General features: G+C 41.6%; 113 protein-coding genes and 1 other annotated feature (1 of these 114 only partly in view). Of the genes, 107 read left to right on the plus strand and 6 right to left on the minus strand.

Annotation, left to right across the window (positions count from 1 at the left end; all coding sequences use genetic code 11):
• From PQ511_RS02165 to coaD, 3 genes are all read left to right on the plus strand, one after another.
• A protein-coding gene (locus PQ511_RS02165) for a hypothetical protein (protein WP_273850303.1) crosses the window boundary here: on the plus strand, positions 1 to 125 show its final stretch. It extends 193 nt beyond the left edge of the window; the window shows 125 of its 318 coding nt (coding positions 194-318); its start codon lies off the left edge, out of view; it ends in the stop codon at positions 123 to 125.
• A 266-nt stretch (positions 126 to 391) separates the two neighbouring features.
• The gene (gene rsmD / locus PQ511_RS02170) at positions 392 to 970 is read left to right on the plus strand and encodes a 16S rRNA (guanine(966)-N(2))-methyltransferase RsmD (RefSeq protein ID WP_420541647.1); all 579 of its coding nucleotides are present in this window, start codon (positions 392 to 394) and stop codon (positions 968 to 970) included.
• A 2-nt stretch (positions 971 to 972) separates the two neighbouring features.
• Positions 973 to 1,467, plus strand: coding sequence for a pantetheine-phosphate adenylyltransferase (gene coaD / locus PQ511_RS02175; RefSeq protein WP_273850305.1), 495 nt, complete (start codon positions 973 to 975; stop codon positions 1,465 to 1,467).
• Here the strand turns inward: coaD and ylbJ are convergent.
• On the minus strand, positions 1,464 to 2,690 hold the full coding sequence (gene ylbJ / locus PQ511_RS02180) for a sporulation integral membrane protein YlbJ (protein WP_273850306.1): 1,227 nt from the start codon (positions 2,688 to 2,690) through the stop codon (positions 1,464 to 1,466). The two genes, coaD and ylbJ, sit on opposite strands and share 4 nt — an antisense overlap.
• Before the next feature lie 134 nt (positions 2,691 to 2,824).
• Here ylbJ and PQ511_RS02185 point away from each other — a divergent pair, with 134 nt between their 5' ends.
• Positions 2,825 to 3,613, plus strand: a complete 789-nt coding sequence (locus tag PQ511_RS02185; protein WP_226658383.1) for a patatin-like phospholipase family protein — start codon at positions 2,825 to 2,827, stop codon at positions 3,611 to 3,613.
• Positions 3,610 to 4,638, plus strand: a complete 1,029-nt coding sequence (locus PQ511_RS02190) for a SepM family pheromone-processing serine protease (RefSeq protein WP_273850307.1) — start codon at positions 3,610 to 3,612, stop codon at positions 4,636 to 4,638. The genes PQ511_RS02185 and PQ511_RS02190 overlap by 4 nt, the downstream gene beginning before the upstream one ends.
• A 35-nt stretch (positions 4,639 to 4,673) precedes the next feature.
• On the opposite strand, the gene PQ511_RS02195 is transcribed toward PQ511_RS02190, so the two are convergent.
• Positions 4,674 to 5,885, minus strand: coding sequence for a nucleotidyltransferase (locus tag PQ511_RS02195; RefSeq protein WP_273850308.1), 1,212 nt, complete (start codon positions 5,883 to 5,885; stop codon positions 4,674 to 4,676).
• A gap of 185 nt (positions 5,886 to 6,070) precedes the next feature.
• Between PQ511_RS02195 and PQ511_RS02200 the strand changes: the two genes are divergently transcribed.
• The 4 genes from PQ511_RS02200 to PQ511_RS02215 all read left to right on the plus strand — a co-directional run bounded on the left by PQ511_RS02200 (position 6,071) and on the right by PQ511_RS02215 (position 8,404).
• A complete protein-coding gene (locus tag PQ511_RS02200; protein ID WP_273850309.1) occupies positions 6,071 to 6,607 on the plus strand; it encodes a YceD family protein in 537 nt (178 codons plus the stop codon).
• Between the two features lie 46 nt (positions 6,608 to 6,653).
• A complete protein-coding gene (gene rpmF / locus PQ511_RS02205; RefSeq protein WP_098443283.1) occupies positions 6,654 to 6,827 on the plus strand; it encodes a 50S ribosomal protein L32 in 174 nt (57 codons plus the stop codon).
• An 82-nt stretch (positions 6,828 to 6,909) separates the two neighbouring features.
• Positions 6,910 to 7,668 carry an enoyl-CoA hydratase/isomerase family protein gene (locus tag PQ511_RS02210; protein WP_273850310.1) on the plus strand — a complete coding sequence of 253 codons (759 nt, stop codon included), beginning with the start codon at positions 6,910 to 6,912 and terminating at the stop codon, positions 7,666 to 7,668.
• A gap of 175 nt (positions 7,669 to 7,843) precedes the next feature.
• On the plus strand, positions 7,844 to 8,404 hold the full coding sequence (locus PQ511_RS02215) for an RsfA family transcriptional regulator (protein ID WP_273850311.1): 561 nt from the start codon (positions 7,844 to 7,846) through the stop codon (positions 8,402 to 8,404).
• 25 nt (positions 8,405 to 8,429) lie between these two features.
• On the opposite strand, the gene PQ511_RS02220 is transcribed toward PQ511_RS02215, so the two are convergent.
• The gene (locus tag PQ511_RS02220; RefSeq protein WP_159782287.1) at positions 8,430 to 8,903 is read right to left on the minus strand and encodes an N-acetyltransferase; all 474 of its coding nucleotides are present in this window, start codon (positions 8,901 to 8,903) and stop codon (positions 8,430 to 8,432) included.
• Positions 8,904 to 9,128: 225 nt separating this feature from the next.
• Between PQ511_RS02220 and PQ511_RS02225 the strand changes: the two genes are divergently transcribed.
• From PQ511_RS02225 to PQ511_RS02455, 47 genes are all read left to right on the plus strand, one after another.
• The gene (locus PQ511_RS02225) at positions 9,129 to 10,466 is read left to right on the plus strand and encodes an acetyl-CoA carboxylase biotin carboxylase subunit (protein ID WP_273850312.1); all 1,338 of its coding nucleotides are present in this window, start codon (positions 9,129 to 9,131) and stop codon (positions 10,464 to 10,466) included.
• 24 nt (positions 10,467 to 10,490) lie between these two features.
• A complete protein-coding gene (locus PQ511_RS02230; protein WP_273850313.1) occupies positions 10,491 to 10,703 on the plus strand; it encodes a biotin/lipoyl-binding carrier protein in 213 nt (70 codons plus the stop codon).
• 55 nt (positions 10,704 to 10,758) lie between these two features.
• Entirely contained in the window at positions 10,759 to 12,291 is a 1,533-nt protein-coding gene (locus PQ511_RS02235) for an acyl-CoA carboxylase subunit beta (protein ID WP_273850314.1), read from the plus strand.
• A gap of 111 nt (positions 12,292 to 12,402) precedes the next feature.
• Entirely contained in the window at positions 12,403 to 13,284 is an 882-nt protein-coding gene (locus PQ511_RS02240; RefSeq protein ID WP_273850315.1) for a 2-dehydropantoate 2-reductase, read from the plus strand.
• 18 nt (positions 13,285 to 13,302) lie between these two features.
• Positions 13,303 to 13,686, plus strand: coding sequence for a DUF3397 domain-containing protein (locus tag PQ511_RS02245; RefSeq protein WP_273850316.1), 384 nt, complete (start codon positions 13,303 to 13,305; stop codon positions 13,684 to 13,686).
• Between the two features lie 101 nt (positions 13,687 to 13,787).
• Positions 13,788 to 15,410: a bacillithiol biosynthesis cysteine-adding enzyme BshC gene (bshC, locus tag PQ511_RS02250; RefSeq protein ID WP_273850317.1), complete on the plus strand. Its 1,623-nt coding sequence runs from the start codon at positions 13,788 to 13,790 to the stop codon at positions 15,408 to 15,410.
• Positions 15,411 to 15,761: 351 nt separating this feature from the next.
• Entirely contained in the window at positions 15,762 to 16,193 is a 432-nt protein-coding gene (gene mraZ, locus PQ511_RS02255; protein WP_273850318.1) for a division/cell wall cluster transcriptional repressor MraZ, read from the plus strand.
• Positions 16,194 to 16,227: 34 nt separating this feature from the next.
• Positions 16,228 to 17,157: a 16S rRNA (cytosine(1402)-N(4))-methyltransferase RsmH gene (gene rsmH, locus PQ511_RS02260; protein WP_226658371.1), complete on the plus strand. Its 930-nt coding sequence runs from the start codon at positions 16,228 to 16,230 to the stop codon at positions 17,155 to 17,157.
• 35 nt (positions 17,158 to 17,192) lie between these two features.
• Positions 17,193 to 17,561: a cell division protein FtsL gene (gene ftsL / locus PQ511_RS02265; protein WP_273850319.1), complete on the plus strand. Its 369-nt coding sequence runs from the start codon at positions 17,193 to 17,195 to the stop codon at positions 17,559 to 17,561.
• 21 nt (positions 17,562 to 17,582) lie between these two features.
• Positions 17,583 to 19,784: a penicillin-binding protein gene (locus tag PQ511_RS02270; RefSeq protein ID WP_273850320.1), complete on the plus strand. Its 2,202-nt coding sequence runs from the start codon at positions 17,583 to 17,585 to the stop codon at positions 19,782 to 19,784.
• Positions 19,785 to 19,846: 62 nt separating this feature from the next.
• On the plus strand, positions 19,847 to 21,766 hold the full coding sequence (locus PQ511_RS02275; protein ID WP_273850321.1) for a stage V sporulation protein D: 1,920 nt from the start codon (positions 19,847 to 19,849) through the stop codon (positions 21,764 to 21,766).
• 97 nt (positions 21,767 to 21,863) lie between these two features.
• Positions 21,864 to 23,327: a UDP-N-acetylmuramoyl-L-alanyl-D-glutamate--2,6-diaminopimelate ligase gene (locus tag PQ511_RS02280; protein WP_273850322.1), complete on the plus strand. Its 1,464-nt coding sequence runs from the start codon at positions 21,864 to 21,866 to the stop codon at positions 23,325 to 23,327.
• On the plus strand, positions 23,324 to 24,679 hold the full coding sequence (locus tag PQ511_RS02285) for a UDP-N-acetylmuramoyl-tripeptide--D-alanyl-D-alanine ligase (protein WP_273850323.1): 1,356 nt from the start codon (positions 23,324 to 23,326) through the stop codon (positions 24,677 to 24,679). The genes PQ511_RS02280 and PQ511_RS02285 overlap by 4 nt, the downstream gene beginning before the upstream one ends.
• Positions 24,680 to 24,691: 12 nt before the next feature.
• Positions 24,692 to 25,666: a phospho-N-acetylmuramoyl-pentapeptide-transferase gene (mraY, locus tag PQ511_RS02290; protein WP_224600196.1), complete on the plus strand. Its 975-nt coding sequence runs from the start codon at positions 24,692 to 24,694 to the stop codon at positions 25,664 to 25,666.
• Positions 25,666 to 27,006, plus strand: a complete 1,341-nt coding sequence (gene murD, locus PQ511_RS02295; RefSeq protein ID WP_273850324.1) for a UDP-N-acetylmuramoyl-L-alanine--D-glutamate ligase — start codon at positions 25,666 to 25,668, stop codon at positions 27,004 to 27,006. Before mraY ends, murD begins: the two co-directional genes overlap by 1 nt.
• A gap of 67 nt (positions 27,007 to 27,073) precedes the next feature.
• Entirely contained in the window at positions 27,074 to 28,174 is a 1,101-nt protein-coding gene (spoVE, locus tag PQ511_RS02300; RefSeq protein WP_273850325.1) for a stage V sporulation protein E, read from the plus strand.
• A gap of 288 nt (positions 28,175 to 28,462) precedes the next feature.
• Positions 28,463 to 29,248 carry a cell division protein FtsQ/DivIB gene (locus PQ511_RS02305; RefSeq protein ID WP_273850326.1) on the plus strand — a complete coding sequence of 262 codons (786 nt, stop codon included), beginning with the start codon at positions 28,463 to 28,465 and terminating at the stop codon, positions 29,246 to 29,248.
• A 475-nt stretch (positions 29,249 to 29,723) separates the two neighbouring features.
• Positions 29,724 to 31,004 carry a cell division protein FtsA gene (ftsA, locus tag PQ511_RS02310; RefSeq protein ID WP_098443304.1) on the plus strand — a complete coding sequence of 427 codons (1,281 nt, stop codon included), beginning with the start codon at positions 29,724 to 29,726 and terminating at the stop codon, positions 31,002 to 31,004.
• 30 nt (positions 31,005 to 31,034) lie between these two features.
• A complete protein-coding gene (ftsZ, locus tag PQ511_RS02315; protein WP_273850327.1) occupies positions 31,035 to 32,177 on the plus strand; it encodes a cell division protein FtsZ in 1,143 nt (380 codons plus the stop codon).
• Positions 32,178 to 32,429: 252 nt separating this feature from the next.
• Positions 32,430 to 33,722: a homoserine dehydrogenase gene (locus PQ511_RS02320; protein ID WP_273850328.1), complete on the plus strand. Its 1,293-nt coding sequence runs from the start codon at positions 32,430 to 32,432 to the stop codon at positions 33,720 to 33,722.
• Positions 33,722 to 34,777, plus strand: coding sequence for a threonine synthase (thrC, locus tag PQ511_RS02325; protein WP_273850329.1), 1,056 nt, complete (start codon positions 33,722 to 33,724; stop codon positions 34,775 to 34,777). The genes PQ511_RS02320 and thrC overlap by 1 nt, the downstream gene beginning before the upstream one ends.
• Positions 34,774 to 35,697: a homoserine kinase gene (gene thrB / locus PQ511_RS02330; protein ID WP_273850330.1), complete on the plus strand. Its 924-nt coding sequence runs from the start codon at positions 34,774 to 34,776 to the stop codon at positions 35,695 to 35,697. Before thrC ends, thrB begins: the two co-directional genes overlap by 4 nt.
• Positions 35,698 to 35,869: 172 nt before the next feature.
• Positions 35,870 to 36,787, plus strand: a complete 918-nt coding sequence (spoIIGA, locus tag PQ511_RS02335) for a sigma-E processing peptidase SpoIIGA (RefSeq protein ID WP_273850331.1) — start codon at positions 35,870 to 35,872, stop codon at positions 36,785 to 36,787.
• A gap of 34 nt (positions 36,788 to 36,821) precedes the next feature.
• Positions 36,822 to 37,541, plus strand: coding sequence for an RNA polymerase sporulation sigma factor SigE (sigE, locus tag PQ511_RS02340; protein ID WP_273850332.1), 720 nt, complete (start codon positions 36,822 to 36,824; stop codon positions 37,539 to 37,541).
• Positions 37,542 to 37,624: 83 nt separating this feature from the next.
• The gene (gene sigG, locus PQ511_RS02345; protein WP_194221351.1) at positions 37,625 to 38,404 is read left to right on the plus strand and encodes an RNA polymerase sporulation sigma factor SigG; all 780 of its coding nucleotides are present in this window, start codon (positions 37,625 to 37,627) and stop codon (positions 38,402 to 38,404) included.
• 70 nt (positions 38,405 to 38,474) lie between these two features.
• Complete coding sequence (locus PQ511_RS02350; protein WP_098443312.1) at positions 38,475 to 38,744, plus strand: YlmC/YmxH family sporulation protein; 270 nt, start codon at positions 38,475 to 38,477, stop codon at positions 38,742 to 38,744.
• 92 nt (positions 38,745 to 38,836) lie between these two features.
• Positions 38,837 to 39,664: a peptidoglycan editing factor PgeF gene (pgeF, locus tag PQ511_RS02355; RefSeq protein ID WP_273850333.1), complete on the plus strand. Its 828-nt coding sequence runs from the start codon at positions 38,837 to 38,839 to the stop codon at positions 39,662 to 39,664.
• A 7-nt stretch (positions 39,665 to 39,671) separates the two neighbouring features.
• A complete protein-coding gene (locus PQ511_RS02360) occupies positions 39,672 to 40,349 on the plus strand; it encodes a YggS family pyridoxal phosphate-dependent enzyme (protein WP_273850334.1) in 678 nt (225 codons plus the stop codon).
• Positions 40,350 to 40,376: 27 nt separating this feature from the next.
• Entirely contained in the window at positions 40,377 to 40,808 is a 432-nt protein-coding gene (locus PQ511_RS02365; protein WP_224600184.1) for a cell division protein SepF, read from the plus strand.
• A 19-nt stretch (positions 40,809 to 40,827) separates the two neighbouring features.
• Positions 40,828 to 41,091 carry a YggT family protein gene (locus tag PQ511_RS02370; RefSeq protein ID WP_273850335.1) on the plus strand — a complete coding sequence of 88 codons (264 nt, stop codon included), beginning with the start codon at positions 40,828 to 40,830 and terminating at the stop codon, positions 41,089 to 41,091.
• Entirely contained in the window at positions 41,091 to 41,864 is a 774-nt protein-coding gene (locus tag PQ511_RS02375; protein WP_273850336.1) for a YlmH family RNA-binding protein, read from the plus strand. Before PQ511_RS02370 ends, PQ511_RS02375 begins: the two co-directional genes overlap by 1 nt.
• Positions 41,865 to 41,953: 89 nt before the next feature.
• Positions 41,954 to 42,466, plus strand: a complete 513-nt coding sequence (locus PQ511_RS02380) for a DivIVA domain-containing protein (protein WP_098443316.1) — start codon at positions 41,954 to 41,956, stop codon at positions 42,464 to 42,466.
• A 75-nt stretch (positions 42,467 to 42,541) separates the two neighbouring features.
• Positions 42,542 to 42,752, plus strand: a binding site (T-box leader).
• Between the two features lie 94 nt (positions 42,753 to 42,846).
• The gene (gene ileS / locus PQ511_RS02385; RefSeq protein ID WP_273850337.1) at positions 42,847 to 45,603 is read left to right on the plus strand and encodes an isoleucine--tRNA ligase; all 2,757 of its coding nucleotides are present in this window, start codon (positions 42,847 to 42,849) and stop codon (positions 45,601 to 45,603) included.
• A 131-nt stretch (positions 45,604 to 45,734) separates the two neighbouring features.
• A complete protein-coding gene (gene lspA / locus PQ511_RS02390; protein ID WP_273850338.1) occupies positions 45,735 to 46,196 on the plus strand; it encodes a signal peptidase II in 462 nt (153 codons plus the stop codon).
• A complete protein-coding gene (locus tag PQ511_RS02395) occupies positions 46,196 to 47,110 on the plus strand; it encodes an RluA family pseudouridine synthase (protein ID WP_273850339.1) in 915 nt (304 codons plus the stop codon). Before lspA ends, PQ511_RS02395 begins: the two co-directional genes overlap by 1 nt.
• A 191-nt stretch (positions 47,111 to 47,301) precedes the next feature.
• Positions 47,302 to 47,844, plus strand: a complete 543-nt coding sequence (gene pyrR, locus PQ511_RS02400) for a bifunctional pyr operon transcriptional regulator/uracil phosphoribosyltransferase PyrR (protein ID WP_273850340.1) — start codon at positions 47,302 to 47,304, stop codon at positions 47,842 to 47,844.
• Positions 47,845 to 47,952: 108 nt separating this feature from the next.
• Positions 47,953 to 49,305, plus strand: coding sequence for a solute carrier family 23 protein (locus PQ511_RS02405; protein ID WP_420541648.1), 1,353 nt, complete (start codon positions 47,953 to 47,955; stop codon positions 49,303 to 49,305).
• Between the two features lie 141 nt (positions 49,306 to 49,446).
• Positions 49,447 to 50,343 carry an aspartate carbamoyltransferase catalytic subunit gene (locus tag PQ511_RS02410; RefSeq protein ID WP_273850342.1) on the plus strand — a complete coding sequence of 299 codons (897 nt, stop codon included), beginning with the start codon at positions 49,447 to 49,449 and terminating at the stop codon, positions 50,341 to 50,343.
• Entirely contained in the window at positions 50,343 to 51,623 is a 1,281-nt protein-coding gene (gene pyrC, locus PQ511_RS02415; RefSeq protein WP_273850343.1) for a dihydroorotase, read from the plus strand. Before PQ511_RS02410 ends, pyrC begins: the two co-directional genes overlap by 1 nt.
• A complete protein-coding gene (locus PQ511_RS02420) occupies positions 51,623 to 52,711 on the plus strand; it encodes a carbamoyl phosphate synthase small subunit (RefSeq protein WP_273850617.1) in 1,089 nt (362 codons plus the stop codon). Before pyrC ends, PQ511_RS02420 begins: the two co-directional genes overlap by 1 nt.
• Positions 52,704 to 55,913: a carbamoyl-phosphate synthase large subunit gene (carB, locus tag PQ511_RS02425; RefSeq protein WP_273850344.1), complete on the plus strand. Its 3,210-nt coding sequence runs from the start codon at positions 52,704 to 52,706 to the stop codon at positions 55,911 to 55,913. Before PQ511_RS02420 ends, carB begins: the two co-directional genes overlap by 8 nt.
• Positions 55,910 to 56,677, plus strand: coding sequence for a dihydroorotate dehydrogenase electron transfer subunit (locus PQ511_RS02430; RefSeq protein ID WP_273850345.1), 768 nt, complete (start codon positions 55,910 to 55,912; stop codon positions 56,675 to 56,677). The genes carB and PQ511_RS02430 overlap by 4 nt, the downstream gene beginning before the upstream one ends.
• Entirely contained in the window at positions 56,674 to 57,615 is a 942-nt protein-coding gene (locus PQ511_RS02435; protein WP_273850346.1) for a dihydroorotate dehydrogenase, read from the plus strand. Before PQ511_RS02430 ends, PQ511_RS02435 begins: the two co-directional genes overlap by 4 nt.
• Entirely contained in the window at positions 57,588 to 58,313 is a 726-nt protein-coding gene (pyrF, locus tag PQ511_RS02440; RefSeq protein WP_273850347.1) for an orotidine-5'-phosphate decarboxylase, read from the plus strand. Before PQ511_RS02435 ends, pyrF begins: the two co-directional genes overlap by 28 nt.
• Positions 58,297 to 58,944 (plus strand): orotate phosphoribosyltransferase, encoded by a 648-nt coding sequence (gene pyrE, locus PQ511_RS02445; RefSeq protein ID WP_273850348.1) that lies wholly within the window; start codon positions 58,297 to 58,299, stop codon positions 58,942 to 58,944. Before pyrF ends, pyrE begins: the two co-directional genes overlap by 17 nt.
• Before the next feature lie 10 nt (positions 58,945 to 58,954).
• Positions 58,955 to 59,611 (plus strand): class I SAM-dependent methyltransferase, encoded by a 657-nt coding sequence (locus PQ511_RS02450; protein ID WP_273850349.1) that lies wholly within the window; start codon positions 58,955 to 58,957, stop codon positions 59,609 to 59,611.
• A 525-nt stretch (positions 59,612 to 60,136) separates the two neighbouring features.
• Complete coding sequence (locus tag PQ511_RS02455; protein ID WP_273850350.1) at positions 60,137 to 62,248, plus strand: bifunctional glycosyltransferase/CDP-glycerol:glycerophosphate glycerophosphotransferase; 2,112 nt, start codon at positions 60,137 to 60,139, stop codon at positions 62,246 to 62,248.
• Between the two features lie 145 nt (positions 62,249 to 62,393).
• Here the strand turns inward: PQ511_RS02455 and PQ511_RS02460 are convergent, their stop codons facing one another.
• Positions 62,394 to 64,091: an Rqc2 family fibronectin-binding protein gene (locus PQ511_RS02460; protein ID WP_273850351.1), complete on the minus strand. Its 1,698-nt coding sequence runs from the start codon at positions 64,089 to 64,091 to the stop codon at positions 62,394 to 62,396.
• Positions 64,092 to 64,206: 115 nt separating this feature from the next.
• Here PQ511_RS02460 and PQ511_RS02465 point away from each other — a divergent pair, with 115 nt between their 5' ends.
• The 17 genes from PQ511_RS02465 (at position 64,207) to spoVM (ending at position 81,412) form a co-directional block, all read left to right on the plus strand.
• Complete coding sequence (locus PQ511_RS02465; RefSeq protein ID WP_273850352.1) at positions 64,207 to 66,885, plus strand: calcium-translocating P-type ATPase, SERCA-type; 2,679 nt, start codon at positions 64,207 to 64,209, stop codon at positions 66,883 to 66,885.
• Between the two features lie 108 nt (positions 66,886 to 66,993).
• Positions 66,994 to 67,869: a YicC/YloC family endoribonuclease gene (locus PQ511_RS02470; protein ID WP_273850353.1), complete on the plus strand. Its 876-nt coding sequence runs from the start codon at positions 66,994 to 66,996 to the stop codon at positions 67,867 to 67,869.
• A gap of 69 nt (positions 67,870 to 67,938) precedes the next feature.
• Entirely contained in the window at positions 67,939 to 68,199 is a 261-nt protein-coding gene (remA, locus tag PQ511_RS02475; RefSeq protein ID WP_159782328.1) for an extracellular matrix/biofilm regulator RemA, read from the plus strand.
• 22 nt (positions 68,200 to 68,221) lie between these two features.
• The gene (gene gmk, locus PQ511_RS02480) at positions 68,222 to 68,833 is read left to right on the plus strand and encodes a guanylate kinase (protein ID WP_273850354.1); all 612 of its coding nucleotides are present in this window, start codon (positions 68,222 to 68,224) and stop codon (positions 68,831 to 68,833) included.
• Between the two features lie 2 nt (positions 68,834 to 68,835).
• Positions 68,836 to 69,042, plus strand: a complete 207-nt coding sequence (gene rpoZ, locus PQ511_RS02485; protein ID WP_255648087.1) for a DNA-directed RNA polymerase subunit omega — start codon at positions 68,836 to 68,838, stop codon at positions 69,040 to 69,042.
• Between the two features lie 105 nt (positions 69,043 to 69,147).
• Positions 69,148 to 70,356 carry a bifunctional phosphopantothenoylcysteine decarboxylase/phosphopantothenate--cysteine ligase CoaBC gene (coaBC, locus tag PQ511_RS02490; RefSeq protein WP_273850355.1) on the plus strand — a complete coding sequence of 403 codons (1,209 nt, stop codon included), beginning with the start codon at positions 69,148 to 69,150 and terminating at the stop codon, positions 70,354 to 70,356.
• Positions 70,353 to 72,752, plus strand: a complete 2,400-nt coding sequence (gene priA, locus PQ511_RS02495) for a primosomal protein N' (RefSeq protein ID WP_273850356.1) — start codon at positions 70,353 to 70,355, stop codon at positions 72,750 to 72,752. Before coaBC ends, priA begins: the two co-directional genes overlap by 4 nt.
• Before the next feature lie 23 nt (positions 72,753 to 72,775).
• On the plus strand, positions 72,776 to 73,255 hold the full coding sequence (gene def, locus PQ511_RS02500; protein WP_273850357.1) for a peptide deformylase: 480 nt from the start codon (positions 72,776 to 72,778) through the stop codon (positions 73,253 to 73,255).
• Position 73,256: 1 nt separating this feature from the next.
• Entirely contained in the window at positions 73,257 to 74,195 is a 939-nt protein-coding gene (gene fmt / locus PQ511_RS02505) for a methionyl-tRNA formyltransferase (RefSeq protein WP_273850358.1), read from the plus strand.
• Between the two features lies 1 nt (position 74,196).
• Entirely contained in the window at positions 74,197 to 75,531 is a 1,335-nt protein-coding gene (gene rsmB / locus PQ511_RS02510) for a 16S rRNA (cytosine(967)-C(5))-methyltransferase RsmB (RefSeq protein WP_273850359.1), read from the plus strand.
• A gap of 77 nt (positions 75,532 to 75,608) precedes the next feature.
• Positions 75,609 to 76,367 (plus strand): Stp1/IreP family PP2C-type Ser/Thr phosphatase, encoded by a 759-nt coding sequence (locus PQ511_RS02515; RefSeq protein WP_273850360.1) that lies wholly within the window; start codon positions 75,609 to 75,611, stop codon positions 76,365 to 76,367.
• Positions 76,361 to 78,409, plus strand: coding sequence for a Stk1 family PASTA domain-containing Ser/Thr kinase (gene pknB, locus PQ511_RS02520; protein ID WP_273850361.1), 2,049 nt, complete (start codon positions 76,361 to 76,363; stop codon positions 78,407 to 78,409). Before PQ511_RS02515 ends, pknB begins: the two co-directional genes overlap by 7 nt.
• A 10-nt stretch (positions 78,410 to 78,419) precedes the next feature.
• Positions 78,420 to 79,307: a ribosome small subunit-dependent GTPase A gene (gene rsgA, locus PQ511_RS02525; protein ID WP_273850362.1), complete on the plus strand. Its 888-nt coding sequence runs from the start codon at positions 78,420 to 78,422 to the stop codon at positions 79,305 to 79,307.
• Position 79,308: 1 nt separating this feature from the next.
• Complete coding sequence (gene rpe / locus PQ511_RS02530) at positions 79,309 to 79,956, plus strand: ribulose-phosphate 3-epimerase (RefSeq protein ID WP_273850363.1); 648 nt, start codon at positions 79,309 to 79,311, stop codon at positions 79,954 to 79,956.
• Between the two features lie 66 nt (positions 79,957 to 80,022).
• On the plus strand, positions 80,023 to 80,574 hold the full coding sequence (thiT, locus tag PQ511_RS02535; protein ID WP_273850364.1) for an energy-coupled thiamine transporter ThiT: 552 nt from the start codon (positions 80,023 to 80,025) through the stop codon (positions 80,572 to 80,574).
• Positions 80,571 to 81,230: a thiamine diphosphokinase gene (locus PQ511_RS02540; protein WP_273850365.1), complete on the plus strand. Its 660-nt coding sequence runs from the start codon at positions 80,571 to 80,573 to the stop codon at positions 81,228 to 81,230. The genes thiT and PQ511_RS02540 overlap by 4 nt, the downstream gene beginning before the upstream one ends.
• A 98-nt stretch (positions 81,231 to 81,328) precedes the next feature.
• Entirely contained in the window at positions 81,329 to 81,412 is an 84-nt protein-coding gene (gene spoVM / locus PQ511_RS02545) for a stage V sporulation protein SpoVM (RefSeq protein ID WP_048309835.1), read from the plus strand.
• A gap of 44 nt (positions 81,413 to 81,456) precedes the next feature.
• Here the strand turns inward: spoVM and rpmB are convergent, their stop codons facing one another.
• On the minus strand, positions 81,457 to 81,642 hold the full coding sequence (gene rpmB, locus PQ511_RS02550; protein ID WP_098443343.1) for a 50S ribosomal protein L28: 186 nt from the start codon (positions 81,640 to 81,642) through the stop codon (positions 81,457 to 81,459).
• A gap of 295 nt (positions 81,643 to 81,937) precedes the next feature.
• Here rpmB and PQ511_RS02555 point away from each other — a divergent pair, with 295 nt between their 5' ends.
• From PQ511_RS02555 to rnc, 11 genes are all read left to right on the plus strand, one after another.
• A complete protein-coding gene (locus PQ511_RS02555; RefSeq protein ID WP_224600152.1) occupies positions 81,938 to 82,300 on the plus strand; it encodes an Asp23/Gls24 family envelope stress response protein in 363 nt (120 codons plus the stop codon).
• Between the two features lie 22 nt (positions 82,301 to 82,322).
• Positions 82,323 to 83,999, plus strand: a complete 1,677-nt coding sequence (locus PQ511_RS02560) for a DAK2 domain-containing protein (protein ID WP_273850366.1) — start codon at positions 82,323 to 82,325, stop codon at positions 83,997 to 83,999.
• 106 nt (positions 84,000 to 84,105) lie between these two features.
• Complete coding sequence (gene sdaAB / locus PQ511_RS02565) at positions 84,106 to 84,768, plus strand: L-serine ammonia-lyase, iron-sulfur-dependent subunit beta (protein WP_273850367.1); 663 nt, start codon at positions 84,106 to 84,108, stop codon at positions 84,766 to 84,768.
• A 20-nt stretch (positions 84,769 to 84,788) separates the two neighbouring features.
• Positions 84,789 to 85,676, plus strand: a complete 888-nt coding sequence (gene sdaAA, locus PQ511_RS02570) for an L-serine ammonia-lyase, iron-sulfur-dependent, subunit alpha (protein ID WP_273850368.1) — start codon at positions 84,789 to 84,791, stop codon at positions 85,674 to 85,676.
• A 10-nt stretch (positions 85,677 to 85,686) separates the two neighbouring features.
• Positions 85,687 to 87,717, plus strand: coding sequence for an ATP-dependent DNA helicase RecG (gene recG / locus PQ511_RS02575; protein WP_273850369.1), 2,031 nt, complete (start codon positions 85,687 to 85,689; stop codon positions 87,715 to 87,717).
• 121 nt (positions 87,718 to 87,838) lie between these two features.
• Entirely contained in the window at positions 87,839 to 88,396 is a 558-nt protein-coding gene (gene fapR, locus PQ511_RS02580; protein ID WP_273850370.1) for a transcription factor FapR, read from the plus strand.
• A gap of 17 nt (positions 88,397 to 88,413) precedes the next feature.
• Positions 88,414 to 89,412, plus strand: a complete 999-nt coding sequence (plsX, locus tag PQ511_RS02585; protein ID WP_273850371.1) for a phosphate acyltransferase PlsX — start codon at positions 88,414 to 88,416, stop codon at positions 89,410 to 89,412.
• Positions 89,412 to 90,353: an ACP S-malonyltransferase gene (gene fabD, locus PQ511_RS02590; RefSeq protein WP_273850372.1), complete on the plus strand. Its 942-nt coding sequence runs from the start codon at positions 89,412 to 89,414 to the stop codon at positions 90,351 to 90,353. Before plsX ends, fabD begins: the two co-directional genes overlap by 1 nt.
• 3 nt (positions 90,354 to 90,356) lie before the next feature.
• A complete protein-coding gene (gene fabG, locus PQ511_RS02595) occupies positions 90,357 to 91,097 on the plus strand; it encodes a 3-oxoacyl-[acyl-carrier-protein] reductase (RefSeq protein ID WP_273850373.1) in 741 nt (246 codons plus the stop codon).
• Positions 91,098 to 91,164: 67 nt separating this feature from the next.
• The gene (acpP, locus tag PQ511_RS02600) at positions 91,165 to 91,398 is read left to right on the plus strand and encodes an acyl carrier protein (protein ID WP_048309824.1); all 234 of its coding nucleotides are present in this window, start codon (positions 91,165 to 91,167) and stop codon (positions 91,396 to 91,398) included.
• Between the two features lie 109 nt (positions 91,399 to 91,507).
• Positions 91,508 to 92,299 carry a ribonuclease III gene (gene rnc, locus PQ511_RS02605; protein WP_273850374.1) on the plus strand — a complete coding sequence of 264 codons (792 nt, stop codon included), beginning with the start codon at positions 91,508 to 91,510 and terminating at the stop codon, positions 92,297 to 92,299.
• Positions 92,300 to 92,333: 34 nt separating this feature from the next.
• Here the strand turns inward: rnc and PQ511_RS02610 are convergent, their stop codons facing one another.
• Complete coding sequence (locus PQ511_RS02610; RefSeq protein WP_224600142.1) at positions 92,334 to 92,558, minus strand: DUF1128 domain-containing protein; 225 nt, start codon at positions 92,556 to 92,558, stop codon at positions 92,334 to 92,336.
• Between the two features lie 210 nt (positions 92,559 to 92,768).
• On the opposite strand from PQ511_RS02610, the gene smc reads away from it, so the two are divergent.
• The 23 genes from smc to codY all read left to right on the plus strand — a co-directional run bounded on the left by smc (position 92,769) and on the right by codY (position 115,183).
• Positions 92,769 to 96,332 carry a chromosome segregation protein SMC gene (gene smc / locus PQ511_RS02615; RefSeq protein WP_273850375.1) on the plus strand — a complete coding sequence of 1,188 codons (3,564 nt, stop codon included), beginning with the start codon at positions 92,769 to 92,771 and terminating at the stop codon, positions 96,330 to 96,332.
• Between the two features lie 18 nt (positions 96,333 to 96,350).
• Complete coding sequence (ftsY, locus tag PQ511_RS02620; protein ID WP_273850376.1) at positions 96,351 to 97,346, plus strand: signal recognition particle-docking protein FtsY; 996 nt, start codon at positions 96,351 to 96,353, stop codon at positions 97,344 to 97,346.
• A 102-nt stretch (positions 97,347 to 97,448) separates the two neighbouring features.
• On the plus strand, positions 97,449 to 97,778 hold the full coding sequence (locus tag PQ511_RS02625; protein WP_273850377.1) for a putative DNA-binding protein: 330 nt from the start codon (positions 97,449 to 97,451) through the stop codon (positions 97,776 to 97,778).
• 12 nt (positions 97,779 to 97,790) lie between these two features.
• The gene (gene ffh / locus PQ511_RS02630; RefSeq protein WP_273850378.1) at positions 97,791 to 99,140 is read left to right on the plus strand and encodes a signal recognition particle protein; all 1,350 of its coding nucleotides are present in this window, start codon (positions 97,791 to 97,793) and stop codon (positions 99,138 to 99,140) included.
• 85 nt (positions 99,141 to 99,225) lie between these two features.
• Complete coding sequence (gene rpsP / locus PQ511_RS02635) at positions 99,226 to 99,498, plus strand: 30S ribosomal protein S16 (RefSeq protein WP_098443358.1); 273 nt, start codon at positions 99,226 to 99,228, stop codon at positions 99,496 to 99,498.
• Positions 99,499 to 99,580: 82 nt separating this feature from the next.
• Entirely contained in the window at positions 99,581 to 99,808 is a 228-nt protein-coding gene (locus PQ511_RS02640) for a KH domain-containing protein (protein ID WP_273850379.1), read from the plus strand.
• A gap of 78 nt (positions 99,809 to 99,886) precedes the next feature.
• Positions 99,887 to 100,303 (plus strand): YlqD family protein, encoded by a 417-nt coding sequence (locus PQ511_RS02645; protein WP_273850380.1) that lies wholly within the window; start codon positions 99,887 to 99,889, stop codon positions 100,301 to 100,303.
• Positions 100,300 to 100,815 carry a ribosome maturation factor RimM gene (gene rimM, locus PQ511_RS02650; RefSeq protein WP_273850381.1) on the plus strand — a complete coding sequence of 172 codons (516 nt, stop codon included), beginning with the start codon at positions 100,300 to 100,302 and terminating at the stop codon, positions 100,813 to 100,815. Before PQ511_RS02645 ends, rimM begins: the two co-directional genes overlap by 4 nt.
• A 1-nt stretch (position 100,816) precedes the next feature.
• Positions 100,817 to 101,548: a tRNA (guanosine(37)-N1)-methyltransferase TrmD gene (gene trmD, locus PQ511_RS02655; protein ID WP_273850618.1), complete on the plus strand. Its 732-nt coding sequence runs from the start codon at positions 100,817 to 100,819 to the stop codon at positions 101,546 to 101,548.
• A 126-nt stretch (positions 101,549 to 101,674) separates the two neighbouring features.
• Complete coding sequence (gene rplS, locus PQ511_RS02660; RefSeq protein WP_098443362.1) at positions 101,675 to 102,019, plus strand: 50S ribosomal protein L19; 345 nt, start codon at positions 101,675 to 101,677, stop codon at positions 102,017 to 102,019.
• Between the two features lie 171 nt (positions 102,020 to 102,190).
• The gene (gene lepB, locus PQ511_RS02665) at positions 102,191 to 102,754 is read left to right on the plus strand and encodes a signal peptidase I (protein WP_273850382.1); all 564 of its coding nucleotides are present in this window, start codon (positions 102,191 to 102,193) and stop codon (positions 102,752 to 102,754) included.
• 42 nt (positions 102,755 to 102,796) lie between these two features.
• The gene (ylqF, locus tag PQ511_RS02670) at positions 102,797 to 103,645 is read left to right on the plus strand and encodes a ribosome biogenesis GTPase YlqF (RefSeq protein ID WP_273850383.1); all 849 of its coding nucleotides are present in this window, start codon (positions 102,797 to 102,799) and stop codon (positions 103,643 to 103,645) included.
• Positions 103,646 to 103,693: 48 nt separating this feature from the next.
• A complete protein-coding gene (gene rnhB / locus PQ511_RS02675; RefSeq protein ID WP_273850384.1) occupies positions 103,694 to 104,470 on the plus strand; it encodes a ribonuclease HII in 777 nt (258 codons plus the stop codon).
• Positions 104,471 to 104,524: 54 nt separating this feature from the next.
• Positions 104,525 to 104,704: a hypothetical protein gene (locus PQ511_RS02680; RefSeq protein WP_273850385.1), complete on the plus strand. Its 180-nt coding sequence runs from the start codon at positions 104,525 to 104,527 to the stop codon at positions 104,702 to 104,704.
• Between the two features lie 197 nt (positions 104,705 to 104,901).
• The gene (sucC, locus tag PQ511_RS02685; protein ID WP_273850386.1) at positions 104,902 to 106,062 is read left to right on the plus strand and encodes an ADP-forming succinate--CoA ligase subunit beta; all 1,161 of its coding nucleotides are present in this window, start codon (positions 104,902 to 104,904) and stop codon (positions 106,060 to 106,062) included.
• A 16-nt stretch (positions 106,063 to 106,078) separates the two neighbouring features.
• A complete protein-coding gene (gene sucD, locus PQ511_RS02690; RefSeq protein WP_098443367.1) occupies positions 106,079 to 106,987 on the plus strand; it encodes a succinate--CoA ligase subunit alpha in 909 nt (302 codons plus the stop codon).
• A gap of 86 nt (positions 106,988 to 107,073) precedes the next feature.
• Positions 107,074 to 107,970 (plus strand): DNA-processing protein DprA, encoded by an 897-nt coding sequence (dprA, locus tag PQ511_RS02695; protein WP_273850387.1) that lies wholly within the window; start codon positions 107,074 to 107,076, stop codon positions 107,968 to 107,970.
• A gap of 71 nt (positions 107,971 to 108,041) precedes the next feature.
• Positions 108,042 to 110,114, plus strand: a complete 2,073-nt coding sequence (gene topA / locus PQ511_RS02700; protein WP_273850388.1) for a type I DNA topoisomerase — start codon at positions 108,042 to 108,044, stop codon at positions 110,112 to 110,114.
• Between the two features lie 15 nt (positions 110,115 to 110,129).
• The gene (trmFO, locus tag PQ511_RS02705; RefSeq protein WP_273850389.1) at positions 110,130 to 111,434 is read left to right on the plus strand and encodes an FADH(2)-oxidizing methylenetetrahydrofolate--tRNA-(uracil(54)-C(5))-methyltransferase TrmFO; all 1,305 of its coding nucleotides are present in this window, start codon (positions 110,130 to 110,132) and stop codon (positions 111,432 to 111,434) included.
• Between the two features lie 61 nt (positions 111,435 to 111,495).
• Positions 111,496 to 112,401, plus strand: a complete 906-nt coding sequence (gene xerC, locus PQ511_RS02710; protein ID WP_273850390.1) for a tyrosine recombinase XerC — start codon at positions 111,496 to 111,498, stop codon at positions 112,399 to 112,401.
• Positions 112,402 to 112,421: 20 nt separating this feature from the next.
• The gene (hslV, locus tag PQ511_RS02715) at positions 112,422 to 112,961 is read left to right on the plus strand and encodes an ATP-dependent protease subunit HslV (RefSeq protein WP_098443372.1); all 540 of its coding nucleotides are present in this window, start codon (positions 112,422 to 112,424) and stop codon (positions 112,959 to 112,961) included.
• A 30-nt stretch (positions 112,962 to 112,991) separates the two neighbouring features.
• On the plus strand, positions 112,992 to 114,386 hold the full coding sequence (gene hslU, locus PQ511_RS02720) for an ATP-dependent protease ATPase subunit HslU (RefSeq protein ID WP_273850391.1): 1,395 nt from the start codon (positions 112,992 to 112,994) through the stop codon (positions 114,384 to 114,386).
• A gap of 20 nt (positions 114,387 to 114,406) precedes the next feature.
• Positions 114,407 to 115,183 carry a GTP-sensing pleiotropic transcriptional regulator CodY gene (codY, locus tag PQ511_RS02725; protein WP_273850392.1) on the plus strand — a complete coding sequence of 259 codons (777 nt, stop codon included), beginning with the start codon at positions 114,407 to 114,409 and terminating at the stop codon, positions 115,181 to 115,183.
• Positions 115,184 to 115,343 lie beyond the last annotated feature (160 nt).

The raw sequence follows: 115,343 nt of genomic DNA on the forward strand, positions 1-115,343 counted from the left end.
TTTCAGAGGTAGAGGATTATTTGTTTAGTACTACAGATATTACCGAAGGAGCATTTGGAGATTGGATCCATCATGACTGGGGCGGCGTTCCGGTAATTGACGGGCATGACCTTGATTTAGGATAAAAAAACAGAAACCTTCCGAATAAAAAAACCCGCAGGAAATCCTGCGGGTGCCTTAAGCTTTGAAGCTAAGGCAAATGGGAGAGGAGAAACCGGAGGAAGAACTTATGGGGAAACGTAAGTCTTCTTCCGCGGTTGGCAACATCGTTCTAAACGATGCTACTACGTTTAGTATCGCCATCCCAAAATGGTTTATACATGGATTTTAGCTTTCCACTTTTTTGTGGTAGGATAAGTAGGAATATGGAAACGATAAGGTTGTGAGAGAGATGCGCATTATTGCAGGAGAATGTAAAGGAAGGCAAATAAAGCCCGTTCCAGGGACTTCCACAAGACCAACAACAGATAAAGTAAGAGAATCGATTTATAACATCATTGGGCCCTTTTTTGAAGGGGGTTTAGCTCTTGATCTTTACGGAGGGAGTGGCGCATTAGGGATTGAAGCGTTAAGTCGTGGGATTGAAAAGTGTGTGTTTGTTGATCGAGAAAGCAAGGCAATTGAAACGATCAAATGGAATCTTGAACAAACAAAATACACCGAATCCGCTGAGGTCTTTCGTAATGATTCCAAACGTGCCCTAAAAGCGCTTCAAAAGCGAGAGATTCATTTTTCGCTAGTGTTGCTAGATCCTCCTTATCATAAAGAGCAAATTCTACATGATCTTGAGAAACTAACGGCTTATCAGTTATTAGAGGACAAAGCAACCATCGTAGTTGAACACAAAAAAGAAGTACAGCTCCCAGAATCATATGCCGGATTACGAATGATTCGTGAAGAAACGTATAGCGGGAAAACAACGATATCCATTTATACATATGAACAGATGCAGGTTGAGAAGGAGGAATAGTCATGGCAAAAATTGCAGTATGTCCAGGCAGCTTTGATCCAGTGACGTTTGGTCACCTGGATATTATTAAACGAGGTGCCAGAGTTTTTGATGATATTAAAGTAGTCGTACTCAATAACCAGAGTAAGTCCACGTTATTTTCAGTTGAAGAACGCGTATCGTTGTTAAAAGAAGCCACAAAAGATATTCCAAACGTTACCGTAGATTCACATCATGGATTATTAATCGAATATGCTAAAAAAGTGGAAGCTTCCACGATTTTACGCGGATTGCGTGCGGTGTCCGACTTTGAATATGAGATGAAAATTGCTTCCATTAACCGAAAGCTAGAAGATGAAATTGAAACCTTCTTTATGATGACGAATAATCAGTACTCCTTTTTAAGCTCAAGTATTGTAAAAGAAATAGCGAAATACCACGCACCTGTCTCAGATCTGGTTCCTGAGATCGTTGAAAGTGCGCTTAAACAAAAATATGCAGAATCCCCGTTAAGTTAACGGGGGTCTTTTTCTACTTTGCCTGTGCGGTAAGCAACAAGAATAATAAAGGTAAGTAAGGAAAAGAGGGTGATCCAGGATCCCGTTTGTGTAAAAAAGGAATAAACGTGTTCGATAAAGGATGGAGCATCTTCTCGATTTAATACAGGAAGTGATCCATTATCCGTGGATAAATAATTCAAATAGACCGGCTTCCATAGTGCAAGTGTTAGAAATGCGGCGAAAAACCCATGAAGCAATCTAGCCATAAAAAATGGTTTAAACCGAATATCGGTGTCCGCGAGTATGCTTGCTACTTGTGCTTGGACGGAAAAACCGTTGAAAGCAAGAATGAAGCTTGTCACGATAGCTTGAGCAAGTAAAGTAGTAGAGCTTTCACTTGCTAGGCGACTTCCTAACGTAATTTCAAACATACCTGATAGTAGTGGGATGTCTAACTCTGGTGAGAGTTGAAACAATAATAGAATGGATCTTAGGGCTGTTGCAAGTATAGCTGCAAGCCCAATGACGCCCAGTAGCTCATTTAAAACAGAAAATAGAATGATGAATCCACCTACCATTAATAACGTTTTAATCGAAGAATGAACGGCATCACCCATCATTTTTCCGAAAGGACGACGCTCCATAAGCCTTGTTTCATGTAGCGCTGAAAAGGCACGTCCGAGTCTTGACTGATTGAAGTCTCTCTCATCTATTGCATGGTCGGATTCAGGGTGGTGGAAGCGCATCACTAAACCAACCATTATATTACCAGCATAATGAGCGATTGCGAGAATAACACCTAGTGCGGGATTATGGAAGAATCCGACTGCGACTGCTCCAAAAATAAAGAGGGGGTTAGAGCAGTTCGTAAACGAGACGAGACGTTCTCCCTCTATGGCAGAGATGTCGTGATTTTGTCGAAGATGAGCAGTATACTTCGCACCGGCTGGAAAGCCTGATGCAATGCCCATGGCAAACACAAAAGCCCCTGCACCTGGTACTCGGAATAGAGGTCTCATCAATGGCTCTAGTAAAATCCCAATGAATCGAACCACGCCTATACCAATTAAGATTTCAGAAATGATAAAAAAGGGTAATAAAGATGGGAAGACAATGTTCCACCACATGGATAAACCGCTTTTTGATGCCTCTAGTGTATGAGCTGGGAATAAGATGACGGCGAGAGCAACGAATGTGACGGACGTTGCAAGCATTATTGTTTTTGCTACTTGAACGTTCATAGTTGCTGCCCTCCTACTTTTTGAGTCAAACGTTAATGAAAAGATTCTCTAACCTGTCCGATAATTAAAATATACGTATGTGAGGCACAATTAGACCATATGATTAAGCAGGTATAGACAGGGAGGCGTTCTTTATGAACCGTCCGAAGATTGGATTAGCTCTAGGATCAGGAGGAGCTAGAGGATTCGCACATTTAGGCGTTCTGAAGGTCCTGCTCCAAGAAAAAATCCCCATTGATTTCATCGCCGGAAGTAGCATGGGATCGTTAGTCGGTGCGATATATGGATCAGGACATGATGTAGCGACTATGGAAAAAATGGCATCGCTTTTTCGGAGAAAGTATTATTTAGACTTTACTGTGCCAAAGATGGGGTTTATTGCAGGGAACAAAGTGAGAAGTTTGATTGAAACATTAACTCATGGAAAAAAGATTGAGGATATGGATCCCCCGCTTGCGATCGTAGCAACAGATATCATTAAAGGAGAAAAGGTCGTTTTTCGAACCGGATCGGTTGCGCAAGCGGTTAGAGCAAGTATAGCCATACCGGGAATATTGGTTCCTGAAAAGATTGGAGACCGCCTTTTAGTCGATGGGGGTGTAATTGATCGCGTGCCCGTTTCAGTTGCAAGGGAGATGGGGGCCGATCTTGTAATTGCAGTTGACGTTTCGAATGTAAAAAAAGAACCAGATGTGACCTCCATTATCGACGTCATAATGCAAAGTATTGATATTATGCAAAACGAAATGGTACGTCTCCACGAGATTAATGCGGATGTTATGATCAAACCAGGTTTGGAATCCTTTCAATCACGAGCTTTTACAAACGTACTGGATATTATTAAAATCGGAGAGGAAGAAGCCTATCGCCACCTTGAGCAAATTCATCAAGTGGTGAAGGTGTGGAAGGAGAAAAACAAATGAATCGAAGCACCAAGAAATTCACCTATGTGTGGGCAATTATCCTCGTTTTGGTGGCTGCCTTTACCTTTATTGACTTGCCTTATTATGTCACTACACCTGGGGAAGCGAGAGTATTAGATGAAGTCATTAATGTAGATGGTGGTTCACAAGATGGTGGTGACTTTATGCTAACCACCGTTCGAGTAGGTGAAGCGAATGTGATCCAATACATTTGGGCACAATTCAACGAATACCATGAGTTAATCAATGAAGATTTAATCAAGCGTGAAGGCGAGTCAGACGAAGAATATCATCAAAGACAGTTGGATGTAATGGCTAACTCACAAACGAGTGCTACGATTGTAGCCTATCAGGCAGCTAATAAAGAGATAACCATTACGAAAAACGGTGTGCTGGTTACTGGCATCATTGAAGGAATGCCAGCTGATGGGAAATTACAAGTAGGTGATTTGATTGTGAAGGTTGATGGAGAAAAGATTGAAGAAACAGAGCAACTTCTTGATCTACTTGGCGCTTTTGAAAAGGAAGATAAAGTTCAATTGACGATCAAGAGAGATGATAAAGAAAAAGAAATTGAGCTTGGTTTTTCGGAGTTTCCAGAGGCTTACAATACAGAGGATGGAAAAGTAGGCGTTGGCATTACCGGTCCTGTCACAGCAACTACCATCAAGACGGACCCTTCGATTAAAATTAACACGGACGAAATTGGAGGGCCATCAGCAGGATTAATGTTTACTCTAGAAATCTATAATCAACTAACGGAAGAAGATTGGACAAAAGGGTATGAAATCGCTGGAACGGGTACCATTAATGAAAAAGGTGAAGTGGGACCAATTGGTGGCATAAAGCAAAAGATTGTAGCCGCAGATGGATCTGGAGCAGAAATTTTCTTTGCACCAGTAGCGCATTCCAACTATGATGATGCGTTAGAAGCGGCAAAAGATATTGAAACTGACATGAAGGTTGTTCCAGTTGAGACGTTTGATGATGCACGTGAATATTTAAACCAGTTGAAACAAAAGTAAAAGAAAGCAGCCTGGCGATAACCGCCAGGCTGCTTTCACTTCATTATTGGTACAGATTTGTACTCTTTTTGTAGAAAACTTTCTTGATGTTGCCCGTGGTAGCCAAGTGCATACACGAGACTTGCCCGTCTTTCAATCGTTAGAAAGGGATGCTCATACTGATTAATATTGGAGACGAGGGGAACAGAGAGAGAACCTTTTTTTTGGTTAAGAAACGCGCGACCTGCTTTCGTCATGCCAAGAATGCGAATGTATGGTGCTTCCCCTTGAAGTGAGGGTTTCATTTCCTCCTTTGTTGTCTGTGTAAGGATATGAAGAGCAAAGCGTTGAATTCTTGTCCATGTATAGCGCTTCGTTTTGACAAGTTCCATAAATGATTGAAAGGTTGGCGCTTTTTTCGCCATTGCGCTAAGTCGATTTTCAAGCCCTTCTTCCGCTTCATAGATTGAAGCAAGATCTCGACTATTTGTCGTAAGAAGTTTATACCTGAGCAGGTGATAAAGCTTATGCCAGCCGTGAAACATGTTATATGTATGGTGATAGTGATGTAACGCTTCATAAGTTGGGGCGGGAATATAATTGTTTACTTGATCAAGAGAATGGCCTTTTAACAGTTCCGCTCGAATACTTGTTGCACTCGCAATTTTCGTATCAACAAATTCTTTATCATGATAGCCCGCCTTGGTTCGTAAAATGGTAAATGGTTCTATGTGAGAATGAAGATCTTGAATTGCTTTAACATAGTGATACCCAAGTATGTTATTAGGTTGAGAAAGATCAAGAACGTTTTCATGCCCCTCTAGCGTTTCAAAAGCAAGCGATGACGCTTTCGGATAGCTATACCCTTTGCCCATATAGTACTTAATTCGTTCGTCATACCCCTTTTGATGATGATGTATAAATGAGGTTGTTTTTTTGAATTCTTCGATCTCACCAGATTCACTTCCAAAACAAACGGTATCCACGCCAAGTGAGGTTAAGAGAGAGAGGGCCCCTTTTGCAAAAATTTCCGCTTTTTGGGTAGCATATACGTAAGGAAGTTCAATCACAAGATCCACGCCATTGTTAAGCGCCATTTTTGTACGCGTCCATTTATCAACGAGAGCCGGTTCTCCGCGTTGAAGGAAAGAGCCGCTCATAACGGCTACAACGACTTCTGCATTAGTGGCTTTCTTTGATTCTTGGAGATGGTAGAGATGACCATTGTGAAAAGGATTGTATTCCACAACTAAGCCAGCAGATTTCATACAGTTACTCCTTCCGATTCAAACGGATTGGACATCCATTTTTATTAGTTGAATTCAAGGTTTTTTCTCTGGTATGATTAACATTATACCAAGATTACCAATGAAACAACTGGTGTAAAGAAAAAATATTGACATTTGCTTGATTTGTAGCTATAATACTTTTGTTGCCTTGAGGTGATACACAGATGAAATGGTCAATTGAACAATTGAAGTCCTATAAATTAAAAGGCCTTACAATTGACGAAGAAGTGAATGTAGAGGAACTGAAGCAACGTAATGCTGACATTCGTGAGATTACGCCAGTTCATGTTACCGGTGAAACATCGTTTCATGGTAATAAGGTTACCTTTCATCTTACAGTGAAAGGCAAAATGGTTCTACCATGTGCCAATACACTTGAAGATGTTGATTTTCCGTTCGTACTTCGCCCAATGGAGACATTTGTGCTTGAAGCAAACACAAGTGGCGTTGATTTTGAGGTGGAAGATGAAGAAATTCATCAAGTTTCGGGAAATACGGTTGACTTAGTTCCGTATATTAAGGAAAATATACTTTTGGAGATTCCGATTCGCGTAGTGAAATATAGCTCTGAATCGGAAGAAATGCCAAAAAAATCGGGTAATGGTTGGGAAGTGATTACGAAGGAACAGCCGAAAGAAAAGGTTGATCCTCGTATGGCCGGTTTAGCTGATTTTTTCAATAAGGAAAATGAAGATAACTAGATCAAAATTTCCGTAAGACTGTTAACTTTTTAAGGAGGTGGAAACAATGGCAGTACCAGCTAGAAGAACTTCTAAAACGCGTAAAAACAAGCGTCGTACTCATTATAAATTAGAAGTACCAGGAATGGTAAAATGCCCTAATTGCGGCGAATACAAACTTTCTCACCGTGTTTGTAAAGAGTGTGGAAATTACAAAGGTGAAAACGTAGTAAGCAAGTAATCTTGCGAAACAGAGAGAGTAATCTCTCTGTTTTTTTTACGTGTTAAATTGTTTGACTTTTCGGAATAAGGGGTGAAGTAAAATGACGAGTGTAATCGTTACGCGACGGAATCAAGCTGCCATCATCACCATTTATCGGCCAAAACAAAGGAATGCGATTAATTATGAGGTAATGGATCAGTTGTCACAAGCAATTGAAACGGCTGAAGCAGACGAAGGGATCAACTATATTGTCCTCACTGGTAGCGGGGATAAAGTATTTTGTAGTGGCGGAGATGTAAAAGCATTTCAAGAACTTCAGACAGAAGATCAGGCTTATCCAATGCTACGTAAAATGGGCGATGTCCTTGATCGATTGTTTTTCTGCAAAAAACCGACTGTAGCGCTTTTGAATGGTCACGCAGTGGGTGGTGGGCTCGAGCTTGCGATGGCATGCGACTTTCGTGTGGCTCGAGCTAATATACAAGTGGGGTTTATCCAAGGCTCAATCGGACTAACAACAGGGTGGGGAGGCTCAACGTATGCTTTAACAAGAATGAATCAATCGGAAGCGTTAACGATGCTAATGAGTGCTGATCGTTATTCAAGCGAAGAAGCACTCAAGAACGGTTGCCTGACTTATGTCACTCATGACGACCAATGGGAAGAAAGTGCTTATCTTTACATAGAAAATCTTTTAAAGCGGGCTCCTCTCATTCTCTCAGCTTATAAAAATTATTGGCTAAATAGTCTCGATTGTCATTCGATTCGTCTTCGAGTTGAAGAAGAAATTAAAAGCTGTGCATGCTTATGGGCGACTGATGAACATCATCGTGCAGTAGAGGCATTTTTAAACCGGTGATCGTTTGAAAAAACGGGAGCAGGTTTAGCTGTTTTTCCTGTTTTCTAGCAAGAAGAGAAGGTCATTCCTTCCACTGGCAGGATATTAGAAGCTCAATTCTTTCTAAAATAGAAGAGTCTACTATATCTAGTAAATGCATATGATGACTGTAAAACAGTTATTGGGGGGATTGTGAGTGGTACCGATTCGCCAGGATGCTTGGTCGAAAGATGAAGATGTATTATTAGCTGAGGTTGTGTTACGTCATATTAGAGACTCAAGTACACAGCTAGCAGCATTTGAAGAGGTGGGAAAGACGCTGTCTCGAACGCCTGCTGCCTGTGGGTTTCGATGGAATTCGCTTATTCGGAAACAGTATGAGGCGGCGATTGCATTAGCAAAGAAACAGCGGAAAGAACAAAAGAAACAGCAGGTAACAAAACCAGGTTCTGTTGAAGAAGATCGGAGTATTGATTTAATCGATGAAGCGATTAGCCTGTTAATCACCTCGAAAAGCTATCTTTCTGAATCAAATAAGAGTGAAGCATCGCTACAAGAAGCGCTTGCTGAAAACCTTATGCTAAAACAAAATCTTCATCAACTAGAAAAAGAGTACCTCACTGTACAGGAAGATTATCAATCCCTATTAGAGATTATGGAAAAGGCGAGGAAAATGGTAATCTTTCAAGAAGAAGATGCGGGTAGTTTGCGATTTCAAATGGATGCGAATGGTAACTTAGAAAAAATAAAGAAATAGGAGCTCTTAAGCTCCTATTTCTTCGTTACTCCTGTTCAGTTACCCCTTCTGGATACCATACATAAGGATTTTCGCCGCGATCACGTTCGGGTTGATAGGTAACTGCTTCGAAACCCATCTTTTCCCAGAATTCACCAGAACCTTGTCTTGCGTTCGTTTTTACAGGCAAATTAAAGGTCTTAGCAAAATTCACAAGCGTGGATCCATAATCACGATTATGGTATTGCGGAAGGACTTCAAGTTTCCAAAGTTCAAGATAATCCTGTGGAGGATCAAAATAGCGATCGTATTTGCCATCGATACGATACAAACTCATTCTAGCAACGAGCTTATCCCCATAGTAAATACCGTAGAATGGCGATTCACTATCATTCTCAATGATGTTGTCTTGAAGATCCTCCATCATGGAAAGTTCTTGAATGCCAAACTCTTTAAACTTCTTAAACTCTTCCAGAGTTTTGTAATTAATGACAAGTGGACGAACTGTTAAATCTACCATAGCGGCCCCCTCCAAACATGCTTCTTATACTCTAAGATGATTAGAAGTAAAAACTTCTTCCTCTTTATTATAACCGAAAACACGAAACTTTTCTTCATTTCAAAAAACAAAGTATAAAAGGAATAATTTGAATATTTGTTGAAACGAAGAGGTCATTTAATGATATGATAAATGTAAGGGTTTTCAAACCTGTTAGTTTATTATTGTGGTGAGAGGGGCGATACTTTGAAAAAAATCCTAATAGCAAATCGTGGCGAAATTGCGGAACGGATTATAAGGACATGCAGCAAACTTAATATTGAGACAGTTGCTGTTTATTCCAGCGCGGATAAGGATCTACCTTATGTAAAGAAAGCAACGGTCGCATATGAGATCGGCGATCCACCTGCAGCCAAATCTTACTTGAATCAAGAAGAAATTCTTCGCGTGGCAAAAGAAGAGAATGTTGATGCCATTCATCCTGGCTATGGGTTTTTATCTGAGAATGCTTCATTTGTCAGAAGGGTCAGTGAACAGGGAATCACGTTTATAGGACCTTCAGCAGAAGTTGTAGAGGCAATGGGCGATAAGATTACAGCGAGAAAAACAATGCAGGAAGCTGGAGTCCCAGTTGTACCTGGTAGCGGCGAAATTCTCGATGTAACAGAAGCGATTGCCTATGCGAATGAAATTAACTACCCCATTATGTTAAAGGCAGCTGCAGGTGGTGGTGGAATTGGTATGCAGCGATGTGAAAATGATCAAGAGCTAGAGAAAGCGTTCGTATCCAGCCAAAACCGTGCGAAAGCTTATTTTGGCAGTGGCGCAATGTTTGTAGAAAAATTCATTGACGATGCACGTCATATTGAGGTTCAAGTTGTAGGAGATATCCATGGACATGTTGTTCATCTTTATGAGCGCGATTGTTCGATTCAAAGGCGTAATCAGAAAGTTCTAGAAGAAACACCGTCACCATTTCTATCAGAAGAGACGCGCCGTCAAATTGGTGAAGCTGCTTTACTTGCCGCTAAGCACGTTAACTATACGAATGCTGGCACGGTCGAATTTGTTATGGACCAAGAGGAAAATTTTTATTTTCTAGAAATGAACACGAGATTGCAAGTGGAGCACCCCATTACAGAAGAGACCATTGGTGTCGATTTAGTCGAATGGCAAATCATCGTTGCAAAAGGGGAAGAGCTTCCACTTAAACAGGAGGAAATTAAGCCCACTGGCCATAGCATTGAACATAGACTATATGCGGAAGACCCAACTTCATTTATGCCTTCACCTGGCAAGATTGAAGCACTTGAATTTCCTGAAATAGAAGGGGTTCGCATTGATTCAGGTTATGAAAGCGGGTCAACGGTGACCCCATTCTATGATCCTATGATAGCGAAAATCATCGTATCTGGATCCAGTCGTGAAGAAGCCATTAAAAGAAGTATCGATTTCTTTACAGGATTTTCGCTAACGGGCATCAAGCATAATGGACCGTTATTTACACAATTACTTAAAGAAAATCATTTTCAACAAGGAAACTATTCAACGTCTTATTTAGCAAAAATTCTTGTGAAAAAATAACACTACTGAAAAGGACTGATGAACATGCAAGAAATTAAAGCATCAATGGCGGGTACGGTTTTAAATGTAATGGTAGGGGAAGGCGATACGATTACTGCAGGGCAGGAGCTCGTTATGCTTGAATCAATGAAAATGGAGATTCCGATTGAAGGTGTGGAAGAAGGCACTGTAGCAGAGGTTAAAGTGAATGTTGGCGATTTTGTTAACGAAGGTGACGTACTCGTTACTGTGAAGTAAGTGTGTATTCTGAACGAGCGCTCGATCTAACCCCAGCTGAAGGAGGATTTTTACTATGAATCATCTAGAAGAGCTTTTAGCGTCTAGAGCATCAGAAGTTGAATCAGGCGGTGCTGAGAAATATCACCAGAAGTTAAAGGACTCGAACAAACTGTTTGTTCGTGATCGCCTGAAGCTTCTGTTTGACGATGGTGAATACACAGAAGACGGGAAATTTGCAAATAACTTAGCGAAAGAGCTACCGGCTGATGGAGTGGTAACAGCGATCGGTAGGGTAAATGGCGAAAAGGTATGCGTGATGGCGAATGATTCCACTGTTAAAGCAGGCTCATGGGGAGCAAGAACCGTCGAAAAAATTATTCGCATTCAAGAAACAGCGATGAACCTTAAAGTGCCTCTATTGTATCTTGTGGATTCAGCAGGCGCGCGCATTACGGATCAGCTAGAAATGTTTCCGAATCGTCGCGGAGCCGGAAGAATATTTCATAATCAAGTAAAAATGTCTGGGATGGTACCGCAAGTTTGCTTGCTGTTCGGTCCATCAGCGGCAGGAGGAGCTTACATACCAGCATTCTGTGATATCGTCATTATGGTGGATAAAAATGCCTCGATGTATCTTGGCTCTCCAAGAATGGCTGAAAAAGTAATTGGAGAAAAAGTGACGTTAGAGCAAATGGGGGGAGCACGCATGCACTGCAGTACGAGTGGGTGCGGTGATGTTCTTGCTGAAAATGAAGAGCATGCAATTGAACTTGGAAGAAGCTATCTGAGTTATTTTCCGGGGAATTTCCATAAACAAACACCACGTCTAGATGGAAAGCTTCCTTCTCTTGAGAAATCGATTAGTGAAATTGTACCTGAAAATCAAAATGCGCCATTTAATATGTATGAGTTAATCGATGCCCTCGTTGATGGTGAGAGTTTTTTTGAAATAAAAAAACTTTTTGCACCAGAATTAATTACGGGTTTTGCGAGAATTGATGGACGAGTGGTAGGGTTAATCGCTAATCAGCCTAAAGTAAAAGGTGGCGTGCTTTTTGTAGACTCGGCGGATAAAGGGGCAAAATTTATTCAGCTTTGCGATGCGTACCATATTCCGCTGATTTTTCTCGCTGATGTTCCAGGCTTTATGATCGGGACGAAGGTGGAGAGCGCTGGAATTATAAGACATGGAGCAAAACTTATTGCAGCTATGAGTTCTGCGACCGTTCCGAAAATTTCAGTTGTCGTAAGAAAAGCCTATGGGGCAGGTTTGTACGCGATGGCTGGTCCTGCATTTGAACCGGACTGTTGCATTGCCCTTCCAACGGCACAGATTGCAGTCATGGGTCCCGAGGCGGCAGTTAACGCCGTATACGCAAATAAGATTAATGCAATTGAAGATCCCAAAGAGCGTATCGAGTATGTGAAAGAAAAACATCAGGAATATAAAGAACACATTGACATTTATAAATTAGCTTCTGAGTTAATCGTCGACGATATCGTACCTGGAAGTGAACTGCGTAACGTGTTAATCGATCGGTTAAGTTATTATGAATCCAAAGAAATGGAAGCACCAGCTAAGAAACATCCCGTTTATCCTGTATAAACTGTTGGAAAATCCCTTAACTTAACTGTTAAGGGATTTTTTTCTCATCAACAGGATCAACCTGTGCTAAACTTTAAATGATACACATCCCACGAGAAGGTGGCGGAGAAGTTGAACGTAACGATTATTGGTGCCGGGTCAATTGGTTTACTAGCGGCTGCCAAGTTGGCATTGAATGGACATGTTATATCGGTCGTATGCCGTCGTAACCATCAGGCGGATGAGATAAATAAAGGTATCATCTACATAAATGGAAAAAAATCGCAGCGGGTTGATGTTCATGGAACGAATCGTTTACGTCCAGAGCAGACAGATTTACTCGTGGTGGCTGTCAAATCAAATCATGTTCCTTCAGTGATATCGATGATTCAAAGCGTGTATCAAGGAGCGAATTTGCCTGATGTTCTTTTTATTCAAAATGGAATGGGGCATCTTTCATCGATCGATTTGTTAGCTCATCATGTACTTGTGGGCGTAGTAGAGCATGGGGCTAGAAAGATCAATGATCGTACAGTTGAACATACAGGGAGCGGCATCTTAAAAGTTAGCGCTTATGCAGGTGTGCCAAATAAAGTAACAGCTCTTTCAAGCGAGGATTTTCCAATTTGTTATGAAAATGATTGGTACACGATGCTCGCAAAAAAACTCGTCATAAACTGTGCCATTAATCCACTTAGTAGTATCTATCATGTTTTAAATGGAGAGCTTCTGAATAATGCAAGGTTTTATAGCTTAATGAGAGAAATAGTAAAAGAAACGTGCGAAGTTCTTCAGCTAGAATATGAACATTCATGGAATGAGGTGCAGCTTATCTGCAGGCGTACAAGTGCGAATACTTCTTCCATGCTTGCGGATATAAAAGCAGGAAGGGTAACAGAAATTGATGCAATCACAGGTTTTATACTGAAAGAAGCGGAAGCACGCGGCAAGCATGTCCCTTTTTCAAGATTTGTCTATGATAGCGTGAAGGGTCTTGAGATGGTAACGAGATAGAGAAGGGAGTCTCCTGAAATGGAAAACCTCTTATCATGGATTGTAGCAACGGCCGTAACTGCCCCACTGCTCGCATGGTACCTGGTCTATATTATTACAGTGAAAATGACACGAAAGAAAAAATTCTCCTTTCGTCTTGCAGTAGATCTTTCTACAATCTTTTTTATTTTAAGCGTGCATTTTATTTTACTTGAATTAGTTGGAAAATCTTTTCTCTGGATCATTTTATTGATGATTATTGGAGCTGCAGGAGCTTTTACTGTTCTGCACTGGAAAACGAAAGATGATATTCAAATTCATAAAGTGATTAAAGGTGCGTGGCGATTTAATTTTTTACTGTTTTCGACAGGGTATGTTCTTCTTTTGCTTATTGGGTTAGTGCACCGAATTATTTCGGTCTAACTCATAAGCTTTTTTTTTGGTACCAATGAGGAAGTTTGATATACTAACTAAGGATAAATAGGCGGAATTTAGTAACGGTGTCAAGAAAGGAAGAAATATTAATGAGACTCAAAGAAACATTCCTTCCAGGATCAAACGCAATCGCAACAGATTATATTGCTGAGAAACCAACAATCTCAGCTTTTTTTGACTATACATACCAAAACGACTCTTCTTACGAACAGCGATACAAAGAGTTAATGGAACGTCATCAAGATCGTACCAAGCTTACGCAACACTTGATGTCATTTAATGAGAAATTCGAAGCAGAAGAACCTGCTCTTACAAATATTGAGCGGTTAAAGCAACCAGAAGCGGTTACGGTAGTGACGGGTCAGCAGGCTGGCGTGTTAACCGGGCCACTCTATACAATTAATAAGGCGATATCTGTCATTAAATTAGCAGAAGAGAAGGAACAAAAGTTGGGTGTTCCTGTTATACCTGTTTTTTGGGTAGCGGGTGAAGATCATGATTATCATGAAGTGAATCATATTTATTTATACGATGAGGGGCGCGAGAAGAAAGAAGCCGTTCCTCAAAAGCAATTAACAAAGCAGGCATTATCAGATATTCCACTTGATAAGAAGACGGTTAACTCATGGACACGTGAGATGATCAGACACTTTGGGGAGACCTCCTATACGAAAGATATTGAGCGGTTTCTTGAGGGAGTCGCTGAAAAATCGAACACTTATGTTGATCATTTTTGTTACTTGATGACAAAGTTATTTTCTAAGCATGGCCTGGTGCTCGTTGATTCGGGTAACCATGATTTTCGCCAGCTTCAAACGGATGCGTTTAAGCAAATCATTCATCAAAATGAATCAATCAATGAAGGGGTGATCGGACAGGCGGTTCATCTTCGTGAAGAAGATTACCCAATCGGAGTGGATCTTGATGATCAACAGGCGAATCTATTCGTAAAGGTAAACGGCGAGCGGATTTTACTAGAACGAATAAACGGAAAGTTTGAGGGCAAATCGGCTTCCGTTTCCTATTCAAAAGAGGAGCTACTTGAACTAGCAGAACGACAGCCTGAAGATTTAAGCAATAACGTTGTAACACGGCCGATCATGCAGGATTTCATGTTTCCTGTGTTAGGTTTTGTAGCTGGACCAGGCGAACTTGCCTACTGGGCGTTATTAAAACCTGCATTTCGTGCACTTGAGATAAAAATGCCTGTGATTGTACCGAGATTGACATTTACGTTTGTTGAGCGGCATGTTCAAAAATATTTAGATGACCTCTCCCTATCACTTGAAGAAATACTAAAGTCAGGGATTGATCATTCGAAAGAAACGTACGTGCGTCATTTAGATGATGTGGGGATTGGCGCCACTTTTAACGATGCAAAATTAAAAGTCGAGGAAATTCATCAGAACCTTAGGGATCTAACGGAGTCTGTAGATCGTGGTCTTAATCGTTACGCTGAAAAAAATGGACGTTTCCTCCAAAGACAGCTTGATCTTCTCCAGCAGAAGCTCTATCATTCACTTGAATATCAGCATGAAAATACGCTGGCAAAGTTTGATGAAGTTGGTCTCGCCTTAAAACCTAATGGTGCGCCACAAGAGCGGAAGTGGAATGCTGTTTATTATCTAAACTGGCATGGATTTGATTTCGTTGATCAAATGATGGGACTTGAGCTTCCCTTTAATGATATGCATAAGGTGGTTTATCTATAGTAAGGAAGAAAAGCTGTCGGAGGATTCCGGCAGCTTTTTTGAATTGGCCAATATATTAGAGATTTGGCCAATAAAAATAGAATTTAGCCAATATATTTCGAATTTGGCCAATATCCTCAGGATTTGGCCAATAAACCGCTATAAGGCATCATTTTATTCGACAAATAGCGGGTGGTGACAGGCACTCGCGAAATCACATGCAACCCACTTGTTCTAAAATAAAATTTTTTCTAAGAAATATCCTGCTGAACAGCAGGATATTTGTATTGTGTTACGAATTAATTTTTTAGTGGTGAAAAGTGGGGAGTTGTGGTAACTTAGAGGTAGAAAGTGGGAGAGGTGGAGGAAGCCATGTTTATGGGGGAATATCAGCATACTGTTGATGAAAAAGGCAGAATGATTATTCCCGCTAAGTTCCGTGAAGAACTTGGTGATTCCTTCGTCCTCACTCGCGGGTTAGATAAATGCATTTTCGGCTACCCAATGACGGAATGGGAAGTTCTTGAAGAGAAAATGAAATCACTCCCTTTTACAAAGAAAGATGCTCGTGCTTTTACCCGATTCTTTTTCTCTGGTGCGACTGAATGCCAACTAGATAAACAGGGCAGGGTAAATATTGCCGGAACTTTACGCCAGTATGCAGGCCTTGAGAAAGAATGCGTTGTAATTGGTGTATCAAATCGATTGGAAATTTGGGACAAAGCGGTTTGGGAAGAGTATTTCAATGCATCTGAAGAATCTTTTTCAGAAATCGCGGAGAGTATGATGGATTTCGATTTGTAGAAGGGCAATATGGAATGAAGGTTAAGGTGTCGCTATGTTTGAACACATTACAGTATTAAAAGAAGAAGCAGTAAACGCACTAAACATTAAAGAGGATGGCATTTATGTTGATTGTACGCTTGGTGGTGGTGGACATTCAAAAGCGATTTTGGATCAGCTAACCACAGGGCATCTCTATGCATTTGATCAAGATCAATGGGCAATTGATAATGCCAAAACAACACTTGCAGGATATGAGGACAAGCTTACGGTTATCGAACGAAATTTCAGCTTTATTAAAGAAGCGTTAGCTGACCTCGGTGTTGAAGGCGTTGATGGAATTTTATTTGACCTTGGTGTTTCCTCTCCGCAGCTTGATAAGGGTGAGCGGGGGTTTAGTTATCAACATGATGCACAGCTGGATATGAGGATGGATCAATCTTCCAGTTTATCAGCGTACGAAGTGGTGAATGAGTGGGAGTATGAACGTCTCGTCTCGATTTTTTTCAAATTTGGTGAAGAAAAGTTTTCAAAACAAATCGCTCGCAAAATTGAAAAAGCAAGAGACTTAAAACCGATTGAAACCACATTTGAACTCGTTGATCTCATTAAAGATGCTATTCCTGCACCTGCGAGAAGGAAAGGGGGACATCCCGCGAAAAGAATTTTTCAAGCGATTCGTATAGCGGTAAATGATGAGCTAAAAGTATTTGAGCAGGCTCTTATTGACGGAATGTCCATTTTGAATCCCGGCGGACGCATGAGTGTGATTACATTCCATTCACTTGAAGACCGGATATGTAAAACGACAATGAAAGAAGCAGCTTCAGGACCAGAACTTCCACCTGGAATGCCGATTATTCCAGATGCTTACCAGCCAGATATGAAGCTAGTGACAAGAAAGCCAATTCTACCATCTGAAGAAGAGCAGGAAGCAAACAGACGTGCACGATCAGCGAAGCTTCGTGTGGCAGAGAAAATGTAAAGATAAAAATATAAGAAGGTGCAAGGGGGAAAATGATGAGTAACCTGGCGTATAAGTATCAGCAGCAGCAACAAACGCAAAAGCAAGTTGAAACAAAAAAGCAAGCCGTTTATGTAGAACGTGGACGCATAACAAAGGGAGAGAAAATGCTCTGGATGATGCTTGTACTTACATTTGTGGCCGCGTCAATCTTTATGGTTTCGAATTATGCTACAATTTATAATTTGAATACGAGCCTGCAACAAGCAGAAGCAGACCAACGTGTTCAAAGTAAACAAAACGAAGAGCTTCAAGTAAAAGTAACTGAGCTAAGTGCACCCGGTCGAATTGTGAACATTGCCGAAGAAAAATTAGGCATGGAACTAAATGATCAAAACGTAGAAGTGATCAACAAGGGATCATAATTTTCGGAGGTTTGCACTGTCATGAAAGAAACAAACAAGAACTCACATATTAATGTTGGAGCAGCGATTTTAATGTCACTATTTGTCCTGCTCTTTTTTGCTTTTATTGGAAGGTTTTTCTATATTGAGTGGACACAGGCCATTTCTGGTTCCGATGGTGAAAAAGTCGACTTAATGGAGCTTGGAAAAGATAAGTGGACCCGAAGCAAAATTCTTGAAGCGGATCGCGGTACCATTTATGACCGAACAGGAGAAAACGCGCTTGCTACTGACATTCCTTCCTTTACACTTCGAGCGATCTTGGATAAAGAATATGAGGATCATGTAGAAGATGTTTCAAAAACTGCGGCTGCCCTTGCGCCGATTTTAGAGATGAAGCAATCCGACGTTTCCGAAGTGTTATCTAGAGAAGGATTGTTTCAAGTTGAATTCGGAGCATCAGGGAAAAACTTGAGTCTGACACAGAAAGAGAAAATTGAAAAGCTTGATTTACCTGGAGTCGGCTTTATTCCTACGAAAACGCGCCTCTATCCTAATGAAGAATTTGCTTCCCATCTTCTTGGGTTTACAAACGAAAATGATGACGGGGTTCAGGAAGGCTTGTTAGGTTTAGAAAAGGAATTGAACAAGTATCTTGTCCCACAAGAAGGAAAAGAAACGTACCAGAGTGATCGAGAAGGATTTAAACTTCCCTATGGTAATGAAAACATTACTCCTTCTAAAAGTGGGAACGACGTTTATTTAACAATTGATCAAAAAATCCAGGTATTAATGGAAAACGCCTTGAACGAAGCACAGGAGAAATTTAACCCTGAGCGAATGACAGCGATTGTCGCTGATCCAGACACTGGGAAAATTCTAGCGATGGGAAATCGCCCAACGTTCGATCCTAATTTAAGAAATGTATCAAATTATACGAATATGGCGCTTACTGCTTTTGAACCGGGCTCCACGATGAAGGTTTTTACTGTTGCGGCAGCGATTGAAGAAGGGGTGTATCAAGGAGACGAACTTTTTCAATCAGGGCAATACTCCGTGCCAGGTGGTCGAATAAGTGATCATAATGGTGGAGAAGGCTGGGGGATGATTAGCTTTGATGAGGGAATTCGCCAGTCCTCCAACGTAGCAGCTTCTATTTTAGTGAAAGAAAAGCTAGGTTATGAAAAGTATGAAGATTATTTAACGAAATTTGGATTGGATGCTAAAACTGGAATAGATCTCCCTGGAGAAGCTTCATCTAGAATTACCTATAGTGGGGAGCTTGAACGAATTACAACTGGTTTCGGACAGGGATCCACAATAACTCCAATTCAACAAGTTCAAGCGATTTCCGCTATTGCAAACGGTGGGAAAATGATGAAGCCTTACGTGATTGAGAAAATTGTTGATCCCGAATCAAATGAGGTGAAACTCAATCACGAGCCAAAAGTAGCTGGTGAGCCTATTTCGAAGGAAACTGCAAAACAAACACGGGATCTTCTTCGGACGGTTGTGACTGATGGAACGGGTACTCCTTATAACATAGAAGGTTACGATATTGCGGGAAAAACAGGTACAGCTCAAATTTCTGAAGGCTCAAAAGGATATATGAGTGGCTATGGCAATAACATCTTCTCCTTTATTGGGATGGCTCCAGCTGATGACCCAGAGTTAGTCGTTTATGTGGCAGTTGATCGTCCTAAACTCGAGTATCCAGAACTGGGAAGTGATCCGGTTTCTCTCATCTTTAATACAGTAATGAAGAACAGTCTTCAATATTTAAATATTGATCCGATCGAGAAAAAAGAGAAGCCTTCAGAGCAAGCTAAAGAGTCAGAGTCTGGTCAAGTTTTAAAAGATGTGACGGGCATGAGTCTAGAAGAAGCAAAGAAACAGCTTGAAGAAAAAGGTTTATCAGTCGTATCGCTAGGTGAGGGAAAAGTTATTAGTCAATCACCGCGCCCAAGTACGAAAATCCTTAATGGCGAACGAATTATTTTGCAAACGGAAGATCAAGCAACCATGCCTGATATAACTGGATGGTCGCTTGCCGATGTTATGAAACTGGTTGAGCTGGTCGACTTAAAACCAAATATCATGGGATCGGGTTACGTGACGAAGCAAGGAATTGAGAAGGGAAGCACGATTAAAAAAGACGACTATCTTGTAGCTGAATTAAAGTCTCCATCATCTGAAGTTGACCAGGCAGAACCTGAGGATGAAGCAGAACCAATTACGGACTAGCAGGTCTATCTTTCGAACATAAAACATATAGTGGAACGAGCATAATCAGGGAGGATGAGTTTATGCGCGTTTCCAATGTCACTGTTCGAAGAAGACTAGTGATAGCCCTTATCGTTGGACTATTTGTTTTTGCTGTAGTCGTTGTAAGACTTGGTTATGTACAACTGGTGATGGGGAGCTGGCTTAGCGAGAAAGCAAAAGATTCTTGGAGTCGTAATATTCCTTTTGAACCGAGTAGAGGAGAGATCCTTGATCGTAACGGTGTGGCACTCGCAACGAACATTAGTGCCCCATCTGTCTTAATTGTTCCAAGGCAGCTCGTAAATCCAGCAGCTACAGCCGAAGCTCTTGCAGCTTCCCTCAATACTAGTAAAGAAAAAGTCTATGAAACAATTACTCAGAATGAATCGATGGTTTGGATCCGCCCTGAAGGAAAGAAAATGACGAATGAGAAAGCAAATGAAATTCGAAAGTTGAATCTTGCAGGTGTCTACATCGCTGAAGATAACAAACGTCATTATCCAAATGGAGATTTTTTAGCGCATGTACTAGGTTTTAGTGGGATTGACAATCAAGGTTTAACAGGTATTGAACTTTACTATGATGAAGAATTAAGTGGCGAAAAGGGACAGGTTGAATATTACGCAGATGCAAAAGGAAAGCGAATGCCATCGCTCGCAGATGATTATACAGAACCTGTTGATGGACTCGATCTTCGCTTAACAATTGATTCTAAAATCCAAACGATTATGGAACGAGAACTTGATATTGCAGAAGCGACTTATCATCCAGATGGAGCAGCAGCGATCGCCATGGATCCAAATACAGGTGAAATACTTGGTATGTCTTCAAGACCAGATTTTAACCCTGAAGAATTTCAAGAAGTCTCTCCCGACGTATGGAACCAAAATAAACCCGTTTGGAGCACGTATGAACCGGGATCCACTTTTAAAATCATCACCCTGGCTGCAGCGCTTGAAGAAGGAGAAGTTGATCTAGAAAACGATCACTTTCATGACCCAGGGAGCATTGAAGTAGCAGGGACAAAGTTACGGTGTTGGAAAGCGGGAGGCCATGGAAGTCAGACCTTTTTAGAAGGCGTTCAAAACTCCTGTAACCCTGGGTTTGTTCTACTAGGGGAACGTCTTGGTAAGGAGAAGCTCTTTTCCTATATTGATAAATTTGGTTTCGGCGAGAAAACAGGTATCGATTTACAGGGTGAAGCAAGTGGCATTCTATTCGATGTTGATAACGTAGGACCACTCGAGCTTGCAACGACAGCATTCGGTCAAGGAGTTTCGGTAACTCCAATTCAGCAAGTGACGGCAGTCTCGGCTGCTGTAAATGGTGGCACACTCTATGAACCGTATATTGCAAAAGAATGGTTAGATCCAGAAACTGGGGCAGTGGTGAGCAAAAATACGCCTATAGCGAAACGTCAGGTAATCTCTGAGGAAACATCTAAAGAAGTGAGACATGCACTTGAAACCGTTGTAGCACTTGGAACTGGTAAGAATGCCTATGTAGACGGCTACCGTGTAGGTGGAAAAACCGGAACGGCTCAGAAGGCCAAAAACGGTGCCTATTTAAAAAACAACCACATTGTTTCCTTTATCGGATTTGCACCAGCTGATGATCCGCAAATTGTTGTGTATGTAGCAATAGACAATCCGAAAGACACCCTCCAATTTGGGGGTATTGTTGCAGCGCCGATCGTAGGTAACATTATCCAGGATAGTTTGACGGTTATGGGTGTAGAAAAAAGGGAAGACCAGATTGAGAAAGAAAAGACATGGCAAGATGAAGAGATGATCGAAATGCCGAATTTAGTGGGAATGTCATCAAAAGAAATTCGTGAAGCCATGTATAATTTGAAAATTGATTCAAGTGGCGAAGGCGATATTGTGATCGCTCAGGCGCCGGAACCTGGAGTGAAATTATCGGTAGGTGCAGAAATACGACTTTATATGGGTGACAAATAAGCAACCGGTGAGTACAATAAGTAGTGAACAAGCCAAGGCGTATGCTCTTGGCTTGTTTTCTGAAAATATGTCAGCAAACTAGAAAGGTTTGAAAGAGATGAAATTACACGATCTTCTCCATGCATTACTTACATATAAACAGGTAGGAAAAGGGAATCCCGAAATTAGTAAGATTGAAAGTGATAGCCGAGAAGTAACATCTGGCAGTCTTTTCGTCTGCATTCCAGGTTATACCGTAGATGGCCATGATTTTGCCGAACAAGCTGTTCAACAGGGAGCTGTTGCGCTCGTTTCAGAAAAAGAACTGTCTGTATCCGTGCCGGTTATTCTAGTTCGAGATGCCCATCGCGCTCTCGCAGAACTGGCCAATTGTTTCTATCAACACCCGACGAAATCATTTTCATTAATTGGTATTACAGGTACAAATGGAAAAACAACCGTTTCTCATTTAATTGAACAGATTCACAGAGATAAAAAGCAGACAACCGGCTTAATCGGAACAATCAATATGAAAATAGCCGATGAAGAATTTGAAACAAAGAACACAACCCCCGAGCCGCTGTTACTTCAAAAACAATTTGCAAGAATGCGTGATCGTCATGTACATACGGCAGTTATGGAAGTTTCCTCTCATGCTTTAACGCTCGGGCGCGTAAGAGGATGTGACTATGATATTGCTGTATTTACCAATTTAACTCAGGATCATCTCGACTATCATGGGACGATGGAAGAATATCGCCAGGCCAAAGGTCTTCTTTTTTCACAATTAGGTAATACATATGATACAGGAAGAAAAAAGGTCGCTGTACTAAATGCGGATGATGACGCTAGCCTTCAATATGAGAAAATGACTTCGGCGTATATATTAAGATATGGCATTGATAATGACGCAGATATTCGAGCTGAAGAAATTTCCTTTTCTGCTAATGGGACAAGATTTCGTTTAATCACGCCTGAAGACATTCGTGATGTTAAACTGATGCTTACGGGTAAATTCAGCGTATACAACGCACTCGCTGCAATTGCAGCATGTCTTGCGAACGGATTGGAACTAGATCATATTCTTAATAGCCTTGAAAAAATCTCGGGGGTACCTGGTCGCTTTGAATTGGTCGATGAGGGACAACAATTCCCTGTTATCGTCGATTATGCTCATACACCGGACAGTCTAGAAAATGTTTTATTAACCGTCAAAGAAATGGCAGAAGGAAACGTTTTTGCAGTGGTTGGATGTGGGGGAGACCGTGATCGAACGAAGCGTCCACTTATGGCTAAGATTGCAACGGAATTAGCTGATACCGCCGTTTTAACATCAGATAACCCACGAAGTGAAGACCCTGAACGTATTTTAGACGATATGGTTGAAGGTGTAAAAGGTCATTATATAAGAATCTCGGATCGAGCAGAAGCAATTCAACACGCCATTACACATGCCGTTGATGGGGATGTTGTTCTAATTGCAGGGAAAGGGCATGAAACCTATCAAATTGTTGGAGATCAGGTTCTAGATTTTGATGATCGACAAATTGCACGTCAAGCCATAAAGGAGCGAAAAGGATGAAGTTCTCATCGAATTTACTAAACGAAATCAGTCAAGGACCAGTTGATCAGGAACTGGTTTTTGAAGGTGTCGCGACGGACACTCGTAAGAATTGCACAAATAAACTATTCGTTCCAATCGTTGGTGACGTTTTTGATGGGCATCGATTTATTGATGCGGCGATTGTAAATGGAGCGACAGGAACCCTTTGGGAGAAAAACAAGCCTTTTCCTAAAGACCTTGTAGGTAAAATTAATGTGTATGAAGTAGACGATACGACTGTCGGTTTTCAAGAACTCGCGAAACAGGTGCTTAAACAGCAAAAACCTTATGTCATTGGTGTTACTGGAAGTAATGGAAAAACGACTGTGAAAGATATGCTTGAAGCTGTCCTTAGTCCAAAGTATAAAACGTTTAAAACACAAGGGAATTTAAACAATCATTGGGGACTACCCATGACCGTGCTTGCGATGCCTGAAGACACTGACGTGTTGATTCTGGAAATGGGGATGAGTGGACTTGGCGAAATTTCACTTCTAACCCAAATTGCACAACCTGATGTAGCTGTTATTACGAATATTGGTGAGTCACACTTACTACAACTTGGTAGCCGTGAAAATATTGCTAAAGCAAAGATGGAAATAGCTGAAGGACTTAAGTCTGACGGCGTTCTCGTTATCGATGGTGATGAGCCACTCCTAACGCCGACTCATAAAAACGTGATTTCATGCGGATACGAAGATAAAAATGCGCTTCAAATTGATCAGGTCGAAAAGCGAGAAAATGGCTATGTGTTTACTCTAAAAAATGAAGAAGAGCCGTTCGAAATTTCATTATTAGGTAAACATAACATTAAAAACGCCGTCTATAGCATTGCTTCTGCCAGAAAGTTAGGGATGACAGAGGAACAAATTCGAAAATCTCTCTCTTCCTTAAAACTAACCGGAATGAGACTTGAACAATTTCGATTATCAACTGGTGCGCTCATTATTAACGATGCGTATAACGCCAGTCCAACTTCAATGAAAGCAGCATTAGAAACGCTCGCTGAATTAGAAGGGTTTCAGAAAAAAATTGCTATTCTTGGGGATATGTATGAACTTGGGGATCAGGAAGAATTTCTTCACCGGAACATTGCAACCTCGGTAAGACCAGCGATTACAGAAGTGATTACCGTTGGTGACAAAGCAAAGTGGATTTATGATGGGATGAAAGAAAATGAAACGCAAGTACCTGCTGTTTCCTTTGACAACAAAGAAGATGCCGCATCCTATTTATCGGGTCGACTTGATGAACAAACAGCTGTTTTATTAAAAGCATCAAGAGGACTTGGGCTCGAGACCATAATACAGGCATTAGGGAAAGAATCATAAGGAGGCAGTACAGTGATTGAACAATTATTAATTTTTAGTTTGCTAACATCTTTTATTATAGCGGTGCTTGTATCACCGGTATTTATCCCTTATTTAAGAAGACTTAAATTTGGACAGAGTATTCGGGAAGAAGGACCAAAATCACACCAAAAGAAATCTGGTACGCCAACTATGGGTGGCTTGATTATTATTCTCGCGATTATTCTAGGTACGGTCATCATTGCATTAAAATATGATGAAATATCAACCCAAATTTGGCTGCTTTTGTTTGTGACCGTAGGGTATGGTCTCATTGGCTTTTTAGATGATTTTATTAAAGTAGTAAAAAAACGAAACCTTGGCTTAACTTCAAAACAGAAGCTACTAGGTCAAATGGTTATTGCAATTCTCGTTTATTTTGGTTTAAGAACGGTTGGATTTGATACGGCCATTCGCGTACCTGGTACAGAAATAAGCTTTGATATTGGCATTGGATATGTCGTGCTACTATTTGTGATGCTGGTTGGTGCTTCCAATGCGGTGAATTTAACGGATGGTTTAGATGGTCTCGTTGCTGGAACAGCAGCTATTGCTTTTGGAGCTTTTGCCATTTTAGCAGCTGCAGTTTACATGTACGACGTAGCGATCTTCTCGGTAAGTGTCGTTGGAGCGGTACTTGGATTTCTCGTTTTTAATGCTCACCCGGCAAAAGTATTCATGGGTGATACCGGGTCGCTTGCTCTTGGTGGAGCGCTTGCTGCTGTTGCTATTATGACCAAGCTTGAGCTTCTTCTTGTCATCGTTGGTGGCGTTTTTGTCATCGAAACATTGTCAGTGATTATTCAAGTTGCCTCATTTAAAACAACAGGGAAGCGCGTGTTTAAAATGAGCCCGCTTCATCACCACTACGAACTTTCTGGTTGGACAGAATGGCGCGTTGTCGCTACATTTTGGACAGTAGGGTTAATTTGTGCAGCGTTTGGAATCTATCTTGAGGTGTGGATGTAATGAGAAAAGTAAACTATGAAAATAAATCAGTACTCGTATTAGGTATAGCGAAAAGCGGTTTTGCTGCAGCCAAGTTGCTTCGCTCTCTTGGCGCAACTGTTACAGTGAATGATCGAGAAGAAATTTCGAACAATCCAAAAGCGAAAGAACTTCAGCAGTTAGGGTTTAACGTGGTTGGTGGGGGACATCCGCTCGAGCTACTTGAGGGAATTGACTTGATTGTTAAAAATCCTGGCATTCCCTACCAAAATCCGCTTCTTGAAGAAGCCGTAAAGAAAAATATTCCGATCGTAACTGAAGTAGAAATTGCTGGAGAGGTTTCTGAAGCACCATTTATTGCGATTACGGGTTCGAACGGAAAAACAACGACAACCACCTTAATCGGCCAACTATTAAACCATACACCTGCAAATCCAATCGTTGCTGGTAATATCGGTACAGTTGTTTGTGAAGTAGCTGCTGAAGCAACTCCTGATCAAACGCTTGTGACGGAACTATCAAGTTTTCAATTACAAGGTACAGTCAATTTCCATCCGCATATTTCTGTCCTACTTAATATTTATGAAGCGCATCTTGATTATCATGGTACAAAGGACGCTTATGCTGCAGCAAAAGCTCGTATGTTCCAAAATCAAACGAGTGCAGATTTTGCCGTTTATAATGCTGATGATTCGCTAGTTTCTTCGTATGCTGAAGCATCAAAAGCTTCGCTTGTTCCATTTTCTGCTACAAAAAAACTCGATACCGGAGTTTGTATTGAAGGAGAATGGATCGTTTTTCAAGAGGAGAAAGTGATAAAAATTAATGAGCTTTCGATGAAGCAAAATATCGAAAACACGCTTGCAGCTATTGCGGTAGCGAAGTTATCCGGTGTTTCAAATGAAAAAATTCATGAGGAACTGACGAATTTCCACGGAGTGAAACACCGTCTTCAATTTGTAGGAGAAGTGCGTGGGCGGAAATTCTTCAACGATTCAAAAGCAACGAACTCCATTGCGACAAAAAAAGCGTTGGATTCATTCGATAAGCCTGTCATTCTTCTTGCAGGTGGTCTCGATCGCGGGAATGGTTTCGATGATTTAGCCACCTATTTCAAGTCAAAAGTAAAGCATCTTATTACGTTTGGCCAAACGGCACCAAAATTGAAGACGACGGCCAATCAAGCAGGACTGAATTCTGTCACAGTTGTCGATAATGTAGAAGAAGCTGTTTCAACAGCGTATCATCTATCCGAATCGGGAGATGTTATTCTTCTTTCACCAGCGTGCGCAAGCTGGGATCAGTTCAAAACATTTGAAGAACGAGGAGACATCTTTATCGAGGCAATGCATAGACTCTAATAAGGGGTTGTCTTGCTTATCCGGTAAGTTCGGTTAGGTAAAATCGACATAACGGAGCGTGGGTCCATTGCCGAAAACCAAATCAACGCCAGACCTGGTCTTTTTAACTGCAACACTTGTCCTGTTAGCAATTGGATTAATCATGGTTTACAGTGCAAGCGCCGTTTGGGCCTCCTATAAATTTGACGACGCGTTTTTCTTTGCGAAAAGACAGCTTCTTTTTGCAGGGGTAGGGGTGGCTGCCATGTTTTTCGTTATGAACGTAGAATATTGGACGTGGCGTACTTGGTCTAAAGTAGGTGTGCTTGTCTGCTTCATTCTGCTCATTCTTGTCCTTATTCCTGGAGTGGGACTCGTTCGAGGGGGAGCGAGAAGCTGGCTTGGCGTTGGTGCATTTTCAATTCAACCTTCTGAGTTTACTAAGCTTGCGATGATTGCGTTTCTTGCAAAATACTTATCTGAAAATCAGAAGCGAATTACCTCATTTAAAAAGGGTCTTGTTCCGTCACTTGGCCTTGTTTTTCTTGCTTTTGGCATGATTATGCTTCAACCTGACCTTGGTACAGGCGCGGTGATGGTGGGAACGTGTGTTGTCATGATCTTTATATCAGGCGCAAGAATTGCCCATTTCGTTTGGCTGGGCATGCTCGGTTTAGCAGGGTTTGCAGTGCTCATATTGTCTGCACCGTACCGAATTGCCAGGATTACGTCTTATCTGGATCCCTGGAGTGACCCATTAGGAAGCGGCTTCCAAATTATTCAGTCTCTTTATGCGATTGGGCCAGGTGGTTTGATGGGACTTGGTCTTGGACAAAGTAGACAGAAGTTTTATTATTTGCCTGAACCACAAACGGACTTTATTTTTGCCATTCTTTCAGAAGAACTTGGATTTATCGGAGGAACCTTTGTCATTCTATTGTTTGCTCTTCTTCTATGGAGGGGGATCCGTATCGCCTTACGAGCACCTGATTTGTTTGGGAGTCTTCTGGCAGTAGGGATCATTGGGATGCTTGCGATTCAAGTGATGATTAATATTGGTGTTGTAACTGGCTTAATGCCAGTAACGGGGATTACGTTACCCTTTCTAAGCTATGGAGGCTCTTCATTAACTCTTATGCTTGTTGCCATGGGGGTTCTACTTAACATCAGTCGTTACGCAAAGTTTTAACAGTAAACGATAGCCTTAAAGCGCTCATTTATGAGCGCTTTTTTCTATACTATATTGAGGGACATGTGATGGAGCAATCCGTGTGAATCAAAGAAAAGTACCTTTAAGTAGCATCATAATATTTCTCTGGGATGAATTTCCTTCAAGTGGATAATAAGCATCAAACTTATGCTATAATGATTGAAATGAGTACTAACTGCTGGATCATGCCGTTCGGTTGCCATGATAAGCATTTTATACATCTTAAGGGTAGACAGAAGTTCAATTACCGGAGACGGAGGCAAGACAATGGAAGATCGCAAAGTGGTAACAATTGAAGACCGGATCCCCACACTGAAAGCGCAGAGAAAGCAGCGCGCTAATCGAAGGTTGGTTGTATATCTATCAATCTTTTTCTTTTTAATTTTGCTGATCATATACTTCCAATCTTCCTTAAGTCATATTCGGAACGTTGAAGTTTCTGGCAACAATTACGTTTCTGATAAAGAAATCATTCAATTGAGCGAGCTTGATAATAGCGTAAGCTTTTGGAATTTAAACAAAGAGAAAGTTGAGGAGAAAGTAGAGCAGTCCAAAGAAATTGCGGAAGTCACTGTCACGAGACAATTTCCTGCGACAGCAAAAGTGAAGGTAGTTGAGAATGCGCGGGTCGCTTACTTGAAAAAGGGGAGCGAATATTTCCCGATTCTACAATCAGGGGCAATTCTTGGAGCACTTCCTAAAGGGGACACACCAGTGAACGCTCCTATATTGATGCAGTGGAATGAAAGTACGGAGCTAACTGATATGGCTGGTGAGCTTCGAAAGGTAAATTTAAGTATTATTAATCGTATTTCTGAGATTCACTACACACCGGACGGAGATAAAGCGTTTAACTTAACGCTGTATATGACGGATGGCTACGAAGTGAAAACAAGCATTGCAGATTTTGCTGAGAAGATGAACAGTTATCCGTTAATCGTTGAGAAGTTGAAGGATAAAGCTAAGGGAATTCTTTATTTGAATGAGGGAAGTTGGCTTGAGCCATACGAAGGGGCTCCAACGGACGAGGAGAAGAAAAAAGAGACTTCATAAAAATCTTTGATAATACTTGTTTTAATGGACAGGGAATCACCTTCATCAACGAACGTTTATAAGCAGGGTATCGCACAGAAAACCCACTAAATAACATAGCAGAATAGAAGAAAACAAAGAATTTCTTGTAAATACGTGAAACAGTGACTTTTCTACTGCTTTCACATGGTGTAGACTAATACTTACGCACTGCTTTAGACTGACTCGCCTTAAGAATAGAAAGCTTGCGAGGAGAGTAGGGGTTCGTTACCCAAAAAAATAAGAGTAATTCTCGTATAAAAGAAGGGAAATAACCGGATTTGTGGAATAGAGTCCTTATATCACATTCTTCCCGGGACTTCATGATGCAAGGCTTGAGGAAGTTTAATTCAAATCAATGTTGTGTATATAAAGGTGTTGGGCATTTTTTCAACCCTAATATAGAGAAACTATTAATACCTGAACATGGTAGGATTTTGAAGGAGGTGCCAGGAGAATGAACAGCAATGAGATTTATGTGAGTCTAGACATCGGTACATCCAATGTGAAAGTAATCATTGGCCAGATGACGAACGATTCTTTAAATATTCTAGGAGTTGGCAGTGCGCCTTCCGATGGAATCCGTAAAGGATCGATTGTGGATATAGATGAAACTGTTCGTTCAATTAAACAGGCAGTAGAAAACGCAGAAAGAATGGTAGGTTTATCAGTTCGTTCTGTGATTGTGGGGATTAACGGCAATCACGTTCAGCTACAGCCCTGTCATGGGGTAGTGGCGGTATCAAGTGAGGATCGTGAAATTCATGATGAAGATATTGCTAGAGTAATTGACGCAGCACAGGTTGTTTCTATCCCTCCTGAGCGAGAAATTATTGATGTCATTCCAGGACAGTTCGTGGTCGATGGACTGGACGGAATTACGGATCCGCGTGGTATGATTGGTGTACGCCTGGAAATGGAAGGGACAATCATTACAGGTTCAAAAACAGTATTACATAATTTGTTAAGATGCGTAGAAAAAGCGGGTCTTGAAATTGCTGATATTTGTCTACAACCGCTTGCATGTGGATCGATGGCTTTATCAAAAGATGAGCGTAATTTAGGCGTAGCTCTCGTTAACATGGGGGCTGGTTCTACTACGATTTCCATCTTTGAAGAAGGAAATTTGAAAGCTACTTCTGTTCTACAAATTGGTGGCGATCATGTAACAAAAGATATTTCGATTGGTCTCAGAACAACGACTGAAGAAGCTGAGCGAATTAAGATCAAGCACGGCAATGCTTTCGTTGATCTAGCTTCAGAAGAGGAAGCTTTCACTGTATCGACTATTGGCAGTTCGGCTGAACAAGAATTTAATCAGTACGAATTAGCTCATATTATAGAACCTCGGATCGAAGAGATGTTAGAATTGATAGAAGACGAAATTAAGCGAATGGGAATTCGTGAATTGCCGGGCGGATTTGTTCTAACCGGTGGTATGGTCGGAATGGATGGCGTACTTGAACTTGCTCGTGAAATTTTGCAACATAACGTACGTGTTGCCGTCCCTGACTATATCGGCGTACGCGAACCGCAATATACAACTGGCATTGGTCTTATCCAATTCACGTATAAAAACGTGAAGATTCAGGGGAAAGAAGTGGCAGCATCACTTAACCCTGAAGAAGAAGTGAAGCCCAAGCGTAGAACAAAAGCCGAACCTCAACCAGGTGAGAAATCTTCTTCACCAGGTATGAAAGAGAAAGTGAAGAATTTCTTTAATCTATTTGTTGAATAAAGGGCTATTACAAGATTAGGAGGACCTGAGATGTTAGAGTTTGATATGAATATGGAACAATTAGCACAGATAAAAGTAATCGGTGTCGGTGGAGGCGGAAGCAACGCTGTAAATCGTATGATTGAAAATGGTGTACAAGGTGTTGAATTTATTGCCGTTAACACGGATGCACAGGCATTAAACCTCGCGAAGGCAGAGGTAAAGATGCAAATTGGTGGTAAATTAACAAGAGGTCTTGGAGCTGGAGCTAATCCTGAGATTGGTAAGAAAGCTGCTGAAGAAAGCAAAGAACAGATTCAGGAAGCACTAAGCGGTGCCGATATGGTATTCGTAACGGCAGGAATGGGTGGCGGAACAGGTACTGGAGCGGCCCCCGTTATTGCTGAAATCGCAAAAGAGCTTGGCGCTTTAACCGTAGGTGTTGTCACACGCCCGTTTACTTTTGAAGGTAAGAAGCGTTCAACACAAGCTGTAACTGGAATTGCTATGTTGAAAGAAAAAGTCGATACGTTAATTGTTATCCCTAACGATCGTCTACTTGAAATCGTAGATAAGAATACGCCAATGCTTGAAGCATTCCGTGAAGCGGATAACGTTCTTCGCCAGGGTGTGCAAGGTATTTCTGACCTTATTGCCGTACCAGGACTCATTAACCTTGACTTTGCGGATGTGAAGACCATCATGACAGAACGAGGTTCTGCATTAATGGGAATTGGTATTGCAACAGGGGAAAATCGCGCTTCTGAAGCTGCCAAGAAGGCTATATCAAGTCCACTTCTCGAAACTTCGATTGATGGTGCCAAGGGTGTACTAATGAACATTACAGGTGGATCAAACTTGAGTCTTTACGAAGTAAACGAAGCAGCAGATATTGTTTCTTCTGCATCTGATGAGAATGTGAATATGATTTTTGGTTCCGTAATTAACGAAGATTTAAAAGACGAAATTCTTGTGACTGTCATTGCGACAGGATTTGACGAGAATGAGAATAAGAAAAAGACGGTTCCACGTCCTTCAGCTCAGTCGAAGCAAAGCGCTCCGATTCAGCAACCTAAGCATGAAGAAGAAGAAGTACAGCCTGAACCCTCTAAATTCGGCGCACGCGTAGACGAATCCAATGACACATTGGACATCCCTACGTTCCTACGTAATCGTAAACGTAACCGTCGTTAATAGGAGAAACCAGCTCTTTTGAGAGCTGGTTTTTTTTACTTAAACTTCGCTTTTCCACAAAACGCACCACCCGAAAATGAATACGCTTTCATTAAAAAGGCCGCTATTGCTTTCTTCTTCACACTTTTGTTAACATAGATAAAATTATATTTTTTCTGAAAATGGTGTTGTGTTCATGGGCAATCACACGTATAATGTCCATTATATAAAAACAAGTGTCCTCACCAGGTGGACAAAAGGAGTGGAAGGAATATGAAGGATTGCGTATCAGTTGGATTATTAGGATTAGGAACCGTTGGTAGTGGTGTGGTACATATGATTGATTCCCATCAAAAGGAGTTACAGCAGCGAGTGGGCTGTCAGGTGAAAGTAGCCAAAGTCTTAGTGAGGGATATCGATAAAGACCGTAGCGTCGATTTGGATGAGAGTGTTCTAACACTTGATCCAGAAGAGGTTATTAATAATCCTGAAGTTGACGTGGTGATTGAAGTCATTGGTGGAATTGATCAAGCAAAAGAATTCATTCTTTCTTCCCTTCAAAACCATAAACATGTCGTAACGGCAAATAAAGATTTAATGGCCATTCACGGCAGAGAATTACTAAGTGCTGCAGTAGAAAATGAAAGTGATCTATTCTACGAAGCTAGTGTAGCAGGTGGCATTCCAATTCTTAGAAGTTTAGTAGAAGGGTTATCTTCTGACCGAATTACGAAATTAATGGGGATTGTAAATGGTACAACAAATTATATCTTAACAAAGATGACGAAAAACAATGTTCCATACGAAAGCGTGTTGAAAGAGGCACAGGATTTAGGTTTTGCAGAAGCAGATCCTACGGCAGATGTAGAAGGGCTCGATGCGGCCAGGAAAATGGTGATTCTAGGAACGCTCGGATTTTCAATGAAAGTCGGATTAGATGATGTCAAAGTAGAGGGCATCACTCGCGTCGATGAAGATGATATTGCGTACAGTAAGAAATTAGGTTATACCATAAAACTATTAGGAATTGCTAGTTCTACAGATGGTTCCATCGAGCTATCCGTCCAACCGACATTGCTTCCTTCAAGGCACCCACTAGCTTCAGTAAACGACGAATATAATGCTGTTTATGTCTACGGTGAAGCGGTTGGTGAAACAATGTTCTATGGCCCTGGTGCTGGACAATTACCAACTGCAACTGCGGTTGTATCGGACCTTGTTGCAGTCATTAAGAATATGAGGTTAGGAGTAAATGGAAAAAGTGTTATCCTACCTCAGCATGATCGCAAGCTTAAAGAAGACGAGCAGATCAAAAGTAAGCATTTTATTCGCTTGATCGTTAAAGATGAACCTGGGGCGTTTTCTAAAATTTCCCACTTGTTTCAGGATCGAGGGCTAAGTTTAGAGAAATTAATTCAGGAACCTGTCGTTAATAAAGGAACAGCTGAGCTTGTGATCATCACTCATGAAACAAATCAAAGAGCATTTGAAGATGTTCATAATCGATTGAGAGATCTTGATGTTGTAGTAGAAGTGAAAAGTCGCTATCGTGTGGAGGGAATGTAATGAGCTGGAATGGACTAATTAAGCATTATAAAGAGTATTTACCTCTTACGGAGGAAACGCCGCAGCTCACTTTAAACGAAGGGAATACCCCTCTCTTAAAGCTCGATCAGCTTTCAAACGAACTTGGCATTTCACTTTATGTCAAAATTGAAGGAGCAAACCCAACAGGCTCCTTTAAAGACCGTGGAATGGTCATGGCAGTGGCTAAAGCGAAAGAGGAAGGTAGCGATGCCATCATTTGTGCATCAACTGGTAATACGGCAGCAGCAGCAGCAGCATACGGTGCAAGAGCAGGCTTGCGTTGTATCATTGTTATTCCCAAAGGGAAAGTAGCGCTTGGAAAGCTAGCTCAAGCGATGATCTATGGCGCAGAGATATTTGAGATTGATGGGAATTTCGATGAAGCTTTGAAAATGGTTCGCGATATAGCTGAAACAGAGCCTATTGCCCTCGTGAATTCTGTTAATCCTTATCGTTTAGAGGGACAAAAAACAGCAGCTTTTGAAGTTTGTGACCAGCTCGGTGGAGCTCCTGATGTGCTCGCGATTCCTGTGGGGAATGCCGGTAACATTTCTGCTTATTGGAAAGGATTTAAAGAATATGTTTCAGAAGAAAGGCGCCCGCAAATGCGTGGATTTGAAGCGGAAGGATCTGCGGCAATTGTGCAAAAGAAAATTATTCCGAATCCCGAAACGATTGCAACGGCGATCCGGATCGGAAATCCAGCTAGTTGGCATCTAGCTGAAGAGGCTGTTATTGAATCCAAGGGGAAGATCGATAGCGTCACAGATGATGAAATTCTTTCTGCCTATCAAGAACTCGCAAAAAAAGAAGGCGTCTTCGCAGAACCAGCTTCATGTGCTTCCGTTGCAGGCGTAATGAAGCAAGTGGAAAAGGGTGAAATTAAGAAAGGTGCAAAAGTAGTTGCTGTCTTAACTGGTAATGGATTGAAAGATCCTGCAACTGCGATGGACAATGTGGTTGCAAAACCACGGGTAGTCGCAGCAAATAAAACAGCGTTTCTTGAAGAACTTAAGGGATGTGTCAGCCATTGATCAAAGACGAATGTTTCTACTTGAAAGTACCAGGAAGTACGTCGAATCTTGGGCCAGGGTTTGATTCCATTGGCCTAGCGATTGATCGACATTTATACGTGAGGATTGAACCTTCCTCAGAATGGTCTTTTCACTATATTGATTTTGATGAACCCTTTCCATCTGGAAAAGAAAACATGATTTATCAAACAATTGAAGAAATTGAGCGAAAGTATGGAAAAGGAAAAGAATCGATGCCTCTTGCAGTCACGATGAGGAGCGAATTACCTTTGGAAAGAGGTCTTGGAAGTAGTGCGGCAGCTATTGTAGCCGCAGTTGAAATAGCAAATTATGTCATGGACCTTGAGCTTACTCTTGAAGAGAAAGTTCAAATTGCAACAGTTTTTGAAGGCCACGCCGATAATGTAGCTGCCTCTCTTTATGGTGGGTTAGTCATCGCTACAGGGCAAGAGGGGTTAGAAACCATCTCACATAAAGTTAAGAATTTAGAAATGGTAGCCTTAATTCCCAATCATAAGTTAAAAACGACAGATTCTCGCTCTGTCCTTCCTAATATAATTCCTTACGAGGAAGCTGTGGAAGCGAGTAGCATTGCTAATCTTTTCGTTGGAGCAGCCCTTCAAAACGATTGGAAGTTTGCTGGAAAATTAATGGCCCATGACCTTTTTCATCAGCCATATCGAAAGCATCTTGTACCTGACCTAGAACAAGTGCATAAATTAGCTATCAGTCATGGCGGATATGGTGCTGCATTAAGTGGAGCTGGACCTACAGTCATTGTCTTTGTTCCAAGTGGCTCTTCAAAGTATCTACAAGAAGCATTAGCAAAACGTTTTCCAATTTATCAGTGTGAGGTGCTCCATCCTACGTCTTCTGGAGTCGAGGTAACTGTTGGAGCTTATGAAAATCAATCGATCTAATTAAAGTCGTCCTGAAAAGGACGACTTTTTCTATTTTTAAGAGCTTGATGATGGCTGACAAAACTAGTGATAATTATCCAAAATAACCTCACCCTAACCTGCACAATCTGACAGGTTTATCTATCAAATTAGTCTATACTTAGTATCAAAATCGCAAGGGGGGAGGCACTCTGTGGCAGTATACCTTGATGTGATTTGGCTTTTGAATTTTTGTTTTGATTACTTGCTACTCGCGCTAACTGGGATACTGCTCAAAAAAAGTGTGAAGAAAAGAAGACTTGCGACAGGTGCATTGGTTGCTTCTTTTTACGTTCTTTTTCTTTTTGTTCCGTCTCTAACCTTTATGACACAGCCATTGATGAAATTACTTTACTCTGTTTTGATCGTTTACTTAACGTTTGGATTTACTCGTTTTCGTAGTTTCTTTCAGTGCTGGCTGCTCTTTTATTTTGTAACATTTATGATCGGTGGAGGGATGATGGGAGCGCATTACTTTTTTCAGCAGGACATGACGGTCGTGAATGGAGCCATCGCGACAAAGAGCACGGGATTTGGAGATCCTGTGAGCTGGACGTTTGTACTAATAGGGTTTCCGCTTGTTTGGTTTTTTTCAAAGAAAAGAGTGGAGAACCTCGAAACAACACGCATTCATTTTGATCAATTAGCAAGCGTTACCATCCGAATTGATGAAGTGAGTATTTCAGCAAAGGGTCTCATTGATAGCGGCAACCAGCTTCAAGATCCGTTAAGTGGCTGTCCGGTGATGATTCTCGACATGACCGTTCATGAAGCGAACTTTTCACCAGCGTTCATTAAGAAAGCAAAAAACATTACTGAATTTCAAGAAGAGGGAGAGGGGGAACGTTGGGAACACAGGCTACGGATCGTTCCGTTTCGAGCAGTCGGACAAGATCACCAATTCTTGTGTGCTGTAAAGCCGGATGAAGTGATGATCTCATTGGAAGGTCGGTCATTCATAATAAAAAAAGTTCTTGTTGGGTTAAGCTTTCATTCCATTTCTGGGGAAAAAGACTATACGTGTATACTTCATCCGAAAATGCTGACAGGACATAAGGCGACTGCGTCATAGAAATCACTATAAGACGATCAAGGAGGAGTTTTGGATGGGGAAATTCAGAATTAAGGTTGTTCTCTGGTGGCAGCGCATTCTAATGAAACTAGGGATTAAACCTGATGAAATTTATTACATAGGAGGAAGCGAAGCACTACCTCCTCCTCTATCAAAAGATGAAGAAGCACATCTGTTAATACAATTACCAAAAGGGGATAAGGCAGCAAGGTCTATTTTAATTGAAAGGAATCTTCGTTTGGTTGTGTATATTGCACGGAAATTTGAAAACACAGGAATCAACATTGAAGATTTGATTAGTATAGGCACAATTGGCTTAATTAAAGCCGTAAATACGTTTAATCCTGAGAAAAAGATTAAGCTTGCCACATATGCGTCAAGGTGCATTGAGAATGAGATTTTAATGTTTTTAAGACGTAACAACAAAATTCGGTCTGAAGTCTCGTTTGATGAGCCGTTGAATGTAGACTGGGACGGAAATGAATTGCTTCTATCTGATGTGTTAGGAACAGATGAAGATATTATTACGAGAGGCATTGAAGCGCGAGTTGATCGGCGCCTCCTTGTTAAAGCGTTGGAAACCCTCAATCCAAGAGAAAAACAAATCATGGAACTTAGGTTTGGTCTAGCTGGGGAGGAAGAGAAAACGCAAAAAGATGTAGCTGACCTTCTTGGTATTTCTCAATCTTATATTTCTAGGCTCGAAAAGCGCATCATTAAGCGACTTCGAAAAGAGTTTAATAAAATGGTCTAAGCATGTTGAACAAATAGATGCATAAAATTCCCACTCGCGGAGATACTTTACTTTGACAGCATCTCCGATGAGGAGGGAATGAGTTGACACGAAATAAAGTCGAGATTTGTGGAGTAGATACATCCAAACTTCCTGTGCTTAAAAATGAGAAAATGAGAGTGCTTTTTAAGCAGATGCAGGAAGGGGATATCTCAGCACGTGAAGAATTAGTTAACGGAAATTTAAGGCTAGTTCTGAGCGTGATCCAGCGATTCAATAATCGAGGAGAATATGTGGATGATCTCTTTCAGGTAGGATGCATTGGCCTGATGAAATCCATAGATAACTTTGATTTAGGGCAAAACGTGAAATTCTCTACTTATGCAGTGCCGATGATCATCGGTGAAATTCGTCGGTATCTCCGTGATAATAATCCGATTCGGGTCTCACGATCATTACGAGATATCGCCTATAAGTCTCTCCAGATTAGAGATAAGTTAATGACGAAGAACTCGAAAGAACCGAATCCTACCGAAATTGCAAAGGAGCTCGGGGTAACGAAAGAAGAAGTGGTGTTTGCGCTTGACGCTATTCAAGATCCAGTTTCGTTATTTGAACCGATCTATAATGATGGCGGCGATCCAATCTTTGTAATGGATCAAATTAGTGATGACAAGCAAAAAGATATCCAGTGGCTAGAGGATATTGCGCTTAAAGAAGCGATGACTCGGTTGAATCAGCGGGAAAATATGATTTTACAAATGCGCTTTTTCCAGGGGAAAACCCAAATGGAAGTAGCAGATGAAATTGGGATTTCGCAAGCCCAGGTATCTAGACTTGAAAAGGCAGCGATCCATCAAATGAATAAAAATATTCAAAGTTAGAATGAGACCTGAGAAACAGGTCTTTTCTTTTGCCTGCATTTCATATAATGAGTTGAAAGGTGGGTGCGTCATGATAAAAATTTCTGAATTTCAGGTTAAAGATGTTGTGAACGTATCAAACGGACGAAAACTTGGTCACATCGCTGATCTGGAAATTAATTTAACGACTGGTAAAATAGAAGCGATTGTGATTCCAGGTGCGGGAAAGATGATGGGGTTATTTGCAAGAGAAAGCGATGTGGTTATTCCTTGGCGAAACATTGTAAAAATTGGTTCGGATGTGATTTTAGTACGACATCATGATACGGCTGATGGCGAATCGTTTCAGAAAGAATCGTAAGTAAGAAAGATGTAACAATCTATATCCCTTAGTATCAACATATTATGATAAAATAAGGTATAAACTGTATCATGGTATAAAGGGGTGCAACTGTGGCGAAAGAACCGTTTCAAGCAACAATGAAGGAAACTTCACTGGAACTGAAATTTCCAGGTCAAGCTGAGCGGGATGATCAACCGATTGCTGGTTTTTCGACTCGTAGAAACGGAGTTAGCCAGACTCCGTTTTCTAGCTTGAATCTCGGATTTCACGTACCAGACGATGCAAAAGATGTGCTAGCAAATCGACAGATACTTGCTGATGATATTGGACAACCACTTAGCAAGTGGGTCGTTGGAGAACAAATACATGGTTCTTCACTTGTTAAAATAACTTCAAAAGATCAAGGACGGGGAACAACAGATCATCACGATGCGATTCCGGCAGTTGATGGGCTATATACTGATGATCGTAGTGTTCTTCTAACAGCACTTTATGCCGACTGCGTTCCATTATATTTTTATGCTCCAAAGGAGAATCGCGTTGGACTTGCCCACGCAGGTTGGAAAGGAACGACGAAGAATATTGCTGGAGAGATGATGGAAGCGTGGAAACAAGATGGCATAAAGCCAGAAGATATTTATGTGGCAATCGGGCCATCGATTGGGAAATGCTGTTACGAAGTGAATGATAGCGTGATCGATCATGTTAAAGTGTTATGCTTAAATACAGACTCACTGTTCGAACAGACGTCTAATGAGAAATATCAGCTTGATTTAAAATCAGTGAATCGGGAATTACTCCTTAAAGCTGGAGTTCAAAGGAGCCATCTATCTATTAGCCATTACTGCACAAGTTGTAGCAACCTGTTTTTCTCTCACCGTAGAGAAAATGGGAAAACAGGAAGAATGATGGCATACATAGGACTCGGGGAGGTATAGCATTACCGTGAATGTAAGGGATAGTCTAGCTATAATAAAAAAACAAATAAATGTAGCAGCTGAAAGGTCTGGTCGCAATCCAGAACGTATCAACGTGGTAGCTGTGACAAAATATGTCAGTGTAGAACGTACAAAGGAAGCACTTGATGCTGGTATCACCCATCTGGGGGAAAGTCGAGATGAAGGGCTTTTAAAGAAAGTAGAATCTCTTGGATCAACGCCTTCCTGGCACTTTATTGGAACGCTACAATCTCGTAAAGTAAAGGAAGTCCTTCCTTTTGTAGACTATATTCACTCACTTGATCGTCGCTCTCTGGCTAAAGAAATACACAAGAGAGCCGAAAAAGAAATAAACTGTTTTGTACAGGTAAATGTGTCTGGAGAAGAATCGAAACATGGCCTATCATTAGAAGCTACAATTCCTTTTATTGAATCGCTACAAGAGTTTTCTTCGATTAAAGTTATAGGGTTAATGACGATGGCTCCCCATACAGATAATCCAGAAGAAATTCGAGCTGTCTTTAAGCAACTTAGGGAGCTTGCAGAACGGATTCAAACGCTCTCACTCGCTCATGCTCCGTGCAAGGAGCTTTCAATGGGGATGTCGAACGATTATGAAATTGCTGTTGAAGAAGGCGCAACCTATGTTCGAATTGGCTCGTCACTTGTCGGTAATGAAAAATAAATTAAGCTCTCCAGGAGGTGCAGGGAATTGGGTATTAAGACAAAATTCAAACAGTTCTTTGAACTTGATGATGAAACAATAGAATTGGATGAGCAGCAGGAGCACGAAGCCTATATGGAGGAAGAAGAACCTGAAGTGACCCGGGCAAGTCGTAAAAGTAAACAAAATGTTGTTAGTCTCCAAAGCGTTCATAAGAACTCAAGAGTTGTGCTAGTGGAGCCTAGAGTGTATGCTGAAGCTCAGGATATTGCTGATCATGTGAAAAATCGGAAGTCTGTTGTGATGAATTTGCAACGGATTCCGCAGGATCAGGCAAGACGGATCGTCGACTTTTTAAGCGGAACTGTCTATGCTGTTGGTGGCGATATTCAAAAGCTAGGTCCGGAAACATTTTTATGTACACCGGATAACGTTGAGATTTCAGGAAACATCACAGATGAAATTTATGAAGATGAGTAAGTAAGAAAGGGTGAAAAGTTTGAACATTGCTTCAATCTTAATTTCAGCAGTACAAATTTATACGTGGATCCTCATTATTTATATCTTTATGTCTTGGATTCCAAATGCAAGAGAATCGTCCATTGGCCAGATGATTGCTTCGATTGCTGAGCCGTACCTTGCACCATTCCGTCGTTTCATTCCACCAATCGGTGGCATGCTTGATATTTCACCGATTGTCGCGATTTTTGCGCTTCAATTCGTTCAGTATGGAATTGCAGCTCTCTTTAGTTTCGCAAGTTAATGTCGATCTATGAGCATTACCGTCCTGCGGAACGAACATTTGTTGATCGCGTTTTGCGATGGCAAGATGAGGTTCAGGAAAGATATGCACCCAGATTAACCGATTTTCTAGATCCCCGAGAGCAGGATATAGTGAACCAAATCATAGGAAATCATCCTGATGTGCGTGTGTTTTTCTCAGGTGGAGTAGAAGGGTCAGAACGTCAAAGGGCTCTTCTTGTTCCACCTTACTTTGAGCCTTCAAATGAAGATTTCGACATAACAGCATTTGAAATTACATACCCAGCTAAGTTCGTTTCATTGACTCATCCAGATTTATTAGGAGCCATGATGGGCCTCGGGATTAAGCGTGAAAAATTTGGGGATATCATCGTCAAGGATAGTGTTGCTCATCTAGTTGTCGCAAAGGAAATTGCTGACTTTGTGAAAATGAATCTTACGCAAGCTGGTAAGGCTTCTCTTTCTCCAGTAGAAATTTCACTTGAGCATTTACGTTTACCTGAAGCAGAATGGGACGAGCTGGTTGGTACTGTAACAAGTCTGCGATTAGATACTGTTTTGGCAGAAGTTTACAATATTTCGAGAGCAAAAGTTAGTACAATGATTGAACATGATCGAGCGAAATTGAACTGGAAGATTGTGAGTCAACCTTCAGCTGAAGTAAAAGAGGGAGATTACTTGTCTCTTAGAGGTTCAGGTAGAAGTAAAATCGTCTCCGTTAATGGAAAAACGAAGCGAGATAAATGGCGGATTACTTATCACATTCGTAAATAGTTTGTCACAAATAGAAGGAATATCCAAATCGCTGTCGAAACAAGATTAAGCCGGGTATATGAAAAGAGAGTAAATCGGAGGTGGCTGAATTGCCTTTAACACCATTAGATATTCATAACAAAGAGTTTACTCGCGGATTCCGCGGTTATGATGAAGATGAGGTCAATGAATTTCTTGATCAGGTAATCAAAGATTATGAAACAGTGATCAGAGAAAAGAAAGAACTGAATGAAAGAGTGAAACTACTAGAAGAACGACTGGGACATTTCTCTAACCTGGAAGAAACGTTAAATAAGTCGATTTTAGTGGCACAAGAATCAGCAGAAGAAGTGAGACAAAATGCAAAAAAAGAATCTCAGCTTATTGTAAAAGAAGCAGAAAAAAATGCGGATCGCATTATTAATGATTCACTTGCAAAAGCACGGAAGATTTCAATGGATAATGAAGAGCTGAAAAAACAAGCAGCCGTCTATCGCACGCGTTTCCGGATGTTAGTTGAGGCACAACTTGAAATGCTTAACAACGAAGACTGGGATGGCCTTGTTGCTCGATTTGAAGAAGAGGAAGAAGAGCAGCAAGAACAAATCGAAGAAAAAGCATAATGCACTTATTTATTTTTTTGTCATTTCCTTGACTTCTTAATTTTATTTAAACTATACTTCTAGTAATAGCAATAACGATCGACGAAGAAGGGAAGAGTACCTGATTCTTACTTAACAAAGCGAGCCGGGAATGGTGTGAGCCGGTGTTAAGCAATTAGGGAAAATCGCCCCGGAGTCCCGTGCTGAACGATAAGTAAGCCTCGGCGGATCATTCACGTTACGAATGCAAAGTGAGCGCAAAGCTTAATTTGGGTGGTACCACGGGAAAAACCTTCTCGTCCCTATTCGGGGACGAGAAGGTTTTTTGCATTTGACGGAAGAGATGCCAGGGATATTCGCGCTACGGATGTTGGTCGTTATAAGTTGAAGGAGGAAACCTCATGAGCTTTAAAGAAACGCTCTTAATGCCAAAAACAAAATTTCCGATGAGAGGAAATTTACCTAATAAAGAGCCTGATATGCAAAAAGAATGGGAAAACATTAATCTTTATGAAAAAGTACAAGAAAGAACGAAAGATCGTCCTTTGTTTGTGCTACATGATGGCCCTCCATATGCGAATGGGGACATTCATATGGGGCACGCTGAAAACAAAGTGTTGAAGGATATGATCGTCCGTTATAAATCAATGAACGGTTTCAACGCCCCTTACGTTCCTGGTTGGGATACCCACGGCCTTCCAATTGAGCAGGCGTTAACGAAAAAAGGCGTAGATCGTAAAAAGTTAACGGTAGCTGAATTTAGAAAAAAATGTGAAGAATACGCATTAAAACAAGTGGATCGCCAGCGTGAACAGTTTAAGCGTCTAGGTGTAAGAGGCGATTGGGATAACCCATACATCACGCTTCATAAAGGGTATGAAGCGCAACAAATCAAAGTGTTCGGTGAAATGGCGAAGCGCGGTTATATCTACAAAGATAAGAAAACCGTTTATTGGTCTCCAACATCTGAATCTGCATTAGCAGAAGCTGAAATCGAGTATCATGATAAGCGCTCTCCTTCCATCTATGTTGCGTTTGATGTGAAGGATGGAAAAGGTGTTCTTGATGGCGATGAGAAGTTTATTATCTGGACAACAACGCCGTGGACGATCCCATCCAACCTTGCGATTGCGTTAAACGAGAAATTTGAGTACAGCGTAGTTGATGCTGATGGAACAAAATACGTTGTTGCAACAGAGCTGGTAGATCAGTTAAAAGAAGAGTTTGAATGGACGAACGTAAGTGAAGTGAAGCGTGTCAAAGGTAGCGAACTTGAATACGTGACAGCACAACATCCGTTCTATGAGCGTGAGTCACTCGTTATTCTTGGAGATCACGTTACGCTTGACGCAGGGACAGGTTGCGTTCACACAGCTCCAGGACACGGTGAAGATGACTATTTGATCGGAAGAAAGTATAAGTTAGATATTCTTTGTCCGGTTGATGAAAAAGGTGTCTTCACAGAGGAAGCTCCTGGATTTGAAGGAATGTTCTATGACAAAGCGAATAAGCCAATTACAGAGAAGCTTGAAGAAGCGGGCGCACTTGTAAAGCTGACATTCTTTACGCACTCTTATCCACACGATTGGCGTACGAAGAAACCGATTATCTTCCGTGCAACAGAACAATGGTTTGCTTCGATTAAAGAATTCCGTCCGGAGCTACTTCAAGCGGTAGCAGATGTCAATTGGTTCCCTTCATGGGGTGAGATTCGCCTTCATAATATGGTGAAGGATCGGGAAGATTGGTGTATCTCTCGTCAGCGTGCGTGGGGCGTTCCAATCCCAGTATTCTACGGCGAAAACAATGAGCCGATCATTACAGATGAAACGATTGAACACGTATCAGACCTATTCCGTAAGCATGGATCAAACATCTGGTTTGAGTGGGATGCAAAAGACCTTCTACCAGAAGGATTTACTTCGGAGCATAGTCCGAATGGTGAATTCCGTAAAGAAATGGACATCATGGATGTATGGTTTGATTCAGGTTCATCTCACCAGGCAGTACTAGAAGAGCGTAGTGATCTTGTTCGCCCGGCTGATTTGTATCTTGAAGGTTCTGACCAGTATCGTGGTTGGTTTAACTCATCTCTTTCTACAGCTGTAGCTGTCACAGGAAAAGCTCCTTATAAAGCCGTTCTTAGCCATGGCTTTATCCTTGACGGTGAAGGGAAGAAAATGAGCAAATCGCTTGGTAACACAATGGTACCAAACGATGTAATGAAGCAATTAGGCGCAGATATTCTTCGTCTTTGGGTTTCTTCTGCAGACTATCAAGCTGACGTACGCGTTTCAGATGATATCTTAAAACAAGTAGCTGAAGTATACCGTAAGATTCGCAATACGTTCCGCTTTATGCTTGGTAACCTTGAAGGATTTGACCCAGCACAGCATCAGGTAGCGTATGAGAATCTTGGTGAACTTGATCAATATATGCTTGTGAAGTTAAACAACTTAGTATCAAAAGTGAAGAAAGCATACGATGAGTATCAATTCTTAACGGTTTATAACACCATTCATAACTTTTTCACGATTGAAATGAGTTCCTTCTACCTTGATATTGCAAAAGATACGCTTTATATCGAGCATGAAGATCATCCAAAACGCCGTGCGATTCAAACCGTTCTTTATCAGACAGCTGTAGCATTAACAAAACTTCTTTCTCCAATTATCCCACATACGGCTGAGGAAGTTTGGCAGTATGTTCCTGGTGAGAAGGAAGAGTTTGTACAGCTATCCGATATGCCAGAAGTAAAGAATTTTGAAGGGACAGCTGATCTTGAACAGAAATGGGATCATGTCATGGAGCTTCGAGATGAAGTGCTTAAGGCATTAGAAGAAGCGCGTAACGAGAAAGTGATTGGTAAATCATTAACAGCTCAGCTTCATATTTACGCTGATAATGGTACGAAAGAGTTGCTTGAAGGCGTAGCAAATCTTGAGAAGCTCTTTATCGTATCTGGAGCAACCGTTGCTGGTACAAAGGCCGAGGCTCCAGCAGAAGCAAAAGTATATGAGGAGCTTGCGATTTCTGTTTCGCCTGCTGAGGGTGAAACGTGTGAACGTTGCTGGCAAGTAAAAACTGATGTTGGCGCTGATAGCGAATACCCAACGCTTTGCGCTAGCTGTGCTGAAACGGTTAAAAACCACTACTAAAATTGAAAAATCGAAAAGACGCTTTGCGCTGCAAAGCGTCTTTTCAATATGGTAACTTCAGTTTCGATTGTCTGCTGAAGCAAGCTGTGCTAAACTTTCATAGGAAGTAACATTTGATCGGAGGAGCGCTCGTGTGGAAATATCTCATAGCCATTGGCATCATTGTACTTGATCAGTGGACCAAATGGCTTGTTGTGAAGTATATGGAATATGGTGAAAACATTACATTAATCGATGGTTTTCTTTCTATCACATCTCATCGAAATCGGGGCGCAGCCTTCGGAATCCTTCAAGGACAGATGATTTTCTTTTACATCATTACGATTTTCGTCATTGGTGCGGTTATTTATTATATGAGACAGTATAAACATAGCCGCTTCGTAAGCGTAACCCTCGCGCTCATACTTGGTGGCGCAATCGGGAACTTTATTGATCGAGCCCTTCGTGGAGAAGTAGTGGATTTTGTGAACACGTTTATCTTTTCTTATGATTTTCCGATCTTTAACGTTGCCGACGCCTCTCTTGTGGTAGGGGTTATTCTCATTTTTATCGGAACCATTTTTGAAAGTAAGCAGGCTAAAGGGGAAAACTAATGGAAAAATTCACATTTAAAGTAGCAGAAGAAGAAAAAGGGGAGCGAATTGATAAGCTCATTACTTCTTATGAAAGCGACTGGTCACGTAGCCAGGTTCAAACCTGGATCAAAGAAAGAAACATTCAAGTAAATGGAGAGCCAGTGAAAGGTAATTATAAAGCAACTGCAGGAGATGAAATTGAAGTATCTGTTCCAGAACCGGAAGAATTAGAAATTGTTGCAGAGAATTTAAACCTGGATATCGTTTATGAAGATGCGGATGTTCTTGTTGTGAATAAGCCTCGTGGTATGGTAGTTCATCCCGCACCTGGCCACGCAAGCGGCACTCTCGTGAACGGTCTTATGTATCAAGTGAGCGATTTGAGTGGGATCAATGGTGTCGTTCGACCAGGAATTGTGCACCGAATTGATAAGGATACATCAGGCTTGTTAATGGTTGCAAAAAACGATAAAGCACATGAATCACTTGTAAAACAACTGCAAGCAAAAACGGTTAATAGACTCTATACGGCGATTGTACATGGCAATATCCAGCACGATGTCGGGACAATTGATGCGCCAATTGGACGAGATAAGCAAGACCGTCAAAAAATGACGGTAACTGATGAGCATAGTCGTGATGCTGTAACGCATTTTCGTGTACTTGAGCGTTATAAGCAATATACGTACGTGGAATGTAAGCTTGAGACAGGCCGTACACATCAAATTCGCGTGCACATGAAGTATATCGATCATCCAGTTGCTGGTGACCCGAAGTATGGTCCAAGAAGAAAGTCACTGCCAATTGACGGACAAGCGCTTCACGCAGGTGTTCTTGGCTTCCGGCACCCTGTAACAGAAGAGTGGCTTGAATTCTCCGCGCCTATTCCAGAGGATATTGAACGCTTATTAAAGAGACTTAGACAAGATTAAGGTTGACAATAGCAGAGATCTTTGCGATACTCTTTTTAGACAACAGCATACCCTTTAACGACAGTCCCGTGAGGCTGCAAAGGAAAATCGGCTGCGCAACGCTACATTTGTATGCCCAAAAACCCTTTTGCCCTCATGGCAAAAGGGTTTTTTTACTGCTTAAGAACGAGATAGAGAGAGGGGCGATCATGATGGAAAACAAGCGAATCTTGCTTGATGATCAGGCGATTCGAAGAGCGCTCACACGAATTGCGCATGAAATACTTGAGCGCAATAAAGGCATTGAAAATACAATGCTTGTTGGAATTAAAACTCGAGGCATTTATTTAGCTGAGAGGTTAGCTGAACGAATTGAGCAAATCGAAGGCTCAGCGATTTCAGTAGGAGAAGTGGACATCACGATGTACCGTGATGACTTAACTCACAAAAATGAAGATCAGGACCCGCTAATTAAAGGCACAAGCATCTCAAAAGATGTAAATGATCAGAAAGTGATACTCATTGACGACGTCCTTTATACCGGTAGAACCGTTCGTGCCGCAATGGACGCTTTAATGGATCTCGGTCGTCCATCACAAATTCAACTAGCTGTGCTAGTGGATCGCGGACATCGAGAATTACCGATCCGGCCTGATTATGTTGGGAAAAACGTACCAACATCAAAAGAAGAAATCATTGAAGTCGCTCTTACAGAAGTAGATGACTTTGATCAAGTTAGCTTAACACAATCATAAATCGTGCTCCCTTTAATTCCGTCCAGAGAGACGGCCAAGGGAGGAACCGCGTTCCATTAGGACACGCGTGTACCTCCTTGCGGCCATGCAAGGAGTTTTTTTATAAGCATGGCCGGGACACGCACAATCAAGGAGGAAAACATCATGAAACAAGTACTAGGTATTCGAGACGTTCCAAAACCATCAAGCTGGCTCACATTAAGCCTACAGCATTTATTCGCCATGTTTGGCGCAACGATATTAGTTCCATTCCTCGTCGGACTTGATCCGGCGGTCGCTCTTGTATCAAGTGGACTTGGTACACTTGCATATCTTGCGATTACAAAAGGAAGAATTCCAGCTTACCTAGGCTCATCCTTCGCTTTTATCGCACCGATCATATCAGCGGTATCCTTACACGGACCTGAAGGAGCGATGATCGGAAGCTTTTTTGCAGGCATTGTTTATGGATTAGTTGCCATTGGCATACGAGCACTTGGGTTAAACTGGCTGTTAAAGCTTCTTCCACCGATCGTCGTGGGCCCGGTCATCATGGTCATCGGGCTTGGTCTTGCCGGAACGGCGATCGACATGGCAATGAACAATCCTGCAACTGAAGCCTATAGCGGGACACACTTTACGGTAGCACTTGTTACACTTGGGGTTACCATTCTCGCTTCCATGTTTTTAAGAGGATTTTTCAGCCTGATTCCCATCTTAATCGGAATTGTATCAGGATATACATTTGCTTACTTTATGGGCATTGTTGATCTCACACCAGTCAAGGAAGCTTCCTTCTTCCAAATGCCGGATTTCATTATCCCATTTGCGGATTACAACCCGGTAGATGTCTTCTCATGGGAAATCCTGTTCATCATGGTACCCATTGCAGTCGTCACAATAGCTGAACACATTGGCGATCAAATGGTTTTAAGTAAAGTAGCCGGTAAGAATTTCTTGAAAACGCCAGGACTTCATCGTTCCATCCTTGGAGATGGAGTGGCAACAATGATTGCCTCTTGCCTTGGCGGACCACCGAATACGACCTATGGGGAGAACATTGGTGTGCTTGCGATTACACGAGTATTCAGTGTGTTTGTGATCGGCGGAGCTGCTGTCCTTGCCCTCATGTTCGGATTTGTAGGAAAGGTCACAGCCCTCATCTCAACGATTCCGACTGCTGTGATGGGCGGAGTATCAATCCTTCTCTTCGGAATTATTGCTTCATCTGGACTACGCATGCTGATTGATAACAAAATTGACCTTGGTGAAAAGCGTAACTTGATTATCTCCTCCGTTATCCTAGTGATCGGTGTAGGCGGTGCTTTCATCCAGGTTAGTGATAACTTGCAAATTGCGGGGATGGCGCTTGCGACGATCATCGGTATTGCGCTGAACCTGATTTTGCCTGGCGGAAGCTCACAACAATCGGTTGAGAAAATGTTTGAAGAAGATCTTGAAAATAACGAACCAGCTGCATAGCATCATCCTTTAAAAAGGTACAGAGAGACCTAAAAGGGTGGGAAAGAGATGCGATGACACAACGCGTCTATCCTTCTGCACCCTGACAACGCTCAGGGTGCTTTTTTTTGAGAAAAATATGGACGAATTGGAGTGAGTGATGTGAAGCATTTACTTGATATGACCTCTCTTACATTAGATGAAATTGATAACATTTTACTGCAGGCCGAACGTTTCAAGAATGGAAAAAGTATTCAAAGACAGGAACCGGTGTTTATTGCGAATCTTTTCTTCGAACCATCGACCCGAACAAGGTTCAGCTTTGAAGTAGCAGAAAAGAGACTGGGATATGAAGTCTTGAATTTTGAAACATCCTCGTCAAGTGTTCAAAAAGGAGAGACGCTATACGACACAATTAAAACGCTTGAATCGATCGGAGCAAGCGCTGTCGTTGTGAGGCACAAAGAGGAAAAATATTTTGATCCGTTGCTTGAAAAAACGTCCATGTCCATTATTAATGCAGGCGATGGATGCGGACATCACCCTACCCAATCGTTGCTCGATCTTCTAACGATTAGGCAAGAGTTCAAGCGGTTTGAAGACCTTAACATTGTGATCGCTGGTGATATAAAGCACAGCCGGGTAGCAAGGTCAAATGCTAACGTGTTAAGTAGGCTAGGTGCAAACGTGAGCTTTTCCGGACCACGTGAATGGCAAGATGAAACAATGGATGAAACCCCATACCTCACAATAGATGAAGCGATTGAACAGGCGGATGTGCTCATGCTACTACGCATTCAAAATGAGCGTCACGAAAGGAAAAGCGAGACGGATTCTTACCTTCAGACATTTGGGCTTACAGTAGAGCGAGAAAAACGCATGAAAAAACATAGTATTATCATGCATCCTGCCCCGGTAAATCGAGGCGTTGAAATTGATACATCATTAGTGGAATGTGAGCGCTCAAGAATTTTCAAACAAATGGAAAATGGTGTTTATGTCCGAATGGCCTGCTTGAACATGGTTCTACAACCTACTAAGAAAGGAATGGTCGTGTAATGCTAATCCAAAATGCGAGACTACTAAACGAAGCTGGAGATTTAATCGAGCGGGAGGTTCTTATCAATGAGGCTGGACGAATTGAAAAAATCGAAAAAAAGATTGAGGTAGAAGCGCACCAAACTTTTGATGCAAAAGGGAATCTCTTATCTCCAGGGCTCGTTGATCTTCACGTGCATCTAAGAGAACCTGGCGGCGAGCATAAAGAAACGATTGAGACTGGAACTAAAGCAGCGGCAAAAGGTGGATTTACAACAATCGCTGCCATGCCGAATACAAGACCTGTTCCTGACAACGTAGAAACGATGCAAACGTTAATGAATCGAATCAAAGAAACTGCAAGCGTTCGTGTCTTACCATATGGAGCGATTACTACTAGACAGCTAGGCGAAGAGCTGACGAATTTTGAAGGATTGAAAACAAACGGCGCGTTTGCCTTAACCGACGATGGTGTTGGTGTTCAAAATGCGGGAATGATGCTAGAAGCAATGAAGCGTGCGGCAGCTAGTAACCTAGCAATTGTTGCTCACTGCGAAGAAAACACGTTGATTAACGGTGGAAGCGTGCATGAGGGGCATTTCTCAAAAGAGAATGGACTAAACGGCATTCCGTCCGTTTGTGAAGCGGTACATATTGCAAGAGATGTTCTGCTAGCCGAGGCAGCAGGCGCACATTATCATGTTTGCCATATTAGTACGAAAGAGTCCGTTCGCGTTGTAAGAGATGCGAAGCGGGCTGGGATTAACGTAACAGCTGAAGTGACACCCCATCATCTTCTTTTATCAGAAGATGATATACCGGGGCTTGATACGCATTACAAAATGAATCCGCCTCTTCGATCAAAAGAAGATCGAGAAGCACTTATCGAAGGCCTGCTCGATGGCACAATTGATTTTATAGCAACAGATCATGCCCCTCACTCTGAGGATGAAAAAGCACAATCAATGGAAAAAGCGCCATTCGGTATTGTCGGACTGGAAACGGCTTTTCCCCTGCTATACACCCATTTTGTTGAGAAAGGAACATTTACCCTTAAGCAGCTTGTTGATTGGCTAACGGTGAAACCAGCACGTGCATTTGAACTTGAATACGGTACTCTCGATATTGGCGCATTCGCTGATATAACAATCATCAATTTAACGGCGAAAGAAGACATTCTTCCTGAGTCATTTGTATCAAAAGGTAAAAATACGCCTTTTACTGGATGGACATGTAAAGGATGGCCTACAGCAACATTTGTAAATGGCAAAATCGTGTTTGAAAAGGGGAGCGATCAATGATGAAAAGACAGTTGATTTTAGAAGATGGATCTATTTTTGTAGGGAAAGCATTTGGTAGTGACATTGAGAAAAGTGGGGAGGTTGTTTTCAACACAGGAATGACCGGCTATCAGGAAATTTTATCTGATCCATCTTACTGTGCCCAAATCGTTACGCTTACGTATCCATTAATCGGTAACTACGGCATTAACCGGGATGATTTCGAATCGATTAACCCATCTGTACACGGACTAATTGTAAAAGAAGCAACAGAAGTACCAAGCTATTGGAGAAATGAAATGACGCTTGATGAACTGCTTCGTGTAAAAGGAATCCCTGGTCTTGAAGGCATTGATACAAGGAAGCTGACAAAGCTGATCCGCTCAAATGGAACGTTAAAAGGAAAAATGTGTAGCATAGATGTCGATCCTGAGAAAATCGCGCGTGACCTAAGGGATACGCCCTTGAAAAGAGATCAAGTACAGCAGGTTTCCATTAAAGCACCTTATGCAAGTCCAGGTCGTGGATTCCGTATCGTTCTTGTCGATTTTGGGATGAAGCACGGTATCTTAAGAGAATTAACAAAGCGGAAATGTGATGTGGTTGTTGTCCCATACAATACGACCGCAGAAGAAATTCTTCGTCTCAATCCTGATGGGGTGATGCTTAGTAACGGCCCTGGAGATCCGAAAGACGTACCTGAGGCTGTAGAGATGATTAACGGAATCCTTGGTAAAATCCCACTCTTTGGCATCTGCCTGGGTCATCAGTTGTTTGCTCTTGCTTGCGGAGCAGATTCAGAGAAAATGAAGTTTGGTCATAGAGGATCGAACCACCCGGTAATGGACTTATCAACTCAGCGCGTGGCCATTACTTCGCAAAATCATGGTTATACGATTGCACCTAATACGCTAGAGAATACGGAGTTAGTTGTCACACATGTTGCCGTAAACGACGGCTCCATTGAAGGCGTTAAACATAAGGAATATGCCGCTTTCAGTGTGCAGTATCATCCAGAAGCATCCCCTGGACCTGAAGATTCCAATGAACTTTTTGACGACTTTATCGCGATGATTACAACATTCAAGGGGGAAAAAACATATGCCTAAACGTACAGATATTCAAAAAATCCTTGTGATCGGATCAGGACCAATTGTCATCGGGCAAGCAGCAGAATTTGACTATGCAGGAACGCAGGCGTGTCAGGCGTTAAAAGAAGAAGGATATGAAGTGATTCTCGTAAACTCAAATCCTGCAACCATTATGACGGATACCACAATCGCGGACGAAGTATACATCGAACCACTAACGCTTGATTTTGTTAGCCGGATTATCAGAAAAGAACGACCGGATGCTCTTCTTGCAACACTTGGAGGGCAAACTGGACTAAATATGGCAATGGAATTATCAGAAGCAGGTGTTTTAAAAGACTATGAAGTCGAACTTTTAGGTACGAAACTTGATGCAATTCAGCAGGCGGAGGATCGCGATCTGTTTCGTACGCTTATGAATGAGCTAAACGAACCAGTACCGGAAAGTGATATTATTCATAATCTCGAAGAAGCGTATCAATTTGTGAAACGAATCGGATACCCGGTAATCGTTCGCCCTGCCTATACGCTTGGAGGAACAGGCGGCGGAATTGTAAACAATGATGAAGAGCTCGAAGAAATTGTTTCAAGTGGACTGAAATATAGTCCGGTGACCCAATGTCTACTTGAGAAAAGCATTGCTGGATTCAAAGAAGTGGAATATGAAGTGATGCGTGACGGTCAAGATCAGGCGATCGTCGTTTGTAACATGGAGAACATTGACCCAGTTGGCATTCATACAGGTGACTCCATTGTTGTGGCACCGAGTCAAACGCTATCAGATCGCGATTATCAAATGCTACGAAACGTCGCACTAAAAGTCATTCGCGCCTTGAAAATTGAGGGAGGCTGTAACATTCAGCTTGCGCTTGACCCATACAGCTTCCAATATTACATCATTGAAGTAAATCCAAGGGTTAGCCGTTCCTCCGCTCTTGCATCGAAAGCAACGGGCTATCCTATTGCAAAGCTTGCAGCGAAAATCGCAGTCGGGCTGTCTCTTGCAGAAATGAAAAACCCTGTTACAGGAAAAACATATGCAAGCTTCGAACCGGCTTTAGACTATGTTGTATCTAAGATTCCAAGATGGCCTTTTGATAAATTTGAAAGTGCAAATCGTAAATTAGGAACGCAAATGAAGGCAACGGGTGAAGTGATGGCGATCGGTCGTACGCTAGAAGAGTCGCTGTTAAAAGCAGTGCGTTCACTAGAGTCAAATGTCAGTCATTTATCCATTCCAGAGTTAGTGGATCTTGATGACGAAACGCTAGAGAAACGAATTCGCTTCGCAGATGATGAGCGTATCTTCGTTGTAGCGGAAGCATTTAGAAGAGGAAAGACAATGAAACAAATTCATGACTGGAGCATGATTGATCATTATTTCCTCGTAAAGATACAAGGAATGGTTGAGCTTGAAAACAAGCTAAAAGAGAATAAAGGGAATCTTGATCTTTTACTTGAAGCAAAACAAAAAGGATTTTCAGATGACATCATAGCCACTCTCTGGAATCAAACAGAGCTTGAAATATATGAATTGCGTATGCAAGAAGCAATCCGGCCCGTTTATAAGATGGTTGACACCTGTGCAGGGGAATTTGAATCTGAAACGCCTTATTACTACTCCACTTATGAGGATGAGAATGAATCACTTGAAACGTCGAAAGAAAGTGTACTCGTTCTAGGTTCTGGTCCGATTCGAATCGGTCAGGGGATTGAGTTTGATTACGCGACAGTGCATAGTGTTTGGGCCATTCGAGAAGCAGGATATGAAGCCATTATCATTAACAATAACCCGGAAACCGTATCGACGGATTTCAGTATCTCAGATAAGCTTTATTTTGAACCATTAACAGTGGAAGATGTGATGCACGTCATCGATCTTGAAAAGCCTAAAGGCGTAGTCGTTCAGTTCGGAGGCCAGACGGCTATTAATCTCGCAGACGAACTAGCAGCTCGAGGAGTAAAAATTCTAGGAACATCTTTAGAAGATATGGATCGTGCTGAGAACCGAGATAAATTCGAAATGGCGATGGCTGAGCTAAACATCCCTCAACCAGAAGGCAAGACAGCAACATCCGTTGATCAAGCTGTCACAATTGCTGAGAGAATTGGCTATCCAGTCCTTGTTCGTCCATCCTATGTACTCGGCGGCAGAGCAATGGAAATTGTCTACAAAGAAAGCGAGCTGCTTCATTACATGGAAAATGCGGTGAAAGTGAATCCACAGCATCCTGTTTTAATCGATCGCTATTTGATGGGGAAAGAAATCGAAGTTGATGCGATCTCTGATGGAGAAACGGTGTTTATACCGGGCATTATGGAACACATCGAACGAGCAGGAATTCACTCAGGAGATTCGATTGCAGTATATCCTCCACAGAGCTTATCAAGTGAAGTGAAACAAACGCTTATTGATCAAACGATCACGCTTGCGAGAGGATTGAAAATCAAAGGTCTTCTAAATATCCAATATGTCATTCAGAACGACCAGGTGTATGTGCTCGAAGTAAATCCGCGTTCAAGTCGCACCGTCCCATTCTTAAGTAAGATCACAGGGGTACCAATGGCGAATCTCGCAACGAAAGTCATTTTAGGCGCATCCCTTACTTCTCTAGGTTATGAAACGGGGTATGGAACGGAACGAGACGATGTGTATGTAAAAGTACCGGTCTTCTCATTTGCGAAACTGCGTCGCGTGGATATTACGCTTGGACCAGAAATGAAGTCAACCGGGGAGGTAATGGGTCGTGATTATACGCTTGAGAAAGCTCTATATAAAGGGCTTGTTGCTTCGGGTATGAAGATTCCTACGCACGGATCAGTCTTGTTCACGATCGCCGATAAAGACAAAGAAGAAGCAATCGATCTTGTCAAACGGTTCAATGCAATCGGCTACCACATTCTTGCAACAGAAGGAACGGCTCAGATCATACGTGATCTTGGAATCCCTGTGACAGTCGTAAATAAAATTGGGGCAGAAAAGCCGAATCTATTACATGTTATTCGTGAAGGGCAGGCGCAATTTGTCATTAACACGCTCACAAGAGGGAAGCAGCCTGCTCGTGACGGCTTCCGCATTCGACGCGAGTCAGTCGAAAATGGTGTTGTATGTTTCACATCACTTGATACAGCAAAAGCGTTGCTACGGGTCATTGAGACGATGACGTTTACAAGCACAAGCATGCCGAAGTTTCATGAAAAAGAAGTGGTTCGTTCATGAAGCAGTTAAAAACCGAGCTTGTTTCTCAAAAAGAAATTGCAGCTTCGATTTATGAAGCGGTCGTTTTTCATAAGGAGATCAATGAAAGCTTCCAACCTGGACAGTTTGTTCATGTGAAAACGGGATTCGGATCAGACCCCTTGCTAAGAAGACCTATCAGTATTTGTCATGTTGATCCTAACAAGCATGAGTTAACGATGATTTATCGAGCAGAAGGTAAAGGAACAAAAGTATTAGCTGAGATGGTACCAGGGGTCGAAGTGGACCTCCTTGGCCCACTCGGGAATGGTTTTCCAGTTGAGAGGACAAAGGAGGGCGAAACAGCTCTACTTGTGGGGGGCGGGATCGGCGTTCCCCCCCTCTATTACCTTTCGCAGGAACTAACCAAGCGTGGGGTGAACGTAAAGCATGTACACGGTTTTCAAACAAGTTCAGTCGTTTTCTATGAAGAAAAATTTAAAGCATATGGCCCTGTAACGATCACAACAGCAGATGGAACATATGGAGAAAAAGGATTTGTAACAAACCAGCTTGACATGAACGCTGACTACCTTTTTGCCTGCGGACCATCGCCTATGTTAAAAGCACTTGAAAATTACCGTGCCAAAAAAGGTGTTTATCTCTCACTCGAACAGCGAATGGGATGTGGGATTGGTGCATGTCTCGCATGTGTGTGTCACGTTCAGGGAGACGAAACAGGTTTTGCTTATCGTAAAGTATGTAGTGATGGGCCAGTATTTCAGGCGGGGGAGGTTGTTCTATGAGCCGATTACGAGTAGAGCTTCCAGGCCTAGATCTAAAAAATCCGATCATGCCAGCATCAGGATGCTTTGGGTTTGGGAAAGAATATAGTCAGTTTTATAACCTGGATCAGCTTGGAGCCATTATGGTAAAAGCAACAACGCATGAGCCGCGCTTCGGTAATCCAACTCCACGCGTTGCGGAAACAACTTCAGGAATGTTAAATGCGATTGGCCTCCAAAACCCTGGACTTGATCGAGTGATGGCAGAGGAGTTACCGTGGTTGTCAAGATTTGATGTGCCAATTATTGCAAATGTTGCGGGATCGACGATAGAAGACTACGTGACGGTTGCGAAGGAAATTTCAACAGCCGAGAACGTACATGCGCTTGAGTTGAATATTTCTTGCCCAAATGTGAAAGAAGGTGGTCTAGCATTTGGAACGGTTCCCGAAACAGCCTATGAGGTCACGAAAGCAGTGAAAGACGTGTCATCGGTTCCTGTTTATGTCAAGCTCTCACCAAACGTAACCGATATTGTCCAGATGGCAAAAGTCGTTGAGCATGCAGGCGCAGATGGGTTAACAATGATTAATACGCTTCTTGGTATGCGAATTGACTTAAAAACAGGGAAGCCAATCCTTGCTAATGGAGCGGGAGGTTTATCCGGACCAGCCATTAAACCTGTGGCGATTCGTATGATTCATCAAGTGAGTCAGCAGGTCAACATTCCGATCATTGGAATGGGTGGTGTTCAGTCGGCGGAAGATGTAATTGAGTATTTCCTTGCTGGAGCGAGCGCTGTTGCCGTTGGTACAGCAAACTTTGTTGATCCATTCGCTTGTCCTACCATTATTGACGCCTTACCAGCTTTGCTAGATAAATTAGACGTGCAACATATTTCAGAGCTGACAGGAAGGAGCTGGAAAACAGAATGGAATCTTCAATCATCCTCGCACTAGATTTTTCGGACAAGGAAGAGTTAAAGGATTTCCTTAAGCAATTTGAAGGGGAGAAGCTTTTTGTAAAAGTGGGAATGGAAGCATTTTATCAATACGGCCCCAAGCTTGTAGATGAATTAAAACAGCGAGGTCATCACGTTTTCCTAGATTTAAAACTACATGATATTCCAAATACAGTGAATAAAGCGATGAAGGGTCTTGCGGGTCTAGGTGTTGACTTAATTAACGTTCATGCGAGCGGAGGATCACGAATGATGCAGGCGGCGTTGGAAGGACTAGAAGCAGGTACTCGCGGTGGTCAAAAACGGCCTTTGTGCATCGGTGTCACACAATTAACGAGCACATCAGAAGAAATGCTTCGAAGCGAATTGCATATTGCAACAAATATGAAAAATAGTGTTGTGTCTCTTGCAGAGCTTGCAAAGGGAAGCGGACTTGATGGGGTCGTCAGTTCAGCTCTTGAGGTTCCGATGATCAAAGAAGCATGCGGAGAATCGTTCTTAACGGTAACACCAGGCATTCGATTAGAAGGCGATCTTGCTGGTGATCAAAATCGCGTCTGCTCTCCAAAGAAAGCACGATCTTTAGGAAGCGATTTTATTGTGGTCGGACGTAGTATCACAGGCGCGAACAACCCATTATCGGCATATGACATCTTAAAATCAGAGTGGAGGAGTTCTCATGAAATCAATCGCTAAAGCACTTTTGGAAATTGAAGCTGTCAGCTTACAGCCTACTAATCCTTTTACATGGTCTTCAGGTTTATTGTCACCGATTTATTGTGATAATCGTCTAACCCTCTCTTATCCAAACGTAAGAAAAGAGATCGCACGTGGGCTTGTCGCTATGGTGAAAGAAAAATACGCTGATGTAGAAGTGATTGCCGGAACAGCCACCGCTGGGATTCCTCACGCTGCCTGGGTAAGTGACCTTCTCGATCTTCCAATGGTATATGTTCGCGGTAGTGCAAAAGGTCATGGAAAAGGAAATGTAATTGAAGGAAAAGTAGAGGAAGGGCAAAAGGTCGTTGTGATTGAAGATTTGGTTTCAACAGGTGGTAGTGCGATTGATGCTGTGAAACAATTAGAAGCTGCTGGTGCTAAAGTGCTCGGTGTTGCCGCCATTTTTACATATGGAATGAAAAAAGGAGCAGAGCAGTTTGCGAGCGCGAAAATTGCCTGGGATACGCTTACGAATTTCGATGAATTATTAACATGTGCCGTAGAAACAGGTATGATTGAAGAAAGAGAGGTTCAATCACTGCTTCACTGGCGTGACAATCCATCCTCGAAAGAATGGTTGGAGCAGTTGAAAGACCTCTCCGTTTAGGAGGGGTAAGATGAGAAAAATGCAGGGAGAAGAGTTCGATTCACTCGTATCCTTTTTTGATGATATGGCACGAACAAACTGGCTTGGGGCCATACATGATGAATTAAAACAAGCTTCTGGTTCATGGGAAGAGAAATCCGTACTCGATGTAGGGTGTGGAACGGGAAGACTTCTTCTTCGTGGGGTCGAGGAAGCGAACATGTTGACAGGTGTGGATCTATCATCTGAAATGGTGAAAGCAAGCAAACAAAATTTCTTCTTTTTGAATCGGTCGAACAAAAGTCACTTTTTAGAAGGTGACGCATGCAATCTTTCGTTTGAGGATAACACGTTTGATTTTGCCCTTTCAACGTGCGTCATGTTCCTTTTACCAGAGCCAGAAGCAGGCATGAAAGAAATGATACGGGTTACAAAAGAAGGCGGAAAAATTGTTATGTTAAACCCATCTCTTCAAATGGATCAAATGGCTGCTTTTGAGTATGCAAAAAAGTATGGAATGAGTGGTTTTGAACAAACTTCTCTACTAAAATGGTCAAATGTATCAACAAAAAGACATCGTTATACGCCTGATCAGCTAAGCGAGAAGCTGAAAGGGCTTGGTGCTAAAGAGACGAAACATGTTGAGGTACTTGATGGTTTAGCGATTATTACGGTTGCAGATTTATAATAATTGACGGTTATCAAAAACATTACTTTTATAAAAGTGAGGATTTCCGTTCCAATCAGTTAAGTGTCTTCTCTTTCCAAAAATGATTTCAAAAGCAACTCTCTTGCAGAAGATAGCTAAGTAAATAAAAGGTTCCTGCTAGTTAATTAGCAGGAACCTTTTTGTTGTTAAAAAGGGGACTTTTAATTAGTACTTTCTGCAGAGGCAAATATAAAAGACAATCACGAACAGAAACCTTGAAAAAAGGAATAGTATGTTGAATAATTGTAAATTTCATAACGATATCATTAAAATTATAACGATTATTTACTTGAGTGTAATAATTGAAACGAAATTTACAAAAAGTTTAAGCTGTGTTAATCTAGTAAATTGAGTCCTGCTATGTTATAAAAAGGGTTTTATACCAAAAATATGGTTGGTGCAATTGTGTGAAATATCCAAATAAAACCAACATAAAAATCGATAGTGATTGAGAAGAGATAGTTTATAGCGTGGACTCAATATCATAGATAAAGGTGAAATGTTATGAAAAATAAAATATCAATTATCATTCCTGTATACAATACAGAAGTTTACTTGGAAAATTGTATTGAATCATTAATTGATCAAACATATTCCAATTGGGAGGCTATTTTAATTAACGATGGATCAACGGACAAGAGTCTAGAGATCATTAGGAATTATGAAAACCAAGATCCCCGAATAAAATCCATAGATTTAAAGGTTAATAAAGGAGTAGCGCATGCACGAAACAGGGGATTAGATGCAGCAACAGGAGAGTATATCTACTTTTTAGATAGTGACGATAGTTTAGATCAATATGCTCTAGGACTTCTTATTAGCAACATCACCCATCATGAAGTTATATTTGGTTCATTCAACAAACAAAATAAAAAAGCCAATCTTACTTTACCTGTTAAACATCGAATGAAATATTCGAAATCTAAATTTCGAAATGAATCTGTACTTAACCGATTGTTTAAACGTACGTTAGTTGATGAACTAAATCTACGCTTTGATGAGGACTACAGATACTACAGTGATTTAACATTTTTGTTACCACTCCTAGACTACTTCAAAACCGTACCTACGATAACGGGTTATATTTATAAAAAACAATGGCGAAAAGACCCTGATTCTCCCGAGTCATTAACACAACACGATGACGTAGTTAAAATAAAAGAATATGTAGAGAGATTTCATAAACTAACAGAAGTTTATTCAGAAAATCCAAAAGTAATTAAATTCCTATGCAATCAATTCATTTCTTATTATTGTCAATACGTCATCTTCGTTCTTCAAGAACAAGACATCTATTCAGAAGTCCTAGAGGATTTATCCTCCGTCCTCATATTTATAAATAGCCATGCTTATTCTAGAAGAATTAGTTTCTTTATTAAAAGGGAGCTAAAAGCAATCAGAAATAAAGATGAGAAAAAGCTTAGGAAGTTATTGAAACTCCATAAATTTTTAAGAATAACTTCAAGATCCTTAAAGGGTCGCCAAAAACTTTATCGATCGTTATACAACTATGTATTTACTAAACTACCAATGCAGAACAAAACAATTGTATTTGAAAGTTTCTTAGGAAAAAATTATTCAGATAGCCCTAAAAACATTTATGAGGAGCTCATTAACGAAAATAAAGACTATAAATATATATGGGTATTCGCTAAACCAGGTAAGGATATACCTGGGAAGGCTAAGCAAGTGAAGCGACTGTCATTAGCTTATTTTTATTATATGGCGAGGGCAAAATATTGGGTTTCGAATTCTCGGATTCCCAAAGCTTTAAAGAAACGTGAGGGGAATATCTACCTTCAAACTTGGCATGGCACTCCATTAAAAAAACTAGTGTTTGATATGAATGATGTCCATTCAGCCAATCCGAATTATAAAGTAGACTTTTATGAACAATCTAGAAGATGGGATTATTTAATATCAGCAAATTCTTATTCAAGTGAGATTTTTAAGCGTGCGTTTAAATTTAACAATCGTATGTTTGAATATGGGTATCCTAGAAATGATATTTTACACAGTGAGAACAAAACACAGCTTATGAAAAGATTTAAAACGCAGTTAAATATTCCATTAGATAAAAAGGTCATTTTATATGCGCCTACTTGGCGCGATGACGAATTTTATAAACCTGGTCAATACAAGTTTTCGCTAAGATTTGATCTTGAGCGAATGCAAGAAGAGTTGGGTGATGAGTATGTGGTGCTTCTTCGTACACATTACTTTATAGCGGATCATCTTAATACTGAGGATTTTGAAGGATTTGCTTTCAATGTTTCGAAATATGATGATATCTCAGAACTATATCTCATAGCTGATATCTTAATCACAGATTATTCATCTGTTTTCTTTGACTATGCAAACTTGAAGCGACCAATTCTTTTCTTCACATATGATTTAGAAAAATATCGTGATACCTTAAGAGGATTTTATATTGATATGGAGTCTGAATTACCTGGTCCGTTAGTGTTTACAAACGATGAAATTATTGATTCGATTAAGAACATTGATCAAGTAAAAGAACAGTATCAAGATAAATATGATCAATTCTATAATCGTTTCTGTGGATGGGATCATGGAGATGCTTCTAAGAAAATTTCTGGCGAAGTATTCAGCTGAGTCTCTTAACTTCTAACTTAATATAGAAAATTAATCCAGGTGGAATTTAGTACTACTGGTATTAAGAAATCTTTTAGAACGAATGAAAAAGAAGGGCAGATCGCAAAACAATTGCGATCTGCCCTTTTTCCTTATAGATTAGAAATTATTTCTTCATCCTAAAAATAAGATCCTGATCAGGCGTCACATACAGAGTGTTTTGCTGATCATACGTCACAAATCCTGGCTTGGCCCCGTTTGGCTTTTTGACATGTCGTACTTCCGTATAATCCACTGGTACAGAACCAGATTCACGTGCTTTACTGAAGTAGGCCGCGAGATTGGCAGCTTCAAGTAGCGTCTCCTCTGTAAAATCCTTACTTCGAATCACAACGTGTGATCCAGGAATATCTTTCGTATGCAGCCATGTTTCGCTTCGTGCCGCAAGCTTGTTCGTTAAATACTCATTTTGTTTATTATTCTTCCCAACAAGAATTTCGGTTCCGTCAGTTGAAAGATAAACATCAAGCTGAGGTTTCGTTGGTTTTGATTTTTTCTTTTTGCGACGCTTTTTAATGTAACCTTCTTCTTCAAGCTCTTCGCGAATTTCTTCGATATCACGAGGTGATGCAGAAGTAAGCTGCTGAATGAGCTGTTCAAGGTATGCAATTTCTTGATGAGCCATCGTAATTTGCTCTTCAAGAACGGAAATGGAATTCTTTGCTTTATTATAGCGTTTAAAATAAGCTTGAGCGTTCTCAGATGGTGTCTTTTGTGGGTTCAGCTCGATAGGAACTGTTCCACCATCTTCATCATAATAATTTTGAACTTCTACCTGCTTGTCGCCACGTTTCACCAGATGCATATTTGCTGTTAATAGCTCACCAAGCAGCTGGTATGTGTCAGCTGCCTGTGCTTGTTCAATTGTTCGCGATAACTTTTTGATTTTCTTCTCGTTTTTCTTTAACTCATTAGATAGAAAGCGTTCGAGATCATTCGATTGCTGTTTCACACGATCGCGATCTGCTTTTCCATAATAGAACCGGTCAAGTAGTTCACTAGCCGAATCAAATTCCCTACTTTCTCCTGTTAAATGAGTAAGTTCAACGACTGAGAAGAACTCCTTAGAACCGCTTACCATCTGAGGAGTGTAGTCGTGTTGCTCGAGCTTTCCAAATACATCAAAGAAAGCTTCAGGTAATGTTGTTCGATTGGCTAGGCCAGCTCGATGGATTACTTCATTCGCAATAAGCGGGGAGAGACCACCAAAGGAATGTACGAGCTGTTGGCTCAATTTCCCAGCGTTAAAATCAATTTGTTTTAGAAAATCATCTCTCGTTAAGCCAAATGGCGAAACTTTGTTTTGCGCAGGAGGAGCGATATAATCCTGCCCGGGAAGAACCGTTCGATGTCTGTTCACAGACGGGGAAAGGTGCTTAATGCTATCTAAAATCATGTTCGATTCATTCAATAAAATCACATTGCTATGGCGCCCCATAATTTCTGCAATCAATGTTCGTGTTGTGAGATCGCCGAGGTCATTACGCGCTTTAAACGTCACGTGAATGATTCGTTCATTTTCGATTTGTTTAATATCTTCCACAATGCTACCTTCTAAGTGCTTACGAAGCAGCATGCAGAACATTGGTGGTTCTTTTGGATTCGCATAAGATTCCTGCGTAATTTGAATTCTTGCGTAAGATGGGTTAGCTGATAAAAGGAGCTGATGGTTTTTCCCACCAGAACGAATTACTAGCAATAAATCAGTCGCATAGGGCTGATAGATTTTTGTTACGCGCCCACCCTTTAGTTGTTCATTTGTTTCATGTGCAACGGCTCTCATTACCATACCGTCAAAAGACATATTGTTCACCTACATTCCTATCACTAGACATTATTCTTAGTATAGCATTTTTTTGAGCTTGTCTGAATATAGTTGAATTATTAGCGACATTACGTGCAGGATCGGGGTGTAGATCATGAACTGGTATAACATGACAAAGGGAGAAGTGTTAGAGGAATTGGAGACAAGCGAGGGGGGGATTAGTTCCGATGAAGTAGAGAGAAGGAGAAGAGTTTTTGGATTAAATCAATTAGACGAAGCAGAACGACCTTCGATGATCTTAATGTTTTTAGCTCAATTCAAAGATTTTATGGTCGTCGTCCTCCTGGCGGCCACGCTTATCTCGGGATTACTTGGAGAGTATCTTGATGCAATCGCCATTATCCTAATCATACTCATGAACGGGATTCTTGGATTTGTACAAGAACGAAAAGCAGAAAAATCACTACAGGCATTAAAACAGTTATCTTCCCCAAAGATGAAGGTACTACGTAATGGAGAATGGACGAACATTCCTGCATTAGAAGCAGTTGTAGGGGATATTGTTCGAATTGAGAGCGGAGATCGGATTGGGGCTGATTTGCGTCTTTTCACTTGTCAGGGATTGCAAATAGAAGAATCAGCTTTAACGGGTGAGTCGTTACCTGTGAACAAGCATCCTGAGGCAATCCGAGAAGAACAAGCTGGCCCGGGCGATCAACAAAACATGGGTTTTATGGGAACACTCGTAACGAAAGGAAAGGGCGTTGGAATCGTAACTGCGACTGGGATGAAAACAGAAATGGGGAAAATTGCCCACCTCATTCAATCAGCTGATACGATGGAAACGCCACTCCAAAATCGATTGGAGCAGCTTGGAAAGGTGTTAATCGCTGCAGCGCTCCTTTTAACAGCACTGGTTGTGGTCCTTGGGATTATACAGGGACGCGATGTCTATAGCATGTTTTTAGCTGGTGTGTCACTTGCTGTCGCAGCGATTCCTGAAGGATTACCAGCAATCGTGACGATTGCCCTTGCGATCGGCATGCAGAAAATGAGTAAACGAAAAGCCATTGTTCGAAAACTGCCATCTGTTGAAACACTCGGATGTGCAACCGTTATCTGTTCAGATAAGACGGGAACGCTCACACAAAATAAAATGATGGTCACAAAGCTATGGGCAGGAGGAGAGACATGGGATGTCACCGGGTCTGGCTACTCTCCATATGGTGACTTTTTTAAAGGAAATACGCGCGTATATTCTGATGAAGAGCGGTCATTAAAACAGCTCCTAACGTTTGGCTTACTTTGTAGTAATGCGCGAGTGATGGAAAGAAACGGAGAATACATTCTTGACGGTGATCCAACAGAAGGAGCACTTGTTGCCGCTGCAATGAAGGCTGGATTAACGGAAGATGTGAGGGAAGAAGAATTTACAATCATTCAGGAATTTCCCTTTGATTCCAATCGGAAAATGATGAGTATTGTAGTGGAAGATTCAGTAGGAAAAAGGTATGTCATCGCAAAAGGTGCACCTGATATTGTGTTAAAACAATGTGAATCGGTATTATGGAGTGAGAAAAAAGCGCCGCTTCGTAAAAGCTATGAACGAGAAATACAAGAACAGCTTAATGCGTTTGGAGAATTAGCTTTAAGAACGATTGCCGTAGCGTTTAAACCAATCCAAAATGAAGACAACATGCTTCACAGCGTACAAGCCGAATCTCGCTTAACCTTTGTTGGTCTGGAAGGAATGATTGATCCGCCACGTGAAGAAGTGAAACAAGCGGTAGCTGATTGTAAAACGGCTGGAATCAAGACGATTATGATTACTGGTGATCATGTCACAACAGCCAAAGCGATTGCGCATAATCTAGGGATTCTTCCTGAGCGAGGCAAAGTAATGGAAGGAAGTAAGCTCTCTTCGTTAAGCGTTGAAGAACTAGAAAATCAGGTGGAAGACATTTATGTGTTTGCACGCGTATCGCCAGAACATAAATTGAAGATTGTTAAAGCTCTTCAGAATAGAGGACATATTGTTGCGATGACTGGTGATGGGGTGAATGATGCTCCAGCGATCAAAGCCTCAAATATTGGCATTTCTATGGGGGTAACAGGAACAGACGTAGCAAAAGAATCATCCTCTCTTATATTAAGCGATGACAATTTCGCTACGATAAGAGCGGCTGTAGAAGAAGGAAGAAATATCTATGAAAATATTCGGAAATTCATCCGTTATTTGTTAGCATCGAACGTTGGTGAAATCCTTGTGATGCTTTTTGCGATCTTGCTAATGTTGCCGCTTCCGCTCGTTCCAATTCAAATTCTGTGGGTGAATCTTGTTACTGACGGATTGCCAGCGATGGCGCTTGGACTTGATCCTGCAGAAGGAAATGTCATGAGAAGAGATCCGCGAAAGCCAAAAGAAGGAGTTTTTGCGAGAGGATTAGGATGGAAAATTATCTCTCGAGGAATTATGATCGGTGCCTGTACACTTGCAGCCTTTATGATTTGCTATAGTGAGAATCCGAGTGACCTTGTCCAAGCTCAAACCGTTGCATTTTCTACACTCGTACTCGCCCAATTAATTCATGTGTTTGACTGTCGAAGTGAACGGTCGATTTTTCATCGAAACCCTTTTGAAAATAAAGCACTTGTTCTAGCTGTTCTCTCTTCCGTCGGTTTATTGCTTGTCGTTATCTATTATGAACCGCTTCAGCCGATTTTCCATACAACGTATCTATCAATGAGAGAATGGATGCTGATCTTAGTCTTTTCTAGCATTCCAACATTTCTATTAGCAGGTACCACCTTATTTAAGCGGCACAGAGGGTAAAGACCCTCTGTTTTTTCTATTTAAGATTGATGAACAGAAAGAGATATCCCTTTGTTTCAGTTTGATGAAGTGGTACAATTGGTTAGAATAGCTATTGGATGTGATAATATGGTTAAGAGTATGACCGGATTTGGAAGAGCATCGCATGAGGGCGAAGACATTCAAGTAACGGTAGAAATAAAATCCGTTAACCATCGTTACTTCGATGGTACATTTCGCATGCCAAAAGCGCTCGTTCATCTCGAAGGTAAAATGAAGCAAGCCATTCAGCGCAGCATTATGCGAGGGAAAGTAGAACTTTATTTAACCATTGAGGGAGCTGGTTTACGTTCATCGGACGTGAAGGTGGATTGGAATCTGCTCGACCAATACATAACGATTTTAAAACAAGCCTCTAAACGATACGATTTGCAAGATGATTTGTCTGCTTCTACGCTTTTGAACATGGATGTTTACCAAGTGATCGAGAAGGAGCAACAGATTGATCAGCTAGAGCATGAGGTATTTGACACCTTACATATAGCCATCAATCGACTTGTAGAGATGCGACAAATTGAAGGTGAAGCACTTGAGCAAGATATAAGGAATAAGCTTCAAGAAATGACAGCTGCCTTAACTTCTATTTCCATTCTTTCAAAAGAAGTAACCTCAGCATTTGAAGCGCGAATACGCGCGAAACTTGAAGGGTTTAAAGAGTTAGAAGATCTTGATGAAGCTAGAATCCTAACGGAAGTAGCGCATCTTGCCGATAAAGCAAGTATCGATGAAGAAATCATAAGGCTCCGTAGTCATCTCGACCAATTCCATGATATTCTTAGTAATGATGGTGTCGTAGGAAGGAAACTTGATTTCTTAGTGCAGGAAATCAATAGGGAGCTGAATACGATCGGTTCCAAGTCTCAACACCATAAGATCAGTCAGCATGTGGTTGATCTTAAGAGCGAAGTGGAAAAGGTTCGTGAACAGGTTCAAAATATTGAATAGCCTGAGCGCTTTGTTTAAAATCACCTTACTGGTGTAAAAATAGAATCGTGATTCCTGGGAGGAACGACCATGAGTATTAAATTAATCAATATCGGATTCGGTAACATTGTGAATGCGAATCGAATTGTTTCAATTGTTAGTCCAGAGTCGGCACCAATCAAACGAATTATTACTGTTGCAAGGGACCGCAATATGCTAGTGGACGCAACATATGGAAGAAGAACGCGTGCTGTTATTATTTCTGATAGTGACCACGTCATTCTTTCGGCTGTCCAGCCTGAAACAGTCGCACAGCGTCTCGTGAACAAAGACGAGCTTTCTGACGAGTAGCATCTATAAAGTGGAGGTTAGTATGGATAAAGAACGTGGATTGTTAATTGTTCTTTCTGGCCCTTCTGGTGTTGGAAAAGGAACAGTAAGAAAAGCTTTCATGCATAATGCGGACGAAGTACAGTATTCCATTTCTGTAACGACGCGCAAACCGCGTGAAGGTGAAGTAAATGGGGTTGATTATTTCTTTAAATCTCATGAAGAGTTTGAGGATATGATCGAAAATAATAAGCTGCTTGAATATGCCCACTATGTAGGCAACTACTATGGTACGCCTGTTGACTATGTAGAAGAAACCCTGCAGTCTGGAAAAGACGTCCTGCTTGAAATTGAAGTGCAGGGAGCGAAGCAAGTTCGCAAACATTTTCCAGAAGGTGCTTTTATCTTCTTAATGCCTCCTAGCTTAACGGAGCTTAGGAATCGCATTGTTAACCGCGGCACGGAATCAAACGATTTAATTGATAATCGTATGGGTGTTGCGAAAGAAGAGATCGAATTGATTGATGAATACGATTATATCGTTGAAAATGATCAAGTCGAATTAGCATGTGAGCGAATTCGTGCTATTATTACAGCAGAGCACTTAAGACGTGATCGTCTTGCCCATAAATATAAAAATGTAACGGAGGTTTAATAATGATTTTATACCCATCGATTGACTCACTAATGGACCGCATTGATTCAAAGTACACGCTTGCTACGCTTTCTGCAAAACGCGCACGCACGATTCAGCAAACAGGTAATGTTTACGTGGATCGTCCACAGTCAGTAAAGGCTGTGGGGAAAGCACTTGAAGAAGTACTTGATGGCAAACTACTTGCAGACGGCATGATAGAAGACTGAGTGGAAAGTAACAACCTATGAGAATAGGTTGTTATTTTTTTCTTAACTTAATAGTGATTTACTATAATTATATTATGTTAACTATTTGGACGGAAGGTGAATCTTATGAGTCTAAAGGGAAAGAAGATCTTGCTCTGTGTCAGTGGTGGCATTGCTGTATTTAAGGCAGCCGCTCTAACAAGTAAGCTCTATCAAACGGGTGCGGAAGTGAAGGTGTTAATGACAAAATCTGCTACAGAATTTGTTACACCATTAACGTTTCAAACGCTTTCCAGAAATGATATTTATAAGGATACCTTTGAAGAAAAGGACCCTACATCAGTGGCACATATTGACGTAGCGGATTGGGCAGACCTCGTATTGATTGCACCTGCTACAGCGAACATCATTGGTAAGTTTGCAAATGGGATTGCAGACGATATGATGTCAACGACGTTACTAGCTACAGAAGCTCCTGTTTGGGTAGCTCCAGCGATGAATGTTCACATGTATGACCATCCTGCTGTTAAGAAAAACATGGACGTCCTCCGTTCGTTTGGCTGTCATTTTCTTGAACCTGGAGAAGGTTTGCTTGCATGCGGCTATGTTGGTAAAGGACGCATGGCGGAGCCTGAAGATATCCTTGAAACGTTAGAAACGTACTTTAAAGAGGATACGAACGATTTAGCTGGGAAAAAAGTAGTCGTCACCGCCGGCCCTACGCGAGAACCAGTTGACCCTGTTCGCTATTTTACAAATTACTCTTCTGGAAAAATGGGATTTGCTTTAGCAGAACAGGCGGCGAGCCGTGGTGCGGATGTCACATTAGTAGCAGGTCCAGTCTCACTTCCTACACCTCAAGGTGTTAATCGAATTGATGTTGTGACTGCGGAAGAAATGTTTACGTCTGTCCTTAATGAAGCTGAAACGGCTGACATTGTGATTAAAGCGGCAGCCGTTGCTGATTATCGCCCCGCTACCGTTTCTTCAGAAAAAGTGAAGAAATCTGATGACGAAATGATGATCGAGATGGAGCGGACGAAAGATATTCTCTGGACTCTAGGCCAGCAAAAGAAAAATCAAATTTTAGTTGGCTTTGCGGCAGAGTCAGAGCGGTTAGACGAATATGCACAAAAGAAACTAGTAAAGAAAAATTTGGATTTGATTTGTGCAAACAATATTAAGGCTGAAGGCGCAGGGTTTGATAAAGACACGAATGTTATGACGCTACTCCACCGAGATGGCGAACGAGTTGAACTTCCTCTCCAATCAAAGCATGATGCAGCGAACCGCATTCTCGATGAAGTAAAGCGATTGGACGTGACTCGTTCATGATTGCGAAAGTCATAGTCGATGTACCGGCGAATCAAACTGATCGCCTGTTTGATTATGCGATTCCAAAAGAATGGGAAGAAATGATAGAACCTGGGATGAGGGTCGTAGTTCCTTTTGGACCGCGAAAAATCCAGGGGTTTGTGATCTCGGTAGCTGAAGAATCGGAGCATGCGAAATTAAAAGAAGTTAGTGAAGTAAAAGATGTGACGCCTATTTTAACGAAAGAATTACTCGATCTTGGGTTCTGGCTAACAGAAAAAACGCTTTGCTACGCAGTTTCAGCTCTTCAAGCAATGTTACCAGCCGCGATGAAAGCAAATGTGACCAAAACGATTGTGCTAGGAAATCGTGTAAATGATGAAGCGATCTGGCATCGAATGGTATCCTCTGGCGGAGTGAAATGGGACGATTTTCTTTCACATTTTAGCCATAAAGAATTAAATCGTGCGATCAAAAATGATGAACTTGAAGTTAGGTACGATGTAAAAGAGAAAACGGCGCCTAAAACCATTCTTTCTGTATCACCAGCGCTTTCAAAGGACGAGCTTCAAGTGGTAAGGGATAAGATGGGGAATCGTGCGCTGAAGCAGCAGGAAATCATCACACATTTTATCGAGCAAGAAGGCGCTGTTTCTTATAAAGAGCTAATGGATATGCTTGACACAACCAGGTCAACAATCAAGTCACTTGTTTCAAAAGAAATATTAAGAGAAGAGGAAATTGAGCTTTACCGGGACCCGTATAAAGGTCGTGAATTTATGCCTTCAACGGCCCTTGAGTTAACGGATCTTCAAGAACAAGCGATAAGACCGATCCTAAAAAGTATTAATGAGCACCATCATGAGACTTTTCTCATTCACGGCGTAACCGGAAGTGGGAAAACAGAGATTTATTTGCAATCGATTCATCGCGTTCTCGAACAAGGGAAAGAAGCGATTGTGCTTGTTCCTGAAATTTCATTAACACCACAAATGGTGACCAGGTTTAAAAGTCGTTTTGGTTCAGAAGTTGCCGTGTTACATAGCGGCCTTTCACGCGGAGAAAAGTATGATGAATGGCGCAAAATTCATCGGAAAGAAGTGAAAGTGGTTGTAGGGGCACGTTCAGCTGTATTTGCACCATTTACAAACCTTGGCATTATCATTATTGATGAAGAACATGAAAGTAGCTACAAACAAGAAGAAAACCCACGCTATCATGCGAGAGATGTAGCCATTAAGCGCGGAGAGCATTATAAATGTCCTGTTGTGCTTGGCAGTGCCACGCCATCACTAGAATCATATGCACGCGCAACGAAAGGCGTCTATACCCTTCTTGAATTGTTAGACCGAGTCAACAAACAGGCGATGCCAGCTGTAGCGATCGTTGATATGAGAGAAGAATTACGAGCGGGGAACCGATCGATGTTTTCGAACGATCTTTACGATAAGCTGAAAGACCGACTAGAAAAGAAGGAGCAAACCGTGCTCTTTTTAAATCGTAGAGGTTATTCTACTTTCGTGATGTGTCGAGACTGCGGGTATGTAGCTGAATGTCCTCACTGCGACATAAGCTTAACGTATCATAAAATCAACGGAACGATGCGCTGTCACTATTGCGGTCATGAAGAACGTTTTCCAAGTCAATGTCCGGAGTGTGAAAGTGAACATATCCGCTTTTTTGGGACGGGAACACAGCGAGTAGAAGAGGAATTAACTAAAATTCTTCCCGAAGCAAGGGTAGTTCGAATGGATGTTGATACAACGAGACGAAAAGGCTCTCATGAAAAGCTTTTAAATCAATTCGGAGAAGGAAAAGCCGATATTTTACTTGGAACTCAGATGATCGCGAAAGGTCTAGACTTTCCTAACGTTACGCTCGTTGGCGTATTAGCAGGGGATGCCATGCTTCATATTCCTGACTTCCGAGCGTCTGAGAAAACATTCCAACTGCTAACGCAAGTAAGTGGACGCGCAGGACGTCATTTATTACCAGGTGAAGTAATCGTTCAATCCTATACACCAGAACATTACAGCATTGAAATGGCCGCTGATCACGACTATCAGTCCTTTTACCATCGGGAAATGGTCACAAGGAAACAATTTGGCTATCCGCCATTTTATTTTCTGGCCATGGTAAACGTTTCTCATGAAGAGTTAACGAAAACGGTTGATGTAACAGAGAAAATTGCAGGATATTTAAAAGATCAGTTATCAAAACAGAGTGTTGTATTAGGGCCGGTTGCATCCCCTATTCCACGGATCAAAGATAGATATCGCTACCAATGCATGATAAAATACAAAACTGAACCGAATTTAACACATTACTTAAAAGAAATTCAAAAGCATTTTTCAAAGGAAATTAGTCGTGGAGGATTACAAATATCCATTGATACACAACCTTATATGATGATGTAGTGAATGTGAAAGGGAGAATACACATGGCTATAAGAGAAATTGTGATGCACCCAAACGAGGTGCTCGAAGTAGAATGTGATCCAGTAAAGGATTTTAATAAAGACTTGCACCAGTTACTCGATGATATGTTTGAAACGATGTACGCTGCAGATGGCGTTGGGCTTGCTGCACCACAGATCGGCATTCGAAAACAGGTGGCCGTTGTTGATACGAGAGAAGAAGATGCGTTAGAACTAATTAACCCAACGATTGTTAAATCTTCTGGAAAAGCAGAGATCGATCTTGAAGGTTGCTTAAGCTTTCCAGGTTTATATGGAGAAGTCGAGCGCCCTTATACGATTACCTTAAAAGCGCAAAATCGTTTTGGTAAAGAATTTAAATTGAAAGCGGAGGGCTTCTTTGCACGAGCTATTCAACATGAAATTGATCATCTTCACGGAGTACTCTTTACAGAGAAAGTGATTCGTTATGTTGATCTTGAACAGGAAGGAGAGCGTGAATAATATGACAAAAATTGTTTTTATGGGCACACCGGATTTTTCGGTTCCAGTCCTTAATATGTTGGTAGAGGAAGGTTATGAAATTGTTGGTGTTGTCACACAGCCTGACCGTCCTAAGGGTAGAAAAAGAGTGCTCACTCCTCCTCCTGTTAAGGTCGCAGCTGAAAAACACGGTCTTCCCGTGCTTCAGCCAGAGAAAGTGAAAGATCCTGCCGAACTTCAGCCGATTCTTGATTTACATCCTGATTTAATTGTAACGGCAGCTTTTGGACAAATCCTTCCGAAGCAGCTTCTAGAGGCACCGAAGCACGGCTGTATTAATGTGCATGCGTCATTGTTACCCGAACTTCGCGGTGGGGCACCGATTCATTATTCCATTCTACAAGGCAAGAAAGAAACGGGCATTACCATCATGTATATGGTAGAAAAACTAGACGCGGGCGATATTTTAACACAGTCAGTCGTTCCAATTGAAGAACGCGACCATACAGGAAGCCTTCATGATAAACTAAGCGCATCTGGATCGGCGCTTTTGAAAGAAACATTACCAAAGCTTCTTAATCATGAGTTAACGCCAGTAAAGCAAAATGATGAAGAGGCAACATTTGCACCGAATATTAAACGTGATCAAGAGAAGATTGATTGGACAAAGACAGGTGAAGAAATTTATAACCAGATCCGAGGTTTACATCCTTGGCCTGTTGCGTTCACACAATATGATGGCAAAGTAATGAAGATATGGTGGGGAGAGAAGGTAGAAAGTGCGGAACAGGCTGACGCAGGATCTGTTCTTTACACAGACGCGGATGGCCCTGTTGTAGCGACTGGGAATACCACAGCCATTAAGTTAACAGAAATTCAACCAGCAGGGAAGAAGCGTATGACCTCTGCACAGTATTTACAAGGTAGAACATTCGAGAAAAATGAGAGATTTGGTGAATAGTATGGCAAATGTAAGAGAAGCAGCACTTGATGTAATAGAAAAGATCAATAAAAACCAGGCATATAGCAACCTTTTATTAAACGAAACGATTAAAAAGCATCAGCTAAGTCGTAAAGATACTGGATTGTTAACAGAAATTGTTTACGGTACAATCCAGCGAAAGAATACACTCGATTTCTACCTCGATGATTTTCTAACAAACCGAAAGAGAATGCAGACGTGGGTGATTTCCCTCTTGCAACTTTCGCTTTATCAAATGGTTTATCTCGATCGAGTACCGGATCGTGCGATTATTCATGAAGCTGTTGAAATTGCTAAAAAACGTGGTCATAAAGGAATTAGCGGGATGGTAAATGGCGTTCTCCGCAATACGCAACGAAAAGGTTTGAAAAACCCTGAGGCGATTGAAGATGTAGCAGAACGTATCTCGATCGCTAAAAGTCATCCGCTTTGGCTCGTACAGCGTTGGATTGATCAGCTTGGTGTTGAATCGACGGAAGCAATGTGTGAAGAGAACCTTCTTGCTCCTTATGTAACGGCACGTGTGAATGTGACACGATCTTCGGTTAATCAAGTGATTGACGATCTATTAAAAGAAGGGGTAGAGGCAGTCCCGGGAAGTTTATCCGAAGATGCGATTAAAGTCATTCATGGAAAGGTACTTGATACAGAGGTTTACAAGCGTGGAGATTTAACGATACAAGACGAAAGTTCGATGCTCGTAGCGCGAGCATTAGGCATTGAGCCAGGTCAGAAAGTTCTTGATGCGTGTGCGGCACCTGGAGGTAAATCCACGCACATTGCAGAACGACTAAACGGTTCAGGACATGTGAATTCGCTTGACCTTCATGCTCATAAAGTGAAATTAATTAAGAAGCAGGCACAGCGTTTGAGCTTACGTGCAATTGAAGCCGAAACACTGGATAGTCGAAATGTAGGCGAGCGTTTTAAAGCAAAATCGTTTGACCGCATTCTCGTTGACGCTCCATGTACTGGTTTCGGTGTTCTAAGGAGAAAACCAGATATTAAATGGGCAAAGAAGGAAGAAGATATCGATCGCATTACCGTTGTACAAAAAGCGATTCTTGAAGCTCAGGCTACACTTTTAAAACCAGGTGGAAAATTGGTTTACAGTACGTGTACAATAGAAGGAGCAGAAAACCAGGAAGTGGTAAAACAATTTCTGGAAGAGCATCCTGAATTTTCGTTCGATCAAACACTCTCCAACCGATTGCCTGAGAAAGTCGCAGAGTACTGTGAAGGTGGACAGCTACAGCTTCTACCACATTATTTTGGCACGGATGGATTTTATATCGCATGTCTAGTTAAAAAATAATGCTGGGTGCTGGTGAATCGCCTCTTTAAAGGCGGTTCTTCCCGCATTCTTGTGATAAGAGGAGACGGGGTAATCACATGCAAGCAATCGCATTGACAGATCAAGGCCAGGTAAGAGCATACAATGAAGATAGCACAACATTTCTCCGCAATCATCAAGATGAATACCTGGTGGTTGTAGCAGATGGAATGGGCGGTCACCAGGCAGGTGACGTGGCAAGCGCATTAGCAGTGGAATCCATGGAGATAGGTTGGAAAGAAGAAAAAGCGGGATTCCGCCCGGGAAGAGCGGAAGCTTGGCTCCTACATACCATCCGAAAAGCAAACGAAACCATCCTCGCTTTTTCGAAAGAGAAGCCAGAATATGCTGGCATGGGAACCACACTTGTTGCAGCAGTTTGCACGGATGAATTTATTACGATTGGTCACGTCGGTGATAGTCGTGCCTATCTATTCGGTGATCGTGTCCTCGATCAAAAAACGAGTGACCATTCTCTTGTAAATGAACTTGTCAAAAGCGGCCAGCTCTCTGAAGAAGAAGCAGAAGATCATCCACGTAAAAACGTACTTTTACGTGCACTTGGAACAGATGAAGATGTGAAAGTGGATGTTCATACGTTCGAGTGGGACGAACATCAAGCAGCTCTTTTTTGCTCCGATGGTTTAACGAATAAAGTTTCTGATCGGGATTTGGAAAAAGTGATGAATTCAGATCAGTCTCTTAAAGAGAAGGCAACAGAGCTGATTCGATTAGCGAACGAAGCAGGAGGAGAGGACAACATTACGGTTGCCATTATTGAGAACTCTCCAACTTCTGGAAGTGAATCCTCATGCTAGGAAAGCATATTAATGGACGTTACAAACTGCTTGAAGTCATTGGTGACGGCGGGATGGCTATCGTCTATCGAGCTTTAGATTTAATTCTAGATCGGACCGTTGCTGTTAAATTGCTTCGTCCTGAATTCTCACAAGATGATGATTTTATTAAGCGGTTTCGGAGGGAAGCAGAAGCAGCGACAAGTCTTGCACATCCTAATGTGGTGTCAATCTATGACGTTGGAGAAGAAGAAGACTTTTACTACATCGTTATGGAATACGTGGCAGGGACAACGCTAAAGCAAAAAATTCGTGATCGTGGCGCTCTACCTATTGAAGAGGCTCTAGATATTATGAAACAAATGACATCTGCGATTGAGCATGCCCATGAGAATCACATTATCCATCGAGATATTAAGCCTCATAATATTCTGATTGATGAGTATGGAGATGCGAAGGTAACAGATTTTGGGATTGCAATGGCGATGACTTCTGCAACGATTACACACACAAATTCGGTTCTCGGCTCGGTTCATTACTTTTCACCTGAACAGGCGCGAGGAGCACTAGCGAATGAACGCTCAGATATTTATTCTCTTGGTGTTGTCCTATACGAAATGGTAACAGGAGTACTTCCTTTTTCAGGTGATTCCCCTGTATCTGTGGCGCTAAAGCACCTACAAGATCGCTTTCCTAAGCCCAGTCTCATTAATACTTCTTTACCTAAAAATGTTGAGCATATTATTATGAAGGCGATGGCGAAAGAGCCAGTTCAACGCTATCAAAGTGCGCAAGAAATGTATGATGCGCTAGACATGGCCCTTGATCCAACAAAAGTTTATGGAAAACCGCCGGAGCCGGACGATGAGGAAGCGACAAAAATCCTCACTCCAGTCACTCCAGATCATCAAAATGTGACAGAAAATACGATGCCGCAACAACCTGTTCAACACGATGAACCGAGTGAGCCTCCTCCCAAAAAGAAAAAGAAAGCAGGAAAGATCGCAATGATCGTGATGCTCATCCTTTTACTTCTTGGGGGCGCAGGTGCGCTAGCATTTGCATTTATGCCCGATCTCTTTTATGTAAGTGATGTGGAAGTTCCGGATGTAACAGGAATGGAATACGAGGAAGCAAGATCCACCTTAATTGACCAAAATCTTGATGTGAAAAAAGAAGAGCAGTTTAGTGAAGAAGTAGAGGAAGATGATGTTATCAGTCAGGATCCTACTTCTGGAACAATGGTGAAAGAAGATAGTACAGTTACCCTTTATGTGAGTATGGGGGCTGAAAAAACAGAGCTCGGCGATTATATAGGAAAACAAAAAGATGACGTGGAAGCTTTATTAAAAGAACAAGGATTCAAAGGCGTAAAATATGAGGGCGAATTTAGTGAGGATTATCCTGAGGGGGAAATTTATGATCAAAACCCTGAGGCAGGAAAAATGGTTCTGCCAACAGAAGATACAATTGTCATTTGGTATAGTCTAGGGCGTGAATCTTTTCCTCTTCAAGATCTAAAAGATAAGACGAAAGAAGAAGTAGAGGAATATGCGCAAGATAAAAAACTAACCCTCTCTTATGATGAACCGGAATTTAGTGATTCAGTAGATGAAGGGAGCGTCCTCTCACAATCGCCAAGTACTGCAGCTGAGGTTAAAGAGGGTGATGAGATCACGATAACCTTATCGAAAGGTCCCGAGCCAGAGCCAGAGCCAGAGCCAGAACCTGAGCCGGAACCAGAGCCGGAACCAGAACCAGAACCAGAACCAGAACCTGAACCTTCTCCTGAAGATGAGGCAATTGTTGTTCCAAACTCCTTTAAGGTCGATGTGAAAAAAGGTGAAGAACATTTAGTTGAAATTCTTTACAAGGATTCCACAACAGAAGGTGAAGAAATCTCGGAAACTGTTACAGAAACGAAAGAAATTAACTTTGATTTAACGATCTATCCTGGCGAGGAAGCATCGTATAAAACATTAGTGGATGGCAAAGAGAAGAAAGAAAACTCGAAAACCATCACATATGAAGAAGCAAAACAAAAATATGGAAAAAATGAGTAAGGAGTCCTACATGGCAGATGGAAGAATTATTAAAGCGCTAAGCGGCTTTTATTACGTGCAGGATGAATTGAATAAAGAAATTTATCAGTGTAGAGGGAGAGGGAATTTTAGAAAGAGAAAGATTACCCCTCTTGTAGGCGATTATGTTGTGTATGAAGCCGAAAATAAAACGGATGGCTATGTTCTTGAAATTAAAGAAAGAGAAAATGAGTTAGTACGTCCTCCAATAGCTAACGTCGATCAGGCATTTCTCGTTTTTTCAGCGACTCAACCGACGTTTAATACGCAACTTCTGGATAAATTTCTAGTTCATATTGAAGCAAGTGATATTCGACCGATCATCTGCATTTCAAAGATCGATCTTGTTTCAAATGTTGAAGAAAATGAAATCATGGCGTATGCGGATGATTACCGAGATGTAGGGTACGATGTGATTGTTTCATCTGCCCAGAGTCTTTCCGGAGTAGCAGAAATCGAACCTTATTTTCAAGAGAAAGTCACAGTGTTTGCTGGACAATCTGGTGTTGGAAAGTCGTCACTCTTAAATGCCATAAATCCTGATCTTGAGCTTGATACAAGTGATATTTCTACCCATCTTGGTCGAGGAAAGCACACGACGAGACATGTTGAGCTTATTCCTTTTGGGTCGGGGCTTGTTGCTGACACGCCTGGTTTTAGTTCACTTGATTTTAGAGGGATTGAAGCAGACGATCTATGGCTTTACTTTCCCGAGATACAAGAAAAAAGTAGTGCATGTAAGTTTCGAGCGTGTACACATCAATCAGAACCAGGCTGCGCGGTTAAAACTGCAGTAGAAAATGAAGAGATTAAGGCGTATCGCTACGACCATTATTCTTCTTTTTTTCAAGAAATAAAGGATACAAAACGGAGGTATTAACATGATAAAAATTGCCCCTTCTATTCTAGCATCAGATTTTGCTCGATTAGGTGAGGAAGTGAAAGATGTCGAAGCAGCTGGAGCTGACTATATTCACGTTGACGTTATGGACGGACATTTTGTTCCGAATATTACAATTGGTGCACCGATTGTACGCGCACTCCGTCCGGTCACGTCCCTGCCTTTAGATGTTCATCTTATGATTGAAAATCCCGATCAGTACATTGAAGAGTTTGCGGATGCTGGAGCAGATATTCTAACGGTCCACGCTGAAGCATGTCCACATCTTCACCGTACGATTCAGCTAATAAAAAGTAAAGGTGTGAAAGCGGGCGTTGTCCTTAATCCAGCTACACCTGTCGATGCGATCAAACATGTCATTGAGGATGTGGATCTTGTCCTTTTAATGACAGTAAATCCTGGCTTTGGAGGACAGGCATTTATTGAACGAGTGCTTTCTAAGATTTCCGAGACGAAACAGCTCGCCGATTCATTAGGCGTTACACCTGAAATTGAAGTAGATGGTGGCGTGAATGCTGAAACAGCTCGTGCGTGTATTGAAGCAGGCGCAACTGTTCTCGTTGCAGGATCAGCTATTTATAATCAATCTGATCGGAAAGCAGCCATTGATCAGATTCGTCAATCGTAAAACAGCGGGGCTTTTCCCGCTGCTTTTTTAATAAGGGTTTACCCAGGTTTGGAGGAATTAGGATTCATGAAGAAAGACAATCGACTTCTTTTGCTTGTAGAAATCGCTTTAATGGCTGCCGTTGGCGTGATACTAGATTTATTGTCCATTAGACTATGGCCAAATGGCGGCTCCGTATCGCTTGCGATGGTGCCCATCTTTCTAATCGCTTATCGAAGGGGATTAGGTGCAGGATTAACGACAGGACTTTTAGTTGGTATTTTGCAACCTCTAATTGTTCCGCCATTTTATGTTCACCCGATTCAATTTTTACTAGATTACCCGATCGCCTTCATGGTAGTAGGGATGGCAGGGATTTTTAGCGTGCGAGTGGAGGCACCGAAACGAAAGCGCCTGACAATGATCGTTCTTGGTTGCTTAACGGGGTCATTACTACGATTGGTCAGTCATTTTATATCTGGTGTCATCTGGTTCGGCGATATGGCGCCAGAAGGAACGCCAGTGGCTTTGTATTCATTCCTTTACAACGCGTCTTATTTACTACCCACAGCTGTCGTGTCCATCATCGTGCTTGCTTTGCTCTCTCATCAAGCGCCAAAACTGGTGCATAAAGGATGAAGTCTAAGCACATTTATATCGTAGCAGGAGGACCGGAAGAAGACCTCCCTGCGCATCTTCTTAATGAAAAAGACGTTAGGTGGATTGGTGTGGATCGCGGTGTCTATACTCTTTTGAAAAATGGCGTCATTCCTGAACATGGATTTGGGGATTTTGATTCCGTAAGCTTAGAAGAACGTCAATGGATGGAAACGCATGATTTATCTTTTACAGTCTATCCATCTGAAAAAGACCACACAGATCTTGAAATAGCACTCGATTGGGCGATCGATGAAAAACCAGAGACGATTACAATGTTTGGCGTCACAGGCGGGAGACTTGATCATAGCTGGATGAACGTTCAAATGCTGATCAAGGGCGTGAAAGCAAATGTACAACTAACGATAGAAGATAAATTAAATCGGTTAGAAATGAAAAAACCAGGCACTTACTCCGCTCATAAGGATCACCGTTTTCCTTATATGTCTTTCCTTTCATTTACTCCGGAAGTAACGGGTTTAACGTTAATTGGTTACCGTTATCCACTCGAAGAAAGGCACATTTCATGGGGATCAAGTCTTTGTATTAGCAATGAACTGACTGAGGAAATTGGGTCTTATTCATTTAATAGCGGCATACTATTGGTGGTAAGAAGTTCGGACGCCGAGCAGGTTTAGGTACTATTTTAATTTCGGCGAATATAATAGTAATGCATCTTATATTCTCATATTGTTCATCCTGGGGTCCATCTTTGACTTTCTGAGGAGGGGGAAATATGAAGTTTTATACGATTAAATTGCCAAAATTTCTCGGTGGTTTTGTGAGAGCGGTGCTCGGGTCTTTCAAAAAAAATGAATAGCAGGCATGAAAAAAGCACCCAATTGGGTGCTTTTTTTACGTTTACTATGCGCGTTCGATTTTGCCTGATTTAAGAGCACGAGCAGATACATAAACTTTCTTAGGTTTACCATCTACCATGATGCGTACCTTTTGAAGGTTAGCACCAAATTTACGTTTTGTTGTATTCAACGCGTGAGAACGCTTGTTACCAAACGAAGTCTTGCGTCCAGTGATTGCACATTTAGCCATTGTTTCTACCTCCTTACTGTCCTACATTGCACAAAAAGTGCAGGATAAATCCTCCACTATAGTATCATGTAGGTTTGGTGAATGCAAGATGTTTAACACGTCTTATCAAGAAAAAAACTTAACAGTAAAAGCTTATCACAATACAGGTTTTTCATGATGAACTTTTATTATACGTGATATTGTAGTAAAATAACGTTAGCTCTGCAAAGGATTTATTTTACTTTATAATTTTATGAACACAATCTTTATTGAGGATAGAGTGGTCAATTCTTAAATCGCTAAGGGAGGAAATATAATGGCAATTGAAATGAAAACCCAATACGGACAAATCGATATTTCGACGGAAGTAGTCGCTGCAATTGCAGGTGGCGCAGCAATTGATTGTTATGGTATCGTTGGAATGGCTTCGCAAAAGCAATTAAAAGACGGCATTACTGAGCTGTTGGGGAAAGATAACTTTAGTAGAGGAATTGTCGTTCGCAAAGATGAAGATGAGCTTAACATTGATATGTATATTATTGTCAGCTACGGCACGAAAATTTCGGAAGTAGCTCACAATGTCCAAACGAAAGTAAAATACCAGCTTGATCAAATGCTCGGGCTGTCAGTTGATTCAGTAAACATCTACGTCCAAGGGGTTAGAGTAACAAACCCTTAAGTGGAGTTAGGAGGAAAAGTCTGTGACGATTCAAAAGATTGATGGGAAGCGTTTTGCGCAAATGGTCCTTGAAGGGGCGAATAACCTTTCGAAAAATGCCAAAATGGTCGATGCGCTGAATGTTTTCCCTGTGCCAGATGGAGATACTGGTACGAATATGAACTTAACGATTACATCAGGAGCTAGTGAAGTAAAATCAAGCAGCTCAGATAAAGTAGGAGATGTGGCCTCTCTTTTTGCAAGAGGCTTATTAATGGGGGCACGTGGTAATTCTGGCGTGATTCTTTCTCAGTTATTTCGCGGGTTTTCTAAAGCAATTGAAGGAAAGTCTGAGATTACAAGCATAGAATTAGCTGCTGCACTTGAAAATGGAGTGGATTCTGCCTATAAAGCGGTTATGAAGCCGGTTGAAGGCACAATTCTTACTGTTGCTAAGGATGCGGCTCGTAAAGCAGTAAAGTCTGCCAAGAAAATACCTGATGTCGTGGAGCTCATGCAGGTTGTAGTGAAAGAAGGAAAAGAATCTTTAAACCGCACACCTGATCTACTTCCCGTATTAAAAGAAGTTGGCGTTGTCGATTCTGGCGGTCAAGGCCTATTGCTTATCTATGAAGGATTCCTTGCCGTTTTAGAAGGAAAAGAAACGCCTGATTCTTCCGTTGATGAAGAAAAGATGGACGAGCTCGTGCGTGCTGAGCACCACAAAAGTGCTCAGGGGCATATGAAAACAGAGGATATCGAATTCGGATACTGTACGGAGTTCATGGTTCAATTCGAAGAAGATAAGCTGGCAAAATCGCCATATGATGAAGAGGCATTTCGAAATGAACTTGATAAGCACGGCGACTCCTTGTTAGTTGTTTCTGATGATGATCTCGTGAAAGTACATATGCATACAGAGTATCCAGGGAATATTATGACGTATGCACAAAATTACGGGAGCTTAATCAAGATTAAGATCGAGAACATGCGTGAGCAGCACTCAACGATCGTCAATGAAGAGCGTCCAAAGCCACAGCAGACAGCAAAACCTGCTGAACGTAAGAAATACGGAATTATTACAGTTTCAATGGGCGAAGGAATTGCTGCGCTTTTTGAAAGTCTTGGTGCTAATTTTGTGATTCCAGGCGGACAGACAATGAATCCAAGTACAGAAGATATCATTAAAGCAATTGAAGAAGTATACGCTGAGAACATTATCATCTTGCCAAATAATAGCAATATTGTGATGACGGCACAGCAGGCTGCTACTGTTGTAGATGAAAATGTGATAGTCATTCCTTCTAAAACGGTTCCACAAGGGATTTCGAGTCTCCTTGGGTTTAACCCTTCTGTAGATGCTGAGGCGAACGAAAGTGCAATGAAAGAAAGCCTTTCAGCCGTTAAATCTGGTCAAGTCACGTTTGCAGTGCGCGACACTAAGATAGACGGGATTGATATTGCAAAAGACGATTTTATGGGGATTGCTGATGGTAAAATCGTTGTTTCCGAAAAAGATCGTTTGGAAGTAGCGAAATCCCTTTTATCCACGATGATTTCAGAAGACGATGAAATTGTAACGGTTATTTACGGGGAAGACGCTGAGCAAGAAGAAGCAGAAAATCTTGTAGCCTATCTTGAAGAACAGTTCGAAGATGTTGAAGTGGAACTTCATGAAGGCAAACAACCGATATATGCGTATATTATGGCCGTAGAGTAAAATTGATAAAATAGTTGCGGAAAAAGAAACGTGGCATTAGCCAGGTTTTCTTTTTCTGTATAGAACTCCTTTTGTTAAATAAAGCAAGCAGAGAGGTGGCAACAACGTGAAGTTTCGCAGTGTATTTGATATTATTGGTCCTGTGATGATTGGTCCATCAAGCTCCCATACCGCTGGAGCCGCAAGAATTGGTCGTGTGGCAAGACACCTTTTTGGTCGTGAGCCTAAAGCGATCACAGTTTCACTATACGGATCCTTCGCAAGAACCTATAAAGGCCATGGTACAGACGTAGCACTGATCGGTGGAGTGCTCGATTTTGATACTTATGATGAGAGAATCGTGAATGCGCTTACAATCGCGAAAGAAAAGAAAATCAAAGTTCGTTTTACAGAGGAAGATGCCGTTACCGATCATCCGAATACGGCCCGTATTCATCTCTCTGATGAAAAGGGGGAACTTGAGCTTGTTGGCATTTCCATCGGTGGAGGTAAAATAGAGGTCATTGAGCTAAACGGATTTGCGTTAGGTCTATCTGGGAATAGTCCAGCTATACTTGTTGTTCACAATGACCGTTTTGGAGCCATTGCAGGCGTATCAAATACGTTGGCTAAGCATGAGATAAATATTGGTCATATGAATGTTTCTCGTAAAGAAAAAGGGAAAGAAGCTCTAATGACGATTGAAGTTGATCAGAACATTCCACAAGTCGTGTTAGATGAAGTAGAGTCATTACCGAATATTATTCAAGTCGCAAAAATTAGCGATTAAGGTATAGAGGAGGAATGGGTATGTTTCGTAACGTAGCAGAATTAGTAGAACTAGCACAATCGAAAAATAAGCCAATTTCAGAAATTATGATTGAACAGGAAATGGATTTCAGAGGCAATACACGTGAAGAAGTATACAATCAAATGAAGAACAACCTTGTTGTCATGGAGCAGGCAGTTGAACGTGGCATTACGGAAGACGTTCGCTCTCACTCGGGATTAACAGGAGGAGATGCTGTCCTTCTTCAAGACTATATGAAATCTGGAAATTCTTTGTCCGGTCACACGATGCTTGATGCAGTGAGTAAAGCGATTGCAACAAACGAAGTGAACGCAGCGATGGGAACAATCTGCGCGACCCCAACAGCAGGATCAGCAGGAGTTGTACCTGGTACGCTATTTGCGATACGTGAGAAAGTAAATCCTACGGAAGAGCAAATGGTAAGATACCTCTTTACTTCTGGTGCATTTGGATTTGTTGTAGCGAATAATGCTTCGATTTCTGGTGCTGCTGGAGGCTGTCAGGCTGAAGTCGGTTCGGCCACAGGCATGGCAGCAGCAGCGATTGTAGAGTTAATGGGTGGGACTCCTGAACAGTCTTCTCATGCATTTGCGATTGCGCTTAAAAACATGCTTGGTCTCGTTTGTGATCCTGTAGCAGGTCTTGTAGAAGTGCCGTGTGTTAAGCGTAATGCAATGGGAGCCTCTAATGCATTAGTTGCAGCAGATATGTCTTTAGCTGGTATTACAAGTCGCATTCCCTGTGATGAAGTCATCGATGCGATGTATAAAATTGGCCAAACCATGCCATCTGCTCTTCGAGAAACAGCGCAAGGGGGGCTTGCAGCAACCCCAACAGGTCGTGAGCTCGAAGCGAAGATTTTTGGAGTATCTCTTGATAGGAAATGAGTGAGAAGGAATGGACGATCGGATTACACAAATAAAAGGGATTGGTGATGAGAAAGCGGCTTCTCTCTCATCGATTGGAATTCATAAAATACAAGATTTAATTGAATATTTCCCGTTTCGTTATGAAGATTATGAACTCAAAGATTTGGCTGATGTAAAGCACGAAGAACGAGCAACACTTGAAGGTAAAGTTCATAGTGAACCAGTAGTCCGCTTTTATGGAAAGAAGAAATCACGATTGTCCGTAAGGCTGTTAGTAGGAAAATTCCTCATAACAGCCGTTTTTTTTAATCGTGCGTTCTTAAAAAAGCAGTTTACTTTAGGTCAGATCGTTACGGTAACAGGAAAATGGGATCAGCATAAAATGACGCTTTCAGCAAACGAAATTACGTTTTCAAGTCATAATCCTGACGGAACGATTGAGCCAATCTACCATGTTGGCGGAGACGTAACGGTTAAAGCGATGAAACGTTATATTCAGCTAGCGCTGAACCAGTTTGGAGAGCAAATCAAAGAAAACCTCCCGCCGCAAATGCTCGAACGATATAAGTTGATGCCACGAAAAGATGCGGTTATGATCATGCATGCTCCACCATCCCATGAAGGACTTAAACAGGCGAGACGCCGATTTGTTTATGAGGAGTTACTTCAGTTTCAGCTTAAGATGCAAGTGTTCAGAAAAAGGGAGCGGGAAAGCACAAAAGGGGCTTCCCAAGTTTTTGAGAAAAAGAAGTTAGATGAGTTTGTTCAAAGTCTTCCTTTCCCATTAACAGGAGCTCAGAATCGTGTTGTGGACGAGATATTGAAAGACATGGAGAGTTCTTATCGTATGAACCGTTTGCTTCAAGGGGATGTTGGCTCTGGTAAAACGGTGGTAGCTGCAATTGGGTTATACGCATCTAACCTTGCAGGGCATCAAGGTGCCTTAATGGTACCGACAGAAATTTTAGCTGAACAGCATTTTGAATCTTTTCAGGAGCTTCTTGGTGAAAGACTGAATGTAGAATTGTTAACGGGGTCTGTAAAAGGGAAGAAACGTCGCGAAATCTTAGAGCGTCTTGCAAGTGGAGAAGTAGACCTCCTAATCGGTACACACGCGTTGATACAAGATGAAGTGGTATTCCAAAATCTTGGGCTTGTCATTACAGATGAACAGCACAGGTTTGGAGTGAATCAGCGAAGAGTGTTAAGAGAAAAAGGACTAAGCCCTGACGTTCTGTATATGACGGCAACCCCTATTCCAAGAACGCTCGCTATTTCCGTGTTCGGAGACATGGATGTGTCAACGATCGATGAAATGCCTGCGGGACGTAAACCGATCGAAACGTATTGGGCAAAGCCAGACATGCTAACTCGTGTCATTGATTTTATGAAAAAAGAACTAGATCAGGGAAGGCAGGGCTATGTTATTTGCCCACTAATTGAAGAATCGGAAAAGCTTGATGTGCAAAATGCGATCGACGTCCATTTTCAAATGCAAACGGCCCTCCCAGATTATCAAGTAGGATTAATGCATGGCAGATTAAGTTCAGATGAAAAAGAAGAAGTGATGGAAGAGTTTAGTACAAGTGCTGTCCAGCTTCTCGTATCTACTACTGTTGTAGAAGTAGGAGTAAACGTTCCAAATGCAACGATTATGGTCATCTATGATGCAGAACGCTTTGGCCTGGCGCAACTCCATCAACTGCGAGGGCGCGTTGGTCGAGGTAGTGAGCAATCTTACTGTGTGCTACTTGCTGATCCAAAATCAGAAGTTGGGAAAGAGCGTATGCAAATCATGACGGAATCCAATGATGGGTTCGTTCTTTCACAGCGTGATTTAGAGCTTCGTGGTCCTGGCGATTTTTTTGGTCGAAAGCAAAGTGGGCTACCTGAATTTAAAGTCGCTGATTTAATTCATGATTATCGCGTACTTGAAGTGGCTCGAAATGATGCCGCCGCTCTTGTTGACTCTACCGCTTTCTGGGAAGATGAAACCTATCGTAGTTTACGAGACTATCTCACTGAGCAAGGCGTTTTAAGTGGGGAAAAGCTGGATTAACTTGCATAATCATACCTCACAGTATATACTACCTTTTAGGACCTAGTCATAAGACTGAGATAAAGAGGATCACGTGATCCTCTTTATCCGTTTATTAATGCTAGATAGGCGGCGGTAGTAGATGAAAAGGAGTAAGAAAGATCGGCAAAGTCAGCTAAAGGAAACGATTGAGAGCACCCCTTTTATTACAGACGAAGAGCTTGCTGAAAAATTCAGCGTAAGCATTCAAACCATCAGACTTGACCGTTTAGAGCTTTCCATTCCAGAGCTTAGAGAAAGAATTAAGTATGTGGCTCAACAACAGCTTGATGAAGTCAAGGCTCTCCCGATTGATGAAGTGATCGGCCAAATCATTGATCTTCAGCTTGATGAAAGTGCCATTTCAATCCTTGATATTCGACCAGAACACGTTTTTTCTCGTAACAAAATCGCAAGAGGGCACCATCTTTTTGCCCAGGCGAATTCACTTGCGGTAGCTATTATTAATGATGAGCTCGCTTTGACAGCGAAAGCAAACATTCGTTTTTCCAGTCAGGTGAAAGAAGGAGAACGAGTCGTCGCAAAAGCTGTCGTGACTGATCAACAAAAAGATAGAACGACGGTCGAAGTGAATAGCTATGTCCAGAATGAGAATGTGTTTTCTGGAGAATTTGTGATGTATCGCTCGACTAAATCCTGAAGGGAAGTTGTTTGAAAATGAGACTTGCAATTGACGCAATGGGTGGAGACAATGCCCCCGATGCGATAATAGAAGGTGTATATGAAGCGATTGAAACTTTTAATGATTTATCTGTTACCATTATTGGTGATGAAGAAAAGATCAATCCGCTTTTAAAAGGAAACAAAGATCGGGTAACAATTTTACATACAGAGGAATATATCTCTTCAGAGGATCAGCCAGTTAAAGCTGTTCGACGCAAGAAGAATGCTTCAATGGTACTGGCTGTTAATGAAGTGAAAGAAGGACGCGCAGACGCCGCTATATCGGCAGGGAATACTGGCGCACTCATGGCAGCTGGCTTACTGTACGTAGGACGTATTAAAGGAATTGATCGACCCGGCTTAGCTCCGACGCTTCCAACGATCGATGAAGCTGGATTTGTTCTCCTTGATGTCGGTGCCAATATGGATGCTAAACCAGAGCACCTCCTTCAATATGCTCATATGGGTTCTGTTTATGCCGAGAAAGTGCGTGGTGTCAAAAATCCTCGCGTTGGTTTATTAAATATCGGTACAGAAGAAGGAAAAGGAAATGAGTTAAGCAAGCAGGCGTTTACCCTTTTACAGGACAGTGGCCTGAACTTTGTAGGTAACGTGGAATCAAGAGATATTCTTGGTAACGAAGCGGATGTAGTCGTATGCGATGGCTTTTCTGGGAATTTAGTTCTAAAAACCATCGAAGGTACCGCTTTAACGATGTTTAAAATGCTAAAGGAAGAGCTTACAAGCTCGTTTACTAGTAAAGTCGCGGCTGGTGTTTTGAAGCCTAAACTTAAAAACTTATCAACAAAGCTCGATTATTCTGAGTATGGGGGCGCAGGGTTGTTTGGCCTTAATGCTCCTGTCATTAAAGCACACGGCTCCTCCAATGGAAGAGCAGTGTATAGCGCGATTAAGCAAGCTAGAATGATGGTAACGGGTAATGTAGTGTCTGCAATACAAACATCTCTTGTTAAAAAGGAAGGAGATCAATAATGGGTAAAACGGCATTTCTATTTCCAGGGCAAGGTTCACAGGCTGTAGGCATGGGACAGGAGTTTATGGAAGCTTACGAGGTTTCGAAAGATGTGTTTACAGAGGCAGACAATCGCCTTAACTTTGAACTAACAAAATTAATTATGAACGGTCCAATTGAGACGTTAACGCGAACTGAAAACGCACAGCCTGCGCTCTTAACAACGAGTGTGGCCGTTCTTGAAGCACTTCGTGAAAAAGGAATTACAGCAGACTATACGGCTGGTCATAGTCTTGGAGAATACTCGGCACTTGTTGCTTCTGGTGCGCTTTCGTTTTCAGATGCTGTTTTCGCTGTAAGAAACCGTGGATTATACATGGAAGAAGCTGTTCCTTCAGGCGAAGGAGCAATGGCAGCGGTTATGGGGATGGAAAGAGAAGAATTGCAAAAAGTAGTTGATGAGGTTTCCGCTTCCACTGCGACAGTTCAACTTGCAAACTTGAATAGTCCGGGACAAATCGTAATATCCGGTGCAAAAGCTGGTGTTGAAAAAGCGTCAGAAGTTGCCAAAGAAAATGGCGCTAGACGGGTGATTCCACTTCAAGTAAGTGGACCGTTTCATTCTAGTCTGATGAAGCCAGCGGCAGATCAACTAGAAGCGATTCTAGAAGCGATTGATGTTAAAGACGCTTCGATTCCAGTGATTGCAAATGTAACAGCTGAACCATCAACTTCAGGTGAAGAGATTCAAAAACATCTATTGGAACAAATTTATTCTCCTGTACTCTGGGAAGATACTGTAAGAAAGCTAATGGATCTTGGCGTGGATACCTTTATCGAAATCGGTCCAGGTAATGTCCTTTCGGGTCTCGTTAAAAAAGTAAACCGTCGTGCATCGGTTCATGCAGTTGGAACACCAGAACAGCTCGATCAACTCATTGAAAAGTTAGGAGAGGAATAATCGATGGCTGAAAACAAAACGGCACTTGTAACAGGTGCTTCTCGTGGAATTGGACGTGCTATAGCCTTAGAACTAGCAAAAGAAGGTATGAATGTAGCGGTGAACTATGCAGGCAGTGAGGCAAAAGCAAATAGCGTAGTGGATGAAATTAAAGCAGCTGGTGGGAATGCGATTGCGATTAAAGCAAACGTAGCAAGTATGGAAGAAGTTCAGGGCATGATTAAAGAAGTTGTTTCAACCTTTGGAAGTCTTGAAGTGCTTGTGAATAATGCCGGCATTACGCGTGATAACCTGATTATGCGAATGAAGGAAGAAGAGTGGGATTCCGTGATCGACACAAACTTAAAAGGTGTCTTTAACTGCACGAAGTCTGTTACTCGTCAAATGATGAAACAGCGCTACGGACGCATTGTCAATGTAGCGTCTGTCGTAGGTGTAGCCGGGAATGCTGGTCAAGCGAACTATGTAGCAGCTAAAGCTGGTGTCATCGGTTTAACAAAAACGACGGCGAAAGAGCTTGCAAGTCGTAACATTACGGTCAACGCTCTAGCACCTGGATTTATTGAAACGGACATGACGGATGACCTTTCTGACGAAGTGAAAAGTGGGATGAAAGGGCAAATTCCACTCGGGAGACTTGGGGCAGCAGAGGACATTGCCAAAGCAACGAAGTTTCTTGTTTCGGATGACGCCAATTATATTACTGGCCAAACACTTCATATTGATGGCGGCATGATCATGTAACTTTTTGATCAACATCTAGTTTTTTTGTTTTATATATCCTATAATAGCTTGAGGGGAGGTGAGTCTAATGGCAGATACACTAGAGCGTGTAACAAAGATTATCGTTGATCGTCTTGGAGTTGAAGAATCTGAGATTAAACCAGAAGCTTCTTTCAAAGACGACCTTGGTGCCGATTCCCTTGATGTAGTGGAATTAGTCATGGAACTTGAAGATGAGTTTGATCTTGAAATTTCTGATGAAGATGCTGAGAAAATTGTAACAGTTGGCGATGTAATTGATTACATAAACAGCCATCAATAATCTTCGGGTGATCCTGAAGTGATGGAATAAGCCCCGCTTGACGGGGTTTTATTCCTGTTATGTAAGCTCCAGAGTACAAAGATGAAAGTGATAAGTCGTGGAGGTATCTATGTCCAAATCAAAACATTCACCAAAAACGAGAGCCAGACGATTCAAACCTAAGCATTCACGACAACTCGTGGTTGGAGAGGCAATCAGATCGCAATTCACTGCTTTTCAAGAGGAAATTGGTGTATCGTTCGAAAATGAACAGCTTCTTTTTCAAGCTTTTACCCATTCATCCTATGTGAATGAGCATCGACTGCATCCGCAAATGGATAATGAACGTCTCGAATTTCTTGGAGATGCCGTACTTGAACTCACAATATCAAGATACTTGTATGAGAAGTACCCAAATATGAGTGAAGGACAGTTAACGAAGCTTAGAGCAGCAATTGTATGTGAACCATCACTTGTACAATTTGCGAACGACCTGAATTTTGGGCATCTTGTGTTACTAGGCAAGGGAGAAGAAATGACAGGTGGAAGAATGCGCCCAGCTCTTCTAGCGGATGTATTTGAATCATTCGTCTGTGCTTTGTATCTTGATCGTGGTCTTGAAGTCGTCTTTGAATTTCTTGAGAAGTTTGTTTATCCGAAAATTAATGCCGGTGCTTTTTCTCATGTGATGGATTACAAAAGCCAGCTTCAGGAAGTGATTCAGCGTGAAAGCCTTGGAGTCATTGATTATGTCATTACCGATGAAAAAGGACCCGCACATAACCGAGAGTTTTCATCGAAAGTTATGTTGAATGGCAATGACCTTGGTGTAGGGGTCGGACGCTCAAAGAAAGAAGCTGAGCAAATGGCTGCACAAAAAGCACTTTTAAATTTAAAAGAACGTAATGAAAAAGAATCCTGAGCTCAGGATTCTTTTTCATTAGTATTCTCTTTGTTTAAGAAGCGCGCATTTTACCAAGCTCAGCTAAAATGGCTTGCATTTCTGCTACGCTAAGTGATTGCTTCTTGTTTAGCATGACATAGATTTCATGAATGTCATCATAAGAAGATAAATCGAATGATTCGGGTTTAATCATCCCAGCATTGATCACTTGCATTTTTTCTTTAATGCTTTCGACCATAAACGCGAGGTTTTCTTCTGATTTAATCGTAAGATCCATTAGTTCCACCTGCCTTATTCGTAATTCAATGACGCTGCGTCATATTATGTACAAACCCTACAGTGTAGTCTTCCTTATGGGTTTTCCTTATTGTAACATGTCTTTGCCCAGTATCGTAGTGGTCATTGTTTTATGATAAAATAAGACAGTTAGAGAAATGAAAAGTGCTTTTATTGCATACATAGATGAAACAGATGAGGGGGAAAGATGATGTTCCTCAAACGATTAGATGTAGTCGGCTTTAAATCATTTGCCGATCGTATTTCAGTTGAGTTTGTCCCAGGAGTAACATCAGTTGTCGGTCCAAACGGAAGCGGCAAAAGTAATATTAATGACGCAATTAGGTGGGTGCTTGGTGAACAGTCTGCGAGGTCACTAAGAGGCGCCAAAATGGAAGATATTATTTTCGCAGGAAGCGATACAAGAAAAGCGGTTAATTTAGCGGAAGTAACGCTCACACTTGATAATACGAATCAATATTTACCGATTGACTATAATGAAGTTAGTGTCACGAGACGCGTTTATCGCTCGGGAGATAGTGAGTATCTCTTAAATAACCAAACGTGTCGGCTAAAAGATATTATTGAATTGTTCATGGACTCAGGTCTTGGGAAGGAATCCTTCTCCATTATCGGTCAGGGAAGAATTGAAGAGATACTAAGTAGTAAATCGGAAGAACGTCGTAAAATATTCGAAGAAGCGGCAGGGGTTTTAAAATACAAAACTCGGAAAACAAAGGCAGAAACGCGTTTAAAGGAAACGGAAGATAACTTGCATCGGGTTGAGGATATTTTATATGAATTAGAAGATCAAGTAGAGCCACTTCGGATGCAGGCATCCATCGCAAAGGATTATTTGCAGAAACGCGAGGATCTCGAGAAGATTGAAGCAGCTCTCACCGTCCATGAAATTGAAGAGTATCACCAAGCATGGAACTTAAAGAAGGAAGAGCTTGAGTCTTTAAAATCGAAGGAACGTACGCTAAATGACGCAATCGCTGAAAAGAAGAACGCGTTAGCAAGTGGGAGACAAAAGCTTGACCAATCTGAGCATAACCTAGAGACCTATCAGCAACAGCTTCTTGATACAAGTGAAGAGCTTGAGAAACTTGAAGGAAAAAAAGAAGTTCTAAAAGAACGAAAAAAAAATGCGCACCAAAATCGATCAAATCTTCAGGAGCGCATCACGTTCTTACAAGAGAAAAAAAGATATTACGAAAAAGAAATCGCGCATCATCGCAGCCGATTTGATCACCAAAAGAAAGAATTAGGTGATTTAAAGACTAGTTTGAAAAAAGAAACGGAACTTCTATCTGATATTGAGCAGGATATTGAACAAGAGCTTGATCGAATGAAATCGGATTACTTTGAACTGCTAAACGAGCAGGCGTCTATCCGAAACGAACATCGTTATCTTCAAGATCAGCTGTCAATACTCAATCAGCGTAAAGAGCGCCTCGATGGGGATAATCATAAATATATTGAAGAGCGAAGCGCGGTTGACGAAAAGAAAGCAGAACGTTCAGCCAAGTTAGCTCAGTCAAAACAAGAGCTCGAAGCTCACGTGTCCCACTTTTATAAAAGTAAACATGATGTAGAAGAGAAAAAGAAGGCGCTAGGGGAGAAAGAATCGAAGCTCTATCAAGCGTATCAATATATTCAACAATATAAATCAAAAAAAGAAATGTTAGAAGAGATGCAGGACGATTATGCTGGATTCTTCCAGGGCGTTAAAGAAGTGCTGAAAGCTCGTGACGAGCTATCGGGTATTGAAGGAGCGGTAGCCGAATTGATTACGGTGCCAAAGGAAGTCGAAACGGCGCTTGAAACGGCCCTCGGCGGCGCCATGCAAAATGTTGTCGTACACGATGAGGCAGCGGGGAGACAGGCGATCGCGTTTTTGAAAAAAAATCGTTCCGGACGAGCTACTTTCCTGCCGCTCTCAGTCGTGAAGTCACGCAAGATATCAAGCTATGACTTAGAACGTGTGAAACAAAACGAGGCGTTCGTAGGCGTTGCGTCTGACCTCATCACCTATAATACGAAGTATCAGGCTGTCATGGAAAATTTACTAGGATCAGTTCTTGTTGCCAAAGAACTAAAAGGCGCGAATGAACTAGCGAAAATCATGCAATATCGCACGAGGATTGTTACGCTAGAAGGAGATGTTGTCAATCCAGGCGGCTCCATGAGTGGTGGTAGTGCTAAGCAGAAATCTTCATCTCTACTTAGCCGTCAGCGTGATCTTGAAATTCTGATTAAAAAACTTGAAGACATGCAGAAAAAGACAACGGGTGTCGAGCAAGAGATCAAGAAGGATAAAGTCGCTTTAGCTAATCTAGAAGAAAAGCTAGATGAGATGCGAGAGCGTGGTGAAAATCTCAGATTAGAAGAGCAGTCTCTCTTAGGAGACTTACGAGCAATTGAAGGAGACGAACGAAATTCGAACGAACGTCTTCAGCTATATGATCGTGAGAAAAAAGCGATTGAAGAGGAAATTGAAACGCATCAAAAGCGTCATGTCTATCTTACTGAGCGCCTCGAAACGATTACGAAACAAGCAGCAACTCTAGAAAGTAAAATAGATAACTTAACTGCAAAGAAACAAACTCAGCAAACCTCTCGTGAAACAATTCAAACGGAGATTACTGAGTTGAAAGTAAAAGTTGCTGAGCATCAGCAATCGTTCCAAAATCAAAAAGAAACGCTCGATCGTTTAACAACAGAACAAAATGAGACGAATACGCAGCTCTCTGAAACGACAGAAGAATTCACGCTCTTAACGGAAGCCATGTCTTCTAATTCTAATGGAGAAGAGAAACTGGACCAAAACATTGTATCGTTTCGAGCTGAGAAAGATAAATTGCTTCAGTCGCTTCAAAACGAGCGAGAAATAAAACTTGCTTTGCAACAAGACATTGAAGCAGTTAGTGCGAAACTTGATTCTCTTATGGCGGAGGACAAGCAGCTCTCAGGATTAATGCAGGCTGTTGAAGTTAGCATTAATCGTTTGGATGTTGAACTTGAGAACAGGTTGGCGATTTTAAGTGAAGAATATGAGTTAACATACGAAGCCGCAAAGGAAAAACATGTTCTTTCGCTCGAACCCGAAGATGCAAGGCGAAAGCTAAAGCTTATTAAATTAGAAATTGATGAGCTTGGCACGGTGAACCTTGGCGCAATTGATGAATACGATCGGGTTAATGAACGTTATACATTTCTTAGTGAACAGCAAGCGGACCTTCTACAGGCAAAAGAAACGCTTTATGCGGTTATTGACGAAATGGATCAGGAAATGAAAAAAAGATTTGAAGAGACGTTTACAAAAATACGTGCGCAGTTCCAAATCGTTTTCAAAGAATTATTTGGTGGAGGAAAGGCAGACCTTGTCCTCACTGATCCGGATAACCTCCTTTCGACAGGGGTCGATATACTGGCGCAGCCACCGGGGAAGAAACTGCAGCATCTCGCTCTCCTTTCAGGAGGAGAGCGAGCCTTTACGGCCATTGCTCTTCTATTTTCGATCTTAAAAGTACGTCCCGTACCGTTCTGTGTACTGGATGAAGTAGAAGCGGCATTAGATGATGCGAACGTAGGACGCTTTGCAAAATATTTAAAGCAATTTAGTGAAAAAACGCAGTTTATTGTGATTACGCACAGAAAAGGTACAATGGAAGAGTCTGATGTTCTTTACGGGGTAACGATGCAGGAGTCAGGAGTGTCCCGACTCGTTTCTGTCAGGCTTGAAGAATCGAAGCAACTAATATCGCAATAACAAGTAGGGGGATGCAAAGTGAGTTTTTTTAAAAAGTTAAAAGATAAGTTCACGACACAAACAGATGACGTAACAGGAAAATTTAAAGACGGTCTTGAGAAAACGAGGACGTCTTTCTCAACAAAAATGAATAACCTCGTTAAAAACTATCGAAAAGTAGATGAAGAGTTTTTTGAAGAACTTGAGGAGCTGCTCATTAGTGCTGACGTTGGAGTAGCGACAGTAATGGACCTGATTGACGTCTTAAAAGATGAGGCAAGAACGCGTAACATCAAAGATACGAAAGAGCTTCAGAGTGTCATTTCAGAAAAGTTAGCAGAGCTTCTTCATAAATCTGACGAAGATGGTTCGCTTAATATCCAAGAAGAAGGGCTAACGGTTTTCTTATTTGTGGGGGTTAATGGGGTCGGAAAGACAACGACAATCGGTAAGCTTGCTCATAAGTTTAAACAAGAAGGCAAGAAAGTTGTCCTAGCAGCGGGAGATACGTTCCGGGCTGGTGCCATTGAGCAGCTAGATGTTTGGGGACAACGAGCTGGTGTTGATGTGATTAAGCACCAGGCGGGTTCAGATCCAGCGGCCGTTGTGTTTGATGCTGTGCAATCAGCCAAATCTCGCGGAGCAGATATTTTACTTTGTGATACGGCAGGACGACTGCAAAACAAAGTGAATCTAATGAATGAACTTGAAAAAGTAAAGCGTGTTATTCAGCGTGAAGTGCCGTCTGGCCCACATGAGGTTATTCTCGTTTTGGATGCGACAACGGGACAAAATGCGATGAGTCAGGCAAAGCAGTTTGGTCAATCAACTGACGTTTCTGGCATTGCACTTACGAAGTTAGATGGAACGGCAAAAGGTGGCATTGTGCTGGCAATTCGACATGAACTTGATATTCCTGTTAAACTCGTAGGGCTTGGTGAGCAAATGGACGATCTGCAAGAGTTTGATCCAGACACATTTGTCTATGGATTGTTCTCTTCCATCATTGAAGAAGAAGAAGAAAACGAGGAATAAAATCCTTAATTAATTGTGTTAAGAAAAAATCTTGACAAATAAAATGACGCATAGTAATATAATTAACGTAAAGGTGATTACCTTAACAAGGGGCTGTTAACAATGCTAGAGAAAACGATGAGAATTAACTCGTTATTCGACTTTTATCAGTCGCTTTTAACACCGAAACAGCGTAATTATATGGCATTGTATTACCTTGATGATTATTCACTTGGTGAAATCGCAGAAGAATTTCAAGTTAGCCGTCAGGCTGTCTATGATAACATTAAGCGAACAGAACAAATGATAGAAGAATATGAAGCAAAACTGTTGCTATTCGAGCGATACATCAAAAGGCAGGAGCTACTAGAAAAGCTCAGGGAAGCGATTATGAGTGAGAATGAAGACTCAAAGGCGCTGCCGTTGATTACATCTCTTGAAAAACTGGATTAGGAGGCGGCGAACATGGCATTTGAAGGGTTAGCCGACCGACTGCAAGACACCCTGCAGAAGATTCGCGGTAAAGGGAAAGTAACGGAAGCAGACGTAAAAGAAATGATGCGTGAAGTAAGGCTAGCCTTGCTTGAAGCGGACGTTAACTTTAAAGTCGTAAAACAGTTTATCAACAAGGTCAAAGAGCGCGCCGTCGGACAGGAAGTTATGAAAAGCCTGACCCCAGGGCAGCAGGTCATTAAAGTCGTTAATGAAGAGCTGACAGCGCTTATGGGTGGAGAACAGAGTAAGATTGCTGTTTCTAGTCGCCCGCCGACTGTTATTATGATGGCCGGTCTACAGGGTGCGGGTAAAACGACAACTGTCGGTAAGCTTGCAAACCATTTACGTAAAAATCATAACCGTAAACCACTGTTAGTAGCGGCGGATATCTACCGTCCTGCAGCGATTAACCAGCTTGAAACACTCGGTAAACAGCTAAGTATGCCGGTATTCTCGATGGGTGATCAGGTGAGTCCGGTTGAGATTGCTACCAAAGCAATTGAAAAAGCAAAAGAAGAACATCTCGACTATGTCATCATTGACACAGCCGGACGCTTGCATATTGATGAGAATCTGATGCAAGAGCTAAAAGATGTGAAAGAAGCTGTTACGCCTGATGAGATCTTCCTTGTGGTTGATTCCATGACGGGACAGGATGCTGTAAATGTTGCTGAAAGCTTCAATGAAGCACTTGATATTACAGGTGTTGTTTTAACGAAGCTTGATGGTGACACGCGCGGTGGTGCTGCACTGTCAATCAAGTCTGTAACAGATAAACCGATCAAGTTCGCAGGTATGGGTGAAAAACTTGATGCGCTAGAACCGTTTCATCCTGAGAGAATGGCATCACGTATTCTCGGCATGGGTGACGTCCTAACGCTTATTGAAAAAGCTCAAACTTCTGTTGATGAAGACAAAGCGAAAGAGCTTGAGAAAAAGATGCGAACGATGAGCTTTACGTTCGATGATTTCCTTGATCAGCTTGGTCAGGTTCGTAGTATGGGGCCGCTTGATGAGTTGATGGACATGATTCCTGGTATGAATAAGAAAGCCATGAAAAATGTAAGTGTTGATGAAAAACAAATTGGCCGAGTAGAAGCGATCATTCAGTCAATGACAACACGTGAAAAAGAAGAACCAGATCTTATCAATGCAAGTCGCAAAAAGCGAATTGCTCTCGGCAGTGGTACGTCTGTTCAAGATGTGAATCGTCTCTTAAAGCAGTTTGATGAGATGAAGAAGATGATGAAGCAGATGACCAATATGTCTAAAGGCGGTAAGAAAAAAGGTAAGGGCATGAATTTCCCATTCATGCAATAAAAATGAAGTAAATTTTCTCTTTACAAGAGTATAAATTTATGATAATATATTGATTTATGTGAACATTTTTTTGGAGGTGAAAGACATGGCAGTTAAAATTCGTTTAAAGCGTATGGGTGCTAAAAGAGCTCCTTACTATCGCGTAGTTGTTGCTGATTCACGTGCACCACGTGACGGACGCTTCATCGAGGAAATCGGAACTTACAATCCGGTTGCTAATCCAGTTGAAGTGAAAATCAACGAAGAGAAAGCTCTTGATTGGATGCTTAAAGGCGCTAAGCCTTCTGATACAGTACGTAACTTATTCTCCACTGCAGGACTTATGGAGAAGCTTCACAACGCAAAAAACACAAAGTAATGTAACACCTTAGAGGAGGCTTTCAAGAAAGCCTCCTTTGGTGTATCCTGGTCCATCATATCGTAAAAGGTGGGAAACGAATATGGAAGCCCTAGTTGAAACAATTGTAAAAGCTCTTGTCGATCATCCTGATGAAGTCCGAGTCGAAAAAGAAGCAACAACCACTCTGGATATTTACAAACTTCATGTTCATACAGAAGATACAGGTAAAGTGATCGGAAAGCAGGGGAAAGTTGCTAGATCAATCCGTACGGTGATGAATGCTGCTGCCGTTCAATCAAACAAGCGAGTACAGTTGGAGATACTTTAGGGGAGCTTATACTCCTCTTTTTTATTTGTCACGTTTGCTAGAGATTAATAATGAGATTACATACGGAGGGGCAGAGCGATGAAAATCATTGTAACGTATGACGTGAAACAAATCTTAACGGAGCAAAGCAGGGCTTCCTATTTTAATAAATGGCAAAAAGAACGCGCTACTCTTCAACAAGAAGTCGAGCATCTTCAATTTGAGATGAAACGATTGCAAAAAAAACGTCCGGCTGATCATACATGGATTGCCGAGCAGTTCGAGAAAGAAATCCGTTCAAGAACGGAGCGGATTTCTTTTCTTGATTTTAAAGTGGACCAGCTTGAAGAGTTATCGTTAGGATCTGAGATTCACGATGGAGAAATCGAATCGATTCAACATGTGCAGGTTGGAGATCAGTGGTATGCGCGCGAGCAAAAGGGTAAAATAGTGGTGAAAGACGGGATCGTGCAAAGCATTGTTCCTGACGACAAAGGAAAGGATATCACGATATGACAGAATGGCTTAATGTAGGAAAAATCGTAAACACTCACGGCGTGCGAGGTGAAGTACGTGTCATTTCAAGAACGGATTTCCCTGAGGAACGTTATGCAGTAGGTAGCAAGTTATATTTATTTAAGGATGATCAACCGATTTCATTAACAGTGGCTTCTCACCGTAAGCATAAGCAATTTGATTTGCTTACATTTGAGGGGTATCCTAACATAAACGATGTCGTTCAGATGAAAGAAGGCATCCTAAAGGTCAAGGAAGACCAAGGCGGACAGCTTGCCGAAGAAGAATTCTATTACCGGGATATTATTGGACTTGAGGTATATACGGAAGAAGGAGAATTTCTAGGGAAAATCAAAGAAATCCTATCACCTGGCGCAAACGATGTGTGGGTCGTTCAAACTGCTGGAGGTGGTAAAGATCTCTTATTGCCTTATATCGAACAAGTTGTGAAGCAAGTTGATTTAGCGGAAGGGAAAGTTACTGTTCATTTGTTGGAAGGACTTCGTGATTAGTATGAAGATTGACGTGCTTTCGCTGTTTCCAGAAATGTTTACGGGCGTGTTTAATCATTCGATTTTAAAACGTGCGCAGGAAAATGGCGCGGTGTCATATCATATAACCAACTTCAGAGATTACAGTACAAATAAACATAAAAGCGTCGATGATTATCCTTATGGCGGTGGAGCGGGAATGGTTTTAACCCCACAGCCTGTTTTTGATGCGGTCGCTAATCTTTCAGAAGGAAAGCGTCCGCGCGTCATTCTGATGTGTCCTCAAGGAGAGCGATTTACTCAGAAGAAGGCGGAAGAATTGGCGAAAGAAGAGCACCTTATTTTTATTTGTGGTCATTATGAGGGGTACGATGAGCGGATTCGAGAAAATCTTGTCACGGATGAAATCTCAATCGGAGATTTTGTCCTAACCGGCGGTGAACTCGGTAGTATGGTTGTCATTGATAGTGTAACGAGGCTTCTTCCGGGCGTTCTTGGAAATGATACGTCAGCTCCAATGGATTCCTTTAGCAGTGGGTTACTAGAACATCCTCATTATACTCGTCCTGCTGAATACGAAGGGATGAATGTGCCGGATGTCCTTATGTCAGGAAATCATGAAGCGATACGAAAATGGCGTCTTAAAGAGTCTTTACGACGCACCTGGAATAGAAGATCAGATCTTCTAGATGGGAGAAACTTAACAAAGGAAGAGCAGAAGTTGCTCAATGAAATAAAGAATGAAAAAGAGTGAATTCATTCTTGTAATCTAAAAAGTGCTATGCTATGATAACAGTTGTGGCATTAGTCACGTATTACGATGTTCCGCTGTAATGCAAGATGATTTATAAGAGCATCTGTGTGGAAGGAGGGTTACTTGATGCACAAGTTAATCCAGGATATCACAAAAGACCAACTTAAGTCGGATCTTCCGAATTTCCGACCAGGAGATACTGTCAAAGTTCACGTTAAAGTTGTCGAAGGCACTCGTGAGCGTATTCAGTTATTCGAAGGTGTTGTGATTAAACGACGTGGTGGTGGAATTAGCGAAACGTTTACAGTTCGTAAGATTTCTTACGGAGTAGGTGTTGAGCGTACATTCCCAGTACATTCACCGAAAGTTGCTAAGCTTGAAGTTGCTCGTCGCGGTAAAGTTCGCCGTGCTAAGCTATACTACTTGCGTGCACTTCGTGGTAAAGCCGCTCGTATTAAAGAAATTCGATAAAGTAAGACACGGAGAAGGAGCTTGCATTGCCAGGCTCCTTTTTTCTATTGAAAATCGCCATATAAAAAAACGTCACTCTATGATAAAATAAAGCGAATTACGAAGGTTTGTAGGAAAGGCATGAGGGGAAAGAAGTAGGTAAAAAAGACCCTTTCATTAGGAGGAACAATCATGAAAAGCACCAGATCAGCAGAGAAAAAAGATTCCTGGGAATGGATACGTGCGCTCATTATTGCTTTTATTCTGGCAGGAGCCGTTCGCTATTTTATTTTTGCTCCTATCGTGGTGGATGGAGAAAGTATGATGCCAACGCTACAGGACCGTGATCGGATGATCGTGAACAAAATCAGTTATAACATTGGTGATGCCGAACGTTTCGATATTGTTGTATTTGAGGCGCCTGAAGGGAAAGATTACATTAAGCGCGTGATCGGTCTCCCGGGAGATAAAGTAGAGTACAAAGATGATATGCTTTATGTAAACGGGGAAGCGATAAAGGAACCTTACTTAGAGCCATATAAAGATGATTTGTTAGAAGGAAACCTTACCTACGATTTTGATTTAACCGGCGTTACCGGTGAAGCAACCGTTCCAGAAGGACATTTGTTTGTTATGGGTGATAATCGACAGCATAGTAAAGACAGTCGATCCATTGGCTTCGTTCCTGTAGAGAAAGTGGTGGGAGAAGCAAATGTCATTTTCTGGCCGTTAAATGATATACAAGTAATGGAATAGCGGGTATTTCGCCCGCATGATTTAAGAATAGGTGGAGATGGCATGACGATTCAATGGTTTCCCGGACACATGGCAAAAGCAAGACGGGAGATTACAGAGAAGCTTAAAATGATTGACGTTGTAATTGAATTAGTGGATGCTCGCATCCCCCTCGCTTCAAGAAATCCGATGATTGATGAGATTGTCTCCTCAAAACCAAGATTGATACTGCTCAATAAGGCAGACATGGCAGATGATCAAAAAACAACGGAATGGAAGCATTACTTTCAATCACAGGGTCATAAAGCCTTAGCGATTGATTCACAAACGGGTAAAGGTGTAAAAAGCATCCCTGCTGCTGCTCGAGAGCTGATGAGTGATAAAATTGATCGCATGATTGAGAAAGGCATGAAGCCGCGTGCGGTTCGCGCCTTAATCTTGGGAATTCCGAACGTTGGAAAATCCACGTTGATTAACCGGTTAGCAGGTAAGAAAATCGCCAAAACAGGAGACCGTCCTGGTATCACGAAAAAACAGCAGTGGATCAAAGTAGGCGATGAGATGGATCTTCTCGATACGCCTGGGATTCTATGGCCAAAATTTGAAGATCAGATGACAGGGTACAAGCTTGCTGCGACGGGTGCAATTAAAGATGAAATTCTTGATTTTCAAGACATTTCAGTATTCGTGCTTAAGTTTATGAGCCAACATTATCCCGACAGACTAATGGAGCGTTATCACCTTGATCACATTCCGGAAGATGTTGTCGAGCTGTTTGATGACATCGGCAAGAAACGAGGGTTTTTAATGAGCGGGGGCTGGATTGATTATGATAAAACAGCTGAAACCGTTCTTCGAGAACTGAGAAGTGGTAAGTTAGGCGATGTATCGCTAGAAACGCCAGAAAGGTAAGGCTATGAGCCTTACCTTTTTTAAGTGAAGAAAGGAAAAGGGGATACGATGAGCGGTCAATCAAAATCGATTAAAGAAATTGAACGGATGTTAGAAGAAGAGCATTATACGAACGAAGATTGGGAAGATTGGAAGCAAGATACCCGAAAAGGCGTTATACGCTTACTAGCTAGAGAAGACAAAAAAAAGCAAGAAAAAAGAAAAGTACTTAAAATGCATGAAAACATGAGTGTCCTAGAAGCTCATTACAGAGAGAAAGGACGTCTATCCATAGCAGGAGTCGATGAAGTAGGAAGAGGCCCTCTAGCAGGCCCTGTCGTTGCTTCAGCGGTCATATTAGATCCCGAGGTTCCGATTCTTGGCTTGCAGGATTCAAAAAAACTATCCCGAGCCAAACTCAATGACCTTTTTGATAAAATACAAAAAAACGCAATAGCGATTGGTGTTGGGGTCGTAAAGGCCACTGAAATTGATGAATTGAATATATACCAGGCGACAAAGAAAGCGATGAGACAAGCCGTTGAGGGTTTAGATGTACAAGCGGACTTTTTACTCGTCGATGCGATGCATATTCCGGTTCAGATTGGTCAAGAGTCGCTTATTAAAGGAGATGCACGAAGTGTAAGCATCGCAGCTGCTTCCATCGTTGCTAAAGTGACACGTGACCGTATGATGGCGAGGTTAGCAGAAACTTATCCGGATTATGGATTTGAGCGGCATGTCGGTTATGGAACAAAAGAGCATCTTAGTGCTCTTGATAAATTTGGTATTACCAACGAGCATCGAAAGTCTTTTGCGCCTGTAAGAGATCGGTTAAACGTATGAAACGATAGAAAAGGTTGATACTAAACCTATTCTATTGTGAAGGAGCTATTATACGTGAAAGATCCAGGAAGACAAGAAAAAAATGATTCTTTCTATGAAGAAGCTGGAGAAGAGTTTGGCGTTTACACCCCAGCGGCAGCAAGAGAGTTAACGATTACGGATCATAAGAAGAGAGAACAACAAGAGACCGCGCCAAAAAAAGCGGGTCGAAACGAGCAGGAAGAGGGCAGGTAGCCCTCTTCCTTTATTCATTTCTAGACGTGATGAAAAAAGAAATGAGGGAGTGAATTTCGTTTTAATGGATAAATTGGAACAATTTTTGCAAGAAAAGAAAAGAGACTTTATGCAAAAGGGTAGACAATCGGTGTGAATTTTCTATACAATGAAAACGTCGTCAAAGATTTGATTGACTAGGATAGGAGGATGAGAGAATGAATATCCATGAATATCAAGGAAAAGAAGTCCTAAGAAGCTACGGGGTATCCGTCCCTAATGGACAAGTCGCATACTCCGCGAAAGAAGCTGTGGACGTTGCAAAACAATTAGACAGCAGTGTTTATGTTGTAAAAGCACAAATCCATGCAGGTGGTCGAGGAAAAGCTGGCGGTGTTAAAATCGCTAAGAACCTTGAGGAAGTTCGTACATATGCTGAGGAAATCCTCGGAAAAACACTTGTTACTCATCAAACGGGACCAGAAGGTAAGGAAGTAAAGCGCTTACTTATCGAAGAAGGTTGCGATATTAAACAGGAATATTACGTTGGCCTAGTACTTGATCGCGTGACGTCTCGTGTCGTTATGATGGCATCTGAAGAAGGCGGAACTGAAATTGAAGAAGTGGCTGAACATAGCCCTGAAAAGATCTTCAAAGAAGTGATCGATCCTGCCGTTGGTCTTCAAGGTTATCAAGCTAGAAGACTAGCATTTAACATTAATATTCCGAAAGAACAAATCAACAAAGCAGTGAAATTCATGCTTGGTTTGTATACCGTTTTTGTTGAAAAGGATGCTTCAATTGCGGAAATCAACCCGCTAGTTACAACGGGTGATGGTAACGTCATGGCACTTGATGCAAAACTAAATTTTGATCCAAATGCACTTTATCGTCATAAAGATATTCTTGAACTTCGTGACCTTGACGAAGAAGATACAAAGGAAATCGAAGCGTCAAAATATGAATTAAGCTATATCGCACTTGATGGCAATATCGGCTGTATGGTTAACGGTGCTGGTCTTGCGATGGCAACGATGGATATTATCAAGCACTACGGCGGCGACCCCGCTAACTTCCTTGACGTTGGGGGCGGCGCAACAGCTGAGAAAGTAACGGAAGCCTTCAAAATTATCCTTTCTGATAAAAACGTAAAAGGCATTTACGTAAACATTTTCGGTGGAATCATGAAATGTGACGTTATCGCTGAAGGTGTCGTAGAAGCTACGAAACAAGTTGGTCTTGAAATTCCGCTTGTTGTACGTCTTGAAGGAACAAATGTTGATCTTGGAAAGCAAATCCTGAAAGATTCAGGATTAAATATTACCGCTGCTGAGTCTATGGCTGACGGCGCGGAAAAAATCGTTTCATTAGTTAAGTAGAAAGGCGGGACTAGGAATGAGCGTATACATTAATCAAGATACAAAAGTCATCGTTCAAGGGATTACAGGATCTGTTGGTTTATTTCATACACAGCAAATGCTTGAGTATGGTACGAAAATTGTTGGTGGTGTAACGCCAGGTAAAGGCGGCACTGAAGTAGAAGGCGTTCCTGTATTTGATACAGTTGAACAAGCTGTACAAAAAACAGGCGCTAATGCTTCTGTCATTTATGTTCCGCCTGCTTTTGCAGCCGATGCGATTATGGAAGCGGTTGACGCTGAAATGGACCTTGCGATTTGTATTACGGAAGGAATCCCGGTCATCGACATGGTGAAAGTAAAGCGTTATATGGAAGGAAAGAAAACACGTCTTGTTGGTCCAAACTGTCCAGGCGTGATCACTCCTGAAGAATGTAAGATCGGTATTATGCCGGGCTATATTCACAAAAAAGGTCATGTAGGCGTTGTTTCTCGTTCTGGTACGTTAACATATGAAGCTGTTCATCAGCTTTCAGAATCAGGAATTGGCCAATCAACAGCTGTTGGTATTGGTGGTGACCCGGTCAATGGTACGAACTTTATCGATGTCTTGAAAGCATTTAACGAAGATGACGATACGTATGCGGTAATCATGATTGGTGAAATCGGCGGTACTGCTGAAGAAGAAGCAGCTGAATGGGTGAAAGCAAACATGACGAAGCCGGTTGTTGGCTTTATCGGAGGTCAAACGGCACCTCCAGGAAAACGTATGGGTCATGCCGGTGCGATTATTTCTGGCGGTAAAGGTACGGCTGATGAAAAGATCAAAACAATGGAGTCGTGTGGCATTAAAGTCGCTCCAACTCCTGCAGTAATGGGCGAAACGCTTATTTCAGTTTTAGAAGATAAAGGCTTACTAGAGAAGTGCACAACACATAAGGCTTAATCAAAATAGCTCCCGTATTGGGAGCTATTTCTCTTATACATAACGGGCATGAGAAAATTTTTATTCCTGATAGGAGAGGACCGTGATTGAGAACATTTAGGAGCAGGTTAATTCAGTTGCATCAGTGCCAGGGCTGCACCTGGAAAGTGATGCAATCCTTTCTCATATTTGACCCAACGCTTCAAAGCATATATGATATGTCTGCTACTCAGTTAAGACAATTTGGTTTATCAAACGAGCAAGCTGGTTATTTATATGAAGACTTACATGATCATCATCCGTGGAAATTATCACATTTTAAAGCGGGCGATATTCGCGTTATAACAAGATTTGATGAGGCATATCCTGAACAACTGACGCATATTTATGATGCACCATGGGTGCTCTATTGCATTGGGAATACTAACCTCCTTCATCAAAATCAACTGTTAAGCGTTGTAGGTTCAAGAAATCATTCACCTAATGCGTGCAACGTGATGAAACAGATCCTAACACCGCTCTTAGCAAGTGGATGGACAATCGTTAGCGGATTAGCTCTTGGAATTGATACTCTTGCTCATAAGCTCGCGTTAGAGCATGGTACGGGAACAATTGCAGTCCTTGGCGGCGGGTTTAAGTCAATTTATCCGAAGGAAAATGAGTTGCTTGCTTCTACCATTGCAAGAGATGGTCTCTTACTAACGGAATACCCACCTCATCGGCGCCCTGAAAAACATCAGTTTCCTGAGCGGAACCGCATTATTAGTGGATTATCTCCAGGAACTCTCATTATTGAAGCGCAAAAACGCAGTGGTTCACTGATTACAGCAGACCAGGCGATGGAGCAAGGTCGTGAAGTTTTTTGCTTGCCTGGAAACATCACAGACCCTTATGCTGAAGGGACAAATCGTCTTATTCAGCAAGGAGCCAAACTGGTTCTTGAAACAAATGATATCCTGAATGAATGGCCAAATTTTCATAAAACGGATACTAGCACTATTTGACAAACGAGTTTTGACTATTGAATAATAAGGAAGATTTTAAAATTTACCTCAATGGGGGGAGGAAACGTATTGTGGCAGATTATCTAGTAATTGTTGAATCTCCCGCTAAAGCAAAAACAATTGAAAAATATTTAGGAAAGAAATATCAAGTGAAAGCCTCATTAGGTCACGTCATTGACCTTCCTAGAAGTCAGATGGGCGTTGATGTGGAAAACAACTATGCTCCTAAATATATAACAATACGCGGGAAAGGCCCTGTTCTAAAAGAAATCAAAGATGCAGCAAAAAAAGCGAAGAAAGTCTATCTCGCAGCTGACCCCGATCGCGAAGGGGAAGCAATTGCATGGCATCTTGCTCACAGTTTAAAAATCGATGAGCAAACAGAGTGCAGGGTTGTCTTTAATGAAATTACAAAAGATGCGGTAAAGGATGCCTTCAAGCAACCGAGACCGATTAATATGGATCTTGTTGATGCTCAGCAAGCAAGACGTGTCTTAGACCGTTTAGTTGGGTACAACATTAGTCCATTATTATGGAAGAAAGTAAAAAAAGGTTTAAGTGCAGGACGAGTGCAATCCGTTGCCGTTCGTCTTATTATTGAAAGAGAAAAAGAAATTCAAAATTTTGAAGCAGAAGAATATTGGAAAATTAAAGCGTCATTTGAAAAAGATGGAGAACAATTCGAGGCTGGTTTCTACGGAGTAGATGGAAAGAAAACAGACCTGCAATCACGTGAAGATGTCGACAATGTTCTAAAACGCATTCAAGGCGATCGGTTTAATATCCAATCAGTTCAAAAGAAAGAACGCAAACGAAACCCGGCCCTACCGTTTACCACATCTTCTCTTCAACAGGAAGCAGCTAGAAAACTTAACTTCCGCGCGAAGAAAACGATGATGCTCGCTCAGCAACTTTATGAAGGGATTGCGATTGGAAAACAGGGAACAGTCGGTTTAATTACGTACATGAGAACGGATTCCACTCGCATCTCTGAAACAGCGAAGGATGAAGCGAAGGAATACATCCAGGGCAAATATGGAGACACCTATTTATCAGCTAAAAAGACTGCTAAGAAGCAGTCCGGTAAATCACAAGATGCACACGAAGCGGTTCGACCAACGTCCGTTATGCGAGATCCATCTGAAATGAAGGCATACTTAAAACGCGATCAGTTACGTTTATACAAACTCATTTGGGAGCGTTTTGTAGCGAGTCAGATGGCGCCGGCGATCATGGATACGATGAGTGTTGACCTAGGAAATAATGGTACAATTTTCCGCGCTACAGGGTCTAAAGTGAAATTTAAAGGGTTTATGAAAGTGTATGTGGAAGGCAATGACGACAATAAAAAGGAAGAAGATAAGATGCTTCCTGATCTTGAAGAAGGAATGAATGTTTCGACTTCAGAAATTGATCCGACACAGCACTTTACACAACCACCGCCGCGGTATTCGGAAGCGCGTCTTGTTAAAACGATGGAAGAACTCGGTATTGGGAGACCATCTACTTATGCACCGACGCTTGATACCATTCAGCGAAGAGGATACGTTGCATTAGAAGATAAGAAATTTGTTCCTACTGAGCTTGGCGAAATTGTGTTAGAGCTCATTCTTGAGTTCTTCCAGGATATTATCAACATTGAATTTACAGCCGGATTAGAAAATGATCTTGACAAAATCGAGGATGGCGAGGCAGAATGGATTTCTGTCATCAACGAATTTTATCAAAACTTCGAGAAGCGGTTGAAAGTAGCCGAAGAAGAAATGAAGGAAGTTGAAATCAAAGATGAACCAGCTGGAGAAGATTGTGAGAAATGCGGTTCTCCAATGGTCATCAAGATGGGGCGCTATGGAAAGTTTATGGCCTGCTCAAACTTTCCGGATTGTCGAAATACAAAACCGATTCTAAAAGAAGTTGGCGTTACTTGTCCGAAATGTAAAGAAGGTAATGTCGTAGAACGTAAAAGTAAAAAGAACCGCCTCTTTTATGGTTGCGATCGCTTCCCTGAATGTGATTTCTTATCATGGGATAAACCGATTAAACGTCCATGTCCTAAATGCGGTGATTTACTTGTCGAGAAGAAAACGAAGAAAAAGAAAGAAATCAAATGCGTAAACTGTGATTTCGTTGAAGAAGAAAACTAGTAAGGGGTTATGGTAATGAGTAAACATGTGACGGTAATCGGTGCCGGACTTGCTGGAAGTGAAGCGGCGTGGCAACTTGCAAAGCAAGGAGTGGACGTTCATCTCTATGAGATGCGTCCTAAGAAACAAACGCCTGCTCACCATACCGATAAATTTGCTGAACTAGTATGTAGTAACTCACTAAGAGCGAATACGTTAACAAATGCAGTAGGAGTCTTAAAGGAAGAAATGCGGAAGATGGACTCTGTGATCATTAAATCTGCTGACGAATGTGCGGTACCTGCTGGTGGTGCACTAGCAGTTGACCGCCATGAATTCGCTGCGAAAGTAACGGAGAATGTTAAAAACCATCCGAACGTAACGGTCTTTTCAGAGGAATGCACGAAAATTCCTGATGGCCCAACAATAATTGCGACGGGTCCGCTCACGTCGAAAGATTTATCTGATCAGTTGAAGGCGCTTAGTGGAGAAGAGTATTTATACTTCTATGATGCAGCTGCTCCGATTATTGAAACGGAAAGCATCGATATGGATAAAGTGTATAAGAAGTCTCGTTATGATAAGGGAGAAGCGGCGTACTTAAATTGTCCGATGACGGAGGAAGAATTTAACACGTTCTATGAAGCGCTTATATCTGCTGAAACGGTTCCGCTAAAAGAATTTGAAAAGGAAATTTTCTTTGAGGGCTGTATGCCGATTGAAGTGATGGCTCAACGAGGGCAGAAAACGATGACATTCGGACCCCTTAAGCCTGTTGGATTAGAAGATCCTCGTACAGGAAAACGTCCTTATGCAGTCGTGCAACTAAGACAGGATAATGCGTCTGGTACGCTTTACAATATTGTTGGATTCCAAACGCATCTGAAGTGGGGACCGCAAAAAGAAGTTATTCGCTTAATTCCAGGTCTCGAAAATGCGGATATCGTTCGTTATGGTGTCATGCATCGTAATACCTTTATTAATTCGCCGAATCTATTAAAACCAACCTATCAGTATAAAGATCGCGAGAATCTCTTCTTTGCAGGTCAAATGACTGGCGTTGAAGGTTATGTTGAATCAGCTGCGTCGGGCTTAATTGCAGGATTCAATGCTGCCCGTCTCATGAATGGTGATGAGCCAGTCGTATTCCCAGAAGAAACGGCACTTGGTAGTCTGGCGAATTATATTACGACGGCTAACCCAGATAACTTCCAACCGATGAATGCCAACTTTGGTTTGTTTCCGCCACTTGAAACGCGAATCAAAAGCAAGAAGGAACGCAATGAAACAATCGCGAATCGAGCCTTAGAAACAATTCAGAATTTTGTAAAAAGATTGTAAATTTCTATTGCTAAGGCTTCTAAATTGTGTTACGATTTAGAAGCCTTTTGAGGTGATGACGATGAATGACAATCAACTAGCTCATATTCAATCATTTTCTGAGTATCTACAGATTGAAAAGAATTGTTCACCACATACGATCTCAGGTTACTTACAGGATATTGAACATTTCGGGTCTTTTTTGAAGCAGCAGACTATCGATGTCTTTGCTGCTGTTTCTTATGCAGATGTTAGAATTTATTTAACTGAGCTCCATGAGCATGGTTACGCTAGAAAAACAGCAGCAAGAAAAATTTCAACGTTACGAAGCTTATATCGCTTCCTTTTACGTGAGAACATTGTTGAGATTAATCCCTTTACAATGAGTTCCCTACCAAAGCAAGAAAAGCGCCTTCCGCAATTTCTATATGAGAAAGAACTTAACGTGCTGTTTGACACACCTGATCGAACGAAGCCGCTTGGTCAAAGAGACAGAGCGCTGCTCGAAGTGTTATACGGATGTGGCATACGAGTTAGTGAGTGTGTTTCACTTAATATAGAAGACATTGATTTTGCGATCGGTACGATTTTTGTCATTGGAAAAGGGCGTAAGGAAAGATATGTACCAATTGGTAGTTTCGCTATAGATGCAGTGAAAGAGTATATACAAGATGGACGAGAACAGCTGCTTTCGTCAGGCAAAGAGCCAACTAAAGCCCTGTTTTTGAATTTTAGAGGTAGTCGTGTGACAGCAAGAGGCGTTCGTACAATTTTAGATAAGATTGTAAAAGATGCTTCATTGCATGTACATATTAGTCCCCATGTGATGAGACACACATTTGCAACGCATTTGCTTAATGAAGGGGCAGACTTACGTTCTGTACAGGAGCTTTTAGGACATTCTGATTTATCATCTACTCAGATCTATACCCACGTGACGGGAGATCGATTGCGAAATATATACATGAACCATCATCCAAGAGCTTAACGGCTCGGGAGGAGGAACTTATGGGAGACTTTCATTCAACGACGATATTTGCCGTACAGCATAATGGCGAGTGTGCAATGGCCGGTGATGGCCAGGTGACATTCGGCAATGCTGTTGTCATGAAGCATACAGCAAAGAAAGTAAGAAGACTTTTTCATGGTAAAGTCGTGGCGGGGTTTGCGGGATCTGTTGCAGATGCCTTCACACTTTTTGAAAAATTCGAAAGCAAGCTTGAAGAATTTGGTGGCAACCTTCAACGTGCCGCTGTAGAGCTTGCAAAAGAATGGCGCAGTGACCGAGTACTTAGAAAGCTTGAAGCAATGCTAATTGTTATGAATAAAGATGAGCTACTGCTTATCTCGGGTACTGGTGAAGTGATCGAACCTGATGATGGCATTCTTTCAATTGGTTCAGGCTCAAACTACGCTCTTTCAGCAGGGAGAGCACTCAAACGCTACAGTGATAACAAGACAGCAGAAGAAATTGCGCGGGCATCTATGGAAATAGCTTCTGAAATTTGCGTGTACACAAATGATCAAATAATCGTAGAAACCATTTAGTATATAAAATGTATCTTTGGAGGAGATCGTATGTCTAATCCATTAACACCGAGACAAATTGTTGAAAAGCTTGATCAGTATATTGTTGGTCAGAATGACGCCAAGAAGGCAGTTGCGGTGGCGTTAAGAAATCGATACCGCCGTGGCCTTTTGAGCGACAAACTGAAGGATGAAGTCAATCCAAAAAACATTTTAATGATCGGACCAACAGGAGTAGGGAAGACTGAAATTGCACGACGACTCGCTCGCCTTGTCAATGCTCCGTTTATTAAAGTAGAAGCAACAAAATTTACTGAAGTAGGTTATGTTGGTCGAGATGTAGAATCAATGGTTCGTGATCTTGTAGAAACATCGATCCGACTTGTTAAAGAAGATCGCATGGAACAGGTAAAGGGCAAAGCGGAAGAAAATGCGAACAAACGTATTGTGGAATTGCTCGTTCCATCTAGTAAAAAGCAAACTCAATACAAAAATCCGCTTGAAATGTTATTTGGGAATCAAGGACAAGAGGAAACAGCTAATCAGTCTACTAGTGAAGATCAATCGATCTCATCTAGACGGAAGCAAATAGCTCAACAGCTTGCGCTTGGGGAACTAGAAGATCGCATGATTACTGTAGAAGTAGAAGAACAAAACAACTCCATGATGGATATGTTCCAGGGCGCTGGTATGGAGCAAATGGGCATGAATATGCAGGATATGCTTGGTAATATCATGCCTAAAAAGAAGAAAAAACGAAAGCTTCCAGTCTCAGAAGCGCGTAAAGTGTTAACGCAAGATGAAGCAGCGAAACTCGTCGATATGGACGAAGTTGCGCAAGATGCTGTTTCAAAGACCGAACAATCGGGTATCATCTTCATTGATGAAATTGATAAGGTAGCTGGAAAAAGTCAACAATCAGCTGATGTATCAAGAGAAGGTGTTCAACGAGACATCTTACCTATTGTAGAAGGTTCAACAGTGACGACAAAATATGGACCTGTTAAAACAGATCACATTTTGTTTATGGCTGCAGGGGCATTTCATATGTCAAAACCGTCAGACCTCATTCCTGAGCTTCAGGGACGTTTCCCAATTCGTGTCGAGCTATCAAGCTTAACAGTAGATGACTTTAAGCGGATTTTAACTGAACCTGATAACGCTCTTGTGAAGCAATATACAGCTTTATTAGAAACAGAAGGTATTAAAGTTGAATTTTCTGACGATGCTATTCTTAAAATTGCTACAATTGCTACTGAAGTGAATCAGGACACGGATAATATTGGTGCTCGAAGACTTCATACAATTTTAGAAAAGCTTTTAGAAGATCTATCATTCGAAGCACCGGACATTAATCTAGACAGCATTACAATTACACCAGAGTATGTTGAGGAAAAGTTAGCTTCTATTGCGAAGAACCGTGACCTCAGCCAATACATCCTATAATACATACAGGAGGATAAATCATGAATTTACTTGAAAAAACGAGAAAAATTAATGGCATGCTACAAAAATCAGAGGGGCCAGTTAACTTTACAGATATGGCTGAAACGCTACGCGACGTTATTATGGCTAACGTATATGTGGTAAGCCGTAGAGGGAAGCTACTTGGAATTGCGATTAATCAAGAAATTGAGAACGAACGTATGAAGAAAATGTTCTCAGAGCGTCAGTTCCCAGAAGAGTATACTCAAAACCTCTTTGGGATTACTGAAACATCTTCGAACCTTGATATTACAAGTGAGTACACAGCTTTCCCAGTAGAAAATCGCGATCTTTTCGAAAAAGGACTTACAACAATCGTACCGATCGTTGGTGGAGGAAGTCGTCTAGGTACGCTCATCCTTTCACGTTTAAGCGATTCTTTCTCAGATGATGATCTTTTGCTAGCTGAATACGGTGCGACAGTAGTAGGAATGGAGATTCTTCATGAGAAAGCGGAAGAAATTGAAGAAGAAGCAAGAAACAAAGCAGTCGTTCAAATGGCAATCTCTTCTCTTTCTTACAGTGAACTTGAAGCAATTGAGCACATTTTTGAAGAACTTGAAGGAAATGAAGGGCTTCTAGTGGCAAGTAAAATCGCTGACCGTGTAGGGATCACTCGCTCTGTCATCGTAAATGCTCTTCGTAAGCTTGAGAGTGCTGGTGTTATTGAATCCCGTTCTCTAGGAATGAAAGGAACTTACATTAAAGTTCTTAACGATAAGTTTCTAGTAGAACTTTCAAAATTGAAGACACAGTAATTTATCCAACGCTCCGGGAACGCTCCCGGAGCGTTTTTAAACGAATGTCTTCTTTACTTTTGCGAATGATGATGTAGGCATTTATGGAATTTAAGATTTAAACTTGCGACTTATCACATGATGTGATATATTAATCAACGGTGTTAATCACACACGCTTG

Origin of the sequence: Guptibacillus spartinae, from assembly GCF_028610625.1 — a bacterium.
GTDB lineage: Bacteria > Bacillota > Bacilli > Bacillales > Guptibacillaceae > Guptibacillus > Guptibacillus spartinae.

Bases quoted from the DNA above. Each gene is read 5' to 3' on its own strand.
- rsmD (WP_420541647.1), top strand. From the start codon at position 392: ATGCGCATTATTGCAGGAGAATGTAAAGGAAGGCAAATAAAGCCCGTT.
- coaD (WP_273850305.1), top strand. From the start codon at position 973: ATGGCAAAAATTGCAGTATGTCCAGGCAGCTTTGATCCAGTGACGTTT.
- ylbJ (WP_273850306.1), bottom strand. From the start codon at position 2,690: ATGAACGTTCAAGTAGCAAAAACAATAATGCTTGCAACGTCCGTCACA.
- PQ511_RS02185 (WP_226658383.1), top strand. From the start codon at position 2,825: ATGAACCGTCCGAAGATTGGATTAGCTCTAGGATCAGGAGGAGCTAGA.
- PQ511_RS02190 (WP_273850307.1), top strand. From the start codon at position 3,610: ATGAATCGAAGCACCAAGAAATTCACCTATGTGTGGGCAATTATCCTC.
- PQ511_RS02195 (WP_273850308.1), bottom strand. From the start codon at position 5,885: ATGAAATCTGCTGGCTTAGTTGTGGAATACAATCCTTTTCACAATGGT.
- PQ511_RS02200 (WP_273850309.1), top strand. From the start codon at position 6,071: ATGAAATGGTCAATTGAACAATTGAAGTCCTATAAATTAAAAGGCCTT.
- rpmF (WP_098443283.1), top strand. From the start codon at position 6,654: ATGGCAGTACCAGCTAGAAGAACTTCTAAAACGCGTAAAAACAAGCGT.
- PQ511_RS02210 (WP_273850310.1), top strand. From the start codon at position 6,910: ATGACGAGTGTAATCGTTACGCGACGGAATCAAGCTGCCATCATCACC.
- PQ511_RS02220 (WP_159782287.1), bottom strand. From the start codon at position 8,903: ATGGTAGATTTAACAGTTCGTCCACTTGTCATTAATTACAAAACTCTG.
- PQ511_RS02230 (WP_273850313.1), top strand. From the start codon at position 10,491: ATGCAAGAAATTAAAGCATCAATGGCGGGTACGGTTTTAAATGTAATG.
- PQ511_RS02235 (WP_273850314.1), top strand. From the start codon at position 10,759: ATGAATCATCTAGAAGAGCTTTTAGCGTCTAGAGCATCAGAAGTTGAA.
- PQ511_RS02245 (WP_273850316.1), top strand. From the start codon at position 13,303: ATGGAAAACCTCTTATCATGGATTGTAGCAACGGCCGTAACTGCCCCA.
- bshC (WP_273850317.1), top strand. From the start codon at position 13,788: ATGAGACTCAAAGAAACATTCCTTCCAGGATCAAACGCAATCGCAACA.
- mraZ (WP_273850318.1), top strand. From the start codon at position 15,762: ATGTTTATGGGGGAATATCAGCATACTGTTGATGAAAAAGGCAGAATG.
- rsmH (WP_226658371.1), top strand. From the start codon at position 16,228: ATGTTTGAACACATTACAGTATTAAAAGAAGAAGCAGTAAACGCACTA.
- ftsL (WP_273850319.1), top strand. From the start codon at position 17,193: ATGAGTAACCTGGCGTATAAGTATCAGCAGCAGCAACAAACGCAAAAG.
- PQ511_RS02270 (WP_273850320.1), top strand. From the start codon at position 17,583: ATGAAAGAAACAAACAAGAACTCACATATTAATGTTGGAGCAGCGATT.
- PQ511_RS02275 (WP_273850321.1), top strand. From the start codon at position 19,847: ATGCGCGTTTCCAATGTCACTGTTCGAAGAAGACTAGTGATAGCCCTT.
- PQ511_RS02280 (WP_273850322.1), top strand. From the start codon at position 21,864: ATGAAATTACACGATCTTCTCCATGCATTACTTACATATAAACAGGTA.
- PQ511_RS02285 (WP_273850323.1), top strand. From the start codon at position 23,324: ATGAAGTTCTCATCGAATTTACTAAACGAAATCAGTCAAGGACCAGTT.
- murD (WP_273850324.1), top strand. From the start codon at position 25,666: ATGAGAAAAGTAAACTATGAAAATAAATCAGTACTCGTATTAGGTATA.
- PQ511_RS02305 (WP_273850326.1), top strand. From the start codon at position 28,463: ATGGAAGATCGCAAAGTGGTAACAATTGAAGACCGGATCCCCACACTG.
- ftsA (WP_098443304.1), top strand. From the start codon at position 29,724: ATGAACAGCAATGAGATTTATGTGAGTCTAGACATCGGTACATCCAAT.
- ftsZ (WP_273850327.1), top strand. From the start codon at position 31,035: ATGTTAGAGTTTGATATGAATATGGAACAATTAGCACAGATAAAAGTA.
- PQ511_RS02320 (WP_273850328.1), top strand. From the start codon at position 32,430: ATGAAGGATTGCGTATCAGTTGGATTATTAGGATTAGGAACCGTTGGT.
- thrC (WP_273850329.1), top strand. From the start codon at position 33,722: ATGAGCTGGAATGGACTAATTAAGCATTATAAAGAGTATTTACCTCTT.
- sigE (WP_273850332.1), top strand. From the start codon at position 36,822: ATGGGGAAATTCAGAATTAAGGTTGTTCTCTGGTGGCAGCGCATTCTA.
- PQ511_RS02350 (WP_098443312.1), top strand. From the start codon at position 38,475: ATGATAAAAATTTCTGAATTTCAGGTTAAAGATGTTGTGAACGTATCA.
- PQ511_RS02375 (WP_273850336.1), top strand. From the start codon at position 41,091: ATGTCGATCTATGAGCATTACCGTCCTGCGGAACGAACATTTGTTGAT.
- ileS (WP_273850337.1), top strand. From the start codon at position 42,847: ATGAGCTTTAAAGAAACGCTCTTAATGCCAAAAACAAAATTTCCGATG.
- PQ511_RS02395 (WP_273850339.1), top strand. From the start codon at position 46,196: ATGGAAAAATTCACATTTAAAGTAGCAGAAGAAGAAAAAGGGGAGCGA.
- pyrR (WP_273850340.1), top strand. From the start codon at position 47,302: ATGGAAAACAAGCGAATCTTGCTTGATGATCAGGCGATTCGAAGAGCG.
- PQ511_RS02405 (WP_420541648.1), top strand. From the start codon at position 47,953: ATGGCCGGGACACGCACAATCAAGGAGGAAAACATCATGAAACAAGTA.
- pyrC (WP_273850343.1), top strand. From the start codon at position 50,343: ATGCTAATCCAAAATGCGAGACTACTAAACGAAGCTGGAGATTTAATC.
- PQ511_RS02420 (WP_273850617.1), top strand. From the start codon at position 51,623: ATGAAAAGACAGTTGATTTTAGAAGATGGATCTATTTTTGTAGGGAAA.
- carB (WP_273850344.1), top strand. From the start codon at position 52,704: ATGCCTAAACGTACAGATATTCAAAAAATCCTTGTGATCGGATCAGGA.
- PQ511_RS02430 (WP_273850345.1), top strand. From the start codon at position 55,910: ATGAAGCAGTTAAAAACCGAGCTTGTTTCTCAAAAAGAAATTGCAGCT.
- PQ511_RS02435 (WP_273850346.1), top strand. From the start codon at position 56,674: ATGAGCCGATTACGAGTAGAGCTTCCAGGCCTAGATCTAAAAAATCCG.
- pyrF (WP_273850347.1), top strand. From the start codon at position 57,588: ATGGAATCTTCAATCATCCTCGCACTAGATTTTTCGGACAAGGAAGAG.
- pyrE (WP_273850348.1), top strand. From the start codon at position 58,297: ATGAAATCAATCGCTAAAGCACTTTTGGAAATTGAAGCTGTCAGCTTA.
- PQ511_RS02450 (WP_273850349.1), top strand. From the start codon at position 58,955: ATGAGAAAAATGCAGGGAGAAGAGTTCGATTCACTCGTATCCTTTTTT.
- PQ511_RS02455 (WP_273850350.1), top strand. From the start codon at position 60,137: ATGAAAAATAAAATATCAATTATCATTCCTGTATACAATACAGAAGTT.
- PQ511_RS02460 (WP_273850351.1), bottom strand. From the start codon at position 64,091: ATGTCTTTTGACGGTATGGTAATGAGAGCCGTTGCACATGAAACAAAT.
- PQ511_RS02465 (WP_273850352.1), top strand. From the start codon at position 64,207: ATGAACTGGTATAACATGACAAAGGGAGAAGTGTTAGAGGAATTGGAG.
- PQ511_RS02470 (WP_273850353.1), top strand. From the start codon at position 66,994: ATGGTTAAGAGTATGACCGGATTTGGAAGAGCATCGCATGAGGGCGAA.
- remA (WP_159782328.1), top strand. From the start codon at position 67,939: ATGAGTATTAAATTAATCAATATCGGATTCGGTAACATTGTGAATGCG.
- gmk (WP_273850354.1), top strand. From the start codon at position 68,222: ATGGATAAAGAACGTGGATTGTTAATTGTTCTTTCTGGCCCTTCTGGT.
- rpoZ (WP_255648087.1), top strand. From the start codon at position 68,836: ATGATTTTATACCCATCGATTGACTCACTAATGGACCGCATTGATTCA.
- coaBC (WP_273850355.1), top strand. From the start codon at position 69,148: ATGAGTCTAAAGGGAAAGAAGATCTTGCTCTGTGTCAGTGGTGGCATT.
- priA (WP_273850356.1), top strand. From the start codon at position 70,353: ATGATTGCGAAAGTCATAGTCGATGTACCGGCGAATCAAACTGATCGC.
- def (WP_273850357.1), top strand. From the start codon at position 72,776: ATGGCTATAAGAGAAATTGTGATGCACCCAAACGAGGTGCTCGAAGTA.
- fmt (WP_273850358.1), top strand. From the start codon at position 73,257: ATGACAAAAATTGTTTTTATGGGCACACCGGATTTTTCGGTTCCAGTC.
- rsmB (WP_273850359.1), top strand. From the start codon at position 74,197: ATGGCAAATGTAAGAGAAGCAGCACTTGATGTAATAGAAAAGATCAAT.
- PQ511_RS02515 (WP_273850360.1), top strand. From the start codon at position 75,609: ATGCAAGCAATCGCATTGACAGATCAAGGCCAGGTAAGAGCATACAAT.
- pknB (WP_273850361.1), top strand. From the start codon at position 76,361: ATGCTAGGAAAGCATATTAATGGACGTTACAAACTGCTTGAAGTCATT.
- rsgA (WP_273850362.1), top strand. From the start codon at position 78,420: ATGGCAGATGGAAGAATTATTAAAGCGCTAAGCGGCTTTTATTACGTG.
- rpe (WP_273850363.1), top strand. From the start codon at position 79,309: ATGATAAAAATTGCCCCTTCTATTCTAGCATCAGATTTTGCTCGATTA.
- thiT (WP_273850364.1), top strand. From the start codon at position 80,023: ATGAAGAAAGACAATCGACTTCTTTTGCTTGTAGAAATCGCTTTAATG.
- PQ511_RS02540 (WP_273850365.1), top strand. From the start codon at position 80,571: ATGAAGTCTAAGCACATTTATATCGTAGCAGGAGGACCGGAAGAAGAC.
- spoVM (WP_048309835.1), top strand. From the start codon at position 81,329: ATGAAGTTTTATACGATTAAATTGCCAAAATTTCTCGGTGGTTTTGTG.
- rpmB (WP_098443343.1), bottom strand. From the start codon at position 81,642: ATGGCTAAATGTGCAATCACTGGACGCAAGACTTCGTTTGGTAACAAG.
- PQ511_RS02555 (WP_224600152.1), top strand. From the start codon at position 81,938: ATGGCAATTGAAATGAAAACCCAATACGGACAAATCGATATTTCGACG.
- sdaAA (WP_273850368.1), top strand. From the start codon at position 84,789: ATGTTTCGTAACGTAGCAGAATTAGTAGAACTAGCACAATCGAAAAAT.
- recG (WP_273850369.1), top strand. From the start codon at position 85,687: ATGGACGATCGGATTACACAAATAAAAGGGATTGGTGATGAGAAAGCG.
- fapR (WP_273850370.1), top strand. From the start codon at position 87,839: ATGAAAAGGAGTAAGAAAGATCGGCAAAGTCAGCTAAAGGAAACGATT.
- plsX (WP_273850371.1), top strand. From the start codon at position 88,414: ATGAGACTTGCAATTGACGCAATGGGTGGAGACAATGCCCCCGATGCG.
- fabD (WP_273850372.1), top strand. From the start codon at position 89,412: ATGGGTAAAACGGCATTTCTATTTCCAGGGCAAGGTTCACAGGCTGTA.
- fabG (WP_273850373.1), top strand. From the start codon at position 90,357: ATGGCTGAAAACAAAACGGCACTTGTAACAGGTGCTTCTCGTGGAATT.
- acpP (WP_048309824.1), top strand. From the start codon at position 91,165: ATGGCAGATACACTAGAGCGTGTAACAAAGATTATCGTTGATCGTCTT.
- rnc (WP_273850374.1), top strand. From the start codon at position 91,508: ATGTCCAAATCAAAACATTCACCAAAAACGAGAGCCAGACGATTCAAA.
- PQ511_RS02610 (WP_224600142.1), bottom strand. From the start codon at position 92,558: ATGGATCTTACGATTAAATCAGAAGAAAACCTCGCGTTTATGGTCGAA.
- smc (WP_273850375.1), top strand. From the start codon at position 92,769: ATGTTCCTCAAACGATTAGATGTAGTCGGCTTTAAATCATTTGCCGAT.
- PQ511_RS02625 (WP_273850377.1), top strand. From the start codon at position 97,449: ATGCTAGAGAAAACGATGAGAATTAACTCGTTATTCGACTTTTATCAG.
- ffh (WP_273850378.1), top strand. From the start codon at position 97,791: ATGGCATTTGAAGGGTTAGCCGACCGACTGCAAGACACCCTGCAGAAG.
- rpsP (WP_098443358.1), top strand. From the start codon at position 99,226: ATGGCAGTTAAAATTCGTTTAAAGCGTATGGGTGCTAAAAGAGCTCCT.
- PQ511_RS02640 (WP_273850379.1), top strand. From the start codon at position 99,581: ATGGAAGCCCTAGTTGAAACAATTGTAAAAGCTCTTGTCGATCATCCT.
- PQ511_RS02645 (WP_273850380.1), top strand. From the start codon at position 99,887: ATGAAAATCATTGTAACGTATGACGTGAAACAAATCTTAACGGAGCAA.
- rimM (WP_273850381.1), top strand. From the start codon at position 100,300: ATGACAGAATGGCTTAATGTAGGAAAAATCGTAAACACTCACGGCGTG.
- trmD (WP_273850618.1), top strand. From the start codon at position 100,817: ATGAAGATTGACGTGCTTTCGCTGTTTCCAGAAATGTTTACGGGCGTG.
- rplS (WP_098443362.1), top strand. From the start codon at position 101,675: ATGCACAAGTTAATCCAGGATATCACAAAAGACCAACTTAAGTCGGAT.
- lepB (WP_273850382.1), top strand. From the start codon at position 102,191: ATGAAAAGCACCAGATCAGCAGAGAAAAAAGATTCCTGGGAATGGATA.
- ylqF (WP_273850383.1), top strand. From the start codon at position 102,797: ATGACGATTCAATGGTTTCCCGGACACATGGCAAAAGCAAGACGGGAG.
- rnhB (WP_273850384.1), top strand. From the start codon at position 103,694: ATGAGCGGTCAATCAAAATCGATTAAAGAAATTGAACGGATGTTAGAA.
- sucC (WP_273850386.1), top strand. From the start codon at position 104,902: ATGAATATCCATGAATATCAAGGAAAAGAAGTCCTAAGAAGCTACGGG.
- sucD (WP_098443367.1), top strand. From the start codon at position 106,079: ATGAGCGTATACATTAATCAAGATACAAAAGTCATCGTTCAAGGGATT.
- trmFO (WP_273850389.1), top strand. From the start codon at position 110,130: ATGAGTAAACATGTGACGGTAATCGGTGCCGGACTTGCTGGAAGTGAA.
- xerC (WP_273850390.1), top strand. From the start codon at position 111,496: ATGAATGACAATCAACTAGCTCATATTCAATCATTTTCTGAGTATCTA.
- hslV (WP_098443372.1), top strand. From the start codon at position 112,422: ATGGGAGACTTTCATTCAACGACGATATTTGCCGTACAGCATAATGGC.
- hslU (WP_273850391.1), top strand. From the start codon at position 112,992: ATGTCTAATCCATTAACACCGAGACAAATTGTTGAAAAGCTTGATCAG.
- codY (WP_273850392.1), top strand. From the start codon at position 114,407: ATGAATTTACTTGAAAAAACGAGAAAAATTAATGGCATGCTACAAAAA.